Here is a 115,343-nt window from a genome sequence, read left to right as displayed (position 1 = left end):
ATACACCCCGAGCGGGGCGAGCGCGTCATTGATCGCGTTGATCACCGCGGGCGTGGCGCCAATGGCGCCGCCCTCGCCGCAACCCTTGTAGCCGCCGACACCGGGGCCCGGGATCTCGACGTGACCGTATTCGATGGCGGGCACCTCGGTGGCCGTCGGCAACAGGTAGTCGACGAATGTCGACGACAACGGATTGCCGTCGTCGTCGTAGGCGAGGCATTCCAGCAGTGCGCCGCCGATACCCTGCACGGTGCCGCCGGCGATCTGGCCCTCGACGACGTTCGGATTGATCATGGGTCCGACGTCCTCGCTGACGATGTAGCGGGTCAGCGTCACGTGTCCGGTCGCGATGTCCACCTCACAGGTGCAGGCGTGGGTGGCGTTGGCCCAGTGGATCATCGCTTCCATGGGCGAGGTGAACCGCGCCGTCGCCTCCAGCGAGGCCGACATCCCCGGCGGCAGCTGCTGTGGTTCGTAGTAGGCGCGGAAAGCCAAGTCCGCGAACGTCACCCTTTTGTCCGGATCGGACCGCACGCTGGCTGCCGAGCCGGCGAGTTCTATCTCGTCCACCCCCACGCCGAGGCGGTGGGCAGCCATCGTCACGATCTGATGGCGCAGCATCGTGCCGGCTTCGTTGACCGCACCCGCCGTCATCGGCCCGGACCGGCTGCCCTGGGTGCCCGCGCCGTACGGGGTCACCGCCGTATCACCCTGAATGCTCGACACGTCGTCGATGTCGGCGCCCAGCGCGTCGGCGGTGAGCTGAACGACCGTGGTCTCCAGACTGTTTCCGGTGGACCCGCCGTTGACGTAGACGTTGATCTTGCCGGTGGGCTCCATCCGGATGGTGGCGCCCTCGGTGCCCAGATGGCCGGTGGCCGCACCCGTCGGCTCGATGTACGCGGAGAACCCGAGGCCGAGGTAGCGGCCCTGCGCCAGTGCCTCGGCCTGCTCCTTGCGGAACCCTTCGTGGTCGAGGATCTTCACGGCCTGCTCGAAGGTGTCGGCCGGCGCCACGTGGCTGTACGGCATGCCGTTGGCATTGAAGTAGGGCATCTCGTCACCGCGCAGGATGTTGCGCCGCCGCAATTCCACCGGGTCCATGCCCATCTTGCGGGCGGCGATGTCGAGAAGCACTTCGCGTGAGAGGGTTTCGTACTGCCAGGGCCCGCGGTAGGCGACCAGTCCGGCGGTATTGGAGAACACCGTCTTGTAGTCGAAGCTGGCCTTGGGTACGCGGTACGGCCCGGGGAAGAACATGCCGATGGCGGCGGTGGTGAGCACCGGGTACGGCGTGGGATAGGCGCCGATGTCCTGGCTGAACTTGATGTCGGCGGCCAGGATGGTGCCTTCGTCGTCGAAGGCCATCCGCACCGTGCCGTCGACGTGGCGGGCCTGCCCGGCGGCCATCAGGTTCTCGCGCCGGTCCTCGATCCACTTCAGGGCGCCGGGTACCTTGCGGGCGGCCAGCATGATGCACATGTCCTCACGCATCGGCACCACCTTCTGGCCGAACCCGCCGCCGGTGTCGCGCATGATGACGCGCACTTTCTGCGCGGGTAGCCCCAGCAGCCGCGCGGCGAAGGCTCGCAGCTCGTGCGGTGTCTGCGTCGAGGCCCACAGGGTCAGCTCCTGGGAGGCGGCCTCCCACTCGACCACCAGACCGCGGGTCTCGATCGGCACCGGCACATAGGTCTGCTGATAGACGTTCTCCGAGACCACGTGCGCCGCGGTGGCGAACAGTTCTTCGTCCGGGGGCGCGCCCGCCATCCCGCCGGCCACGTTGTCGGGGTACGAATCATGGACCACCACTGCGTGATTCACCGCCCGGGTGAAGTCGGCGATCGCCGGCAGTGGCTCGTAGTCGACGTCGACGAGTTCGATGGCGTCCTCGGCGAGATACCGGTTCTCGGCGATCAGCAGGGCCACCGGATCGCCGACGAACTTCACCTCACCCTCGGCCAGTGGCGGGCGGGGCGTGTCGGGGATGTCCTTGCCGGCGACGGCGTGCCAGGCCTCTTTCACCTCGGGGTTCAGATCGGCGGCGGTCAGCACCGCGATCACCCCGGGCGTCGCCAGCGCCGCGGAGGCGTCGATGCCCTTGATGGTGGCGCGGGCGAACGGGCTGCGCACGAAACAGGCGTGCAGCATGCCGGGCCGGCTCACATCGTCGACGAAGGTGCCGTGGCCCGTCAGCAGCCGGGTGTCCTCCACGCGCGGTACGCGGGTACCGGCGTAGCGGGTGGTCACCGTGTCGACAGGTGCTGTCTGCGTCATCGGCCGTCGCTCCCCTCAGTCTGCTAAGCAGTCGCTCAGCGGACACACTACTAGGGGACCCCCAGCCCGTACAGGAGGCGCGAAAAGCGGGCGACAACTAGTCGTTGTGGGGTTTGAGACCGACCGCATGGCGCAGCTGCGCCAGGAACTCGCCGTCGTCGTCGCTGCGGACGATGTAATGACACACCGCCACCCGGGTGGCGGTGGCCGCCGCGACCGCGGCGCGGGAGGCGGGCAGCAGCAACTCGAGGCGTTCCCGCATGATCGGGATGACATAGGCCATCCGCTTGATCACGTGCCCGGGTTCGATGTCGATCATCCGCACGCCGGAATACGACTGCTGATACTCGACGATGAACCGCAGTGCCGCGTCGAGTCGTTCACTGCCGCGCAGTCCCGCGGTGGCCTTCGCGATACCGCGGTCGAACAGTTCACGCTCCCAGAGTCCGAACGCGTCGAGCAGGTCTTCCTTCGAGGCGAACCAGCGGTACAGCGTGGGACGCGAGACGCCCGCCTGCAGCGCCACTTCGGACAGGCTCAACTTGGACATGCCGTTGCGGGCGAGCACCTCCGCAGTGGCCGCGAGAATACGGTCACTGGTTGTCGGATCCGCGTCGGTGTCGGAGGGGGAGAGCTCCTGCTGTCGTGGTGCCACAACAAAATGGTAGTCGGGTGTCTCGCCAGGTCAGGTTTCCGACGCTGAGACGTGCGCCGCATCGGGGGACCGGTGCACCAGCGCGGTGATCTGCGGTGCGTCCATCACCCGGGCATCCCGATGGTCTTGATGTCGAGGTACTCGGTGTAACCGCGGTCGCCGTTGCGGTATCCCAATCCGGATTGTTTGGTGCCGCCGAAGGGGCTGGTGATACCGAAGTGACTCTTGCCGTTGATGGTGACGTTGCCGGTGCGCATCCGTCGCGCGATACCCATGGCGCGGTCGAGGTCGGTGCCGGAGACTTCGCCGGACAGTCCGTAGATGCTGTTGTTGGCGATCGCCACGGCCTCGTCGTCGCTGTCGTAACCGGTGACGGTGAGGACGGGACCGAAGATCTCCTCCTGGGCGATCCGGGAGTCGGGGTCGACGTCGGCCAGCAGGGTGGGCTGGGTGTAGTAACCGCGGGTCAGCTGCTCGGGAATGCCCCCGCCGGTGATCAGCCGGGCACCGGAGCTCAGCCCGCTCTCGATGAGGCCGAGCACCTTGTCGCGCTGCACGGCGCTGATCTGGGGGCCCTGCATGACTCCGGGAGTCCAGGGATCACCCACCGGGAAGTTCTCCATCGCAGCTTTCAACAACTCCAGGCCCTCGTCGTAGCGGCGGCGCGGCAGCAGGATCCGGCTGGGCAGAATGCAGCTCTGGCCGGACATGACACAGGCCATCATGGCCGCCAGGGGCAGCGCGGCGGTCAGGTCGGCGTCGTCGAGCACGATGTGCGCCGACTTGCCGCCGAGCTCCAACAGGGTCTTCTTCACCGTCGGTGCGGCAGCGGCCAGGATGGCGCGGCCGGTGGCCGTCGAGCCGGTGAAGGTGATCATGTCCACCCGCGGATCGGCCGACAGTGCGGCGCCGACTTCGTTGGCGTTCGAGGTGACGACATTGAAGACTCCGGCGGGAATGTCGGTGTCCTCGGCGACGATGCGCCCCAGTTCACTGCCTGACCAGGGGGTGAGCTGGGCAGGTTTGAGTACAACGGTGTTGCCCGCCATCAGAGCCGGCACGGTCTCGGCGATGTTGAGGTAGAACGGCACGTTCCACGGCGTGATCGCCCCGACCACCCCGACCGCCTCGAAGGACAGCTTCCGGCGCGCGGAGCCCATCGGGGTGTCGTGCAGGCCGGTGTCCTGGAGATACCGAAAATCGCGCCCGTGTTCGGCCCAGTGCTTCACTTCGGCGATCGGGCTCTCGATCTGGGAGCCGGTGACCGTCACGGGACAGCCCACTTCGGTGATGAGCACCCGGCGCAGATGCTCTTTGTCGCGCTCCAGCGCCGCGTGCAACTGCATCATGCAGTGGAACCGGAACTCGGGATCGCGCGACCAGTCGCCGGCATCGAATGCGCGCCGCGCGGCCGCCACCGCCCGGTCCATGTCGGCCACTGTGCCGTCGGCGGCCTGTCCCACCACTTCTTCGCTGGCGGGGTGTTCGACGTCGAAGAGTGCGCCGGTACCCGCGGGCTGTAGGTCCCCATCGATGAGCATCCGATGTTCGCCGGCGAGCACGCCGGTGTGTTCTGCGATGTCGGTCATGGGCCCAGCTTTACAAAAATGCCCCAGAGTGTCAGGCGAATCCGGTACCTGGTCTACATGGGTCCGTCGGCGGCTTCCCGGAAGATTCGCTGGCGGTGTCGACACGGGGTGCTCAGGCCGGTGGCAGCGGCGCGTCCGTGATCTTCTGGGATAACCTAGCTCCAGTGCGAAAGACGTCCTTGCCGGGTTCAGACTGCAGCCTTGCGAGCTACACGCGCGATCCGGCTGGGCCGTGCAGTGCAAACAGTGAGGTGAATCTTGTCCGAACAGCCAAAGCTCGTCAACGAAGCCACCAGCCCGGTGACGTGTGTCATCGGTGAAGAGTGGGTCGGCCGAGTTGCAGTGCTGTCCGTCTCCGGCGTTGTCGACATGCTGACGGCTCCTCAGCTCGAAGAGGCGATCACCGCCTCGCTGAGCAAGACGCCCGCGGCTTTGGTCGTCGATCTGACTGATGTCGAGTTCCTGGCGTCGGCCGGGATGGGCGTCCTGGTGGGCGCTCACGATCAGTTGCCCGCCGACGTCAAATTCGGCGTTGTCGCCGACGGTCCGGTGACCAGCCGGCCGCTCAAACTGGTGGGTATCGCCGACATCGTCGACCTGTTCCAGACCAGGGACGAGGCACTCGCAAAACTCGATGCGTGAGGTGTATTGGAACCGGGTAGCCCCACTTTTGCCATGACGAAGACCAACGACACCGCGCCCCCCGAATCTGATGGTTTCGAGCGTGCAGGTGTGGTCGCGGACGCTGTGAATGTGGTCAGGCTGCGCGAAGAGTTGGAGCAGTGGTTGCGGCAGGGTTTCGAACTCGACGCACTACGGCTCAACGACCTGGTGCTGGCCGTCAACGAGGCACTGGCCAACGTGGCCGAGTTCGCGTACCGCCACGCCACCCACGCCGGCACAGTCGAGTTGCGTGGTGAGTACGACAGATCGACATCGATCCTGACCATCACCGTCAGCGATCACGGGACGTGGCGTGACTCGACCGAACGCGAGGCCAAACGCACCAGGGGCCGCGGTATCCCGTTGATGGAGGCGCTGTCCGACGAGGTGGGCATCGACGCCGGTGACCACGGCACCACCGTTCGGATGCGGTTCGGCAACATCGCGGTGAGCACCGCGCGCAACGGCGACGAAGTGCCTGCCTAGAAACAGGGAGTTTGGGGACGGTGCCGGCGTGCGCCTCTCGGCAAGTGGTCGCTCGAGGCGACTGAGGTGTGGTACCCGGGGCATGCTCGGCACCGTCGATATGTCTAACGGGGCGACCTGCGGAAGAATTCCCCTCGGGAAGGAGTGCCCGCCATGACGGACATCACGTATCCAGCACCGGCCGGCCCGCTGCCGGCCTACCGCGCCCAGCCCGCCGGTGAGGGTCCGTGGCCGGCGGTGGTCGTCATTCACGACGCCTTCGGGTTGACCGCCGACATCAAACGCAGTTGCGATCGGCTCGCATCGGAGGGGTATCTGGCGTTGGCGCCGGCGCTGTTCCGTCGCGGCAACCGCGTGGCATGCGTGGTGGCCACCATGCGGGCGTTGAGTACCGGCAGCGGTGCGGCCATCGACGACGTGGTAGCCGCGCGCGACGCGCTGGCGGCCGACCCGTCCTGCACCGGCAAGGTCGGTGTCCTCGGTTTCTGCATGGGTGGCGGGTTCAGTTTGCAGCTGGCGCCGCGGGGGGTGTTCGACGCGGCCGCTCCCAACTACGGCAACTGGCCGAAAGACCCAGCGGTGCTGGCAAATTCGTGTCCCACCGTAGCGAGCTACGGCGCCAAGGACCCCACTCTCAAGGGTGCGGCGGACAAGCTCGAACGCATCCTGACCGACGGGGGAGTTGCCCACGACGTCAAGGAGTATCCCGAAGTCGGACATTCGTTCATGAACGACTGGGGAACGCCCGCGGCATTGCAGTTCGTCACCCGCGCGGCAGGCTTCTTCTATTCCGAACCCGAGGCGGAGGACGCGTGGGTGCGCATCCTGAGATTTTTCGGTGAGCACTTGCGGTGACCTGACACCGTGCACACGGGCGTAGCGTTGACCGGGCGTGTCCGGGGTATCGGAACCTGGGGGGGCCACACGCACTCAGGAGTCAGAGGAAGAGGTTGGAGAGTATGAGCACTGTGCCCGCAATCGCACTGAACAACGACACCACCATCCCGCAGCTGGGGTTCGGCGTCTACCAGGTGCCGCCGGACGACACCGCGTCGACGGTGAAGACCGCCCTGGAGATCGGCTACCGCCACATCGACACCGCCGAGATGTACGGCAATGAGAAGGGCGTGGGCGAAGGTATCCGGGCCGCCGGACTGGCCCGCGGCGACGTCTACATCACCAGCAAGCTCAACAACGGCTTCCACAAGCCGGATGATGCGCGCCGCGCGTTCGATGACACCCTGGCGGCACTGGGCTACGACTACGTCGACCTGTTCCTGATCCACTGGCCGCTGCCCACCCTGTACGACGGCGACTTCGTGTCGACATGGAATGTGTTGGAGGAGTTCGCCAGGGACGGGCGGGCCCGCAGTATCGGGGTGTCGAACTTCCAGCCGGCGCACCTGGACAAGCTGGCCGCCGGATCCTCCACGGTTCCCGCGGTCAATCAGATCGAGGTGCACCCGTACCTGACCAACGACGAGGTCCGCGCCTACGGCCAACAGCACGGCATCGTGACCGAAGCATGGTCGCCCATTGCCCAGGGCAAGGTGCTCGGTGACAGCACCATCACCGGCATCGCCGAGGCCACCGGCAAGACGCCGGCACAGGTGGTGCTGCGCTGGCATGTTCAGCGCGGCGATGTCGTCTTCCCGAAGTCGGTGACTCCGGACCGGATGCGGGAGAATTTCGAGATCTTCGACTTCGAGCTCGACGGCGATCAGATGGCCGCGATCTCGGGCCTGGACAAAGGCGAGGACGGGCGCACCGGCCCGAACCCGGACACGTTCGACTACATTCCGGGCTGAGTTCGCTAGCCGGTCTGAGAAACTTTCCGCGACAGCATGATTCGGGTGTCATCGGCGGGTTCGAAGCGGTAGCCGCTGCCACGGACGGTCACCAGAGACCGTCCGTGGCTGCCCAGCTTGGCCCGCACACGTTGCACATGGGTGTCCACGGTGCGCTCCGAGATCGTCGCCACCGCACCGGAATCCGGTGCAGTGACATCACCCCACACGTTGTGCATCAGCTCGGCGCGGGGTACCGCGCGCCCGGCGGCGGTGACCAGATACTTGAGCAGTTCGAATTCGCGGTACGCCAGCCGCACCGGTGTGCCGTCAACCGTCACCCACCGGTGCGGCACGTCGACGAGGAGCCCGCGCTGCGGGGCCTCGGTGTCGCGTACCGGTTGTTCGCCGGCCGTCAGCGACGCCTTGCGGGCCCGTACACCCGGTAGCAAGCGGCTCATCATGGTGCCGAACTCGTCGGCGAGTTCGGCCGCCCGCTGCGGCAGCCCCGGCGGGTCGGTCGGTACGTCGAGGACCACCACGACGCGCATGGTCGGCCCCGGGGCGGGCTCGGCAGGGCCCACGGCCTGATACACGGGTCCACTGTCGCGGCCGCCACGCCTGCGGTGAACAGTTTCGTTCGGCGTGAGCGCAATACGGTTCAGAACGCCGGAATGACTTGTCCCCGGTAGGCCTGTAGCAAAAACGCCCGTACGTCATCGCCGTTCAGCGCCGCCGCCAGGGCGCGGATGCGCGGGTCGGCACGCAGTTCCGAACGGGTCACCAGGTACTCGGCGTACGTGGTGTTGCCGTGGTCGCAGTGCAGCGCGTCGCCGGCGCCGACACCCAACCCCATGGCCTGATTGCCGAACAGGAAGACCACGTCGAAATCCTCGCGGGCGCCGCCGAGCAACCAGCTGCTGATCTCCTTGAGGATCAGCGCGCGGGGGTTGGCCCTGATGTCGCCGAGGGTGCGCGGTGCCGGTCCGGGTGGACACGTCAGCAGCCCGAGGTCATGCAGCATGCCCAACGCCCGGTCGGCGTTCACCGGGTCGGCGGGTAGCGCCACCTCTGTGTAGTCGGCGATATCGGTGAGGTTGAGGATTCCGCTGCCGGGCCGGGCATAGAGGCCGAACGGTTCGATGTGTACGGGCGCCACCGCCACCAGCGGCGCGCCGGTGCGGCCGGTGAATTCCTCCAGGAACGGCAGGTACTGGAAGAAGTTCGCGTCCAGTCGGCCTTCTGCGAGCAACTCGTTGGGCTCGTCGAAAGACTCGAACACCTCGATGCGCAGGTCGATGCCGTGACCGGCGAGGGCCGGCCGGAGGAAATCGAGCACCTCGGCATGGGGGATCGGGGTGGCCCCGACGCGCAGCGCGCGCATACCCCGCCCGCCGACCGAGCGGATGGACCGTCCACGCTGCATGCCGGCAGATTACCGCTCAACACGATTGTGTCCGACTGTGTCGTAATAGAACTCACGGTGACGTCAGGGCTGGTGGTCGGCGGGGCGCGATTCCTATCGTGCCGAAAGCTCACCACCACTCGACTCGAAGGGCGGACACCCATGTCCGAGACAACAGCGCCGGCCGACGGCGGCGGCTCACCGGAGCCGGACACCAACGCTCCCGCACGCCGGTTGCGCGGCGATCTGGGCGTCGCCTCGATCGTGTTCATGGTGGTGGCCGCGGCCGCACCGTTGGGTGTGATCGGTGGCGTGGTGCCGTTGGGCCTGGCCGGCGGCAACGGCGCAGGTTTCCCCGCCGCGTTCGTGGTGGCCAGCGTCATCCTGCTGCTGTTCGCGGTCGGATTCACCGCGTTGACGCCGTTCGTCGACGACGCCGGTGCCTTCTTCTCGTATGTCCGCCAGGCCCTTGGCTTTCCGGTGGGCATCGGGATCGCCTTCGTCGCGCTGGTCAGCTATGTGGCACTGGAGGCCGGCGTCTACGGCCTACTGGGGCCGGCCGGAGCGGTGGTGCTGGAACTGTTCGGCGGGCCCAGCCTGCCGTGGTGGCTGTTCGCCGCGGTCGGGTTCGCGCTGACCACCTATCTGGGTTACCGCAACATCAACCTGTCCAGCCGGGTCCTGGCAGTGCTGCTGACCGCCGAAATCGCCATCGTGCTGGTGTTGGACCTGGTGATCGTGGTGCGGGGAGGCGATCACGGATTGTCGTCGGGCATCGTGAACCCGGATGCGATCTTCTCCGGTTCGGTGGGCATCGGATTGCTGTTCGCCCTGCTCGGCTTCATCGGCTTCGAGGCCACCGCGATCTTCCGGGACGAGGCCCGCGATCCCGAGCGCACCATTCCGCGCGCCACCTACGTCGCGTTGATCCTGATCGGCGGGTTCTACGCCCTGTCCAGCTGGGCGTTGATCTCCGGGTGGGGTGACGAGGAGGCGATCACCCGGGCCACCGATTCGGGTGGCACCTTCCTGGCCGACACCGCCCAGCGCTACATCGGCCTGGTCGGCACCGACCTGATCACCGTGCTGTACTTCACCAGCCTGTTCGCCTGCATCCTGGCCTTCCACAATGTGGCGTCGCGGTACGTGTTCGCGTTGTCGCAGCGCGGCGTGCTGCCGGAGTCTTTGAGCCACGCCCACTCTCGGCATGCCTCGCCCCATCAGGCGTCGCTGTGGATCTCCGGGGTGGTGGCCATCAGCGTGCTGCTGGCCGTGGTGTTCGGGCTCGACCCGGCCGCCCAGTTCTACACCTGGTTCGCGGGCGCGACGACGGTCGGTTTTGTCGTGTTGTTGATCGCCACCAGCGTCGCGGTGCTGGTGTTCTTCGCCAGGGACCGGCGTGGATATTCGCAGTGGCGGGTCCGAATCGCCCCGGCGCTGGGTCTGGTGGCGCTGGCCGCCGCGCTGGTGCTGATCCTGACCAACCTGTCGGATCTGGTGGGCGGGTCGAGCGTGTTGGGCTGGGTGATCATCGGACTGCTGGTCGTTTCCTTCATCGCCGGTGTCGCGGTCGGCAACCGGGTGGCAGCCAAGACGCAGGTGACGGCATGACCCAAGTCGCCGAAGGTGCAGTGGCACGGGTCGATTCAGACGGCGCCCGGGAACTCATCCGCCGGCTCGAGGATGGCTCACTCACCGAGATCGAGGTGGCCTGGAGTGATCCCTTCGGCCACGCCCAGGGCAAACGGATCCCGGCCGCGCAGTTCCTGGGCCGGGCCCAGGGCACCGGCTTCGCGTTCTGTGAGGCATCACTGGGCTGGAACACCGATGCCACGGTGATCGACGGGTTGTCCCTGACCAACTGGGCCGGTGGCTATCCCGATGTGTATGCGCTACCGGACTTCTCGACCTTCACGCCGGTGCCGTGGCGACCCGGGGTGGGTCATGTGATCTCCGATATCGTCAGCCACGACCGGTCACCGTCACTGCTGGATCCCCGCGCGGTGCTGCGCCGCGTACTGGCACGGCTGGAGTCGCTGGGTTACACCGCCAAAGTGGGTGTCGAGTACGAGTTCTACCTGCTGGAGCCGGATGGCTCGCCGTTCCAGAACGACATCCACGCCTACTCGCTGGAGAACGCCAACGCCCTGGATCCGCTGATCACCGACCTGTACGAGACGCTGGGCACCTTCACCAGATTGGAAGGGGTGCAGACCGAATACGGTCCAGGCCAGGTGGAGACCAACCTGGTGTACACCGACGCGCTGGCCGCCGCCGACGACAGCGCCCGGCTCAAGTACGCCGCCAAAGAAGTGGCCCGTAAACACGGCAAGCTGGCCAGTTTCATGCCGAAACCGTTCTCGGAGCACTCCGGCAGTTCGTCGCATCTGCACATCTCGTTGTGGCAGGGCGAAACGCCGGCTTTCGAGCCGGTGAACGGGTCCGAGAGTGATACCGCCTTGCTGGCGATCGCCGGCCTGCTGGATCACTTGCCGTCGATCACCCTGTTCGGTGCACACTCGGTGAACGCCTACCGCCGCTTCGCGCCGGACACCTTCGCCCCGGATACCGTGAACTGGAGCCGCGACAACCGCAGCGCTGCGGTGCGCTCCCTGATCGAGCCCGAGCCCGGTGCCAGCCGCATCGAACTGCGAACCGGCGCTTCGGATTCCAACCCCTACTGGTTGGTGGCGTCAGCGCTGGCCGCCGTGATCGCCGGCCTGGAGGCGGGGCGGCGGCCACCGGCGGCCGCGTCGGGCAATCTCTACGGTGTCGGCACACCGCTGCCCGATTCTCTGGGCACCGCACTGGCGCTGGCCACCCAGGATGACACCATCGCCGAGATTCTCGGCGCGGCCTCGGTGGCGGATTTCGCAGCCATCGCCCGCAGCGAGTGGCAGCAGTATGTGGGCCATGTCAGCGACTGGGAACGCCAACGCTACCTGGCACATTCGTGACAGCCCCGCGATTCGGGGTATGGGCTCCGGTGTACGGCAATCACGGCGCCAGGGCGCACCCCGACGACGCGCCCGACGCCGGCTACCGGCGCAATCGGGACCTGTTGGTCCATGCCGAGCAGGTGGGGTTCGACGCCACCCTGGTGGCCCAGCACGTCGTGCATCCCAGCAATGTCGACGACGATGTGCTGGAAACGTGGTCCACGCTGGCGGCGCTGGCCGAGGCCACCAGCCGCATCGAATTGATCGGCGCCATCAAGCCACTGCTGGTGAATCCGTTGGTGTTCGCCAAGATCGCCGGGAACATCGCCGACATCTCCTCGGGCCGGCTGTCGATCAACGTCGTCAGCGGATGGTTTTTGCCCGAGCTGGAAGCCCTCGGCGTGGACCTGCTCGATCACGACGACCGCTATGCCTACACCAGAAGCTGGCTGGACACCGTGACGGCGCTGTGGGCCGGCAAACAAGTGCCTTCCGCCACGCATCCGACCGGGCAGCCTGCACTGGTGCGGCCCCTGCCCGCGGTGGTTCCCCCGGTGTACCTGGGTGGGGAATCCGAACCGGCGCGGGCGCTGGCCGCCCGGTACGCCGACGTGTTCTTCATCAACGGCAGGCCACTGGAGGCGACGGTCGCGGTGATCGACGACCTGAGGGCCCGACCGCGTGACGGTGCGCCTTTGCGGTTCGGATTGTCGGCGTTCGTGGTGGCTCGGGACACCGAAGCCGACGCCCATGCCGAGCTGGCCCGGTTGCAGGCCCTGGTGGACGCTGAGCAACGTCCGGAGATCTCGTCGGGCACCGACCCGAAAACCCAGATGTACAAGGTCCTTTCCGGTACCAGCCGGGTGGGCTCCAACGGTGGCACGCTGGCCGGCCTGGTGGGCAGCTACGACCAGGTGGCCGAACGCATCACCGCGTTCCAGCACGCCGGTATCGATCTGTTCATGTTGCAGTTCCAGCCGCTGGAGGCCGAGCTGGACCGGTTCGCCGAGCACATCATTCCGCGCTTCCGCTGACAGGAGAACCTGATGAGTGTCAGTCCCACCCGGTCGACGAGCCCTTCCAACGTCGTGCCCGTTCTTTCCACCGGCCAGCGGCTGGAGCGCCTGGACGCGATCGTCGAGGACCTGCGCCACGAGGACGCCGCGGCCGAACGGGACCGGGTGCTGCAGTACGACGCCGTGGAGCGGCTGCGCCAGGCCGGCATTCTCGGCCTGCGGGTGCCCACCCGCTACGGTGGGCCCGGCGCCAGTGCGCGGGACGTGCTCGGCGCGGTCATCCGGATCGCCAGCGGCAGTTCCAATGTGGCGCAAGCGCTTCGGGCCCACTTCGGATTCTCCGAGCGGCTCCTGAGCAACCGCGCCACCGACGCCGAACGACAGGAGTGGTTCCCGAAGATCGCCGCCGGACTGGTGGTGGGCAACGCCATCACCGATTCCGGCGGCAAGGCGCCGGGCAGCGCTGACACCAAGGTGCTGGCCGACGAGGACGGCGTGCTGCGGCTCAACGGCCACAAGTTCTACTCGACAGGCACGTTGTATGCCGATGTCATCGCCGTATCCGCGGTCGACGCTCACGGCCGCGATCTGCAGGCCATCATCCCCACCGATCGCGAAGGCGTCGAATTGTTCGACGACTGGGACGGTTTCGGGCAGCGCACCACGGCCAGCGGCGGGACCCGGTTCACCCACGTGGCGGTGGAACCCGTCGAGGTCACCACTGTCTCCGACGGCGCTCACCTCGGGCACAGCACCACCTTCCTGCAGCTGTACCTGGCCGCGGTGGCGGCGGGTATCGCGGCCGCCGTGCGCGCCGACGCCGTCGAGTACGTGCGCCGCCGTGCGCGGCCCGCCGCGCACTCGCTGGCCGACACGGCCGCGGCAGATCCCTTTGTGCTGCACGCCGTCGGCGAGATTGCCGCGTCGGCCGCAGCCGCTGAGGCGTTGGTGTTGTCGGCCGCTGATCATCTGGATGCGCTGGTGGACGACGATCGCATCGATGATCCCGATGCCCTGGCCCGCGCTGCGGTCACCGTCGCCGAAGCGCAGCTGATCGCCGAGCGGCTGACGCTGACCGCGGCGCAACGACTGTTCGACACCGGGGGAGCGTCGGCCACGGCCAAATCGTTGAATCTCGATCGCCACTGGCGCAACGCCCGCGCCCTGGCCACCCACAGCCCGCTGGACTACAAGGCTTATGTCGCCGGCGATCACGCCGTCAACGGAACGACGCCGCCGGCCAACGGCTACTTCTGAGGGGTCCGCCGTCAGAACTCCAGGAGGTACTCCAGGTGGCGGCGGGAGAACTCCATCCGCCACTCGGGCAGTGTGCCCGACAGCCGCACCAGGCCGGGTTCGAAATCGACGTCGGTCAGCTGCAGCCCGTGCGGCAACTCGGGCAACCTGATCCGGTAGGCCGGCGTGCGCCGCGGCAGCGGCCACCTGCGCCGCCGCAGTGTCACCGCCCGAGGTGTCAGCATCAAAACCGAGCCGTCCAGCACCGTGTCGATCTCCACATGTCCGAGCCCGGGTCGTCGCGCAAACCGCACGCGCGCCACCCCGTCGTCACCGATGGTGCCGGCAAACCGGGGAGCCATTGTCGGCAGCAGGTCGTCGAGCGCCGAGGTCGAGACGTCGAGGGTGAGGTGGACCGGGGCGGCGACCACTGTCGGAGGGGCGCCGGGGCGTACATGCACGTTGCGCAGCACCGCCGAGGCGCGGTCGAAGCGGCCGCCCTGCCAGCCGATGTCGGTGGCAGAGACGTGCACGTCATCGAGTTGTCCGACTGCCAGGCGCCGCACGTCGAGGCGCGACTCGAGCTGTGAGACGGTCAAGGTGATGGGGCCGCTGTCCGCGCGCACCGTCATCCGGCGCCCGACCACCAGGCGGCGAAGCGTGATGAACACGGTGCGGTAGGCGGCGGCCGCGCCGGTGGACACCGGCGGCACCGCCACCGCCGTCGACCACAGCGCCGACACCATGTCCAGCGGACGGAACGGATCCCAGCGGCGGCTCGGACCTCCTGCGCGCCGGTTGGGCCCCGTCATGGCCCCACCCTATGTTGATGGACATGATGTCGACGGTCACCGAACCTGTCCTCCAGAACCGCGGCGCTGTCATCGTCGGGGGAAGCCGCGGTGTCGGGCGCGCCGTCGCGCAGCTGCTGGCGCAGCTCGGCGCGGGTGTGGTGATCAACGGACGCGGTGCGGACGCCGTCGCCGAGACGGTCGAGTCGATCAACGGCGCAGGGCACACCGCGGTCGGCTTCTCCGGATCACCCTCGGATGAGGCAAGTGCGCAGGCGCTGGTCGCGACCTGCGTGAAGCATTTCGGCGACATCGACATCCTGGTGAACTGCGCCGGAATCGCCGAGCCGCCCGAGTCGTCGATCCTGACCGTCACCGGTGCGCAGTTCGACGAACTGATGGCCAGCCACATCGGGACCGTGTTCCACACCTGCCGGGCCGCCGCTCCGCGCATGGTCGCACGCTCGGCGGGCGCGATCGTCAACACCAGCTCGTTCGCGTACCTCGGCGACTACGGCGGCACCGGCTACCCGGCGGGCAAAGGGGCGGTCAACGGTCTCACCATGGCCATCGCGGCCGAGCTCAAGGAGTACGGGGTGCGCGCCAATGTGGTGTGTCCCGGCGCGAGAACTCGGCTGTCGACCGGCGCCGACTACGAAGAGCAGATTCGCACCCTGCACCGTCGCGGACTCCTCGATGAGGTGTCCATGCAGGGCGCGTTGGCCCCGGCGCCGCCGGAGTATGTCGCGGCGCTGTACGCCTACCTGGTCAGTGACCTCGCCCGCGAGGTCACCGGGCAGATCCTGATCGGTGCAGGCAATTTCGTCGGCCGGTTCGACCGCCCGGCGCCGGCGTTTCTCGGGTACCGCGACCATGACACCTCGCCGCCGTGGAGCGGCGAGGAACTTCACGCCATGATCACCGGCGCGGCCGGTTGATCAGCCCAACACGCGCGGTGTGACGGTGACCGTCCCGGCACCCGGGGTGGGCCGGTTCGGATCCGCCGGCGCGGGGGCACCACTGGTGCCAGGCTGCGGGATGGACCCGCCAGGCGGCACCAACGAGTGGGTGTTCGGTGCGACGGGCTGTTCGGCGCCCGGTGCGAGCTCGCAGTTGAGCCGCATCCGGACCGACCGGCCCGACGGCTGCTGCTCGAGCACGATGCACTGCGACTGCGGCAGGTCGTTGCCGATGGCGCCGCCGAATGTGCCTTTGTAGCCCAGGCTCTTCAGGATGGCGATGGCACGGCCGTAGGGCTCGCCGGTGACGTCGGGAACCTCGGCATTCGCCTGGCCGGTGCCCAGGACGGCCATGGACACCGCGGCACTGGAGCCGGCGACGAGAAGAGCAAGCTTCTTCACTACGGGCCTATTCACTCAAGAACCTTCTTCCGTTTCTGCGGTGTGAACCTATCGCAGTAGCCATAGCGGTGAAACTCCAACCAAGACGCCCGGGTTATCGCCGGTGCCTCACCAAACGTTTCGCGGGGCTTGCTCGCCGGTGGCCGCGTCGCAGGTCAACCGCCGTTTCCGCGGAGGATGTCCTCGGCGCAGCGCAGCCGGGTGTGCCCGGTCTGGTCCATGCAGATCCGGACCGGGGATTCGGTTTCAAACGGCGGTGGGGCAGCCGGCGAGGTGGTCACCACGGGGTTGGGGATCTGCGCCGGACTGCTGGACCACAGGTAGCGGTCCGTGTACTGCAGGTTGGCGCAGTACACGCTGGTGCCCTCGGCGGTGACGCCGGTGGCGCCGGCCTGCGGGCAGTCGCCGCCGATCGCGGCGGTACCCGAACTCACGGTCGGTGTGGTGGTCGGTGAGGCGGTCTCGGTTTCGGTGACCACGTCCGTCTCGGTCTCCGTGGCGGCGCCGGCGGTGACCGGCGGCGGAGCCGGAGCCGGCGTGGTGGTACGCGCAGTGGTGGCAGTGGTGGCGGTGGTTCTGGTGTCGGCCCCGGTCTCCTTGTCGGCGGTGAACTCGCCGACCGCGAACGCCACCGCGATCACCAACAGCAATGCCAGGACCACGGGCAACAGGACAGCAGGGCGGGCCCAGCTTCGGGTGGTGGCCGTGGGTGCGGTCTCGGTGGCGGTGGCCAGGCGGGTGGCCTCGACGGCGCCGCTGCCGCCGGCGTCGAGGCTCGATGCCGACGCGGGCGCCCCGATCTGGTGCGCCAGGGCCCGGGCGAAGTCCATGCACCGGGCATAGCGGTCGGCCGGGTTCTTCGACAGCGCTTTGCCCAGCGCCGGATCCAGATGCGCCAGCTCGGGTTTGCGATGGCCCAGGCTCGGTGGCGATGCGGTGAGGTGCTGGCTGATCACCACTGCGGGATTGGAGTGCTGGAACGGCGGTGCCCCGGTCAGCAGGTGAAAGGCCGTGGCAGCCAGAGCGTATTGGTCGGCGCGGCCGTCCAATGGGTTGCCCATCAGCTGTTCCGGGGCGGCATAGGACACCGTCCCGACGGTCATGTTGGTGGCGGTCAGGCCACTGGCTTCGTCAGCTCTGCGAGCAATGCCGAAGTCCGCCAACAGGATTCGTTGACTACCGGCGTTCGATCGCGCAATCAGGATGTTCGCCGGCTTGACGTCACGGTGCAGCAGCTGACGGTCGTGGGCGTAGTCGAGTGCTTCGGCCACTGCGTTGACGATCGCCAGCACCTGCTCCGGCGGCAGACCGCCCGGGTGTTTGCGCAGCAGCACGCCCGCGTCGGTGCCGTCCACGTAATCCATCGAAATCCACAGCTGGCCCTCGAACTCGCCGCGGTCGTGCACACCGACGATGTGCGGGTGCCACAGACCGCCCGCCAGGTCGGCTTCACGTTCGAACCGGTCGCGGAACTCGCGGTCCGTGCTCGCCGACGGTGGCAGCACCTTCAGCGCGTCCTGGCGGGGCAGTCGCGGATGGTGGGCGAGGTACACCTCACCCATACCGCCTGCGCCGAGCAGGCGGATGATCGTGTAGCCAGCAAAGGTGGCACCGTCGGCCAACGGCATGTGGCGCATGGTACAGGTGATCGGGCTGCAGACGTCAGGGCGCGACGAGCAGGGTGCGGGTGCGGGCCCGGATCTGGTGCAGCGCGTCCTCGGTGACGCCGAGGACGCGCAGGCAGGCATCGGCCACCCGTTCGGGAAGTGCGGCGCTGTTGTCGGCGGTCTGGGCGGCCCGCATGTTGACCAGGGCTTCGACGAGGCGGAACGGCAGGTCGGCGGTATCGTCGTCGACGGGGGCGGTGGCCTGACTGCAGCGCAGATAGAACAGCCGCAGCCGTTCGCGGTCCGCCCAGAACGAGGCCAGCCGTGCCTCCCGGAGTTCGGGCAGCAGGTACAGCGCTCCCAGGTTCCACCGGCCGGTGAGCAGCTGGGCACCGTCGAAAGCGGCCAGGGCATGCAGCTGTTGGGGCGCCGACAGGGTCGGTGTGACTTCGGTGAGTCGCTGGGAGAAATGCAGTGAGGGAGTCACGGTCTGGTGCAGCAGCGCGGACAGGATCTCGTCCTTGGTGCGGAAGTAGTGGTAGAGCGAGGCCTGCCGGACGCCGACCGCCTCGGCGATGGTGCGGGTGGAAGTGCTGGCGTAACCGCGCGTGGTGAAGAGCTCGCCTGCGGCATCGAGGATTTCATCGCGGGCGCCTGCGCCCGGCCGCCGCTGGGTGGTGAGCCGGGGCCGGCCCCGAGTGGTGGTCACCGCCTCATCGTGGCTCAGCAACACGGGGAAGTGGAGTCTCCGAGTTTTCTGTCACACGACAGAAACACACGCGACGTAGCGGTTACCTGCGCTCATTCATTGGTTACGCCGGTGACACCAACGGCGCCACTGAGATGTGAAAACTGTCAGTCGACAGGCTGATGGCTCAGAGTTGCGCCGCCCGCGCCTGGAACATCGACCAGCGGGAGTGACCGATGGCCAATGCCACCTCGGAGATCGCAGCAGGTGCCCCCGACACGGGTGCCCGGGCCGCGGGTGCCGACGTCGCCGCCGACGGTTCGCCGCGGCTGGTCGCCACCGTCGACGACCTCTCGGTGACGTTCCGGCGAAACGGCAAGGATGTGCATGCCCTGCGCGGTGTCTCCCTGCGTATCCGCGCCGGCGAGATCATCGGCCTGGTCGGCGAATCCGGGTCCGGGAAAAGCGTTCTGGGATTCAGCATGCTCGGGCTGCTGCCGGGGCACGCCCGGGTCGACGGCGCGGTGCAGGTGGCCGGCTCGGACATGGTCCACGGCGCGGACAAACTCCTGCGCAAGGTGCGTCGTCTCGATCTCGGCGCGGTCTTCCAGGACCCCATGACCTCGCTGAACCCCACGATGCGGATCGGCAGGCAGGTGGCCGAAGCGGCCGGCAGTGACGCCGAGGCCCTGCGCCTGCTGACCGCGGTGGGTATCCCGGACCCGCAACGCCGCATGCGGGCGTTCCCACACGAACTCTCGGGCGGATTGCGGCAGCGGGTGATGATCGCCATCGCCATCGCCGGCGATCCCGACCTGATCATCGCCGACGAACCGACCACCGCACTGGACGTCACGGTGCAGGCGCAGGTGCTGCGGCTGCTGCGCCGTCTCCGTGACGAGATCGGTTGCAGCATCGTGCTGATCACCCACGATCTCGGTGTCGCAGCCCAGATCTCCGATCGCATCGCGGTGCTCTATGCCGGGCGGATCGCCGAGATCGGACCCACCGCCGGGGTGCTGTCGCAGCCCGCGCATCCCTACACCCACGGCCTGCTGCGCTCCCGGCTGACGCTGAAGACCTCACGTGAGCACCGGCTGGCGGCGCTGGCCGGTTCGGTGCCCAGCCCGGTAACGCCCCCGCCGGGGTGCGCCTTCGAACCTCGCTGCCGGGTGTCCAAACCCGAATGCACCCGCACGCCACCTGATCCCGTTGCCGTTGGCCACGACCGGGTCAGCGCCTGCATTCTGCCCGGTGAACAGGCCAGTGCCGAGCTCGGATCACCGGCCGCCGAACCCGTCCCGGAGCCGCCCGTCGTGAGCGCTGCCACGACGGTGAGCGCACCCGCGGTGTCGGTGCGCGATGCCACCAAGGTGTTCTCGGTCAAGCGTCACGGGAAACTGCATGCTCTGCGGGGCATCTCACTCGACGTCGCTCAGGGGGAGTCGGTGGCGCTGGTCGGCGAGAGCGGTTCGGGCAAATCGACACTGTTGCGCCTGATCGCCGGATTGGACACTCCCACTGCGGGTTCGGTGACCCGCAACGGTGGTACCGGACCTCAGATGGTGTTCCAGGACGCCGGCGCGTCGCTGACCCCGTGGCTGTCGGTGGGGGAACTGATCGCCGAACGGCTCAAAGGTTCCGGGCTGTCGCGACGCCGGCGCCAGGACGCGGTGGCGGAGGTGCTGGAGCGGGTCGGATTGCCCAAGGAGGTGGCCAAGTCCCGTTCCGCGCAGCTGTCAGGCGGTCAGCGGCAGCGGGTTTCGCTGGCCCGTGCCACGGTGGTACCGCCCTCGGTGCTGCTGTGCGACGAACCGACCAGTGCCCTGGACGTGTCGCTGGCGGCCTCGGTGCTGAATCTGATCGGCGACCTGCGGCGCTCGCTGGACATGTCGGTGGTCTTCGTGACCCACGACCTGTCGGTCGCACGGGTTGTCGCTGACCGGGTGGCTGTCATGTACCTGGGCCGCATCGTCGAGATCGGTCCCGTCGACGAGGTGATCGCACGCCCCACGCACCCTTACACGCAAGCCCTCGTCGACTCCATTCCCGATCTGGGTCGCCAGACCCCGCTGCTCAGCGGCGAACCCGCGAGCCCTCTGTCGCCGCCGAGCGGATGCGCCTTCCACCCGCGCTGTCCCATCGCGATCGACGCGTGCAGTGACACCGCGTTGGACGTCCGGCTCGAGGGCCGCCCCGGTGGCCTTCACCAGTTGGCATGTATCGAGAGGAAGGCGAGCTGAATGGCTGTCATCACCGACGCCGTACTGCCGGCCCCGGCGGCCGCGGCCGGGAGACCACGGCGCGCATGGGCTTTGGCCACCTCACGTGCCACCATGATGAACTGGGCGGGGTTTTCACTGCTGTTCCTGGTGACGCTCATCGCGGTGGCCGTGCCGCTGATCTCCCCGTACGACCCGCTGGTGCCGGCGGGCATGCCGCTGCAGGCGCCGGGTGCCAACGGCTTTCTGCTCGGCACCGACAACATCGGCCGCGACATCCTCTCGCGGGTGCTCTACGGCGTGCGTTCCAGCTGGTTCGCCGCGCTGGCGGTGGTGGCGGTCGGTCTGCTCATCGGCGGACTGGTCGGGTTGATCGCCGGAACGGTCGGTGGCTGGGTCGATACGCTGCTGATGCGCATCACCGACGCCTTCCTGTCGCTGCCCGCGCCGGTGCTCGCCATCGCTGTGGTGGCCGCCTTGGGCCCCGGATTCGTCCACACGTTGATCGCGGTGTCGATCGTGTGGTGGCCGTTCTACGCGCGCCTGGTCCGCGGTGAGGTGGCCCGGCTGGCGGCGCGCCCGCACGTCGAGGCGGCAAAGCTGGCCGGTGTCGGGAGATTTCGGCTTGCGTTCCGCCACCTGATGCCGGGCGCGGTGCCCAATTCCCTGGTGGCGGCGAGCCTCGATATCGGGACGCTGATCCTGACGCTGGCCGCCCTGTCGTTCCTGGGGCTCGGGCAGTCGGCACCCGCGCCCGAACTCGGCGCCGATGCCGCCCGCAACCTGAGTTACTTCCTGCAGCAATGGTGGATTCCGGTGATGCCCGGTCTGGGGGTCCTGGTCCTGGCACTGATCGGCAACATCGCCGGCGACAGCCTGCGCAACCTGATGAAGACGGTCTAGATGAAAACATTCATAACAACGCGGCTGGTCGCGATGGTGGCCATCCTGATCGCCCTGACCGGCGTCATGTTCATCCTGCAGCACATCTCGCCACTGGATCCGGTGAAAGCCCAACTGGGCGCGCAGGCCTCGGCGGACGCGGTGGCCGCGCGGCGCGAAGCACTCGGCCTCAACGAACCGATGCTGACCCAGTTCTGGAACTACCTGACCGCCGCGGTCCAGGGCGACCTCGGTACGTCATACCGCACCCGCCATCCCGTCGCCTCCGACCTGGGTGACTTCCTGCCCGCCACACTGGAACTGGCACTGTGCGGTATCGCGCTGGCGCTGGTACTGGCCGTTCTGCTGGCGTTCTCCACGACGCTGAAGTGGCGTGGCGCCGGGGTGCTGCGGGCCATCCTGTTCACCGGTGCCTCGGCGCCGATGTTCCTGCTGGGCATTCTCGGGTTGATCGTCTTCTATCAACAGCTCGGCTGGGTACCGGCCAACGGGCGCATCGGTGTGGCCAATCCGCCCGACGGGCCCACCGGCCTGCTGACGGTCGACGGGCTGCTGCACGGCCGGTTCGACGTCGTAGTCGACGCCCTGCATCATCTGATCCTGCCGGCGTTCGTCATCGCAATCGGCCCGGCGGTGGCGATCGGGCGGGTGCTGCGCTCCAGCCTGCTGTCCGATATCGACAGCGACTACGCCAGAACCGCTCGCGCCAAGGGACTTTCGGAGGGCAGCATCATGGCCCGGCACGTGCTGCGCAACTCCGTGGGTGCCGCGCTGTCGATGACCGGGCTGCAGGTGGGTCTGATGTTCTCCGGGGTGCTGGTGGTCGAGCAGGTGTTCGGCTGGCCCGGCATCGGCCAGTACATCGCCCAGAGCATCCCCGTCGCCGACTTCCCGGCCATCGCCGGGGTGACTCTGATGCTCGGCGCGCTCTACGTCTTCATCAACACCGCCGTCGACCTGCTGCAGGCCGCCGCGGATCCACGTATCGCTGTCGCAGGAGGGTAAATGCCGAAACAACCACTGATCGTCGGGAATCCAGTCCTGGTGGTCGTCGACATCCAGGAGGGCGGCGGTATGACAGCCGACGAGGCCGGGATCCCCGTGATGGCGGGGCATGCCGATCGCGTCGAGGTGGCGCAGCGGCTGCTGGCCGCCGCCCGCGCCGCCGGCCTCCCGGTGGTGTTCTTCCAGGAGGTGCACCGCCCCAGCGGCGTCGACTTCGGCCGCGAACTGGATGGCACCGAAGGCGTGCACTGCGTCGAAGGGCAGCCGGGCACCGACCTGGAACCCAGCCTGCGTCCCATCCTCGACGGCAGCAGGCCCGAGTTCCACCTCGTCAAACGCCGTTACTCCGGTTTCATCGGAACGGAATTCGACATCGTGCTGCGCGGGCTCAAAGCCGACACCCTGATCCTCATCGGGGGACTCACCGATGTCTGCGTGCACTACACGTTCGCCGATGCCCACCAGCGCGACTACTACGTGCGGGTGGTCGCCGACTGTGTCGGCGGTTCGTCGCAGAAACGCCATGACGCCTCCCTCGACGCCATGGAGTACCTGCAGACCGGCGCCGTCCGGACGTCGGACGAAATCTTGGAAGCATTCTCCCGAATCAGCACACCCACCCTCGAAGGAGCCGCTCTGTGAGTCGAATGTCGTTGCGTCGCCGCGGTCTGGCGGCACTGGCCGCCGGCGCCGCCGTCATGCTCACCCTCGCCGGGTGCGGCGGCGGATCCGACTCCGGCGGAGGCGAACCCAACGCCGCGCCCACCGACAAGGTGCTGCACCTGTCGTTCCTGCAGGACCCGGGGCAGCCGCCGGACCCGGACGTCTTCTACGCCGGCCAGGGACTGCTGTTGACCACCAACATCTACGAAGGTCTGCTGCAGTACAAAGCGGGCACGGAGAAGCCGGAGATCGAACCGCTGCTGGCCACCGAGTGGACCGAGTCACCCGATCACCGCGTGTTCACCTTCAAGCTGCGCGAGGGCGTCACCTTCCACGACGGAACCCCGTTCACCTCCGCTGCTGTCAAAGCGTCCTTCGATCGCCGGCTCGCGGTCAACCAGGGTCCCGCCTATATGGTCGCCGATATCGAATCCGTGGTTCCTCAGGGCGATTACGACGTCACCGTCACGCTGAAGGCGCCCAACGCCGCGTTCCTGGACTACATCGCCGCCCCGTACGGACCGCGGATGGTCAGTCCGGCCGGGCTGCAGCAGCACGGCGGGGATGACTTCGCGCAGAGCTACCTGACCACCAACGATCTGGGCACCGGGCCGTACACGCTGACCGCCGCCGAGGTGGGTTCGCGTTACGCCCTGGCGGCCTACCCCGAATACTGGGGTGACAAGCCCTATTTCGAGACCGTCGAGATCCCGGTGATCACCGACGTCTCCGCTCAGCAGCTGCAGTTCAACAACGGGCAGATCGCCGCGATTCTGCACGACCTGCCGTCTTCAGCGGTCCAGCAGTACATCGACGACGACAAGTACGCGAACTACTCATTGCCGACCATGATGTCGAACTACCTGTACCTCAACCCGCACAAGGGAATGCTGACCGAACAGGCCAACCGCACCGCGCTGCTGCAGGCCATCGACACAGCAGCCCTGGTGGAGCAGACGTACTTCGGTCGCGGCAAGGTGGCTGAGCAGGTGTACCCGCCGAACATGTTGGCCCCCGAATTCGCGAAACAGGACATCAAACACGATCCCTCGGTGCTGACACAGATCGCCGCCGGCCTGCCCGCCGACCAGAAGTCGGTGGTGATCGGCTACGACTCGTCCAACCCGGACAACCAGCTGATCAGCAACCTGATCCAGACGCAGCTGGCGGCTGCCGGGCTGACCGCGACGGTGCAGAGTTACCCGACCTCGGAGATCTACGGCTGGATCGGCACCGACGGCCAGTCCGCGCCGGACGTGTTCACTGCGCTGGCATGGCCGGATGCACCCTCGCCCTATACCTGGGGGCACATCTCCTGGGACGCGGACGGCGGCCTGAACTACCTGGGTTGCTCGGCGCCACCCATCACCGAAGCGCTGGCCCAGGGCCTGACCACCGGTGCGCCCGAACCGTTCTCGACGGCGGCGCTGGAAGCGAGCAAGACCGGCTGCTGGATGAACGTCGCCGACGTCGACGACTTCATGGTGGCCCAGCCGTGGCTCAAGGGTGTGGAGGAGTCACACGTGGTGACCAATCCCAACAGCCTGCGCATCGCGACATTGAGCGCCGAATAGTGAATCTGGTTCGCAGGAGCAAGGTCCGGCGCATCGTGCTACTGACCCTGGGCTGGGAGGATCTGCCCAAATCGGTGTCGGTGCACGGTGCCCCGGAGGACATCACGATGCGCGAACCGGTGCCGGGGGTGCTGCTGCAGACCGACGGTGGCTGGGTGCTGCTGGACACCGGTTTCAACACCGCGCTGATCAGGGACCCATATCTGCGGCGACGGTTCTATCCGTCGGTGGAGTACCAGCCGCTGCTGCCGGGTCCCGGCGAGCCCATCGAGGAGTCGCTCGCCGAGATCGGCGTCGACATCGACGACATCCACCTCGTCGGGCTGTCGCACCTGCACGTCGATCACGCCGGCGGGCTCAAGCTGTTCGCCGGCCGGGTACCGGTGCACACCCAGCGCCGGGAGCTGGAGTTCGGACTGTCGAATCACCCTGAGCCGGAAAAGCATGCGATCTTCCGGATCGATTTCGACGACCCGCGTATCGACTGGCGGCTCGCCGACGGCGAAGACGAAGTGGCACCCGGGATCACCGCGGTGCCGACCTACGGGCACACCCCCGGCCACCAGAGCTTCGTGGTGGAACTCGACGAATCGGTGGGCGGCGGTGGTTATGTGTTCGCGTTCGACGCCGCCGATCTCACCGAGAACATCGAGCACGAACTGGCCATCGGCGGATACGTCGGGGTGGACCCCGAGGAGACGGTGGAGCCGATCCGTCGGCTCAAAGCCCTGGCCGCGGAGAAGGGCTATCCGCTGATCCCCGGGCACGATCCGCACGTGTGGCCGGAGATGACACACCACTTCCGGGAGAAGTTCGGGTGATGTCGCTGGACGTCCTGTTGCACGCCGAGCGTGCCGTGATCGACGGAGCGGTACGCCCGGCGTCCATCGGGATCACCGGCGGTGTCATCACCGCCGTTGATCCCGCCGCGGGCCGGGCCGCCCTCGAGGTGGTGCTGCCCGCGGGCAGTGTGCTGCTGCCGGGACTGGTGGACACCCATGTGCACATCAACGACCCCGGGACCGACTGGGAGGGTTTCGCGTCGGCCACCGCCGCCGCTGCCGCCGGCGGGATCACCACCGTCGTCGACATGCCGCTCGACTGCGACCCCGTCACCACCAGTGCAGCCGCGTTGCAGATCAAACGCGCTGCGGCGGAGGGTTTCTGCCGTGTGGACGTCGGGTTCTGGGGCGGTGCGGTGCCCGGCAATCTCGACGCGCTGGCTGAGCTGGCGGCGGCCGGCTGCCTGGGCTTCAAGTGCTTTCTCGCCGACTCGGGGAACGCGGCCTTCCCACCGCTGAGCCCCGCCGACTTCGGCCGGGCCATGGAGGTCGTAGCGGCTCTCGGCACGGTGATGCTGGTGCATGCAGAGAGTGCCGGTGTGCTCGCCGAAACCGCTGCGGCACAGGGCGGGTCCTACAGTTCGTTCCTGGCCAGCCGGCCCGACTCGGCCGAGGTGCAGGCGGTGGCCCTGGTGGTCGACGCGGTGCGCCGCACCGGGGCGCAGGCGCACATCGTGCACGTCTCCAGCGCCGCCGCCTTGCCGTTGATCAGCGCGGCCAAACGCGACGGCCTGCCCGTGACTGCCGAGACCTGCCCGCACTACCTGACATTCGCCGCCGCCGAGGTTCCCCACGGCGGTACCGAGTTCGCGGTGTGCCCACCGATCCGTGACGAGGACAACCGCCGGCAGCTGTGGGAGGCGCTGGGGGACGGAGTGCTGGACATGATCGTCTCCGACCATTCGCCGTGCGCACCTGCCCTCAAGGGCGACGGTGATTTCGGGGTGGCGTTCGGTGGTATCAGCTCGTTGCAAGTGGGTCTGCGGGCGGTGTGGACGCAGGCTCGAAGGCGGGGCCTGGACCTGGCTGACGTATGCCGGTGGATGGCCGAGCGACCGGCAGCGCTGGCCGGGCTGACCGACCGGGGCCGCATCGCCTTCGGCCACACCGCCGATCTGGTGGTTTTCGACCCGGACGCCTCGTCACGGGTCGAGGCGGCGCAGTTGCAGCACCGTCATCCGCTGACCCCGTATGACGGCCTGGAGTTGAGCGGCGCGGTGCTGCAGACCTGGTTGGCGGGCCGGCCCGTGGCCGACGCCAACCGCGGCAGGTTGTTGGCGAACCTGGTGGCGGCGTGAGGATCCTTGTCCTGAACGTCAACACCTCGCAGACCATGACCGAGGAGATCGCCGCGGCCGCCCGCGCCGCGGCGGCTCCGGGTACCGAAATCGTGGCGCTGGCACCGCTGTTCGGCGCGGCCGCCGTGGACTCGGCGGCGGAGAGTTATCTCGCGGCGGTCGGTGCACTCGATGTGGCCGTGCGGCTGCTCGACGCGGGCACCTTCGATTTCGACGCCGTGGTGCTGGCCGGCTTCGGTGAGCACGGCAAAGACGCGCTGCAGGAGCTGCTCACCGTCCCGGTCCTCGACATCGCCGAATCAGCCGCGCACGTCGCTCAACTGGTGGGCCGGCGCTTCTCGGTGGTCACCACCCTGGCACGGTCCATCCCCGCCATCGAAGACCGGCTGCTGCTGGCCGGGCTGGCGGCCCACTGCGTGTCCGTGCGCGCCTGCGGGCTGAGCACCGCGGAGGTGGACGCAGACCCCGCGGGTGCGGTGGAGGCCATCGTCGCCGAAGCGCAGCGGGCGATCGAGCAGGACGGGGCCGATGTGATCTGTCTGGGCTGCGCGGGAATGGCCGGGGTGACCGGGGCGATCTCGGCGCGACTGGGAGTGCCCGCGATCGACGGGGTGGCCGCGGCGGTGGCCCTGGCCCAGGCTCTGGTCGGGTTGGGGCTGACCACCAGCACGGTGGGCGCCTACGCTCCGGGGCCGGTGAATGCCCGCAGCCACTGGCCGTTGTCGACGGCGCTGGGAGTGCCGCTGTGAGCGGCTGCGAACGCGGCGTGGACCTGGCGGCCCGGGCCGTGGGCGGCAGCGTGATCGCGGCCAGCGACGAGTCGTTCGGGGCCAAGGAGCGTCTGCTGCTGGCCTCGGAACCCGCCTTCATCCCCGGTACCTATGACCTCCGTGGCGAAGTGGTGGACGGATGGGAGACCCGCAGGCACGCCTACCCGGGCGGTGACTGGGCCATCGTGCGCCTGGGTACCCCGGGCGTGGTGCACACCGTCGACGTCGACACCCGGTTCTTCACCGGGAATCACCCGACCGCGGCGCAGGTGTACGGCGCGACGCTGGCGCCGTCGGCCGACGCCACCGCACCATCTGTGACCTGGTTTCCGATCACCGAATCCACGGTGCTGAAGCCAGATTCGCGAAACCTCCTGGCGGCCGGGGATCCGCGGCGGATCACCCACGTGCGGCTGAACCTGGAATCGGACGGGGGAGTGGCCCGGTTGCGGGTGTACGGCGAGGTGATCGTCGACCCCGCCGAGTGGGCTGATGTCACCGTCGAGATGTCCGGCATCGAGAACGGCGGCAGCGTGGTGTGGTCCAGCGACGCGTTCTATTCGGACGCGGCCTCGCTGATCGCGCCGGGGCGGCCGCACACCATGGGCGATGGCTGGGAGACCCGCAGGCGGCGGGACATCGGGCCGGTCAGCCACGACGCGGTGATCATCGCGCTGGCCGCCGAGGCCGACCTGCGGCGCATCGAGGTCGACACCACCTGGTTCGTGTTCAACGCCTCGCAGGAGGTGCGGGTGCTGGGAGCTCGTGAGCGCCCACTCGACGGGACCTCCTGGTGGACGGTCACGTTCGACGTCCCGGTGCTGGAACGCACCGCGCTGCTACCGGATCTGCGGCGGGTGTACCCGGTGGACGCCCGCGGTGTGACCGCGCTGCGGTTGCAGGCGTATCCCGACGGGGGCATCGCCCGGTTGCGGGCGTGGGGCCGGCCCACGCCGGGCGGGTTCGCCGAACTCGCTGAGCGTTGGGCGGCCGCGCAGTGAGACCCGTCCGGATGTCGGAGTGTGTGGGTCTGTGGCGCCGGACCCTGTTGATCGACGCCGACGGCAGTCGGGACACCACCACCGACGTGCGGTGGCTGCAGGGTCTCAGCGCGTTCGTCGACCTGCGCCGCCCCGCTGAACCCGGGGCCTGGGACGGGTTTGCGGGCTGGCTGTTCCAGGACGGTGACGTGTTCGAATGGCGCCGGTTCACCGGTCTCTCGCCGCAGCACACTCCCGACGCGGGCCGGATGCACTGGGACGGTGACGTTCTGGTGGAGACCGGTGTGCACGCCGATTACGTCGAACACTGGGTGCTCGAACCGGTGGCGGGTCCGTGCGGGGCGCTCACCCTCGCCGGCCCCGACAACAGTCAGGCCTTGCTGCTGCGCGCGGGTGAGCTCTTCGGTTGGGCCACCCGCACCGCCGGCGGCGCAGAGATCTCGCTGGGCACCGTCAGCGGCGACCGGTGGCTCATCACGGATTCCTCGGACAGTACCCGCGACGGAGTTGACCTCTCGCCGCGGCTGCACACACATGAACTGACCGTCACCGGAGGCGGGCAGTGGACGGTCACAAACAGCGAAGGAGAGGTGAAAACGTGAACAGCGCAACATCGTTCACCGAAGTTCCAGTCATCGACATCAGCGGCTTGTACTCGGGCGATCGGGCGGTGCGTGACTCGGTGGCCGCAGAACTCGGCCGCGCCGCACGCGAGGTCGGGTTCTTCTACATCCGCGGCGCCGCCATCGACGATGCCCTGTTCGACGCGCTGCTGGCGGCCACCAAAAAGTTCTTCGCGCTGCCGCTCGAGGAGAAGATGCGTTCCTACATCGGGCTGTCGCGGTGCCACCGCGGATATGTGCCCACCGGAGAAGAGGGACTCAGCGGAGACAAGCCGGACCTCAAAGAGGCGTTCGACACGGCGCTGGATCTGCCCGCCGATGATCCGGACTACCTGGCGGGCAATCCGATGCTGGGCCCCAACACCTGGCCCGACCTGCCGGGCTTCGCCGACGCGGTGACCGCCTACTACACCGCGGTTCTGGCCGTGGGACAGAAACTGTTGTGGGCCTTCGCGGTGGCACTCGGTGAGGACCCCGACACGTTCACCCAGCACGCCACCAAGACGCCCAGCCAGTTGCGGTTGGTGCACTATCCGTACAACCCCGGCGCCGAGGATGCGCAGGGCATCGGTGCACACAGCGACTACGAATGCTTCACCCTGCTCAAGCCGACGGCGCCCGGACTGGAGGTGCTCAACGGGGCAGGCGAGTGGATCGACGTTCCGCCGATCCCCGGGACCTTCGTGGTCAACATCGGCGACATGCTCGAGTTGTGGACCAACGGGGCGTTCATCGCGACCAGTCACCGGGTGCGCAAGGTCAAAGAGGAGCGCTACTCGTTCCCGCTGTTCTTCAACGTCGACTACGACACCGAGGTGAAACCGTTGCCGCAGTTCGTCGCCGACGACGCGGTGCCGCGTCCGCCGCTGCGGGCGGGGGAGCACCTGTTCGCCCAGACCGCGCAGACGTTCGCGTATCTGCGGGCCCGGATCGACAGCGGTGAGCTGGTGCTGCCCGAAGGGTCCCTGGGCGTGAACTCCTTCGGGCAGCAGGCGCTGCAGGCGCACCACTGACACTCACCGCGTCGAGACGAACTCCGGCTGGTCCAGGATCCGCAACCAGGTTCCGTCGGGCTGGCGCCGGACCACCTGGGCGCGGGCGCCGGCACCGTCGCGTGGCGGCGTCGAGGTCAAAGCGATATCGCCGATGACCAGCGTCGGCAACGGCTCCTCCTGCTCGAAGCGCGGGCGCTGGTCGAGCACTTTCTGCCACAGTTCCTGGATCGCGGCGCGGCCGACGGTCTGGCTGCCGGGCGGATAGGCCAGCACCGCGTCCTCTTCGTAGAGTTGTGCCACTCCTTCGGCGTCCCCGGCGTTGGAGAACTCGACGAACAGCCTGGTCAGGTCTTCGGGGCGCTGGGCTTTCGGTCGCATTGGGGTGTCCTTTCTGTGTCCTTGCTCGGGCACCCTCCACGTTCGTCCGGTCATGTTCAGAAGTCCAACAGATAGTTCTTCTCGAAGCTAGAATTTCTGGTTATGGAGCTGAGGCAGCTGGAGTACTTCGTCGCAGTCGCGGAAGAAGCCAACTTCACCCGTGCCGCCGCGCGGGTGCACATCAGCCAGTCCGGTGTCAGCGCACAGATCAAAGCGCTCGAGTCCGAACTCGGTCAACCGCTGTTCGACCGGTCCAGCCGCGTGGCCAGGCTGACCGCCGCGGGCAAGGCGGCGTTGGAACCGGCGAAAGCGGCGCTGGCGGCCACCGCCGCGGTGCGGACTGCGGTCGACGACGTGGCGGGCGTTCTGCGCGGCACCCTGTCCATCGGAATGGTGACCGGCTGCACCATCACCCCGCTGTTCACCGCCGTCGAAGCCTATCGGCATGCTCATCCCGGTGTGAAACTCGCGATGCGCGAGAATGATTCAGAGTCCATGCTCGCCGAGGTCGAAGCCGGCAACCTCGATGTGGCGATCGTCGGCACGGCTGGAGCGCCGCCGGCCACGCTGCAGTCGATGACCATCATCAGCGAACCGCTGGCCGCACTGGTGCCGGCCGGGCACCCGCTGGCCAGGCGCAAGAACGTGGACTACGCCACGCTGGCCGAGGAGTCGCTGGTGTCGATGCCGGTGGGCACCGGTGTGCGCGCGACTTTAGAAATCGGTTTCCAGCACGCGGGTTTCGCTGCCCAGGTTGCCGTCGAAGCCAGTGCCGGTGATGCCGTCGCCGATCTCAGTGCCCGAGGTGTGGGCATCGGTGTGCTCTCGGAATCGATGGCGCGCGAGTACACCGACCGGTTGTCGGTGGTGGTGCTGCGTGGCAATCCGGTGCCCGCTGTCCTGGCCGTGGTGTGGTCTTTTACGCCGAGTCCCGCGGTGCGGGCATTCGTGCCGCGGCTGGCGGCCGCCTTCGAACGTTGAGCAGGAATCTTCGTGCCGGCCGCTGACGTGTGTTGTCGGCGGCCGGCTTTGAGGTCGCCCTCGGGTTAGGGATCGTCGGGGGCGAGGATCCGGTCGGGGTGGTGATAGACGTTGATGCGGGTTTGGCCGCAGTCGAGTTCCGGGGGCGGGATCCATTCGGTGATGCCGTCCTCAGGCCGGTTTCGGGTGGTCCAGCCGGTGGTTTCCACCATCCGGTTATCCGGCCCGCAGGCCAGAGTGAGGTCTTCGATAGTGGTGTCGCCGCCGTCTTTCCAATCGCGGTTGGCGTGATGGACCTGGCAGCGGTACCCGCAAGCGGTGCATCCGGGCATGGTGCAGCCACCGTGTTGGGCCAGCAGCATGATCCGCTGTCCGCGGGAGGCGGTCCGGCGGGCCCGTCCCAGGTGCAACGGCACCCCTTTGCCGTCAAACAGTGCGAGGTAGTGGTAGGCGTGGGAGGCCATCCGGATGACCTCGGGCATCGGGATCAACGTGCCGTCGGCGGTCAGGCCGTGGCCCACCCCTTTCTCGAGGTCGGTCAGAGTCGCTTTGACGATGATGGTGACGGGCAGGCCGTTGTGGTGGCCGAGGTCACCGGAGGCCAGCAGCGCCCGGCCCATTGCCAGCAGCGCATCGTGATTGCGTTGGCCTTGGGTGCGGGCGTCGGTGCGGGCGCGCTCCGGATCGGGTTCGCCGTCGACCTGGGGTGTTTCGTCGGCGGGGTTGCACATGCCTGGGGCGGCCAGTTTGGCGTGCGCGGCGTGCAGGGTGGCCGCGCATTCCGGGGTCAGCCTGCCGTGCACCGGCACGTTGCCGTCGGCGTCCTGCTTGCCGATGGTGAAATACCGGCCGGCTTGGCGGTCGACATCGCTGTACTCGCCGTCCTGGTTGAGGAGGTATTTCAGTCGGTCGGCGACTTCGGTGAAGCCGTCGACATCCAGGGTCGAGGCGTGGCGGGCCAGGTCGGCTTCGGCGGCTTCACGGGCCGAGAAGTCCACCGATGCCGGGAGTTTTTTGAAGAACGTTTTGACCTTGGCTACGTGTTCGGGGCCGATCAGGCCGTGGGCTTGGGCGGCGGCGATGTTCGGCAACGCCGGCTCCAACGGTCCGCCGGTGAGTGCGGTCCGCGGGCCCAAAGTGCGGCCGACGTGAGGCGGCGGGCGGCCTCGCCCTCGCTGATCCGCAACCGGGCGGCCAGGACCTTGTTGAAGCTGGTCGCCCCCAACTGTTTCGGCGCGCATTCCGCCCTCAGCCGTTGATACACCTTGTGATCCAGCGTGGGCTGCATCCAGGTGACGGTTTCGCGGCGCTGCATCAGCTCCAACAACTCCAGCGGAGTGAACGCATCGATCGACAACGAGTTCATCTGCGCGGTCAACACTTCGATCTGGGTCTGGGCAGCCAGCATCGCCTCCGTGTCGGCGATCGCTGAAGTACCCATACCCTGAAGCTAGACCCAGCCACCGACACGAAACCCCACTTCGAGGCGCTTGATACTGAAGTGGCACAAGGGATTTAAAGCGACGCCGAGTTCCTCGTGAGGGTTGTGATGGGCGCTCGACAACGACCCTCAGGTGGAACTCGACGACGCTCAGGTGTGCGGCTTGGTGATCGCGTGCATGGCTTCGCTGAGCGCCGCGGCGCGCGGATCGGTGAACACCTTTTCGAGCAGCATCGGCTTGCCCTGCGAATCGGTCAACGGCACACGCCAATTCGGGTACTCGTCAACGGTGCCCGGCTGGTTCTGGGTGCGACGGTCACCCACCGCGTCGGTGAGCGCCACCGAGAGCATTCTCGAGGGCGTCCGGCCCAGGTAGCGGTACAGCGCGAGGATGGTCTGTTCGGCGGTGATCTCGGCCGCATCGGTACCGGGCCCGCCCGGCAGCAGGCCGACACGTTGCAGTTCGGCGATCCAGGCGGCGTTCTCCTGCTCGTCTGCGGCCAACTCCTCGGCCACCGGCCGGGTCAGCAGCCCCAGTGAATCGCGAAGGCGCACATGGTCGCCCGCCAGATAGCCCGCCGTCGGGGGCAGGTCGTGCGTGGTCACCGACGACAAGCAGTACTCACGCCACCGCTCGGCCGGCAGCGGACCGCCGGAGCCGTCACGGTCGAGTTCGAACAACAGGATCGAGGTCCCGAGCAGCCCGCGCTCACGCAGGTAATCACGCACCCATGGCTCGACGGTTCCGAGGTCCTCACCGACCACCACGGCGTCGGCGCGCTGCGCCTCCAGCGCCACGATGCCGATCATGGCCTCGTGGTCGTAGCGCACGTAGGTGCCCTCGGTGGGCAATGCGCCCTCCGGTATCCACCACAACCGGAACAGGCCGATGATGTGGTCGATACGCACCCCGCCCGCATGTCGTAGCACGGCCTGGATCAACGCACGGAACGGCAAGTACTCCTGCTCCTCGAGCTGATCAGGCCGCCAGGGTGGCTGCGACCAGTCCTGTCCGAGTTGGTTGTACTCGTCCGGTGGTGCGCCCGCGGTGACACCGCGCGCCAGGATGTCCTGCAGCGCCCAGGAGTCCGCGCCATTGGGGTGCACCCCCACCGCCAGATCGGCCATGATGCCCAGCGGCATCCCGACACGCACGGCCGCCGACTGTGCACCAGCGAGCTGCTCGTCGAGCTGCCACTGCAACCACCGGTGGAAATCAACTGCGCTTGCGTGCTTTTCGGCGAAGGCCGCAACATCGGGGGAATCCGGATGCTGCAGCTCGTCGGGCCACCGGTGCCAGTCGGCGCCGTGGCGTTCGGCGAGCACGCACCAGGTGGCGAAGTCGTCGAGCGCCTTGCCTTCCCGGGCCAGGTACGCCTGGTAGGCCAGTTCGCGTCCCGCGGAACGTTCGACCTTGTGAATCAGTTTGAGCGCCTTGCGTTTCGCCGCCCATGATGCGTCGCGGTCGATGGCGTCGACCTTGCGGGCCCGCTTCTGAACGTCGTCGCGCAGCTCACGCACCTTGCTGCGTCTGACGAGATCGGCGTATTCGGGGACGGCTTCCACCCGCAGGTAGAGCGGATTGACGAAGCGCCGGGAGGTGGGCAGATACGGCGACGGCTCCATCGGAGTGGTGGGCTCGGCCGCGTGCAGGGGGTTGACCAGGACATAGCCGGCGCCGTGCTGAGCGCCCGACCAGACGGCCAGGTCGGTCAGATCGGTCAGATCGCCCACCCCCCACGAACGCTTGGACCGCACGCTGTAGAGCTGAGTGGCCAGACCCCACACCCGCCGATTGCCCATGCGCGCAGGCAATCCCAGCCATGACGGCGTGACGATCAGCGCGGTGCTGGACTCGACATCGCCGGATCGCAGATGCACCCGGTGATATCCCAGCGGCAGGTCCGACGGCAGGGCGAAGGTCGCCTCGCCGATCAACCGGCCGTCGAGGTCGTACGGGGGAGTGAAGTTGTCGAGCTGGCGGACCCCGGTGGCGACGGTGCCGTCCTCGAGCCGTACCCAGACATGCGCGTCGGCGCCATGGGTGACGTGCGCCCAGAACGTGGGCTCGGTACCGGCTTTACCGATGATGGTCGACGGCAACGTCTTCGACCAATACGCGCGGTCCTGCGCGGCCAAGGCGCCGCTGCGCTGCTCTCCGGTGCCCACCTCGACACCGAGCGCACCGAGCACCGCGACCAGAGTCTCTTCGCCGACGTCCACCGTGCGCCCGGTCCAGTCCGTATAGGACGTGGCGACACCGAAACGGGTCGCGAGTTCGACGAGTCCGGCATCCACCTCAGTCACGTTCCCCATCCTGGTCGATCCACTCTGACAACAGCTCGGGGGCCCGGCCATCGGCACCGGGTGTGCCTTGCTCAGCCGGGCGCGGCGTTGCAGCACAATGGTTCCACGTGGCTCCTGCACCCGCTGACCGAAACGCCCGCCTCGCGGTGTCGGTGTTGTTCCTCACCAACGGGGCGATCTTCACCAATCTGCTGCCGCGGTATCCGGAGATCAAGGCCGCGCTGGGCACCACGAACACCGTGTTCGGGCTGTCGGTGGCGGCGTTTCCCGCGGGCGCCCTCCTGTCCGGTCTGGCTGCGGCTGCCCTGATCCGCCGCTTCACCTCCGCGCGGCTGGCGGTACTGAGCAGCCTGGTGATCGCGCTGTTCACCGCACTCGCCGGGATGGCGCCGGTGGCGTGGGCGTTTGCGCTGGCGCTGTTTGTCGCCGGCGCCGCAGACTCGCTGACGGATGTCGCGCAGAACGCCCACGCGTTGCGGGTCCAGCGGGTCTACGGGCGCTCGATCATCAACTCGTTACATGCCCTGTGGTCGGTCGGGGCGGTACTGGGCGGTGTGATGGGTTCGGCTGCCATTGCGATCGGGTTGGGCATCGGCACCCAGTTGGCGATCTCGGGGGTGCTGTTCGGGGCCATGTGCCTGATCAGCCTCAAGTACCTGCTACCCGGTCCCGACCACGACGACTCACCGGCCGCCGCCGCCCGGGTCGCCGCCGACGCCGGCCAGCAACGTCGCGTGGTCGTCTACGGCGTGCTGGTGGGGCTGGCGGTGCTGGCCATCGCAGGCGCGGCCGTCGAGGACGCGGGCCAATCCTGGGCGACGCTGTACCTGCACGACAGCCTCGGCGCACCGGGAGCCGTCGCCGGTTTCGGTTTCATCGCATTGGTGGCGGCCCAGTTCGTCGGCCGGATCTTCGGGGACCGACTGGTCGACCGGTTCGGCGAACGCACCGTCGCGCGGGCCGGGGGATTGCTCGCCGCGGTCGGGATGGGCCTGGCGCTGGCGTTGCCCAGTGTGCCCGCCACCATCGCCGGTTTCGCCGTCGCGGGACTGGGGGTGGCCACGGTCATTCCCGCGGCCTTCCACGCCGCAGACAATGTCCGAGGGCTTCCGCCGAGCACCGGGCTGACCGTGGTCACCTGGCTGATGCGGGTCGGTTTTCTGGGCACGCCGCCTCTGGTGGGCGCCGTGGCCGACGCGACGAGTCTGCGGGTCGGGCTGCTCATCGTCCCGGTCGCCGGGCTGGTCATCATGCTGGCGGCGGGGGTGCTGGCCCCCAGGAGGTCAATGGGCTGAACCGATGACCTCAATGGTCAGCACCCCGGCGATGATGAAACCGATACCCACAGCCATCACCCAGGTCAACGGTTCGGCAAACAGGTAGCGGGCGATGACCGCGACGAGCGCGACCCCGCAGGCCGACCACACGCCGTACGCGATGCCCACCGGCATACCCAGTGACAACGACCACGACAGCATCGAGAACGAGGCCACGTAGCCGAGGATCACCGGTGCCAGCCAAGCTTTCTTGCGGAACCCGTCGGAGGCCCGCAGCCCGAGCGTCGCCGCCACCTCGAGCACGATCGCACCGGCCAGCGCCGCCCACATCACTGGGCTGTGCCCGCCCCGGATTCGGCCCGATGCGAACCGAATTCGACCAGCAGCACCCCGATGACGATGAACCCGATACCCACGATGATGGGCACGGTGAACGGGTCATCGAACACCACGGCGGCCAGCGCTGCCGTCAAAGCGGTGCCCGACGCACCCCAGATCCCGTACGCGACGCCGATGGGCATCCCGGCCCGCAGCACGAACGTCAACAACACGAACGACGCGACATATCCGGGGACGACGACCCCCAGCCAGGCCGGGTTGTCCTGAAACGCCCGCAACGACAGCGTCGCCACCACTTCCGTCGAGATCGCCCCGGCCAGCAGGACCCATTTCCGCACGGGCGCCAAGGCTATCTGCCGCTGTGATCTCCACCCGATCAGGATCATTGTTACCGACCAGTACGTTGGACAGAGTCGAGGCTGACAAGGAGGTAGCTGTGACTGCGGTTCGTCCCGCCCCCACCGATGCGATAGTCGACACCGATTCCGGCCCCGTGCGCGGCGCCGATGACGGCCAGGTCAAGGTCTGGAAAGGCATCAGGTACGCCGCGCCCCCAGAGGGCGACCTGCGCTGGCGTGCGCCCCAGCCGCCCGAGCCGTGGACCGAGGTCGCCGACGCCCTGAGCTTCGGGTCCATCAGCCCGCAGCCCAAGAGCCCGATCCCGCTCGGCCCCGGCACCCACGTTGCCGAGGACTGCCTGTTCCTCAACGTCTGGGCACCGTCGGGCGCGGAGCCCGGTGCGGCGAAACCGGTGATGGTGTGGGTGCACGGCGGCGCCTACATCTTCGGCGCGAGCAGCCAGCCGCTCTACGACGGGCGGGTGATGGCCTCACGCGGTGACGTGGTGGTGGTCACCCTGAACTACCGGATGGGTGCCTTCGGTTTTCTCGACCTGTCCGGATTCAACGGTCCGGAGCGCTTCGACACCAACCTGGGTTTGCGCGACGTACTGCGCGCGCTGGAATGGGTGCGCGACAACATCGCGGCGTTCGGGGGTGACCCGCAGCGGGTGACGCTGTTCGGGGAGTCCGCAGGTGCCGGCATCGTCACCACGTTGTTGACCGCTCCGGCCGCGGAAGGGTTGTTCCACCGCGCCATCGCGCAGAGTTCGCCCGCGACGTCGGTGTACAGCAGCGCACGCGCGCACACCGTGGCCCAGTCGGTGCTCGACTGGTTGGGTGTATCGGCCGACGAGGCCCGCACGTTGCCGATGGAAGCGCTGGTGGAAGCGTCGGCCTACGTATTCGATCACGTGCCGTCCACCACGCCCGGCACACTGGCGTTCGCCCCGACCATGGACAGCGACCTGGTGCCGGACTACCCGGTCAAGCTGGCCAGGGAAGGGCGCTCGCATCCGGTGCCGCTGCTGATCGGCACCAACAAGGACGAGGCGGCGCTGTTCCGGTGGATGCGTTCGCCGTTGATGCCGATCGCGCCGAAGACCATCCGGGCGATGTTCGACGAGATCGCCGCCGAGCAGCCGGGTCTACAGCTGCCGTCGGAGGCAGAGATCGGCTCGGCCTACTCCGGTATCCGCACTCGGGCCCTGGGCCTGCACGTCGCGCGTGATGTCGGGTTCCGGATGCCGACGGTGTGGTTCGCCGAAGGTCACAGCGCCTCCGCTCCGGTACATCTGTACCGTTTCGACTGGACCACGCCGATGCTGCGGCTGTTGCGCCTGGGCGCCGCGCATGCCACCGAATTGCCGTATGTCTGGGGCAATCTCGTGATGGGACCGAAGGACATCACGTTCAAGCTGGGCGGTCTGAAAGCGGGGACCGCGGTCTCGGAGCGGATCCAGGACCGATGGGTGTCGTTTGCCCACGACCGCACCCCCGGGACGGACCCGGAGTGGCCGGCCTACACCACCGGCCGGCGCAGCACCCTGGTGATCGACCAGCACGACGAGGTGGTCGACGACGTGGACCGCGGTATCCGGGCCGCCTGGGGTGACGAGATCCTCAGCTTCCGCTGAGCGGGGCGCCGTAACCGGGCGGTGCCTGCAGGTGCGGTGCGGCAGCGGCCAACAGCGCAGCGGCGTTGCCGTCGCGCGGCGGGTAGATCCGTGCGGTGTTGATCGTCGTCTTGGTGTCCTTGGCGGCCGCTCCCGTGGCGACCACCTGCCGGTCCCAGCCTTCGGTGTACACCGCCCCGGCGGGTCCCAGATCGAGCACCGTGACGTACCACGGGATCCGCAGCGGCAGCAGTGGAGCGCCGAGCAGGTCGGAGACCACGTTGTGACCGGCGTAGCGGCCCATCGGGCGACCGTGCTGGCAGGACATCACCGACATGTGTTCGTCGTCCATCCGGGCCGCCGCGGCATCGCCGGCGGCGAACACATCGACGACACCCGAGACCCGGAGAAAATCGTCAACAGGCAAGCGGCCCAACCGATCACGTGGCACCCGGAGCTGGGCTGTGAGGTCACCGGCCCGCATTCCGGCGCACCACACCACGGTGGCGGCCGCGATCACCTCGCCGCTGCTCAAGGTGACCGACTCGGCGTCGACGGCCGCCACCGAACTGGCCGTCCGCACCTGCACCCCGCACTGCGCCAATGCCGCTTCGATCACCGGTCGCGCGTGCGGTCCCATGTCGGAGCCGACGTGCCGATTACGGTCCACCAGCACCACCTGCGCACCCGTCCCGAACCGTGCGGCCAAGCGGCGGGGGAGTTCGCAGGCGGTTTCGATCCCGGTCAACCCGGCACCGACCACCACGACGGTGTCCCGCACCGGGCCCGGTTCCCGGGATGCCAACGCGGCCAGGTGCGCGTCCAGACGCATTGCGGCGTCATAGGTGTCGACGTCGAAGCCGAACTCGGCCAGTCCCGGGATATCGGGTTTGACGACGTGGCTGCCGGTCGCGATCACCAACCGGTCGTAGCGGACGGTGGCATCCAGGGTCGCCACGGTGTGGGCGTCGACATCGATGCCGGTGACGGTGGCGGCGACGTGGCCGACGCCCACCGGGTCCAGCACCGCCGACAGTGGGATGCGGCAATCGCGGAGGTCGGCCTCGTAGTTACGAACCCGGATGTCGTGAAACGGTTGTGAACTCAGGACGGTGACCTGCACCGATGACGTCGCGCCCAGTTCGTCGATCCGCAGTGCCGCGCCGAGTGCCGCCCACAACCCGGCGAAACCCGCTCCGATGACGAGCACCTGTCGCATGGGGTGAAACTAGTGCACCGCGCTACTGACACGTGTCTAACAGTGGCGTTACACTCGCGGCGTGCAGGTGTTGTCCGATGCGCTGGCAGTGTTGCCGCCGCAGATGCGTGACCCGGTGCTGTTCGCCGTGCCGTTCTTCCTGTTGCTGCTGATCCTCGAATGGACCGCGGCACGCAAACTCGAGCACCTGGAGGACGATCGGCCGGGTACGGGCGCCTACGCCCGGAAAGACGCCTGGGCCAGCATCTCGATGGGGCTGGTGTCGGTGGCGACCACGGCGGGCTGGAAGTTCCTGGCCCTGCTCGGGTACGCCGCGTTGTACGCCTACGTCGCTCCGTGGCAGCTGCCGTCGACGGCCTGGTACACGTGGGTGATCGCGCTCGTCGGTGTGGACCTGCTGTTCTACGCCTACCACCGGATCGCCCATCGCGTCCGCATCATCTGGGCCACGCATCAGGCGCACCACTCCAGCGAGTACTTCAATTTCGCCACGGCGCTGCGGCAGAAGTGGAACAACAGCGGCGAGATCCTGATGTGGGTGCCGCTACCGTTGCTGGGGGTGCCGCCCTGGATGGTGTTCGCCAGCTTCTCGCTGAACCTGATCTACCAGTTCTGGGTGCACACCGAACGCATCGACAAGATGTGGGCGCCTTTCGAATTCGTGTTCAACACCCCCTCGCATCACCGGGTGCACCACGGTATGGATCCCGAGTACCTGGACAAGAACTACGGCGGCATCTTCATCATCTGGGACAGGATCTTCGGTAGCTACCAAGACGAGCTGTTCCGCCCGCACTATGGGCTGACCAAGCCCGTCAACACGTTCAACATCTGGACCCTGCAGACCCGCGAGTACGTGGCGATCGGCCGTGATGTGAAGAGTGCCGAACGGTTCCGCGACCGGTTGGGCTACATCTTCGGCCCACCCGGATGGCAGCCGACGCGAGCCGCCGCGCCGGTCTCGGCCCGACAGCTGAGCACCTCTGAGTAATCTTCATCCGTGGAAACCGTCTTCGATCGTCATGTCGACCCCGCCCTGATCAACCGTTCCCTGGCGGGCGCCGAATTCGGGTCGATGTGGCTCGACATCCCGCGCCAGGAGTACCCGCGACTGTCGGCCCCGCTGCGGTGTGACCTGCTGGTGGTCGGTGCGGGTTACACCGGACTGTGGACCGCGCTGCACGCCGCACAGCGCAACCCGGGCACCCGGATCGCGGTGATCGACACCGAACGCGTGGGCTGGGCGGCGTCGGGACGCAACGGGGGTTTCGTCGAGGCCAGCCTGACCCACGGCGCCGAGAACGGGCGCAACCGCTGGCCCGACGAGCTCGACGAACTCGATGCACTGGGTTTGGAGAACCTCGACGGGATGCAGTCCGATATCAACACCCTCGGCCTGGACGTGGACTGGGAGCGCACCGGCATGCTGGCCGTTGCCACCGAACCACACCAGGTGGAATGGCTGCGCGAATCCGCCGCCGACGGGCATGGCAGCTTCCTCGACCGCGAAGCCATTCGGGCACAGGTCAATTCGCCGACCTATCTGGCCGCGCTGTTCGAGCCCGACACCTGCGCCATCGTGCATCCGGCCAAACTCGCCCTCGAACTGGCGCGTGCGTGCACCGAGGCCGGCGTCTCGATCTTCGAGCACACCCCGGCGCGGGCGCTGTCCTCGGGTCCCAACGGGTGCACCGTCACCACCCCGGGCGGGGAGATCAGTGCCGATCGAGTGGTGTTGGCCACCAACGTCTTTCCGAGCCTGGTCAAGCGCAACCGGCTCTACACCGTGCCGGTTTACGACTACGTGCTGGCCACCGAGCCGCTGAGCCAGGACCAGCTGGACCGCGTCGGGTGGCGCGGCCGCCAGGGCATCGGTGACTCGGCCAACCAGTTCCACTACTACCGGTTGTCCGCGGACAACCGGATCGTGTTCGGCGGGTACGACGCGATCTACCACTTCGGCCGCCGCGTCGACCCCGCCTACGAGGACCGCGACGCGACCTACCGCCGGTTGGCCGCGCACTTCTTCCTGACCTTCCCCACGCTGGAGGAGGTCCGGTTCAGCCACCGCTGGGCCGGTGCCATCGACACCAACACCCGGTTCTGCGCGCACTGGGGTACCGCACACGGCGGCCGGGTGGCCTACGTCAACGGGTTCACCGGACTGGGCGTGGGTGCCACCCGCTTCGCCGCGGATGTCTGCCTTGATCTCCTCGACGGCACGCCGACTCGGCGTACCCGGTTGGAGATGGTGCGTAAAAAGCCGCTGCCGTTCCCGCCGGAGCCGTTGGCCAGTGTCGGGATCCAGGCCACCCGGTGGTCGTTGGATCGCGCCGACCACAGCGCCGGCCGGCGCAACGTCTTGCTGAAGACCCTGGATGCACTGGGGCTCGGTTTCGACTCCTGAGCTACCGCCCGTGACCCCGCCGTAACTGTCCCGGCGCGGGGCCCGGTTCCGCGCGGAACCCTCTCTGGTCTGCATCGATATCGATCTGGAATGTCCGACACGCCGAATGGGTACTTGACTTTGTGGAGATTCGGTAACGGTTTGCGATGGTGCTGCCGATACGCATGGTGAGTCTCGTAACGGCAGGCGGGCTCCGTTCGCGGAGCCGGCCCGGATCTGATCGGAGCACCCGATGCGTCGCAGCACCTCACCGGTCCGCTGGGTTCTGACCGTGCTGGCCGCGGCGTTTGTCGCGGTGTTCGTGTCTCCGGCCGCCGCTGCGCAGCCCGGACCGATGGTGTTCCCCGGCATGGAGATCCTGCAGGGGGTCAACCGCTGCACCCTCGGCTACGTGGATCCCGCCATGCGGATCGCGTTCTCGGCGGGCCATTGCCACGCCGACGGCCCGGTCACCGATCGCAATGGCCAGGTGATCGGCAATGTCGCGATGTTCGAGGACAACACCCCCAACGGCGCCGTCGTCACCACCGATCAGGTGATCACCGACTATCAGGCGATCGTGCTGGCCGACAACGTGACCGTGAACAACGTCCTGCCCGGCGGCAAGCCGTTGGAGTCGGTTCCCGGCCGGGTCGCCGCCCTTGGTGAGCCCGTCTGCCACTTCGGCATCATCACCGGCGAGAGCTGCGGCACCGTCGAACGCGTCAACAACGGCTGGTTCACCATGACCAACGGGGTGGTGAGCCAGAAGGGTGATTCCGGCGGCCCGGTGTATGTCTACGAAGGTGACCGCGCCGTCGTGATCGGACTGTTCAACAGCACGTGGGGCACCTTGCCCGCGGCGGTGTCGTGGCAGGCCACCGGCGATATCGTGCGCGCCGGAATCGGTGGCGTCGTGACCGCCGCCTCGGCGCAGACTCCCGCTCCCTAGGACAGCGCGAACACGGGAATCGACGGCGCCACCGCGCGCATCTGCTCGGGACCCGACTCCGGCGTCAATCCGCCGATATGGGTCTTGACCTCCCAGAACCATCGATCGAGGTAGTGCTTCAGCAGTGGCGGTTTGGCGTCGTCCGCCACTTCGGACAGCGAAACGGTGCGGGAACGCCACCGCGGGCCCAGGCTCACCTGCCCGGCCGCCCTGGCGTTGCGCGCCCATTGGGTGTTGCCTCGCGGTGACACCAGGTAGTCGACGCCGTCGACGGTCATCAAGTTGATCACCACCGAGCGGGTGACTCCGGTCTTGCGGCCGCGAACCCGCAACACCTGCGTGCCGGCCAGGCTGATGCCGGCCTCGGCGAGCCAGCGGATCAGCGAATTGCCGGTGCGGGCAATCAAATTGGGTTCGTCATAGCGGGTAGTCATCGGTTCTCCTCTGTCGGATCGAAATTCAAGAGCACTGCTCTCTCATCAGGGTGGCACGGTTGGGCGCTCAATTCAAGAGCAATGCTCTCGTTTCGTGCGACACTGGTGCGGTGGGTAAACGCCAGGAGTCACGCGACCGCATCGAGGCGCAGATCATCGAGCTGGGCCGTCGCCATCTGGTGACCGAGGGGGCAGCCGGCCTGTCGTTGCGGGCCATTGCCCGCGAGCTCGGCATGGTGTCCTCGGCGGTGTACCGCTATGTCGCCAGCCGCGACGAGTTGCTGACCCTGCTGCTGATCGACGCCTACACGGACCTCGCCGATGCCGTCGTGCAGACTCAGGCCGGGGCCGGTGGAGGATGGCGCGATCAGGTACTCGCGGCCGCGCACGCCGCCCGGGCCTGGGCCGTCGCCTCACCCGCCAGTTGGGCGCTGCTCTACGGCAGCCCGGTGCCCGGCTATCAGGCGCCGGCCGACCGGACCGTCGGCCCGGGCACCCGGGTGGTGGCCGCGCTGTTCGCCGCCGTCGACGCCGGTATCGGGGATGGCGATATCACTGCCTCGAAAGTGTCTGTGGGGAAACGGCTTTCGCGAGACTTCGACGGTCTGCGTGCTGAATTCGGCTTCGGTGGCGACGACGCGGTGGTGACGGCGTGTGTGACCCTGTGGGCGGGCCTGGTGGGTGCGATCAGCCTCGAGGTGTTCGGTCAGTACGGAGCCGAGACCATCAGTGATCCCCGGGCGTTGTTCGATCTGCAGGTCCGCCTGCTGCTCGAGGTGGTGGGCGGTCGCCAATGATTCAGCATTGACTTATATAAGTGAAAGCTTTAATCTCGGGGTGTGCACGCGTTCGACGTACTCGGTGACGCGGTACGGCGCCGGATACTCGAACTGCTCGCCGACGGTGAGCAGTCCGCCGGGGCCATCGCGGGCGTCGTCCGGGCGGAATTCGGTATCAGCCAGCCCGCGGTGTCGCAGCACCTGAAAGTGCTGCGCGACAACGGTTTCGCGTCGGTGCGACCGGACGGGCAGCGCAGGCTCTACGCGGTCGAGCCCGCGAAGCTGCGTGACATCGACGAGTGGCTGGACGGTTTCCGCAAGTTCTGGGCACCGCGCCTGGATGCACTGTCCACCGAGATCGCCCGCGGCAAACGGGACAAGCGCACGTCAACCGAGGATCAAGGAGACCACTGATGGACGTCAGCCATCACGTCAATGCCGTCGCGCGTACCGTGGGCGGCCGCACACTCGAGGCCGGTGAAGCGCATGTGGTGACGCTGAGCCGCAGCTATCCCACCGATGTCGAGGATCTGTGGGATGCCTGCACCAACCCCGAGCGGCTCCCGCGGTGGTTCGCGCCCGTGCGCGGCGACCTGGAACTCGGTGGCACGTACCAGGTGGAGGGAAATGCCTCGGGCACGGTGCTCACCTGCGACCCGCCCAAGACCTTCACCGCCACATGGGAATTCGGCGGCGGCGTCAGCTGGATCGAGCTCCAGATCATCGCCGAGGGGCCTGAACAGACCCGCATGCAGCTCGATCACATCGCCTTTGTGGACGACGACATGTGGCCGCAGTACGGCCCCGGGGCGGTGGGCGTCGGTTGGGATCTGGCGCTTCTGGGCCTGGCGATCCACCTGGAGACCGGCAGGCCCGTGCCGCAGGAGTTCAAGGAGGAGGAATGGGCCACCACGGGCGATGGCCGCGAGTACATCCGCGCCGCCGGCGAGGGCTGGTACGCCGCGCACACCGCCTCCGGTGAGTCGGCGGAGGTGGCGCGGCGCGCCGCAGACAACACCATTGCGTTCTACCGGGGGGATCCGCCCCCGCAGAACTAGAACGTGTTTCAATTCCCGCCTCTGCTGGGCTAATGTGCTTTCTTGATGAGTGCACCTGTCCAGACCGCTGTCCAGATCGCCTGGGTGACGCCGGACCTCGACGCCACCGAGGCGGCGCTGACCAACCTGCTGGGCGTCCGGACGTGGGTGCGGATTCCCGACGTGCACTTCGGCCCGGACACCAACACCTACCGCGGCCGCCCCGCTGACTTCGTCGCCAGCATCTCGCTGAGCTATCTGGGCGACATGCAGCTCGAACTCATCGAGCCGGTGCGCGGCGGCGCCAACGTCTACAGCGACTTCCTGCGCGAACGCGGAGCCGGGCTGCATCACATCTGCATCGACGCGGTCGACCAGGCGGGCTTCGACGCGGCGCTGGCCAACGCCACCGCGCACGGTGCCGAGATCGCCGCCCAGGGCACCATGCCCGGCGGAATGCGCTTCGCCTATGTCTCCGACCCCCGGGCCGGCGTGCCGTACCTCGAGATCGCGCTCATTCCCGACGAGATCAGGGCGTTCTTCGACTACATCAAGCAGGAGCAGCAATGAGCATCGAGATCCCGCCCGTCCTGAACGACGCCGATGCCGACTGGACCGACGAAACCGACGTCGTGGTCCTCGGATTCGGAATCGCCGGCGGCTGTGCCGCGGTCAGCGCCGCCGCGGCAGGCGCCCGCGTTCTGGTACTGGAGAAGGCGGCCGCGGCCGGCGGCACCACGTCGATGGCGGGTGGTCACTTCTACCTCGGCGGCGGTACCGCGGTGCAACAGGCCACCGGGCACCAGGATTCGCCCGAGGAGATGTACAAGTACCTGGTGTCGCAGTCCCGCGAGCCGGAACTCGACAAGATCCGCGCCTACTGCGACGGCAGTGTCGAGCATTTCGACTGGCTGGAGAATCTCGGCTTCCAGTTCGAACGAAGCTATTACCCGGGCAAGGTCGTCGTCCCGCCGGGCACCGAAGGGTTGTCCTACACCGGTAACGAGAAGGTGTGGCCGTTCTGCGAGCAGGCCACGCCTGCGCCGCGTGGGCACTCGGTGCCGGTTCCCGGCGAACTGGGTGGCGCGGCGATGGTGATCGACCTGCTGCTCAAACGCGCCGCCGAGCTCGGCGTGCAGATCCGGTACGAAACCGGGGCCACCGCTTTGGTCACCGACTCCGGGGGCGGCGTCGTCGGCGTGCGCTGGAAGCACTTCGGTGACACCGGCGAGGTCAAGGCGAACTCGGTGATCATCGCCGCCGGGGGTTTCGCGATGAACGCCGAGATGGTGGCCGAGTACACCCCCGCCCTCGGCCAGGAACGCAAAACCAAGCACCACGGGATGGTGGCGCCGTACATCCTGGGCAACCCGAACGACGACGGACTCGGCATCGGGTTGGGGGTCTCGGCCGGCGGTGTCGCCCTCAATCTCGATCAGCTGTTCATCACTGCGGCGGCGTATCCGCCCGAGATCCTGCTCACCGGCGTCATCGTCAACGCCGACGGCCGGCGGTTCGTGGCCGAGGACTCCTACCACTCACGCACCTCGGCGTTCGTGCTCGAACAGCCCAACCAGACGGCCTATCTCATCGTCGACGAAGCCCACATGCAGATGCCCGAGATGCCTCTGATCAAATTCATCGACGGCTGGGAAACGGTCGCGGAGATGGAATCCGCGCTCGGCATCCCCGCGGGCAAGCTCGCCGCGACGCTGGAGCGCTACAACGCCAACGCGGCCGAGGGCGTCGACCCCGATTTCCACAAACAGCCGGATTACCTTGCCGCACAGGACAACGGCCCGTGGGCGGCGTTCGACCTGTCGCTGGGCGTCGCGATGTACTCCGGCTTCACCATGGGTGGGTTGAAAGTGTCCATCGACGGTGAGGTGCTGCGCGCCGACGGCAGCGCGGTGCCCGGCTTGTACGCCGCCGGCGCATGCGCGTCGAACATCGCCCAGGACGGCAAGGGCTACGCCAGTGGCACCCAGCTGGGCGAGGGGTCTTTCTTCGGCCGACGGGCGGGGGCGCACGCCGCCAGACAGTCAGGCGCGCACTGAAGGTGACAACCCGTCGCTAGTCCTGCCGGGCGCCCACCGGTGCCAGCCGCCACTCACCGCTACCGAGCAGGGCCAGCTCCTGGTCGTGATGGCTGATCACGGTGCCGCGATGCGCAACGCTGACCAGGATCGTGTCGGGCAGGTCATCGCGCACCATCTGATACAGCATGGTCTCCAGGCCGACATCGAGCGCCGAGGTGGCCTCGTCGACGAACACCGCCTTCGGCTTGGTCAGCAGCACCCGCGCGAACGCCACCCGCTGCTGCTCGCCGGGGGAGAGCACCTTGGCCCAGTCCTGCTCCTCGCCGAGTCTCGCGGCCAGATGCGGCAGGGCCACCTTGTTCAACATGGCGGCCAGCTCGTCGTCGGGGATGTCGCCGCCGCGGCGGGGATAGGACAACACCTCCCGCAGATCGCCGAGCGGCACATACGGCATCTGCGACAGGAACATCGTCTCGTTGGTTCCGGTGGGGCAGCGCAATGTGCCGCTGGTGAAGGGCCACAGCTGGGCGAGACTGCGCAACAACGTGGTCTTGCCGGTGCCGGACACGCCCGTGATGGCCAGGGTGTCCCCGGCCGTGAGCTCGAGATCAATGGGGTTGATCAGCTGGGTGCCGTCCGGTTTGCGCACCTCGACATCGGCCAGTTCGACCCGGTTTCCGGAGCTGGGCTCGACCGTCAGCGTCGGCAGTTCGCGACCTTCGTCATTGGCGACCACCAGGCCGTGCAGACGGATGATCGCCGCGCGGTAGCCGGCGAAGTCGTCGTAGGCGTTACGGAAGAACGACAGGCCCGTTGTGAGTGCACGGAACGAGCTTGCAGTTTGATACAGCGCACCGAGGGCGATCTCTCCGTCATAGAACCGCTTGAACTGAACCAGCAGCGGTATGAGCTCCTGCGCCTGGGTGATGGAGACGTTCCAGCCGTAGAACCCCGTCATTCGGTTGACGTACTTCTTGTAGTTCGTGACAACGGGCGCAAACCTCCGCCGCAACCCCGTGCGCTCGGCAAACTCACCGCGGTAGAACGCCACCGCTTCGGACGCATCCCGTAAACGGACCAAGGCGTAGCGGAAGACGGCGTTGAACTTCTCGTTGTCGAACGACAACCGGATGATCGGCCGACCGATCCAGAACGAGACGACTGTCGCGAACACGATGTATGCGATGCCGATCCAGAAGATCGCCTTCGGCAGCGTGTATCCGACGAGTGGCAAGGTCACCGGTCCGGACAGGTTCCACAGGATGGCGGTGAACGAGATCATCGACGCGATCGAGGAGACGGCGCCAAACAGCAGCGTGGTCTCCGACGTGTTGTTCGGCTTGTTCGGTTGAGAGTTGACGCCGGCGGTGAAGATGTCGATATCGGCCTGAATACGCTGATCCGGGTTGTCGATGGTGTCGTCGATGAAGCGCGCCCGGTAATAGGCCTTGCCCTCCAGCCAGTTGTCGGTGAGCTGTCCGGTGAGCCAGGCCCGCCACCGCAGCATGAACCGTTGGGCCAGGTAGAGATCGAGCATGGTCTGTGCAACCGAGATTGTCGCCAGCACCGCAAAGGCCCAGAACGACAACCAGAAGCCGCTGCCACCAGACTGTCGCACCGCTTCGTCTCCGGAGCCCAACCCGGCGGCGATGACCTGGAAGCTCGTCGTCTGATCGCTGCCCACGTAGCTGAACAGCACCGACAGTCGAACACTGACCATCACCGACAGCAGTAGGCCCGCGAGCCACACCCAGACGATCACACTGTCGCGGCCGACGAAATAGCCGCGGGTGACCCGCCAGAACTGCTTACCCCACTCGGTGAACTTGACGATCAGGAACAAGCCGGCGAGGGTGGCCACGGCCGCGATCGCCCACGCTCGTGCGATCCACCACAGCGACGCCCACAGCTCGTTGCTCCAGTCCAGCGTCGGGACGAACATCTCCACCGGGGCAAAGTACCGCGTCAGACCCCGGTGCGTCGGGAACCGCTAGCCAGAGTTCGCGAGTTGATCCAGCCGCCACTCGCCACCGCCGAGCAGGCGCAGCTCCTGCTCGTGATGCTGTTCGACGCTGGGGCGATGGCTCACGCTGACCATGATCAGATCCGGAAGCTCCTGGCGCAGGGTCGAATACATCACATACTCCATGCCCTCATCCAGCGCCGAGGTGGCCTCGTCGAGGAACACCGCTTTCGGCTTGGTCAGCAGCACCCGCGCGAACGCGATGCGTTGCTGCTCACCCGGGGAAAGCACCTTCACCCAGTCGCGTACCTCACCGAGCCGGTGTGTCAGGTGTGGCAGCTGGACCTTGACCAGTGCGCGCTGCAGTTCGGCGTCGGGGATCTCACCGGGGCAGGAGGGGTAGGAGACCACCGCATGCAGATCGCCCAGGGGTATGTACGGCACCTGCGAGAGGAACATGGTCTGGTTCGCCCCGCCCGGGCGGCGCAGGGTGCCGGTGGTGAACGGCCACAACTGGCCCAGACAGCGCAGCAGGGTCGTCTTTCCCGATCCGGACACACCGGTGACCACCAGCCCCTGGCCCGGCTCCAGGCGCAGATCGACCGGGCGGATCAGGATGTCTCCGGTGGGGGTGCGGACCTCCACGTTGTCCAACTCCACCGCGCCGTCGGTGGTGTCGGCGGTGGTGAGCTCGGGCAGGTGCCGGGCCTGCTCGTTGGACTGCACCAGCCCGTCGAGGCGGATGATGGCGGCCTGGAAGCTGGCGAACTGGTCGTAGGCGTTGCGGAAGAACGACAGCCCGTCGAGGATCGCCCCGGTGGCGCTACCGGACTGGGTGACATCGCCGTAGGTGATCTCCCCGTCGAACATCCGGGGCGCCTGGACCACCAGTGACAGCGGCACCGCGGCCTGGCTGGCTGACAGGTTCCAGCCGGTGAAACCGATGGTGCGGCGCACGTAGTGGCGGTAGTTGTCGATCACCCCGGCGAACCGGCCGTGCAGCTGGACGCGCTCGGCGCGCTCGCCACGGTAGAACCCGACGGACTCGGCCATGTCCCGCAGCCGCACCAGCGCGTAGCGGAACGCCGCATTGCGGGCCTCGTTGATGAAGCTCAGCCGGATCAGGGGCCGGCCGATCCAGAACGCCACGGCGGTGGCGACCAGAACGTAGGCGATGGCGATCCAGAACAGCGCCTTGGGAATGGTGATGCCGAGCAGTTCGACCGGCCCGGCCAGTCCCCACAGGATCGGCCCGAAGGAGGCAACCGACAGGATCGAGCTGATGGCGCCGAACAGCAGTACCGAGCCGGTGCCGTATTGCGGGACGTTGGGCGTGGTACCCACCCCGGTGGTGAAGATGTCGATGTCCTGCTGGATGCGCTGGTCCGGGTTGTCGATGGTCTCGTCGATGAAGCGGCAGCGGTAATAGGAGCGGTGGTCCAGCCAGTCGCCGGTGAGCCGATCCGTCAGCCAGACCCGCCAGCGGATGATGAAGCGCTGCATCAGGTAGATGTCGAGCATGGTGCGCACCACGTGGACAGTGGCCAGCAGGACGAACATCTTCATCGCCGTCCAGAAGCCGTCCTGCCCGGACTGCCTGGCCGCCTCGTCCTCGCCCTGGAACGCCACCTGTAGCGCCGTGGTCTGGTCGTTGTAGAAGTAGCTCAACAGCACATCGAGGCGCACCGAGGCGACCACCGACAGCAGCAGAACGGCGAACAGGCCCCACACCGGCAGGCTCTGGCGGCCCTTGAAGTAGGCACCGGTGACTCGCCAGAACTGCCGTCCCCAGGTGGTGAACCGCAGTAGCGCGGCCACGATGGCCAGCGATACCGCTGCCGTCACCGCGAACACCCACGTGATCCACCACAGCGATTCGCCGATCTGGCTGCTCCAGTCGATCGACTGCTCGAACATATGACTCCCGGGTGCTGGGGCGTCACCCGACGCCGACCGACTTGGGCAAGCTACCCCAGCGGAGGCCGTTCGGCGCGAATCGGGCTCAGGCGAACGTCGCTTGCAGGTGCTGCACCAGGGTGTCGCAGAGATCGTCCGCGGTGACGGCGCGGGCAGCCAATCCGAGATAACCGTCGGGGCGGACGACGTACACCGAGACGTCCTTGGCGACATAGGAGTGGGCGAACTCCCCGTCGGTGTCGTGGATCACGGGCAGGACGGTGCCGGTGACGTCGGCGTCGGGATCGGCGACGATGTAGACCTGCGCGCGCTCGTGGGCGGCGGCGACGGCGGCGCCTGCCGCCGCTTCCAGCGCCGCCACCTCGGCGGTGCCGGCTCCGGCGTACAGGAGCACCGTGTGGTCGCGGCGGTTGAGCAGGCTGAACAACCGGAACGGTTCGGTCACCGCGTCGCGCCGCAATCCGGTGGCGTCCGGTGCCCGTTCACCGGCGCCGTCGGCGACCAGGGGACTGCCGGCATAGGAGATCAACAGCTGCGCTTCCCGGCGCATGACGTAGCTGGGATCGGCTGCGTCCGAAACGATTCCGGAGCGCGCGCTGCGCACCGTGCGTCCCACCACGTCTTCGCCCACCGGCCGTCGTTCGGCGTCATAACTCGCCAGCAGGCCGTCGGCCGCTTCGCCGCGGACCGCCAGCGCGAGCTTCCATGCCAGGTTGTGCGCGTCCTGGATGCCGGTGTTCATCCCCTGCGCGCCGGTGGGTGGGTGGATGTGGGCGGCATCCCCGGCCAGGAACACCCGACCCGTGCCGTAGGTGTCGACGATGCGATGGCTGATCCGGAAGACCGATGACCACCGCAGGTTGCGGGCCGTCACCGGCTCGGGCGACAACCGGTCGAGCACCTTCTGGATGTCGTCGAGTTGCGGCGCGCGAGAACCCTCGAAGCCGTGGGCCACCCCGTCGGCGGGTGCGGTCGACAGGTCCGGGGGCACCAGCATCGACATCCGGTACCGGCCGCGGCCCGGCAGTGGGATGCACACCAGAAGGTCGTCGGTGACACCGTCGGTCTGGTGCATCGAGCGCAACGCGACACCGCGCGGCAGCGACCAGTCCACCTCGACATCGCCGAGCATGTACTGCTCCTCGAACGCCGCGCCCTCGAAGCTGCACCCCAAGGCCTTGCGCACCGCACTGTGGGCGCCGTCGGCGCCGATCAGGTAGCGGGCACGCACCGTGGATTCCTCGCCACCGGAGACGGCGACCGTCACACCGGCGTCGTCCTGCTCGAAACCGGTGACGCGCAACCCCCGCTGCACCGCGACACCGCGACGGGCCAGTTCGTCACGTAACACCCGCTCGGTGGCGTACTGCGGAATACAGATGAAACCGAACGGCACATCCGGGGGCAAGACGAGTTCGAGTTCGGCGACCCTGTTGCCGTTGACGTAGACCACTTGACCGCGCATCGGGATGGACTCGTCGAGAATGGCGTTCACGACGCCCATGCCTTCGAACACCTCGAGCGTACGGGGTTGCACGCCAACAGCTTTCGCGTACTGAGGCGGTTCGGTCAACGGATCGAGGATGCGGCAGCCGATCCCGCGGCGGTTCAGTTCGATCGCCGCGGTGAGGCCGATCGGCCCCGCGCCGGCGATCAGGACATCGGTGTCGGGGGTCTGCGCCACAGCGCAATTATGCCCGCGCAGGTCCGTTACGCTGGGCTTTCATGGACAACGCCGGCCGCCTGATCGCCCGCCCGCGGTGGTCAACACCTTGACCGACCCCGCGGTGGCCTGTCCGCGCCGCTCCAAGCCGGCCTGATTCGCCGAAATCGGTGACCGGCTGGGTTCGGCTGGTGATGCTGGAACCGTGCACCTGAGATTCCACGACGGTGACGCCGACTTCGCAGCGGTGGCCGCGCCCGTGTACCGCCGCGATCCGGTGCTGCACACCGTCGAGTTGACGTTGTTGCGGGGTGGTCCGTTGCCGGGAGACAGCGCGCCGCTGCTGGTGACGGTATGGGACGGCGGCCGGTTGGTGGGTGCGGGTATGCGCACCCCGCCGTATCCGTTGCTGTGCAGTGGCCTTCCTGTCGACGCGATACCCGCCGTGGTCGACGGGTTGCGCGGCGCGGGTGTCGCGGTCCCCGGCGTGCGTGGATTACGAAGCACAGCAGAGGCTTTCGCGCAGCGTTGGGCCGCGGTGGTCGGGTGTGCGGTCGGTGTCGACACCGAGGAACGGCTGTACCGGCTGGGTGCACTGCAGCCCCCGACCGGTGTGCCCGGGGCGGCTCGGCTGGCCGGCAACGCGGACACCGCGCTGCTGATCGACTGGCAGTGCGCCTTCGCTGGCGAGGCCTTCGGACACGAGCCGGACCAGGCTCTGGCGCGCGCTGCGTTGGTGTCTGCCGATTCCCACGGTGACGCGCACTGGTTGTGGACGCTGCAAGGTGTTCCCGTGGGTATGGCCGGCGTGCGTGCACCGGCGGCCGGCGTTTCCCGGGTGGGTCCGGTGTACACCCCGCCGGAGCAGCGCGGCCACGGCTACGGCTCGGCGGTCACCGCCGCGGCGTGCCGGTGGGCGGCGGGGATGGGCGCCGGCGACATCGTGCTGTTCGCCGATCTCGCCAATCCGGTGTCGAACCGCATCTATCAGCGCATCGGTTTCGCGCCGGTGGCCGACACCGTGCACCTTCGTTTTACGGGCTGACACGACGCCGCCGAGCGCACCGATTTGTCCGTGAAACCCGGGGTGTCGACGGACAGACACGCGCGCTCGGCGTGGTTGATCGGCCGCGTACGGTTGTCCTGTGGCACGCACCTCCTCGAAGACCAAACCCGGCGACAAGAAGCCCGGCAAGATCAGCGGCCGGTTCTGGAAGATGCTGGGTGCCAGCGCGGACAAGAACCAGGTCAAGTCCATGTCCGAGGTCCACGACTCGGCTGCCTTCGACGCCAAGGCCGCCGAACTGGACGACGAACAGCTGCGCAAAGCAGCCAAGCTGCTCGACCTGACGGCGCTCGCCGAGGCCGCCGACATCCCGCAGTTCCTGGCCATCGCCCGTGAGGCCGCCGACCGGGCCACCGGCCTGCGCCCGTTCGACGTCCAGTTGCAGGGTGCGCTGCGCATGCTGGCCGGCGACGTGGTGGAAATGGCCACCGGTGAAGGCAAGACGCTGGCCGGTGCGATCGCCGCGGCCGGTTACGCCCTCGGCGGCCGCCGCGTCCACGTCATCTCCGTCAACGACTACCTGGCCCGCCGTGACGCCGAGTGGATGGGACCGCTGCTGGAGGCGATGGGCCTGACCGTCGGGTGGATCACCGGTGACTCCACCGCCGAAGAACGCCGCGCCGCCTATCAGTGCGACGTCACCTACGCCTCGGTCAACGAGATCGGCTTCGACGTGCTGCGCGACCAGCTGGTCACCGACGTCGCCGACCTGGTGTCGCCGAACCCCGATGTGGCACTGATCGACGAAGCCGACTCCGTCCTCGTCGACGAGGCGCTGGTGCCGCTGGTGCTGGCCGGCACCACCCACCGCGAGACGCCGCGGCTGGAGATCGTCGAGTTGATCGGCAACCTGGTGCCCGGCACCGATTACGCCGCCGATGCCGACCGGCGCAACATCCACCTCACCGAAGACGGGGCGCAGAAGGTCGAAAAAGCCCTCGGGGGGATCGATCTCTACTCCGAGGAACACGTCGCCACCACGCTGACCGAGGTCAACGTCGCCCTGCATGCCCATGTGCTGCTGCAGCGCGACGTGCACTACATCGTCCGCGACGGCGCCGTGCACCTGATCAACGCCTCGCGCGGCCGCATCGCGCAGCTGCAGCGCTGGCCCGACGGTCTTCAGGCCGCGGTCGAGGCCAAGGAGGGCATCGAGGCCACCGAGACCGGTGAAGTGCTCGACAACATCACCGTGCAGGCCCTGATCAACCGGTATCCGACCGTCTGCGGCATGACCGGTACCGCCCTGGCCGCCGGTGAGCAGCTGCGCCAGTTCTACAAGCTCGGGGTGTCGCCGATCGAGCAGAACACCCCCAACATCCGCGAAGACGAAGAGGACCGCGTCTACATCACCGCTGCGGCCAAGATGGACGCGGTGATCGAGCACATCCAGGAGGTGCACGCCACCGGCCGGCCGGTGCTCGTCGGCACCCACGATGTCGCCGAATCCGAGGAACTGCACGAGCGGCTGGTGAGACGGAAGGTGCCCGCCGTCGTCCTCAACGCCAAGAACGACGCCGAGGAAGCCGCCGTCATCGCCGAGGCCGGCGCACTGGGTGTCGTCACCGTCTCCACCCAGATGGCCGGTCGCGGTACCGACATCCGGCTGGGCGGCTCGGACGAAAAGACCCACGATGAAGTGGTGGAGCTCGGCGGCCTGCACGTCGTCGGCACCGGCAGGCACAACACCGAGCGCCTGGACAACCAGCTGCGTGGCCGCGCCGGCCGCCAGGGCGATCCGGGTTCGTCGGTGTTCTTCGCCAGCTGGGAGGACGAGGTGGTGGTAGCCCACCTCGATGCCGACAAGCTGCCCAACGAGACCGACGACGACGGCCGCATCGTCAGCCCGAAGGCAGCCAGCCTGCTCGACCACGCGCAGCGCATCGCCGAGGGGCGACTGCTCGATGTGCATGCCAACACCTGGCGCTACAACCATCTGATCGCCCAGCAGCGCGCCATCATCGTCGACCGCCGCAACACCCTGCTGTCGACGCCGACCGCGCTCGAGGAACTCAAGGAACTGGCTCCGGAGCGCTACGCAGAACTGCGCGAAACCGTCTCCGAGGACGAGCTGGAGCGCATCTGCCGGCTGATCATGCTCTACCACCTGGACCGTGGCTGGGCCGACCACCAGGCCTTCCTGTCGGATATCCGGGAGAGCATCCACCTGCGCGCCCTGGGCCGGCAGAACCCGCTCGACGAGTTCCACCGGATGGCCGTCGACGCCTTCACCTCGCTGGCCGCGGACGCGGTGGAAGCCGCTCAGCAGACCTTCGAGACCGCCGACGTGCTCAGCGACGAGCCGGGCCTGGACCTGTCCAAACTGGCGCGCCCGACGTCGACCTGGACCTACATGGTCCACGACAACCCGCTCAACGACGACACGCTGTCGGCCCTGAGCCTGCCGGGCATCTTCCGCTGACGATGGCCCACCTTCCCAGCTGGGCTCGTCCCTCACCCCGCATCGGCGGCGGACGGTAGGTTTACTGCCTATGACGCCTGCACCGGGGGGCACGCGTGACCGGGTACTGACCGTGCCCAACGTGCTGTCCGCTGTGCGCCTGATCCTGATCCCGGTGTTCGTCTACCTGCTGCTGGGCGCCCACAGCCAGGTCGCGTACGTATGGGCCGTCGGCATCCTGGTGTTCAGCGGTGCCTCCGATTGGCTCGACGGCAAGATCGCCCGCAGTTTCAAAGACCAGTCCTCGCGGCTGGGGGAGTTGCTGGACCCGGCCGTCGACCGGCTGTACATGATCGCCGTGCCCATCTCGTTCGGCCTGGCCGGCATCGTGCCGTGGTGGGTGATCGCGATCCTGATCGTCCGCGACGGGCTGCTGGCGGCGATGTTGCCGGTGCTGCGCAGCCGCGGGCTGACCGCGCTGCCGGTCACCTACATCGGCAAGGCGGCGACGTTCGCGTTGATGTCCGGCTTCCCGCTGATTTTGTTCGGGGCAGGGGTTGCCACCGAAACAGCACTGTGGGGCGAAGTGATCGGAGCCTGCGGCTGGGGGTTCTTGATCTGGGGCGTCTACATGTATGTCTGGGCGTTCGTGCTGTACCTCATCCAGCTGACGCTGGTGGTGCGCCGGCTCCCCAAGGTGACATCGTGACCGACCCCGACCGCACGCTCGGCGGTTACAACCCGGTGGCCGGGCTCAACGCACACCGGGAGAATCCGGTGCAGAAGCTGCCGGTGCCGTCGCTGCTGCGTTCCCTGCTCTCCGAGCATCTGGACCCCGGTTATGCGGCGGCCGCCAAAGCCCGGGCCGAAGCCGAGCGCCCGCCCCCGCGCGCCAGGCGCTGGCTCTGGCAGGCCCTGGCCGCGATGTTGATCGCCACGGTGTTCGCCATCGCCGCCGCACAGGCCCGCTCCACCGCGCCGGGGGTCAGCGAAGCCCAGCACGTGTTGGCGGGCAGTGTGCGCTCGGCGGAGGGCACCACCGACGACCTCGCCGCCCGTCGCGACACCCTGGCGGCGGAGGTCGACGACGTGCAGCGCCGCCGACTGGCCGACGACGCGGAAGGCCAGCAACTGCTCACCAGGCTGGACGAACTGAACCTGCCGGCGGGCACCACTCCGATGATCGGGCCCGGTATCACCGTCACGGTCACCGACCCCGGGGTGGGTCGCGATCTCACCGACGTCTCCAAGCAACGGGTTCCCGGGAGCCAGCAGGTGATCCTCGACCGTGACCTGCAGTTGGTGGTGAACTCGCTGTGGGCCTCCGGCGCCGAGGCCATTGCCGTCGACGGAGTGCGGGTGGGGCCCAATGTCACCATCCGGCAGGCGGGCGGCGCCGTCCTGGTCGACAATCACCCCATCAGCAGCCCATACGAGATCGTCGCCCTCGGACCGCAGAATGGCCTGCGAGACGGGTTCGACCGCAGTCCAGGCCTGATGCGGCTGCGGCTGCTCGAGATCTCCTACGGAGTCGGTGTGACGGTCAGTGCGGGGGAAGGTCTCACAGTGCCGACCGGCGCTGCCCGGGACATCAAATTCGCCCAGCAGATTGGCCCCTGACCATGCGATCTTGGGAGATTCTCACGTGATCGGGATCGCCGCGCTCGTCGTCGGCATCGTGCTCGGTTTGGTGTTCCAGCCGAGTGTGCCGGAGCTGATCCAGCCGTACCTGCCGATCGCCGTGGTGGCGGCGCTCGACGCGGTCTTCGGCGGTCTGCGTGCCTATCTGGAGAACATCTTCGACGCCAAGGTTTTTGTGGTGTCCTTCGTCTTCAACGTGTTGGTGGCCGCCTTGATCGTCTACGTCGGCGACCAACTCGGCGTCGGCACCCAGCTGTCCACGGCGATCATCGTGGTGCTCGGAATCCGCATCTTCGGCAACGCGGCCGCCCTGCGCCGCAGACTGTTCGGCGCCTGACGATGGCCGACGAGACCCAGCGGGGCGCGAACCACCACGGCCGGCACGAATTCCCCGCCGGCACCGAGCCGGCACGCAAACGCACCCGCTCGCAGCTCGTGTTCGGTGTGCTGGCGGTGCTGCTGTGCCTGGTCCTCGGTGTGGCGATCGCCACACAGGTGCGCCAGACCGAAACCGGCGATTCGCTCGAATCGGCCCGGCCCGCCGACCTGCTGGTGCTGCTGGATTCGCTGCAACAGCGTGAGGCGGCACTCAACACCGAAGTCGCCGAACTGGCGCGCACGCTGGCCTCGCTGCAGGCGTCGGGAAGCTCCGATCAGGCCGCCATCGACAATGCCCGGGCCCGGCTGGCCGCGTTGTCGATCTTGATCGGCACCGTGGGCGCCACCGGTCCGGGAGTGATGGTCACCATCGACGACCCGGCCTCCGGCGTGGCGCCCGAAACGATGCTCGACGTGATCAACGAGCTACGCGCCGCGGGGGCCGAAGCAATGGAGATCCGCGCGGCCGACAAGGCGGTGCGGGTGGGCGTGGACACCTGGGTGGTCGGCACGCCCGGCGCCCTCGCCGTCGACGGGCAGGTGTTGGCGCCGCCCTATTCGGTTCTGGCGATCGGTGATCCGCCGACGTTGGCGGCGGCCATGAACATCCCCGGCGGCGCCGTCGACAGCGTCGAACGGGTGGGCGGCAGCATGACGATTCAGCAGTCCGAGCGCGTTGACGTGACCGCCTTGCGGCAACCGAAACCGCGCCAATACGCTCAGCCAGTCAAATGAGCCCGTACAAGTCGGCCGACAAACACAGGGAGCGAGAACCGACGTGAGCGAGATCCCCGCCGATCTGCAGTACACCGCCGAGCACGAGTGGGTCCGCCGCACCGGTGACGACACCGTCCGCGTCGGTATCACCGACTACGCGCAGTCGGCGCTGGGTGATGTGGTGTTCGTCCAGCTGCCCGAGGTGGGTGCCGAACTGACGTCCGGCGACGCGTTCGGCGAGGTGGAATCCACCAAGTCCGTCTCCGATCTGTTCGCCCCGCTGACCGCGAAAGTGGTTGCCGTCAACGAGGATCTGGAAGGCAGCCCTGACCTGGTGAACTCCGATCCGTACGGCGCAGGCTGGCTGCTCGAACTGCAGGCCGCACCCGGCGAGCTGGAGGCCGGTTTCGGGGCTCTTCTCGACGCAGAGGCGTACCGCGCCACACTCACCGAGTGAGGTGTTGTTAGGGTGCCTGCCAGCCGTGTTTCCTGCCGTGGTGGGCACAATCATGCCGATGGCGCGGTAACGTCGACATCGCGGCGGTGGGCAGCACAGTCGACCGGCGTTTATCGCCACAAGCAGCCAGTGAGGAGCAGCGTGTGACGGACAAGGACAGCAACTCGGGGGCTGACCAAGTGTCTGATGAGGTGACAGTCGAGACGACGTCGGTCTTCCGGGCCGATTTCCTCAACGAACTGGATGCGCCTGCGGCCACTGGCAGCGAAGGTGCCGTATCGGGAGTCGAAGGGCTGCCGGTAGGTTCCGCGCTGCTGGTCGTCAAGCGTGGACCCAACGCGGGTTCGCGCTTCCTGCTGGATCAGGCCAGCACGTCTGCCGGGCGCCATCCCGATAGCGACATCTTTCTCGATGACGTGACCGTCAGCCGCCGCCATGCCGAGTTCCGGCTGGAGAACGGCGAGTTCCAGGTGGTCGACGTCGGCAGCCTCAACGGCACCTACGTCAACCGCGAGCCCGTCGACTCGGCGGTCCTGGCCAACGGCGACGAGGTGCAGATCGGCAAGTTCAGGCTCGTCTTCCTGACCGGGCCCAAGGGCGAAGACGGGGGACCCGGCAGCTAGTGACCGCACCCGATACTCCGGCATTCGCCGGGATGTCGATCGGCGCGGTGCTGGACTCGCTGCGGCCCGATTTCCCGGACGTCACCATCTCCAAGATCCGGTTCTTGGAAGCCGAGGGGCTGGTGACGCCTGGGCGAACGGCCTCGGGGTATCGAAGGTTCACGGCATACGACTGCGCGCGGCTGCGGTTCATCCTGACCGCGCAGCGCGACCAGTACCTGCCGCTGAAGGTCATCAAGGCGCAATTGGACGCTCAGCCCGACGGCGCACTCCCGGACAGCGGATCGCCGTACGGGGTGCCGCGGTTGGTGTCGGCCGCCGGGGCGGCCGAAGCCCCGGCCGCGGTGTCGCCGGCCAAGGTACGGCTGTCCCGGGAAGACGTGATCGAACAGTCCGGTCTGCCCGCGCATGACGCCGAGGAGATGCTGTCGGCATTGCTGAAGGCCGGCGTGATCAGTACGGGACGGGCCGGCTTCTTCGACGAGCATTCGGTGCCGATCCTGCAGTGCGCATGTGCGCTGGCCGACTACGGTGTGGAGCCCCGCCACCTGCGGGCTTTCCGCTCGGCGGCCGACCGGCAGTCCGATTTGATCGCCCAGATCGCGGGGCCTCTGGTCAAAGCCGACAAGGCGGGCGCGCGTGATCGCGCCGACGACCTGGCCCGTGAGGTCGCGGCCCTGGCGATCACCTTGCACACGTCGTTGGTGAAGTCGGCTGTACGCGACGTTCTCAACCGCTGAGGGCTAGACTCCGTGGGACGGGTTGGTGCTCAGAATCAGGGTCGAAACCGGGTCCGGTAGAGGTTCCGAGACTGGCAGCGTCGGGCAGCAGAGCGGTGCGGAGGGCAGACACAAAATGGGTGAAGTGCGTGTGGTCGGCATTCGCGTCGAGCAGCCTCAGAACCAGCCGGTGCTGTTGCTGCGCGAGGCCAATGGTGACCGGTACCTTCCCATCTGGATCGGGCAGCCGGAAGCGGCCGCCATCGCCCTGGAACAGCAGGGCGTGGAGCCGCAGCGACCCATGACTCACGACCTGTTCCGTGATGTCATTGCCGCCCTCGGTCATTCACTCAAAGAGGTGCGGATCGTCGACCTCCAGGAAGGCACGTTCTACGCCGACCTGATCTTCGACCGCGACATCAAGGTCTCTGCGCGGCCGTCGGATTCGGTGGCCATCGCATTGCGGGTGGGTGTGCCGATCTACGTCGAGGAGGCGGTGCTCGCGGAGGCGGGCCTGCTCATCCCCGACGAGAACGACGAGGAGGCCACCGGCGCGGTGCGTGAGGATGAGGTCGAGAAGTTCAAAGAGTTCCTCGACAGCGTCTCGCCGGACGATTTCAAGGCCACGTGAGCCTCTCCGCGGGGCTTTTGCCCCGCGCGGGAATCGTTCCGACTGCGGACTGGTCACGGATGCGTCTCAACTGGTCGTTCGGGTTCGACACGCCCGGGAGAACATCGGAGGGACACGCGAACCGCGCCATACTGGGTCGCAACGACAGGCTCCCAGATGGCATCGGGGATCTGCCGGGAAGCGTATGCTCAGAGCACTCGTGCTCGGGCGATGCAGCCGGAAACGGCAGCTGACGACGAGACCGATCGGCGAGAGGAATCACACGTGGGCGAGCAGCCACGTCAGGAGCAGTTGGACTTGTTGGCTTCCGGGAAGACCTCCGGAGCCACCACCGACGCGGCGGGCCAGGAGCCGGTGGTCACCGAACCAGTGCAAGCCGGACTGTTCCCGGATGACTCGGTACCCGACGCACTGATCGGCTACCGCGGGCCCAGCGCCTGCCAGATCGCCGGTATCACCTACCGACAGCTCGACTACTGGGCCCGGACCTCCCTGGTTGTGCCGTCCATCCGCGGCGCCGCCGGGTCGGGCAGTCAGCGGCTGTACTCCTTCAAGGACATCCTGGTCCTCAAGATCGTCAAGCGACTGCTCGACACCGGTATCTCGCTGCACAACATCCGGGTGGCGGTGGATCACCTGCGCCAGCGCGGTGTGCAGGATCTGGCCAACATCACACTGTTCTCCGACGGCACCACCGTCTACGAGTGCACGTCCGCCGAAGAGGTGGTCGATCTGCTGCAGGGCGGCCAGGGCGTGTTCGGTATCGCCGTGTCCGGTGCCATGCGGGAACTCACCGGAGCCATCGCCGATTTCCCGGGCGAGCGGGCCGACGGCGGCGAGTCCATCGCCGCACCCGAGGACGAGCTGGCATCGCGGCGCAAGAGCCGCGACCGCAAGATCGGGTAACGCGGAGCGCATCACGAGAAGGGTCGCCACGGCGGCCCTTTTTTGTTGCCGCGGACAGGGCACCGGGAATGGCGTTGGACACAGTGCCGGCAGAGTGGCCCGCCGTGACACTGGTCACACTGCCGTCGTCGGGGCGGGTCGAGTGCACGGTCGGGCAGCGTGCACGCGCGGCCACCACGGGCGATGCAGCCTGGGTGCGAGAACTCAAAACGATGTAGTCAACCGCAGCCACGTTTCGTTCGTGTCACGTCGAAGTATCCACTGCTGCAGTTAATTTCACGTTACGGAGCATCTGTTTGACAGATGTAGACGGTCGCTTTTGACTGTTTGACGCGGTGCAGCGGTACCTCGGAACCTTGACTCCATCGCGCTGGCGACGAAGCCAGCCTCGATGTCGAGCCGCAACCGAAACCTGTTGGCCGCGTGGAAGGAATAACGATGAAGTCACTACCCAAGGTGATCGCGATGTGTGGCCTGGCCGCGTCCCTCGCCCTGTCTTCTTGCTCCAGTACCAGCGAAAATACCTCGGGTACAACAGAACTCGTTCTGGCTGTGGAAACCAGCGCGGGCGACCCGCTGGCCGACATGTTGTTGGCGTTCGCCGACGAGGTGGAAAACGCGCTGGGAGACTCCGTAGCGGTCACGGTGCAGTCCGGTGGCGCGATCGGAGACGAGGAGGCGGTGCTGCAGGGGCTGCGCGCCGGGGCCATCGACATCGCCGCGGTCAGCGGTTCGGTGGCCAATCTGGATCCGACGTTCAGCATCATGGACATGCCGTTCCTGTTCACCGACCGGGACACGGTGGTGGAGTTCCTCGACGGCCCCTACGGTGACGAACTCAGCGAATCGCTGGTGCAGTCCGTCGGAGCCCGGGTGCTCGGCTTCGGCGAAAACGGCTTCCGGCACATCACCAACAACACTCGCCCGATCGTCACCTCGAACGACCTGGCCGGGCTGAAGATCCGGGTGCCGGGCAACCCGGCCAGGGTGGCGCTGTTCGAAGCCCTGGGTGCCGCTCCCACCCAGATCGACATCGGCGAGACCTATTTGGCTCTCGACCAGGGTGTGCTCGACGGCGAAGAGAACCCGCTGAAGGTCATCGACGCGTTCTCGTTCTACGAGAAACAGCGCTACCTCTCGCTGACCGCGCACATCTACAGCCCGGTGTACCTGACCATCAACGAGGACAGCTGGCAGGGCCTGAGCCCCGAGGTCCAGCAGGGTCTGGAGAAAGCCGCGACCGCCGCCGCCGAAACCAGCCGCAACGCCGGCATCGAAGCCGACAACCAGCTACTGGGCAAGTTCGAAGGCGCCGGCGTGCAGGTCAACGAGGCCGATATCGAGCAGCTCAGCAACACCGTGGCCGGGGTGCGGGAAGAGATCGCCGCCGAGATCCCCAACGGTTTCGCCGAGCGCGTCCTGGCCGAGTACACCAAGTGACCGCCGCACCACACCGGAACCGGCCGCTGCTCCCACTGGGCGCGCTGAACACTGCCACCCGAATCGGTCTGGTGTACATGGCCTCGAGCACCCTCATGGAAGCCGAGATGTATGCCATGGCAACACCGGCGGCGACCATCCACACCAGCAGAGTGACTCTGCCGAGCGTCACGGTGGACGGGATCGATGCGATGATGCGCTCGCCGGAACTGCGCACCGCTGTCGAACTGGTGGCCCAGGCGCCGCTGGACGTGCTGGTCTTCGGCGGCACCAGTGCGTCCTTCCTGCACGGTAGCGAATGGGACCGCATGCTCATCGGGCATCTCGAGCAGTGGAGCGGGCTCTCCGGACGGTGCACCACCACCTCGACCGCGAGCATCGCCGCGCTCGCGGCCGTCGGCGCAGGCCCGATCAGCCTGATCACCCCGTACCGGCAGGAAGTCATCGACCGGGCCACCCGGTTCTTCGGCGAGAACGGGCATCCGGTGGTCGCGAGCGTCGGACTCGGCATCACCAGTGACCACGAACTGGCGGAGGTTCCTCTGGAACAGGTCTATGACCTCGCGGTGGACACCGACACCGACGAGGCCAGTGCGGTGTTCATCAGTTGCACCAACTTCGCCAGCGTCGGTGCCATCGCCGCGCTCGAGGCCGAACTCGGCAAGCCGGTCATCAGCGCGGTACAGGCGTCGTTCTGGTACGCCCTCGAGATCGTTGGTGTCGACGCCGCCCGGCCCGGGTTCGGGACACTGGTCGACACCCGCGTGGGAGTCGACGGGTGACAGCCGACAAGCAGACCCACCCCCTTGCCGGGCCGGCCGACGTGGAGATGCAGTTGGACTCCACGTTCGGTGTCGATCCGAACCCCGGCAGCCAGAAGCTGATCGACCGGGTCCTGGAGGTGTTGTGCGCCGCGCTGCTGGCGGCGATCACACTGATCCTCTTCGCCAACGCCATGTTGCGGTTTGCCTTCAACTCCCCACTGGGCTGGACCGAAGAACTGGTCACCGGGTTGATGCTGTGGCTGACGATGCTCGGGTTCACCCTGGGCGTGCGCCGCCGCGAGTCGATCGAGATCCGGGCGTTCGTCGGGCGTTTGCCCGTCCGGGTGCAGGTGTGGCTGCGGTTGTGCACCGATCTGCTGACCGCGGCAGTGCTGCTGCACCTGGCCTGGTTCGCTTACCAGTACGTGACCAAGTTCGGTGGCGACCCGAGCCCGTACCTACGGTTGCCCAAGGGTTTCTTCCTCGCAGCGCTGCCGGTGGGTGCGACGGTGGCAGCCGTCATCGTGCTGTTCCAATTGCCGGGTTGCCGTGCGGCGATCCTGCGTCAGCTCGACGAGGAAGAATCGTGATCCTGACCCTGACCCTGGCGGTCATCGTCGGCCTTCTGCTGTTGGGCACGCCGCTGATCATCGCGATGGCCAGCGGCGTGGCGGTCTACGCCACACTGGGTGGCTCGTGGATGCTGCAGTACCCCCAACAGGTCACCGACGGGATGAGCAGCTTCGTGCTGCTGGCGATGCCGTTGTTCATCCTCGCCGGCGTGGTGATGAACGCCGGTGGTGTCGCCGAGCGGGTGTTCGCTTTCGCGCGAGCCATTTTCGGTTCGCTGCCCGGAGGCCTTGCGCAGGTGGACGTGTCGACCAGCCTGTTCTTCGGTGGGATGGTCGGGACTTCGGTCGCCGACCTCGCGGGCACCGGATCGACGTTGATCCCGCAGATGAAGAAGCACGGATACCCTGGGCCTTACGCGGCAGCGGTGACGGCCTCGTCCTCGGGGATCGGACCGTTGATCCCACCGTCGTCGCCGATGATCCTCTACGCGGCGGCCACGGGCACCTCACTGGGTGCGCTGTTCCTGGCGGGCATCATCCCTGGCATCATCCTCACCGTCGTGCTGATGGTGGTGGTGGCGGTGCAGGCCCGACGCAACGGCTGGGGTGAGAAGATCCCGTTCAGCTGGCGCGAGGTCTGGCGCACCTTCCGTGGCGCGCTCCTGGCCTTCGGTGTGCCGCTGCTGGTGGTCATGGGACTGACCCTCGGTGTGTTCACACCCACCGAATCCGGCGCCTTCGCGGTGGTGTATGCCATCGTCGTCTCCGCCGTGGTGTTCCGCTCGCTGGGTGGGCGCCGGCTCTACCGGTGCCTGGTCGAAGCCGCGGTGCTGACTGATGAGGTGATGCTCATCGTCGGGGTGTCCGTGGCTCTGGGAGCAGTGCTGGCGATGGCCGGTCTGCCAAAAGCGCTCACCGATTTCGCCACCGCCATCGTTCCCGGAGACGCCCAGCTCGGGTATGTCGTGGTGCTCACCGTGGTGGCGATCCTGGCCGGCATGTTGTTCGACCCCCTGATTCCGGTGATCATGCCGGTGATGCTGCCGACCATGCTGGCCGTCGGGATCGACCCGGTGTACTTCGGCGTCATCATCGTGCTCACCGTCATCGTGGGGCAGGTCACGCCGCCGGTGGCGATGTCATTGGTGGTGGCAGCCAAGATCGCCAAGGTCGACGCATGGCGGGTTTTGCGGGCCAACACCCCGTTCCTGCTGGCCACCATCGCGGTGCTGATCCTGGTGATCCTCGTGCCGTCGCTGGCCACCTGGCTGCCGTCGGTGCTGGGGGAGTGAGTCGTGACCGGTGTCGATCAACTCCGCGGTATCTCGCTGACGCAGCTGCGCTACTTCATCCGGGTCGCCGAGCGCGAGAGCATGACGCGTGCGGCCGAGGACTTGTTCGTCGCGCAGTCGGCGGTGTCCTCGGCCGTCGCGCACCTGGAGCGGGAACTCGGCGTCCAGCTGTTCATCCGGCGGCATGCCAAGGGGTTGATCCTCACTGCGTCCGGCAAGGAGCTGTTGTTGCGTGCGCGCCAGACGCTGACCGCGCTGGCCGAGTCCCTGGAGTCGATAGCCGGTGACGCCCAGACGTTTTGGGGTCCCCTGCACGTGGTGTGCTTCAGTCCGATCGCGCCCTTCTACCTGCCGTCCATCCTGGCCGGGCTGAAAGCAGACCACCCAGCCTTGGAGATCCAGGTCACCGAAGCCGTCGCGGGCGAAGTAGGGGAGTACCTGGAATCCGGCCGGGCCGAGGTGGCCTTGACTTACGACCTTGCCCTCGGCGACGGGATCCAGCGTGACGTGCTGGCCGAGATCCGCCCTTACGCAGCACTTCCCGCTTCGCATCGGCTCGCCGGGGCCGCGAGCGTCCGGTTGGCCGATCTGGTGAACGAGCCGATGATTCTGGTCGATCTGCCCTACAGTCGCGACTATTTCACCGGTGTGTTCACCGAGCGCGGGATGCAACCCAACGTGCAGTATCGGTCGAGCAGCTACGAGACGGTGCGCGCGATGGTCGCCATGGACCACGGTTACAGTTTGCTGCATCAACGCCCTGCCACCGACACCACCTATGCGGGCGGCTTGGTGCGGGCCGTGCCGATCGCTGACGAGGTGCGGCCACTGCGGGTGGTGGTGGCGGGCCTGCAGGCAGTGCGTATGAGCAAGCGGGCCAGTGTATTTGCTGAGCGCTGCCGTGCCGTCGTGGCGAGAGAACGCTGAAAGTCGGGCTTTGCGACGATCGCATCCTGCGATGCTCTGCATCGGATAATCCGATGGACAACAACGAATCTCACTGTTTGCTCCGGTAGCTCCGGACGGCTTGGATCGAGTCAGACCACTGACACGTATTGGAGGCCACGTGAGCGGCGCCGAGCCGATCCCCGGATACATCGAAACACCTTCGGGGCGAATGCACGTCGTCGTGACGCCGGAGTCGGACCGGGACAGCCCCTGTCTGGTGCTGCTGCACCAGACACCGCGCAGTTGGGACGAGTTCCGGGCGGTGGCCGAACAGATCGACGGTTACCGCATCGTGATGCCGGACCTTCCCGGCTACGGTGCATCGCAGGCGTTGCCGCTCAACACCATAGAAGCCACAGCTGCCGCGGTGCTGGAGATTCTCGACGCGCTCGCGGTGCCGTCGGCACATGTGGTGGGGCACCACTTCGGCGGACTGGTCGCCTATGACCTCGCGGTCTCGGCGCCGCATCGGGTGACCTCGCTGGTGTTGTCCTCCACCCCGTTCGTCGACGACGCCGAGCGGACCAGGCGCCGGACGGCGCCGCCCTTCAATGCCATTGCCGCCCGGGACGACGGAGACCATCTGGCGCAGCTGTGGCGGCGTCGCCGGGAGTACCTGGCAGTGCCGGACCCTGGTGTCCAGGCACGGTATGTGCGGGATGTCCTGTCGCACGCCGATCCGGATCGTGGTCACGCCGCCGTCGCCGCGTACCGGTCCGAAGACGGCGTGGGCCGCTACCCGGGTCCGGTGCTGTGCCTGGCATCGGCCCGCGACCCGCGGGCATTCCCCCGTCGCGGTGCCATTCTCGCGGCGTTCCCGCAGGCCGCTGAACACGTCCTGGTTGACGGCGACATCGCCAGTCCTGAAACGTGCGCGGCCGAATTCGCCCGCGTCATCGTGGAGTTCCACCACAGTGTGGTGCCACGGTGATGCGCGCTGCCCTGCTGCGGGGTGCCGACGGCCCACGCTCGCTGAGCATCGCCGAGATCCCGGTCCCGCAACCGGGCCCCGAAGAGGTGCTGGTGGCCGTAGGCGCCGTCGGGGTCAACAACGCCGAGGTCCTGCAAACGCGGGGGATCATGCCGGCGCCGTCCGGCGGTGTCCCCGGCCTGGAGTGCGCCGGAACCGTGGTATGCGTCGGAGCCCGGGTGCAGACGGTCAAACCCGGCGACCGCGTCGCAGCGTTGACCCGGGCGGGGTCCTATGCCGAGTACGTGGCCGTGCCCGCGGGTGCGTGCGTCGTCGTACCCGACGATCTCGACCTGGCCGTCGCCGGCGCCTTCCTCGAAGCAGCGGCCACGGCGTGGTGGAACCTGGTGCACCGGGGGCGGATCCGGCGAGGCGAGCGCGTGCTGATCCACGGCGCCGCAGGCGGGGTCGGCTCGATGGCCGTACAGCTGGCCAGGGCGCTCGGTGCCGAGGTGATCGGAACAGCCCGGGGGCCGGTGAAGAGCGCGTTGTGCACCGAACTCGGTTGTCGCCGTGTGATCGACTACGGCTCCGAGGACGTCTTCGACGTGCTCCGGGAGATCGCACCCGGTGGCGTCGATCTGATCCTGGACAATCAGGGAGCCGCCGCGGTCGGCGACAATCTCGCGGCGCTGGCGCCGTTGGGCCGGCTCGTCATCGTCGGGGTGGCATCGGGAACCGACGCGGTGGTGGACCTGGCAGCCCTGATGTCCGGGGGGACGGAGATCTCCTCGTCGAGCCTGGGCCGGCTGTCCGACGACAGCCGAGCCGCGATATGTCGATCCGTGGAAGCCGAGGTATTGCCGTTGCTGAGGGCGGGAACGGTGACGCCCGTGCTGGACCAGACGTTCGATTTCGACCAGATAGTCTCTGCGCACCACAGATTCGCCGCGCCGGAACGGTCAGGCAAGGTCGTGGTCACCATGCCGGGTTACATCTCGAAATCCGATGCAACGCAGCATAATCAACTCTTTGCTTGATATGGCCGCGGAAGCCAGCATGGAAGGTGCGGATTCGACGCCGAGCTTCCGCGATGACCGTCATGAACTCGAATTGCGAGGGACCACAATGAAATCCGCTATGACATCGGCCGCCGCGCAGGACTACATCCGCGCGATCAGCTGCGCTGCCACTCCGGTCACCATCGTCACCACCTGCGCACAGGAGGCCCGGTGGGGGCAGACGGTTTCCGCGGTGAGCAGAGTGTCCGACGAGCCGGCGGTTCTCGGCGTCTGCATCAACCGGCGCAGCCCCATCAATGCGGCGATCCGCTCCACAGGTGCGTTCAATGTCTCGTTGCTCGGCTACGAGCAGCGCGGCGCCGCAGACAGTTTCGCCGGGCGTCAGCATCCCGGTCGCCCCGCGTTCACGTTTCTCGACGAAGAGTGGCGTGACGGTCTCAACGGCCTGCCGGTCTTCACCGCCAGCGTGGCCGCCTTCGAATGTGAGCTGCACAGTGTCACGGCTGTGGGCTCGCATCACCTGTATCTCGGTCAGGTGCGCCACGTTGTGCACACCGACGCCGAACCGCTGCTGCACCTTCGCGGCAACTACCGCGCCCTGGCGGCGCACCACACGGAAGGACATCGCAGATGATCAAGACCGGCGAGGAGTACCGGGACAGCATCAACACCGGGCGCGAAATCTACATCGACGGCGAGCAGGTGCACGATGTCACCAAGCATCCGATGTTCGCCCCGATCATCGACATCCGGTCTCGCATCTACGATCTGGCGCACGAAGCGGCCAGCCAGGAGGTCATGACCTATGTCGACGACAACGGTGAGCGCAACGCGGTCGCGAACAAGCTGCCTCTGACACAACAAGACTGGCACGACAAGCGTGCGGCTATCGATCTCGTGCTCGACGAGGTGCGCGGCGTGGTCACCCGCGTCGGCGACGAGACCGTCGGCGAGATGTGGGCGCTCTACGACGGCCAGGATGTGCTCAACGAAGTGGATCCACGTTTCGCCGAGAACATCCGCCGCCACGTCCAGAAAGCCGCCACCGGGGACCCGTTCCACATCTCGGCCAACACCGACCCCAAAGGTGATCGGTCGAAGCGCCCGCAGGACCAGGATCCCGACATGCTGCTGCACGTCGTCCGCGAAACCGACGAAGGCATCATCGTCCGAGGCGCCAAATACGAGACCGCCGCGCCGTACGCGACCCAGGCCTACACCAAGCCCACCATCGCCAACTGGGGCGATGACAAGCTCTCCGATTACGCCGTCGGTTTCATCGCCGACCTCAATGCGCCCAATCTGAAGTTCATCTGCCGCACCGGTTTTGCCGGCCGCCGCGATGCGGCGGACTATCCACTGTCGAACCGGGTGGATGAGGTGGAGTCCCTGGTGATCTTCGACAATGTACTCATCCCGTGGGACGACATCCTGTTCTACCGGCACACCAGGGCAGCGACGTTCGTGCGCAGCTGCCTGCACCGCTACAGCGCGCTGCCCTACGTCCACCGCTCGATCCGGTTCGCGGACCTGATGATCGGTGCTGCCCTGTTCAACGTCCGGCAGACGGGATTGGACAAGAACCCCGCCGTACAGGAGAAGCTGGCGATGCTGGCGTGCTACCGCGAGGGTATCGAGGCGCACCTGACGGCCTCCATCGCCACCGCCGAGACCAGTCCCGGCGGTCTGCTGATGCCCAACCAGTCGCTGCTGTATGCGGGGCGGGTCTGGGCTCAGACCCAGCTGCCGCAGATGATCCATCTCGCCCGCGAACTCTGTGGGGGGCAGATCTGCATCACGCCGGACTCGGCCACGTTCGCCCACCCCGGTGCAAGCCCCTGGCTGGAGAAGTTCTACTCGATCAACGATGACTGGCAGGCCGACGATCGGCGCAAGCTGCTGGCATTCGCCCGGGATCTGCTCAACAGCGATTACGCCGGTCACCGGCTGACCTTCCAACTGTTCGCCCAGGCGCCGCCGTTCGCCCATTACCAAGCCGTGTACCGCAACTTCGACTACGACAACGCACTCGATCTGGTCAGGTCCGCTGCCGAGCTGTCCGACCGGGTGGGCGGCGCATGACCCACCGGCGGATCCGTCCGTTCAACACCAAGGACACCTACCCCGAACAGAATCTCGACAATGACCTGTGCCAGGCCGTCGTCGCCGGCGACACCATCTATCTGCGCGGGCAGATCGGGCAGGATCTCGACACCGGGCGCAACGTCGGTGTCGGCGACGTGGCCGCCCAGACCGAGCAGGCGATGTCCAACATCGCCGCGCTGCTCGACGAGGCGGACTCTTCTGTCGCCGACATCGTCAAAGTGACGATCTACCTTGTCGATCCGCGATACCGGGAGAGCGTGTACCGCGTGGTAGGACGCTGGCTCGAGGGGGTGCACCCGGTGTCGACCGGGGTGGTGGTCAGTGCGCTGGCCCGGCCCGAGTGGCTGGTCGAGGTGGACGTGATCGCCGTGAAGCAGGGGGCGTCATGACGTTCTCGATGGCGGCGCTGGACCGCGACACCGGAGCGTTCGGCATGATCATCGCCTCGTCCTCGCCGGCGGTGGCGTCCCGGTGCCTCAACATTCGCCCGGGCCTGGGCGCCGCCGCCAGCCAGAACGTCACCGATCCCCGGCTGGGTGGGCAGCTGCTGGACCGGCTCGCCGAAGGCGCCGAGCCGCAGGCCGCGATGACCGCTGTGGTGGCCGACCACGCTTTGCGCGACTACCGGCAGTTGACCGTGCTCGACGCGGCCGGGCGCACCGCGGCCTACAGCGGGGCCGGGGCGCTCGGTGTGCATCACCACGTGGCCGGTGACGGCGTGGTGGCGGCCGGCAACATGCTTGCCGGGCCGGCGACCATCACCGAGCTGATCCGCGGCTACGAGACCTCGGGGGCCGACGAGTTCGAAGCCCGCCTGTTGGCCGGGCTCAACGCCGCGCTGACCGCCGGCGGAGAGGAGGGTCCGGTGTATTCCGCGGGCCTGTTGGTCTATCGGGAGGTCGCTTGGCCGGAGACCACCCTGCGCGTGGACTGGGACGAAGATCCCTACACCCGGCTGGCCGAACTGTGGGAGGTCTGGGAACCCCAGCGCGACGACTACGTGCGGCGTGCCCTGGACCCGTCGGCTGCGCCCAGTTTCGGGGTCCCCGGTGATCTCTGAGCCCAAGGCGGCCGCCGGCGATCACCTGCGGCGCAACTGGGAGCTGGTGCGCGGGGTCAGTACCGCCCTGCATGCCGACCCCGAACTGGCGTGGCACGAGGTGCGGGCGCACCGGATGCTGACCGGGCTGCTGGCCGATCGCGGTTTCCGCGTCGACCACCGCGCCGGGGGACTCGACACCGCGTTTCACGCTCGCGCCGGCACCGGCCCGTTGCACGTCGCTTTCGTGGCCGAATACGACGCGCTGCCCGGGCTCGGCCACGCCTGCGGGCACAACCTGATCGCCGCGTCGGCCATCGGGGCGGCGCTGATGGTGCAGGAGGCCGACCGCGGACAGGGCCTCACCGTGCACGTCCTGGGCACGCCGGCCGAAGAGGGCGGCGGCGGCAAGATCGTGATGCTGGAGGCCGGTGAGTTCGACGGCCTGGACGCCGCGCTGATGATTCATCCGGGGCCGGTTGACGCCCCGCGGGCCGAGCCGATGGCGGTGGCGCACTGGCGTGTCACGTATCGGGGTGTCAGCGCCCACGCGGGGGCCTATCCGCATCTGGGGGTCAACGCTGCCGATGCGTTCACCGTGGCGCAGGTGGCGATCGGCCTGCTGCGCCAGCAGCTGCCGGCGACGGTGCGGGTCCACGGGGTGGTGACCTCAGCGGGGTCGGCGCCCAACGCCATCCCCGACTCGGCGTCAGGCCGCTGGTATGTCCGTGCCCGCACACTCGCCGAGCTGACCGGCATCGAGAAGCGGATCCGCGCCTGCTTCCAGGCCGGTGCCCTGGGCAGTGGCTGTGATCTCGACATCGAGTTGGAGTCCGCGCCCTACTCGGAATTCCGCACCGACGACGAGATCCTGGACCTGTTCGTCGCGAACGCGGCCGCGCTGGGTCGGGATATGAGCGTCGAGCCGCCGGAAGGGGCGGGGGCCATGGCGTCGGCGTCGACCGACATGGGCAATGTGTCGCAGGTGGTGCGCGCCATCCACCCGTATCTGGGCATCGGTTCCCTGCCCGCGGTCAACCATCAACGTGAGTTCGCCGACGCCGCGGTGGGGCCGCAGGCGGAGGCCGCACTGCGCGACGGTGCCACCGCACTGGCATGGACGGCGCTCGATCTCGCCGGGCGGTAGTATCGCAGTTGCATCGCCCTCTCGCGGGAGAGTTCTGTGACCGCCAGCCACAGACGCCGAAGGAGCAACACCTCTCCGTCAACCTCTCAGGCCCCCGGACCGCGTCAGACCACGATGCCTCTGGAAAGCGGTGCGCGCACCCGCCCATGGGGAAAGGCCTGATCGGCCGAATCTCTCAGGCAGCCCGGTTCGGGTCGACGACAGAGGGGGAGGACGCGATAGTTCGTCCTGCTGCCTAGGAGTTCGTGTTGGCCCTCTCCGATGACGCGCTGTTCAACGACAGCGCCCCGAAATTCGCCGATCGGCACATCGGTCCCGGCGCCGCCGATATCGACACCATGCTCAGTGTCATCGGTGTGCAATCCCTCGACGAGCTTGCGGCCAAGGCGCTTCCGGCCGGCATCCTCGACGCACTGGACGCCGACGGGGTGGCGCCGGGTCTCGACAAGCTGCCGCCCGCGGTGTCCGAGCACGAGGCCCTGGCCCAGCTGCGCGCCATGGCCGACGCCAACACCGTCGCGGTCTCGATGATCGGGCAGGGCTACTACGACACGCTCACCCCGCCGGTCTTGCTGCGCAACATCATGGAGAACCCGGCCTGGTACACGGCCTACACGCCGTACCAACCGGAGATCAGCCAGGGCCGCCTCGAAGCGCTGCTGAACTTCCAGACCATGGTCGCCGACCTCACCGGACTCGACATCGCCAATGCCTCGATGCTCGACGAGGCCACCGCCGCGGCCGAGGCGATGACGCTGATGCAGCGCGCCGCCCGCGGCAAGGCGACCCGCCTGGCCGTCGACGTCGACGTCTTCCCGCAGACCGCTGCCGTGTTGGCCACCCGGGCGCGGCCGCTCAACATCGAGATCGTCACCGCTGACCTGCGCGAGGGTCTGCCCGAGGGTGATTTCTTCGGCGTCATCGCGCAACTGCCCGGCGCCAGCGGACGCATCACCGACTGGTCCGCGTTGATCAAGCAGGCCCACGAACGCGGCGCGCTGGTGGCCCTGGGTGCCGATCTGCTGGCCATGACGCTGGTGGCTCCGCCCGGAGAGATCGGTGCCGACGTGGCGTTCGGCAGTGCGCAGCGCTTCGGCGTGCCGATGGGATTCGGCGGCCCGCATGCCGGTTACCTCGCCGTGGCCACCAAGCAGGCCCGCCAGCTGCCGGGCCGGCTGGTCGGGGTCTCGGTGGATGCCGACGGCGCTCCGGCGTACCGGTTGTCGCTGCAGACCCGCGAGCAGCACATCCGCCGCGACAAGGCCACCAGCAACATCTGTACCGCGCAGGTGCTCTTGGCCGTGATGGCCGCGATGTACGCCAGCTATCACGGCGCCGAAGGGTTGACCGGTATCGCCCGGCGGGTGCACGGGCACGCCGCGCGGGTGGCGGCCGCCCTCGGCGATGCGCTGGTGCATGACACGTTCTTCGACACCGTGCTCGCATTGGTGCCGGGCCGCGCCGACGAGGTGGTGGCCGCGGCCAAGGCGCTGGGCATCAACCTGTGGCGGGTGGACGCCGACCACGTGTCGGTGGCATGTGATGAAGCCACCACCGACGCCCACGTGGCCTCGGTGCTGCAGGCCTTCGGTGTGTCCGCCGCCGACGCCGAGCCGGTCGACATCGAGACCCGGACCTCGGAGTTCCTGACGCATCCGGCGTTCACCACCTACCGCACCGAGACGGCGATGATGCGCTACCTGCGGTCACTCGCCGACAAGGACCTGGCACTGGACCGCACGATGATCCCGCTCGGCTCGTGCACCATGAAGCTCAACGCCGCGGCCGAGATGGAATCCGTCACCTGGCCGGAGTTCTCCCGCCAGCACCCGTTCGCCCCGGCCGGCGACAGCGCAGGCCTGCGCACCCTGATCGCCGAGGTGGAAGCCTGGCTGGTGGCCGTCACCGGCTACGACGCGGTCTCGCTGCAGCCCAACGCCGGCTCGCAGGGGGAGTACGCCGGGCTGCTGGCGATCCACGATTACCACGCCAGCCGCGGTGAGAGTCACCGCGATGTGTGTCTCATCCCGTCGAGTGCGCACGGCACCAACGCCGCGTCGGCGGCCCTGGCCGGCATGCGCGTCGTGGTGGTGGCCTGCCGGACCAACGGCGACGTCGACCTCGACGATCTGCGCGCCAAGGTGGCCGAGCACGCGGAGAACCTCGCAGCGCTGATGATCACCTACCCGTCCACCCACGGCGTTTACGAACACGACGTCGAGGAGATCTGCGCCGCGGTGCACGACGCCGGCGGCCAGGTCTACGTCGACGGCGCCAACCTCAACGCCTTGGTCGGTCTGGCCCGGCCGGGCAAGTTCGGCGGCGACGTCAGCCACCTCAACCTGCACAAGACGTTCTGCATCCCGCACGGTGGCGGCGGACCCGGCGTCGGACCGGTGGCGGTGCGCTCACATCTGGCGGAGTTCCTGCCCGGTCACCCGCTGGCCCCGGAACTGCCGACCGGTCACGTGGTGTCGGCGGCGCCGTACGGGTCGGCGTCGATCCTGCCGATCACGTGGGCCTACATCGCGATGATGGGTGCCGACGGGTTGCGGGCCGCCACGCTGACGGCGATCGCGTCGGCCAACTACATCGCCCGCCGCCTCGACGAGTACTACCCCGTGCTCTACACGGGCGAGAACGGCATGGTGGCCCACGAGTGCATTCTCGACCTGCGCGGCATCACCAAGACCACCGGCGTCACCGTCGACGATGTGGCAAAACGCTTGGCGGACTACGGTTTTCATGCTCCGACCATGAGCTTCCCGGTGGCGGGGACGCTGATGGTGGAACCCACCGAGAGTGAATCGCTGGCCGAAGTTGACGCGTTCTGCGAGGCCATGATCGCCATCAAGGCCGAGATCGACAAGGTGGGCTCGGGCCAGTGGGCAAAAGAGGACAACCCGCTGCGCAATGCCCCGCATACCGCGGAGTGCCTGCTCGTCGACAAGTGGGAACACCCCTACACCCGCGAGGAAGCGGCCTATCCGCTGGGCAAGAACTACCGGCCCAAGGTGTGGCCGCCGGTGCGGCGCATCGACGGCGCCTACGGCGACCGCAACCTGGTGTGCTCGTGCCCGCCCGTGGAGGCGTTCGCCTGACGCGCGCTGAGCCTGGAGCTCACCCCAGCGACGGGAAGAAGATCACCTGTCCCACGCTGAGGTGATCGGGGTTGGTGATCCGGTTGGCGGCGGCCACCAGCGCGACCCTGGTGGCGACGTCGTGGTCGCCGTACTGGTCGGTGGCCAGTTCCCACAGAGTGTCGCCGGCGGCGACGTGATGCCGCCTGTTGAGCCGTGGCTGGATGAGAACGGTGCCGACGGCGGGATCCTGGTCGCCGAGGTGGTTGGCGACGGTGATGATCGGCCACAATCCCTGTTCGCCGTACCAGCGCTCGGCGAGATTGCGGGGGTTCTCGCCGGCCACCACGGTGTGATGCCCGACGTTCTGCAGGTCCGGGATCAGCAGGCGTTCGCCGACCACCAGGTCGCGTTGTCCGGCGTGATTGGCGACCTCGATGATCGTCTTGGCGGCGATGTCACCGTAGTAGTGCTGTGCCAGTGAGCCGGTGGTGTCGCCGGCGCGCACCTTGTGGCGGAAGGTGACGTAGGGGATCTCCAGCTCCTGGCCCACCAGGATGTGATTCGGATCTGCCAGGGTGTTGTGGACGGCGATCACCGGGAACAGGGCGGCGTCACCGTAAAAGTGCTGAGCCAACGACGACAGCGTGTCACCGGTGACCACCTGATATTTCAAGATCATGGCGGGGTCCTTCGCTCGACTGGAAGCGCGCCGGGTCGAGGCGCACAGCCAGTCTGGGGAGGACCGCCGGGGCGGCTCACGAGTAGTGAGCTACCCCAATCCTCAACTCAGCATCGAGTCGAGCGCGGATCCGAACTCCGGTGCATCGGTGTTGGGCACGTTCTGGTACGTACCGCCGCTGATCTCGGCGACGGACTCCCACGTGGGCCGGTCGGGGTCGTCGCCGACGTTGATGACGTTCACCGCAACCGGGCGAGCCGGGTCGTTGCTGGACCGGATCAGATCCTGTAGGCCCTGGGCTCCCAGCGACTGATCGCTATGGGGACCGGCGGTGATCACCAGTACCGAATTCGTCTGATCCGGACGGAATCCGGTCAGCGCATCGGCGTAGACGTTGCGCAACGTGGTGAACGACACCCTGCCGGCAGAGCCGGGGGTCAGCCCGTTCAACGCCGCATCGAGTGCCTGACTGCGGGGCTGACCGCCGGCGTCGTCACTCAGTGGGCCCGCGGCCACCAGCGTGGAGCCCGCACCGCCGTCGAACGTGATCAGGCCCACCACCGCGTTGGGTGCCATGGCGCGGATCCGTTCCTCCAGGGCGCCGACCACCGGCGCCAGGTTCAGCGACCGGTCCAGCATGATGGTCACCGCCGGGGCGGTGGCTGGCGCGGTCAGGGCGTCGGCCAGTGCCACCCGTTGCTCGTCGTCGGCCACCGTCAACGTCTCCGGCAGCTCGCCGAACGGTGTGACATCGTTGCCTGGCGGCGTGCCGTCGGTGGTGCGGAAACCGGCCGCCGCCAGTTCGCTCTGCTGTTCGGGGTCACGCAAGAAACGCTCGAATTGGCTTGCAGCGCTGATCTGTTCGGGGGAAAGCCAGTCGCCCCCGAGCAGCACGGCGGGGAAGTCAGCGACGGGCACCGGGCCGGGCGGCAGCCAGGAGGCCACGGTGGCGGCGGCGTCGGGCAGGTCGGTGCTGCGTTTGAAGAGCTGCTGTTCGGTGGTTGCGACGGCATGGACGTCCGAGGCGGCCGGGTCGTCACCTTCGAGCAGCGCCGACATGGCGGTGTTCGCGGAGGAGTCGGCCAACTCCGGCTGACCCGACCGCAGCGTCCGGACCGCGGCGGTGCCATCGGTGGCGGGTGCGCCGGACGGCGCGGCTGCTGCGGCCACCGCCTCGGCCGCCAGGTACGCGGCGTCACTGTCATCGCTGGTGGGCAACGCCAGCCGCAGCGATCCCCAGCCGCGCAGATTCAGCCCGTCGAGCGCGGTCGGGTTGGACTGCAGACCCGGCAGCGTTCCCCAGTTCTGCTCCGCGAGCGCGGCCTCGAGCTGCGGGCGGACCGCAAGCAGCACCGGCGACGTGACCAGCGACTTGCTGGCACTGATGGTGCGCGGGTCGACGACGGCCTGCAGCCGCGCCGAGGACACCGAGCTCCCCGGGATCCACAGCGCCGGCTTGTCGCCGAGGTCGCCGGGCCATTCACCGGACAGGCCGTCGATGACGGCATCGGAGTCGCCCGCCTTGACTGCGACCGCGACACAGTGATCGCCCACGGGGGTTGCCGAGGAGTTGAATTTCTCGGCCAGCGGACCCAGCGGTTCGGCGATTGCCGGATCGGCGATCACAGCCACGGTCATCTCGCCCTCCACACAGCGGGAGGCCGCGGTGGCAGACCGATCCGAGAGCGCGTCACCGAAGAACCGCCACAGGATCACGGCTGCCACCACCACGACGACGGTGACGAGCGCGGCGATCACACCGACGCTCACACCCCGTCGGCCCGGCGCCACCGTGCGGTGGCTGCCCGTCCATTCACCTTCGTTGCGGTGACCGCCTGACGGTGGACCGGCGGCGCGGATGACGGCGGTCTGGTCGTCGTCGGCCGGCGGCTGATCCGGCCCATCTTCGAAACCGCTTGTGCTCGAGGTGGGTTCGGCACGGTAACGCTCGTCGTCGTTGAATTCATCGTCCGGCTTGTACTCCGAAGAGTAGTCCGGGTATTCGATGTCGTCGTCATCATCGGGCCCGGGCTTGCTGTGCCTACCCATGCCTCGACCCGCCTAACACGTGTGGACCTCTCCTCTGACCGGTTCCCGCTCAGGCGCTAAAGAACCCGGCGACGAGTGTAGTCACTGCCGGGCGGCTGCTTTGTATTCGCGGCGGCGGCGGTGCAGGATCGGTTCGGTGTAGCCGTTGGGTTGTGCGCCGCCTTCGAGGATGAGTTCTTGGGCGGCTTGGAAGGCGATGTTGGTGTCGAAGTCGGGTGCCATGGGGTGGTAGGTGGGGTCGCCGTCGTTTTGGCGGTCCACCACCGGGGCCATGCGTTGCAGGCTGGTGCGGATGTCGTCGGCGGTGATGACGCCGTGGCGTAGCCAGTTGGCCAGCAGTTGGCTGGAGATGCGTAGGGTGGCGCGGTCTTCCATCAGGGCGACGTCGTGGATGTCGGGGACTTTGGAGCAGCCCACGCCCTGGTCGATCCAGCGCACGACGTAGCCGAGGATGGATTGGCAGTTGTTGTCGACTTCTTGGTGGATCTCGTCGGGGGCCCAGGTCAGCGAGGAGTCGGCCAGGGGGAGGGTGAGCAGTTCGTCGAGGGTGGTGCGGGTCTGGCCTTCGAGGTCTTTCTGGACGGCGAAGACGTCGACCTGGTGGTAGTGCAGGGCGTGCAGGGTGGCCGCGGTGGGGGAGGGCACCCAGGCCGTGGTCGCACCGGACTTGGGCTGGCCGATCTTCTGCTCGAGCATGTCGGCCATCAGATCCGGCATGGCCCACATGCCTTTGCCGATTTGGGCTTTGCCGGACAGGCCGGCGGCCAGGCCGGTGTCGACGTTGGCGTCTTCGTAGGCTTTGATCCAGGGTTGGGTTTTCATGGTGCCTTTGCGGACCATGGGGCCGGCTTCGATGGAGGTGTGGATTTCGTCGCCGGTGCGGTCGAGGAAGCCGGTGTTGATGAACACCACGCGGTCGGCGGCGGCTTTGATGCAGGCTTTGAGGTTGGCGCTGGTGCGGCGTTCTTCGTCCATGATGCCGACTTTGAGGGTGCCTTGGGGCAGGTTGAGGACGTCTTCGACGCGGGAGAACAGTTCGCAGGTGAAGGCGACTTCGTCGGGGCCGTGCATTTTGGGTTTGACGATGTAGATCGAGCCGGTGCGGGAGTTGAGCAGGGGGCCGTTGGCTTCGGTGTTCTTCAGGCCGTGGATGGCAATCAAGCTGGTGAGCAGCGCATCCAGAATGCCTTCGGGGACCTCGAGGTCTTCGTCGGCGCTGCCGCGGAAGGTGATGGCGTCGTTGGTCATCAGGTGGCCGACGTTGCGGACGAACAGCAGGCTGCGCCCGGGCAGGGTGAGTTCTTCGCCGTCGGGTCGGGTGTAGGTGCGGTCGGCGTTGAGCACGCGGGTGAAGGTGGTGCCGGCTTTGGTGACGTCTTCGGCCAGGTCGCCGCGGTTGAGGCCCAGCCAGTTGCGGTAGCCGAGCACCTTGTCCTCGGCGTCGACGGCGGCGACCGAGTCTTCGAAGTCCATGATGGTGGTGACCGCCGATTCCAGCACCACGTCTTTGATGCCGGCGGTGTCGGTGGCACCGATTGGGGAGTCGGCGTCGATGAGGATTTCGATGTGCAGTCCATGATTGACCAGCAACACCGAGGTCGGCGCATCGGGTTCGCCCAGATACCCGGCGAACTGGTCGGCGGTGATGAGCTCGGTGTCGAGATCGTCACCCAACGCGACCACCAGTTTGCCGTCCTCGACGGTCAGTGCGGTGGCTTCGGTCCAGGATCCGGCGTCCAGTGGGGTGGTGTCGTCGAGGAACTTGCGGGCGTAGGCGATGACCTTGTCGCCGCGCACCTTGTTGTAGGAGGTTCCTTTTTCGGCGCCGTCGTCTTCGGGGATCACGTCGGTGCCGTAGAGGGCGTCATACAGGGAGCCCCAGCGGGCGTTGGAGGCGTTCAGAGCGAAGCGGGCGTTGAGCACCGGCACCACCAGCTGCGGGCCGGCGGTGGAGGTGATCTCCGGGTCCACCCCCGAGGTGGTGATGGTGAAATCGTCGGGAACCGGTAGCAGATAACCGATTTCACGCAGGAAGGCTTGGTAGGCCGCCGCGTCGTGGGGCTCCAGGACATGGTGGCGATGCCACTTGTCGATCTGGGCCTGCAGTTCATCGCGGCGGGCCAACAACTCCGCGTTGCGCGGGGCCAGGTCGGTGACCACCTTGTCGGCCCCGGCCCAGAAACTGTCCGGATCCAGATCAGTGCCCGGCAACGCCTCGTTGTTCACGAAGTCATGCAGCACCTTGGCGACCCGCAAGTTACCCACGGTCACACGCTCAGTCATTGGTCCTCCTTGGCCGGCAATCGAATCATCCTACCCGTCGGTAACCGGCGGCTTGGTCAGTTATGGCCATCAACAGCAGGTCACAGCGTTCTCGCAATGCAGAGCGCAGAGCGGCCGCGCGTAGCGACAGCTCACGCTGGCAACGCACATACTCGGCGCGGCCCGTCGCGTCCTCGATCCGAATCGGTGCGAAACCGTACTCGGTCAGGTCATACGGGCTGGCCCGCATGTCCAGCTCACGGGCGTCGGCGGCCAGATCAAGACAATCCAGCAGCAAAGTCGACTCGATGAGCGGGCCGAGTTTGCCTGCGAACTTGTACAGGTCCATCCCCGCGTGCAAACAGCCAGGTTGTTCCCGGTCCACTTGCGTTTCCCGGCGGAGTGCGACGGTGTTGCGGGGCGCGGCGGCGTCGGTGAAGAAGCGGAACGCGTCGTAGTGAGTGCACCGCAGCGGCATCGATTCCACCACGGCATCGGTGCCCGCCGGGCCGAGCCGCAACGGAACCGAGCTGTGGCGGACCTCGGAACTGCGGTACACCATGGCCCATTCGTGCAACCCGAAACAGTTCCACTGGGCCGGGCGTGCCTCGGTCGCGGACAGCAGGTCGGCGATGAACTGCACCGTATCCTGACGGCCCTGCAGGTAATCGGTTCCGACGGTCACCCCACAGGGGTGTTTGATGTATCCGGTGCGGCCCAGATACTCCGTGCCCTGGGTCAGGATCAGGCCCCACCCGGGGTGCCAGCGCACCAACTGCCGGGGCCGCAAGCTGTAGTAGGTGAACAGGAAATCCCACACCGGATGCGGCACGCCGGCCGCAGCCCGGCGCCGATGTGGGGCCAGGAACGCCTCGGCCCGGTCGCGGTGCGCAGCGGCGCGTGCCCGCCAATCCGATTCGGGGAGCACCTCGACCTGGTCAGACACGGTGTGTCCCGTCGCGCACGGTACCCACCAAGTCCTCCACCAGGTCCTCGAGCGCCACCATCGCCACCACCGGTACCGTCGGCCCGCCCTCGCCCTGGGTGACCAACGCCAAGTGGCTGTTGCTGCGCCGTAGCCGCGACAGCGCGTCGGGCAGGGGCAACCGCTCGGGGACGTGGGGCAGCGGCCGGATCACCGACAGATCGACCACGGCGTCGGGATCATCGCCCAGGGCCAGGACGTCCTTGATGTGCAGGTAGCCGATGTAGATCCCGTCGACCCCGGTGACCGGGAACCGGGAGTAGCCGGTTTCGACCAGGGCTTGCTCCACTGCCGCGATGGTGGGGCCGGAGCCGGCGGCTGCCACGGGCACGGCGCGGATCTCCGGCAGGCGCACCGCAACATCGGAGACGACTCGGTTGCGGATCTGCAGGGCCCGGGTCAGCCGGGTGTGCTCTTCCGGGTCCAACAGGCCTTCGGATACCGATTCGGCGATCATCTCCGAGAGCTCGACGGTGGACACGGTGACATCGAGTTCGTCCCTGGGTTCCACCCGCACCGCGCGCAGCGTGATGTTGGCGCACCAGTTGTAGAACGCGATGAACGGCTTGGCCGCCCGCACGTACACCAGGTACGCCGGAATGAGCAGCATGGCCGTGGATTCCGGCCCGGCGATCGCGATGTTCTTCGGCACCATCTCGCCCAGCAGCACGTGCAGGGTCACCACGACCGCGAGCGCGATGATGAACGACACGGTGTGCAGCACCGCATCGGGAATGCCCAGCAGTCCGAACGGACCCTCCAGCAGGTGCGCCACCGCCGGCTCACCGACGCGGCCCAACAGGATCGAGCAGATCGTGATGCCCAGCTGCGCACCGGCCAGCATCAAGGACAATTGCTCGCCGGCCCGGATCACCGTCACGGCGCTCTTCTTGCCCTGTTCGGCCAGTGCCTCGAGCCGGTCGCGGCGGGCGGAGATCAGGGCGAATTCCGAACCCACGAAGAAGGCGTTGGCGCCGAGCAGCACCACGGTGAGCAGCACGCCGAATATGTCGCTACCCATCAGTGGTCCTCGTCCTCGTCGTCCCGCGGATCCAGCTGGGTGAGCTCGAGCTGGTCGATGCGTCGGCCGTCCATGGCCACGACGGTGGCTTGCCAGCGCACCGGCTCGTCGAGCGGAGTGTCGGGGTCGAATGCCCGCAGCTCCACCGATTCGCCGTTCTCGGGGATGTGGCCGAGTTCCTGCAGCACCAGGCCGCCGATGGTGTCGTATTCGCCTTCGGGAGCCCGGTAGCCGGTGGCCGAGGCCACTTCGTCGATACGCAGCAGGCCGGAGACCTGCCACCCGCCGCCGGCCTTGACCACGTCGGGTGTGGCGTCGTCGTGCTCGTCTCGCACATCGCCGACGATCTCTTCGATCAGATCTTCGACTGTGACCATGCCCGCGGTGCCGCCGTATTCGTCGACCACCAGCGCGGTCTGCAGGCCGTTGCCGCGGATCTGGGCGAACACCGCGTCGCCGTCGAGGGTGGACGGCACCACGGCCACCGGCTGGACCAGCGTGGAGAGCTTGGTGGTGTCCCGCTGCTCCCGCGGGATCTCGAAGACCTGCTTGATGTGGACGATGCCGACGGTCTCGTCGAGGTCGCCGTCGATGATGGGGAAGCGGGAGTAGCCGCTCTCGGCGGCCGTGGCCACCAGGTCGGCGACGGTGTCTTCGGCCTCCAGCGCGACGATCTTCTGGCGCGGTGTCATCAGTTCCTCGGCGGTGAGCTCGCCGAACTGCAGCGACCGGTCCACGAGCGTGGCGGTGACCGCGTCGAGGGAGCCGCTACGGGCGGAGTTGCGCACCAGCGCCACCAACTCCTGGGGCGAGCGCGCCGAGGCCAGCTCGTCGGCGGGTTCGATGCCCATCCGGCGCAGGATCCAGTTGGCGCTGCCGTTGGTGGCGATGATGGCCGGCTTCAGCAGCATGGAGAACACCAACTGCGGGCCCGCCGCTGCGCGCGCGGTCGGAAGGGGCCGCGCCACAGCCAGGTTCTTCGGCACCAGCTCGCCGAACACCATCGAGATCGAGGTGGCGATCAGCAGCGACAACCCCAACGCCACGCCGCCGATACTGCCCTCGGGTAGGCCGACAGCTTCCAGACCGGGTGCGATCAGCCGAGCCACCACCGGCTCGGCGAGGTAACCCGTGGCCAGTGTGGTGATCGAGATCCCCAATTGGGCACCGGACAGCTGGAACGACAGGGTGCGGTGCGCGCGCTGGACGAACTTGTCGCGCCGGTGACCGCTGCGGGCGTTGGCCTCGACCGTGCTGCGTTCCAGCGCGGTGAGGGAGAATTCCGCCGCGACGAACAGTGCGGTGCCTGCGGTGAGCACCAGGATCGCGAGCAGGGACAAGACGGTGAACCACCCGCTCATGGGCGCGTCACCGCCGTAGGTGAGCCGGGCCTGATGCCCGGCTGACTAGAGGATGGCTCGGCGTCCTGCGCCTCGGGGTCTTGCATGACGACCGCTGGCGCGGCATCACTGGGTGCCTGGGGCACTGAGTCTCTTTCTTTCGGCCCTGATTTCATCATGGCGGGATTACCCACTCAGGGATCACATATTAACGGCAGACTGCTCACCAGCCAGCGGGCAACGGATGTCCTTCCGCGAAACCCGCCGCCGACTGCACTCCCAGGACCGCCTTCTCGTACAACTCCGGCACGGTGGCCGCACCGACGTAGGTGCAGGTGCTGCGCACTCCCGAGGTGATGTGGTCCAGCAGGTCCTCGACGCCGCCGCGCTGCGGGTCCACTGCCATCCGGGAGGTGGAGATCCCTTCCTCGAACAGCGCTTTGCGGGCGCGGTCGAAAGCACCGTCGGCAGCGGTCCTGGCGGCGACGGCGCGTTTGGACGCCATGCCGTAGCTCTCCTTGTACGGACGGTCGTCACGGTCGCGCAGCAGGTCGCCGGGGGACTCGTACGTGCCCGCGAACCACGAGCCGATCATCACGTTGGAGGCACCCGCCGCCAGCGCCAGTGCCACGTCGCGGGGGTGCCGCACACCGCCGTCAGCCCATACATGGCCGCCGAGTTCCCTTGCCGCCGTAGCACATTCGAGTACCGCGGAGAACTGAGGGCGCCCCACGCCGGTCATCATCCGGGTGGTGCACATGGCACCGGGCCCGACACCGACCTTCACGATGGTGGCGCCTGCGTTCAGCAGGTCGCGGGTGCCGGCGGCGGAGACCACGTTGCCCGCTGCCAGCGGCAGGCCCAGATCCAGCTTCGCCACCGCGGTGATGGCGTCGATCATCTTCTGCTGGTGGCCGTGCGCGGTGTCGACCACCAGGACGTCGGCACCGGCTTCAGCCAGTGCGGTGGCCTTCGCCGACACGTCACCGTTGATGCCGACCGCCGCGGCGATGCGCAACCGGCCCGCGCTGTCGACCGCCGGCGTATAGATCCCCGCGCGGATGGCGCCGGTGCGGGTCAGTACACCGGCCAAGGTGCCGTCGGCGTTGGTCAGCACCGCCACAGCGATCGGAGCGTGCTCCAACAGATCGAACACCTTGCGTGGATCGGTGCCCACCGGCGCGGTGACGAAGTCTGCTGCCGCCACGTCGCGGACCCGGGCGAAGCGGTCGACGCCGACGCACGCCGACTCGGTCACCAGGCCGACGGGGCGGCCTTCTTCGACGACGACCGCCGCGCCGTGGGCTCGTTTGTGGATCAGCGCGACGGCATCCGACACCGAATCCTCGGGTGCCAGCATCACCGGGGTGTCGGCGATCAGATCACGGCTCTTGACGAAGTCGACGGACTCCTTGACCGCCGAGATCGGCAGATCCTGGGGCAACACCACGATGCCGCCGCGGCGCGCCACCGTTTCGGCCATCCGGCGGCCCGCGACCGCAGTCATGTTCGCGACCACCACCGGAATCGTGGTGCCGGTGCCGTCCGCGGTGGACAGGTCGACGTCGAACCGCGACGCGACCTCACTGCGGTTGGGCACGACGAACACGTCGTCGTAGGTCAGGTCATACGGGGGCTTGTGGCCTTCGAGAAACTGCACGTACCTCAGGGTACTTCGTGCCGAGCAGCCACAAGTCCGAGCGCCGCGGGCCCGCAAGCTCGAATTCGTGACTGCTCGCGGCGGAAATCAGGCCTCGACCTCGCTGCGGTCACCGCTCCACAGCGTATGGAATCGCTTGGTGTGGTCGGTGTCGATCCGGCCGTAGGTGTGGGCGCCGAAGAAGTCGCGCAGACCCTGGGTCAGGGCGGCGGGCAGCCGCTCGGTGCGCAGGCCGTCGTAGTAGGACAGCGCCGAGCTGAAACCGGGGATCGGGATGCCCAACTCGGTGGCCTTGACCACCACCCGGCGCCAGCTGTCGATCGCGGCCTCGATGGCATCGCGGAAATACGGGTCGACGATCAGCGTGGGCAGATCGGGATCGTTGTCGAACGCGTCCTTGATCCGGTTGAGGAACTTGGCCCGGATGATGCAGCCGCCGCGCCAGATGGTGGCCATGTCGCCGGGGGTGATGCCCCAGTTGTATTCGTTGGAGCCGGCCTGGATCTGGTTGAAGCCCTGCGCGTAGGCGATGATCTTCGACGCGTACAGCGCCTGCCGGATGTCCTCGGTGAATTGTGCTGCGTCAGTGGGCTTTTCGCCCAGATCGCCCGATGCCAGGCCCGTGGTTGCCTTGCGCTGGGCCACGGAACCGGACAGGGCGCGGGCGAACACCGCCTCGGCGATACCGGTGACGGGCACCCCGAGGTCGAGGGCAGACTTCACCGTCCAGCGTCCGGTGCCCTTCTGCTCGGCCTCGTCGAGGATCAGGTCCACCAGCGGTTTGCCGGTCTTGGCGTCGGTCTGGCGCAGCACCTGGGCGGTGATCTCCACCAGGAAGCTGTCCAGGTCGCCCTTGTTCCACTCTTCGAACACGTCGGCGATCTCGGGTGCGGACTTGCCCAGCCCGTCGCGCAGCAGCTGGTAGGCCTCGCCGATGAGCTGCATATCGGAGTACTCGATGCCGTTGTGCACCATCTTGACGAAGTGGCCGGCGCCGTCGGGGCCGATGTGGGTGCAGCACGGCACCCCGTCGACGTGGGCAGAGATCTCCTCGAGCAGCGGGCCCAGCGACTCGTAGGACTCCTTCGGGCCGCCGGGCATGATCGACGGGCCGTTCAGCGCGCCTTCCTCACCGCCGGAGATGCCGGCGCCGACGAAGTGCAGGCCACGCTCGCGGATGGCCTTCTCCCGCCGGATCGTGTCCGTGTAGAGGGCGTTGCCGCCATCGATGATGATGTCGCCTTCTTCCATGGCGTCGGCGAGCTCGTTGATCACGGCGTCGGTGGGCTCACCGGCCTTGACCATGATGATGACGCGGCGCGGCTTCTCCAGCGCATCCAGGAATTCCTCGATGGTCTCGCTGCGGACGAAGTTGCCGTCGGAACCGTGCTCGGCCAGCAGCGCGTCCGTCTTGGCGATCGACCGGTTGTGCAGGGCGACGGTGTAGCCGTGCCGGGCGAAGTTACGGGCCAGGTTGGAGCCCATCACGGCCAGACCGGTGACGCCGATCTGAGCGGTACCGGTGGTGGAAGAGTCGGTCATGGGGGCCCTTTCGGTTCTGATTCCGGCACAGCATCGAGCTCAAGTCTTGATCGAGGAAGAGCCTAGTCGTACCCACCCGTCCCCGGCCGTGCGTCCCCGGCTCCTTCGTCGCCGCCTCGGCGACCGGCCCTGTCTGTCTGTAGGCCGGCCCTGCCTCCCCGGCTCCTTCGTCGCCGCCTCGGCGACCGGCCTAGCCGGAGAAGAGGCGCTGCAGCTCGTGCAGCCACGGCACCGCGACGGCGATGGTGGGCACCACCAGGATCGCGACCGCGCTCAGGTATGCCGCGGCGGCCAGTGGTGCGCTGTTGGGGCGTCCCGCCAACCGCCGCACCCGGATGACGGTGGTGGGCCCGCCGGCGGCCAGCGCCCCTTTCGGTGCGCGGCCCGCGGCACACGCGACGAGCGCCCGGGCCAGGGGAGTGGGACCGGCGGCGCGTACGGCGGCATCGTCGGCGAGCAGCTCGATCAGCAGGCGCACGGCGTCGAGGGCGCTGCGGCTGCGGACGAACCGCGGGAATGCCACGTATACCGCGATGAAGGCTTCGAGGACCAGGTCATGGCGGGCTCGCAGATGCGCACGCTCATGGGTCAGGATCGCGGTCACCTCGTCGTCGGCGAGGGCGCTCAAGGCCCCCTCGCTGACCACGACGCGTCCGCGCACGCCGGGCAGGCAGTAGGCCAGCGGCTGCTGGACATCGAGGATCCGCAGCTCGCTGGCTCGGGTACAGGCCTGTGCGGCGGCGCGCTCGTGGCTGACGCCGAGGATGTCGACGAGTGTGCGGTGGTAGGAGCGGCGCCGACGGGTCGAGATGAACACCTGCGCACCGGCCACCATCAGGCGGGCGCCGATCAGCAGCGTCAGTCCGAAGACGGTGATCGATCCCAGCCACAGCGGCCAGCCGAGCTGGTCGATCTCACCGAGCAAGGTGGTGGGACGCCCGTCGGGGCCGGGCACGAAAAGCCGGCTGGCGATCGCGATTCCGGCGCTGAAAGCGGACAGGACGGCCGCGACGGCGATGGACTGCCACAGCACCACGGCGGCCCGCGGCGCGCGCAGTGGCCAGGTGGCCCGCGCCAGCAGGGCCGGTACGGGACCGACCAGCAGCAGCGCGAGAACAGAGAAGGCCAGCGCGGACACGCTGACAGTATCCGTCAGTCGGTGACGACGTCGCCAGCCGAGGTGGTCAGACCGTGTTTTGCTTCCAACTCGGCGAGCGCGCGGCGCAACGCTTCCGCCTCGTCCGCACCCACCCGTTCCACGAAATGCACCAGTGCCGCCTGGCGGCTACCGGTATCGGCGGCCTGATCCAACGCGTCGACCATCAGGCCGGCCACCAGTTCGTCGCGGCCGTGCATGGGGGCGTATCGATGGGCGCGGTCGTCGCGGTGCTGCACCACGAGGTGCTTCTTGGCTAGCCGCTGCAGAACCGTCATCACCGTCGTATACGCCAGATCGCGGCGCTCTGAGAGCGCCTCGTGCACCTGGCGCACGGTTTGGGGTTCCGGCGCCGACCACAGACGGTCCATCACCGCCTGTTCGAGTTCTCCTAAACGAGCCACCTTGGCCATGTTCCGTTCTTCTCTGAAAACGATGTCGACAGACTACTCGCGTTTACTACCGGCCGTCGTATCTACCGCCGTCCTCTGTAACCAATGCCACCCGCCGATAGTTCCGCTGCCGGCGGCTGTGAAAGCAGTCACAAGCAGTCACAGGTATTCCCCCGTAGCTCTCATGCTTTTATGGTTAGGCTTACCTAAGCATACGAGGAGGTGCCATGACTGCCCTGATCGACGATCCGCTCATCGCGGGTATGACGATCCGCCGGGTTCTGCCGCTGCACGAATCGAGTCGACGGCTGCGGGTGCTCTATCCGGAGTGTCCTCGGGTGTATGGCGTGGCGGTCATGGGCGACGTGTCCAAACGCAGGTGGTGGCCGCTCACGGCCGCCTTGACCGGCGACCGTCTCGAGGTCATGTTCGCCGCGGCCGCCGAGGAGATGGACAGCAGGACCGCGGCGGCCCAGCAGTTGGCGGCCACGCTGGCGCACGCCGTCATCGGCCGGGTGGTGGCGCTGGTCGTGCTCGAGGGCCGCGCCTGGGACACCGGGCTGGAGAACCTCTGGGTGCACGTCGACTCCGAGGGCGCCATCGATTGGCTCGGCGTGGTCGATCCGACGGTGCGTGTGCTGCCCGACGATCCGTGTGCGCGCCACGGCCGGCCCGCCGAAGGTGTGGTGGAGCTGCCCAGCGAAGCGGCGCTGGCGACCTGGATCGCCCACCGCTGCCACCGGTCGTTGTCTCCGCTGTTCGCCAAACTCCACGACATCAGCGGTGGGGCGGTGAGCATCGAGTCCATGTGGCACACCGTCGGTACGGCCATCGTGGTTGCGGCCACACAGGTGCCGATGCTCGCCGGCTACAGCGAGGTGGTCGGGATGCGTCGTGGCCAGGCGGTGCTCGACGCGCTGGTCGGCTTCGGCCTGCCGGTGCGCGGCCAGACCCGCCCGCGGCTGCGGGCCGGTCATTTTTCTCGTCCGATTCGCAACGAAGGTCTTGCGAAATTAGGGCAGCCTTGCCTATATTGAATGAGTCGAGGCTAACGGACCGAGCCGGAGTCCTGAGGGCTGCAGAGACCCCCGGTCCACTCGAGAGGCGAGCCCCGCGCATCACGCGCGGGGCTCGCCGTCTTTCTGGGCACAGGTGCTGAGGCGCCCCCGATCCCCGTGTAAACAGAAGGGGTGCAAGCAACTCCGTCGGGCCTGCCCGACTTCACCGCGCCTTTCGACACCGAACTCGGTCTGGTCTTCACCGAGATCAGCCCGGACGGTGCCAAGGCCGAGCTGGAAGTCAAACCGTCCTTGCTCCAGCCCGTGGGCATCGTGCACGGCGGTGTGTACTGCTCGATCATCGAGAGCATGGCCAGCGTCTCGGCCTACGTCTGGCTGTCCGCGCACGGCGGCGGCAACGTCGTCGGCGTCAACAACAACACCGACTTCTTGCGCGCCATCTCCTCGGGCAAGGTCTACGGCGTCTCCGAGCCGCTGCACCGCGGTCGTCGTCAGCAGCTCTGGCTGGTCACCGTCAACGACGAGAAGGACCGCACCATCGCTCGCGGTCAGGTGCGCTTGCAGAACCTCGAAGCCGAAACCGACTGAGCTTGCCAGCGCAGCTCGTTCCTCGCTGCGCATCGGCGCTCGAACGGTGCGGTGGTTCGGCTTCTCAGCGCAGCTCGTTCCTCGCTGCGCATCGGCGCTCGAACGGTGCGGTGGTTCGGCTTCTCAGCGCAGCTCGTTCCTCGCTGCGCATCGGCGCTCGAACAATGGCAGGATCCATCCTCATGCGTTTGACCCCGCATGAACAGGACCGGCTACTCATCTCGTACGCGGCGGAGCTCGCCCGGCGGCGGCAAGCCCGCGGCTTGAAGCTCAACCATCCCGAGGCCGTCGCGCTCATCACCGACCACCTTCTCGAAGGTGCCAGAGATGGCCGCACGGTCGCCGAGCTGATGAGCAGCGGCCGGGAAGTATTGACCCGCGATGACGTGATGGAGGGAGTCCCCGAGATGCTCTACGACGTCCAGGTGGAAGCCACGTTCCCCGACGGCACCAAGCTCGTCACCGTCCACCACCCGATCTCGTAGAGCATGGCTGTGATCCCCGGCGAGATCCTGTTCGGCGACGGCGACATCGAACTCAACGCCGGTGCCGCGCGCCTCGAACTCGAAGTCCTCAACACCGGCGACCGCCCGGTCCAGGTAGGCAGCCATGTGCACCTGCCGCAGGCCAACTCCGCCCTGTCGTTCGACCGGGCCGCCGCGCACGGCTACTGGTTCGACATCCCGGCGGGCACCGCGGTGCGCTTCGAACCCGGTGTCGCCCAGACCGTGACGCTGGTGCCGCTCGGCGGCACGCGTGAGGTGCACGGCCTGTCGCTCACCCCTCCCGGAAAGCTTGATGCCTGATGGCGAACCTGTCCAGGTCCCGCTACGCCGCCCTGTTCGGTCCCACCACCGGCGACCGTGTCCGCCTGGCCGACACCGACCTGCTCATCGAGATCACCGAGGACCGCAGTGGTGGGCCGGGACTGGCCGGTGACGAAGCCGTCTTCGGCGGCGGCAAGGTGCTGCGCGAATCGATGGGGCAGTCGCGGGCGACCCGCGCCGACGGCGCCCCCGACACCGTCATCACCGGCGCGATCATCATCGACTACTGGGGAATCATCAAGGCCGACATCGGCATTCGTGACGGGCGCATCGTCGCGATCGGCAAGGCCGGCAATCCCGACGTCATGTCCGGGGTCCACCCCGACCTGGTGGTGGGCCCGTCGACGGAGATCATCGCCGGCAACGGCCGCATCGTCACCGCGGGCGCCATCGACTGCCACGTTCATCTCATCTGCCCGCAGATCATGGAAGAGGCACTCGGCGGCGGCATCACCACCATCGTCGCCGGCGGCACCGGCCCGGCCGAGGGCAGCAAGGCCACCACCGTCACGCCGGGCTCGTGGCATCTGGCCCGGATGCTCGAGGCCCTCGATCACTGGCCGCTGAACATCGCGCTGCTCGGCAAGGGCAACACCGTCAGCCACGAGGCCATGTGGGAGCAACTGCGCGGCGGCGCGGCGGGCTTCAAGCTGCACGAGGACTGGGGCACCACCCCGGCGGCCATCGACGCCTGCCTGACGGTGGCCGACGCGGCCGGGGTGCAGGCCAACATCCACACCGACACCCTCAACGAGATGGCGTTCGTGGAGGACACGCTCGCGGCGATCAAAGGCCGGTCCATCCACGCCTATCACACCGAAGGTGCCGGTGGCGGGCACGCGCCGGACATCATCACCGTCGCCTCCCACCCGAACGTGCTGCCCAGCTCCACCAACCCGACCCGGCCGCACACCGTCAACACCCTCGACGAGCACCTCGACATGCTGATGGTCTGCCATCACCTCAACCCGAGCGTGCCCGAGGACCTGGCGTTCGCCGAGAGCCGCATCCGGCCGTCGACCATCGCCGCCGAGGACCTGCTGCACGACATCGGCGCCATCTCGATGATCGGCTCCGACGCCCAGGCCATGGGCCGTATCGGCGAGGTGGTACTGCGCACCTGGCAGACCGCGCACGTGATGAAGAAGCGCCGCGGCTTCCTCGACGGCGACGCAGGAGCCGACAACAACCGGGTACAGCGCTACGTCGCGAAGTACACCATCTGCCCGGCCGTCACCCACGGCATGGAGAAGGAGATCGGCTCCGTCGAGGTGGGCAAGCTCGCCGACCTGGTGCTGTGGGAGCCGGCCTTCTTCGGGGTGCGCCCGCACGCGGTGCTCAAGGGCGGCATGATCGCCTGGGCCGCGATGGGTGATGCCAACGCCTCCATCCCGACGCCGCAGCCGGTACTGCCGCGCCCGATGTTCGGTGCGGCACCGACTGCAGCGGCCGCCACATCGGTGCACTTCGTGGCCCCGCAAGCCATCGAGGACGGCCTGGCCGACCGGCTGGACATCAAGCGCCGACTGGTTGCGGTGGGCAATGTTCGCAAGGTCGGCAAGGCGGACATGCCGCTCAACGACGCCACGCCGAGGATCGAGGTGGACCCCGACACCTTCACCGTCCGCATCGACGGCCAGGTGTGGGAAGAGCAGCCGGCAGCGGAATTGCCGATGGCTCAGCGTTACTTCCTGTTCTAGAAGCGGAGTCCAGTCCAGAGTGATCACCACCCTGCTCAACCTCGCCGACTCCCGCCTTCCCACCGGCGGGCACGTGCATTCCGGCGGTATGGAGGAGGCTGTCACCAGTGGCCTTGTCACCGATCTGGCGACGCTGGAAGCGTTCCTGCGCCGGCGCATCCGCACCAACGGTCTGGTGACGGCCTCGGTGGCGGTGGCGGTGCAGACCGCCGCGATCAGCATCGGATCGGCCGACCTGGAGACCGATGCGCGCACACCGGCACCGTCGGCCAGGGCGTCGTCCCGGGCCCAGGGGCGGGGTCTGTTGCGACTCGCGCGGCGGGTCTGGCCAACGGATGCTGACTGGGCGGTGATGGGCCGGGCCCCACACCTCGGCGTCGTGGCCGGGGTGGTGGGCAGGGTCAGCGCTCTCGATCCGCAACACACCGCCCTGGCCATGGTCTACACGACCATGACCGGCTCGGCGACCGCGGCACAGCGGCTGCTGGCGTTGGACCCCGCCGACGTCGCCGCGGTGACGTTCACCCTGGCCGACGTCTGCGAGCACACCGCGTTGGAAGCCACCGCCGGGCTCGCCGACCTGTCCGACCCCCTGCTCGACGTGCTGGCGCAGCGGCACGCCGAGCGTGACCGGCCGCTTTTTGTATCCTGAAGTACTGAAAGGTCAACAATGCCACCACATTTCATCGACGGTCAGCCGCACGGTCACAACGACCGGCCCAAGCGCGTGCGCCAGCCCGGCGAGCCGCTGCGTATCGGTGTCGGCGGCCCGGTCGGTTCGGGTAAGACCGCTCTGGTGGCCGCGCTGTGCCGCCAGTTGCGCGACGAATTGTCGCTGGCGGTGCTGACGAATGACATCTACACCACCGAGGACGCCGACTTCCTGCGCCGGCATGCTGTGCTGCCCGACGACCGGATCGCCGCGGTGCAGACCGGCGGCTGCCCGCACACGGCGATCCGCGATGACATCACCGCGAATCTGGATGCCATCGACGACCTGATCGCCGCGCACGACGACCTGGATCTGATCCTGGTGGAGTCCGGCGGCGACAATCTGACCGCGACGTTCTCCTCGGGGCTGATCGACGTGCAGATCTTCGTCATCGACGTCGCCGGCGGTGACAAGGTGCCGCGCAAGGGCGGACCGGGCGTCACCTTCTCGGATCTGCTGGTGATCAACAAGACCGACCTGGCACCCATGGTGGGCGCCGACCTCGACGTCATGCGCCGCGATGCGGGTGCGGTCCGGGACCACCGGCCATTCGTGCTGATCAGCCTGACCGATGACCCCGCGGCCTCCGAAGTGCTGGCCTGGGTCCGGGGCCAGCTGAAGGTGGCGCAAGCAGTCTGATGCATTCAGAGGTCGTGATCGTGGCGCAGGCCGGGCGCCTGCCGCGGATCCAGTGCCGGGGCGGGTTGACCGCGCGCAGCACGGTGACCGACACCGTTCATCTGCTCTCGGCGGCTGCCACACCGTTGGGCGGGGACACCATCAGTATCCGTGTGGTGGTCGAGCCGGGGGCACGGTTGTGTCTGCGCAGTGCGGCGGCCACCGTGGCGTTACCGGGGGCGGGGGAGTTGACCTCACGGGCCGCGATGCACTTGGAGGTCGCGGGACACCTGGACCTCGATCTGGAGCCAACGGTCATCGCCGCCGATGCCCGCCACCTCACGTCGATCACGGTGGCCGTCGAGGGGGCCGGCAGTCTGCGACTTCGCGAACGGGTGCAGATCGGCAGAACCCATGAGCGCCAAGGCTTCTGGAGCGGTGCGCTGCGCGCCGATGTGAAGGGTCAGCCCTTGCTGCGCCACCGTGTCGAACTGGGGACCGGCGCCGTCGCCGATGACGCGGTGTCGGCCCCGCGCGCCTGCGTCAGCGAACTGGTCTATCCAGACGACACCGCCGGCGGGATCGGGCCTGCTCGCAACGGAGCGGTGGCACTCGACCTCGCCGGCGGCGGAGTCCTGACGACGTGGCAGGGAGAGCGGCTCTAGCTACCAGGCCGCAACCGCTAACTCGCCTGTTTCTCGTCGTCGACGCTGGCGGCCAGTTCCTCCAGCTGTTCGATGCGGGTTCTGGCGTAGGCCTGCTGTTCGGTGATGGTCAGCTGACCGCGCTGGCGGCTCAGGAACGTCGCCGCCCACGACAACAGCGTGGCGATCTTGGTCTTGAAGCCCACCAGGTAGATCAGGTGCAGACCCAGCCATGCGAGCCAGGCGATGAAGCCGCCGAACTCGAATTTGCCCACCTTGGCGACCGCGTTGTACTTCGACACCGTGGCCATCGAACCCTTGTCGAAGTACTTGAACGGCTCGCGCGGCTTGGGGATGGTGCCGTGCTCGCGCGCCTTGACCTCGTTCTTGACGATCTCGGCGACGTACTTGCCGCCCTGGATGGCACCTTGGGCCATGCCGGGGACGCCGGGCACGAAGGCCATGTCGCCGACGACGAAGACGTTCGGGTGACCGGGGATCGACAGGTCCGGGTTCACCTTCACCCGTCCGGCGCGGTCGATCTCCACGTCGGACTGGTTGGCCAGGTCGCGACCGAGAGGGCTGGCCTGCACACCGGCCGACCACACCTTGGTGGCGGCTTCGATGCGGCGGGTGGTGCCGTCGGGATCCTTCACGGTGATGCCGTTGCGGTCGACGTCGGTGACCATGGCGTTCAGCTGGATCTCGACGCCCATCTTCTCCAGTCGCTCCTTGGCCTTGAGGCCGAGCTTCTCGCCCATCGGGGGCAGCACCGCCGGGGCGGCGTCCAGCAGGATCACATGCGCTTCGGTGGGATCGATGTGCCGGAAGCTGCCCTTGAGCGTCTGGTCGGCGAGTTCTTGGATCTGGCCGGCCATCTCCACGCCGGTGGGACCGGCACCCACGACCACGAACGTCAGCAGTTTCGCGCGGCGCACGGGGTCGCTGGAGCGCTCGGCCTGCTCGAACGCCCCGAGAATGCGTCCGCGCAATTCCAAGGCGTCGTCGATGGTCTTCATGCCGGGCGCCCACTCGGCGAAGTGGTCGTTACCGAAGTAGGACTGTCCCGCACCGGCGGCCACGATCAGGGTGTCGTAGGGCGTGCGGTAGGTGTGGCCCAGCAGCAGGGAGTCGACGGTCTTGTTCGCCAGGTCGATATGGGTGACCTCGCCGAGCACCACCTGGGCGTTGTGCTGCTTGCGCAGGATCAGCCGGGTGGGCGGGGCGATTTCTCCTTCGGAGATGATGCCTGTGGCGACTTGGTAGAGCAGCGGCTGGAACAGGTGATGCGTCGTCTTCGCGATGAGCTTGATGTCGACATCAGCGTGCTTCAACTTCTGCGCAGCGTTCAATCCGCCGAAGCCGGATCCGATGATGACAACTTTGTGCTTATCGGTCGCGGTGGCTCCGGGATGGCTCATTTTGGGCTCCTCCAATGGCTACACACAGAACAACGTCTACGGTAGTCGTACCCATTTCGGTCGTCTTCGTGAGATGCCACACCGGTTTTTTCAGGGTGTGACTAGCGGTTTCAACGCTTCGCCGGCAGCAGTGATGGCACCAGGAGTGTAGTACGGCATGTTGATGATGATGCCGTCGATCCCGGCGTCGAGGACCTTGGTCTTGATCTGCTCGGCCACCGACTCCGCGCTACCGACCACCATCCGCTGACTCATCTCGGCCGGCGCCATGTCGGGGGTGGCCTTGTCGTCCACCAACGCGGTGATCAGCATGCTGGTCTCCAGCGTCGCGGGATCCCGGTCGATCTCCTCGCAGCGCTTCTCGACCACGGCCAGTTTGCCCGCCAGTTCGTCGAAGCCCGCGATGACGTTGAGGTGGTTGAAGTGCCGTACCGCCAGCGGGATGGTCTTCTTCTCGCCGCTGCCGCCGATCATCAGCGGGATGTGGTCGCGGTAACGGGGCTCGGCCATCGCTTCCCGGGTCTGGTAGTACGTACCGTTCACTGTGGGCCGTTCGCCGGCGAGCATCGGCAGAATGATCTGCAAGGCCTCGTCGAGCTTGTTGAACCGTTCGGTGAAGGTGCCGAACTCGAATCCGAGCTGATCGTGTTCGAGCTCGAACCAGCCGGTGCCGATGCCCAGGATCGCCCGGCCGGCACTGATCACGTCGAGCGTGGTGATGGCCTTGGCCAGCAGCGTCGGATTGCGGTAGGTGTTGCCGGTGACGAGCGTGCCCAGTTGGACGCGTTCGGTGGCGACGGCCAGGGCACCCAAGGCCGTGTACGCCTCCAGCATGGGCTGATCGGGGTCGCCGAGCATCGGCAGCTGATAGAAGTGATCCATCACGAACACCGAGTCGAAACCTGCGGCCTCGGCTTCCTGCGCTTGCGCGATGACGGTGGGAAACAGCTGCTCGACGCCGGTGCCGTAGGAGAAATTCGGGATCTGGAACCCGAGTTTGATCGTCACTGTCTCGACCCTAGCGACCGGCGAGGAGGGGCGTCAGCAACTCGGCCACCGCAGTGATGCCGCCGGGTTGGTATCCGTTGATACTCGTGACGGGGGACAGGATCACCCCGTCGACGCCCGCGTCCAACACCTTGGTCTTGAGCTGGTCGACGATCTGCTCAGGCGAGCCGAACACCGCCTGCTGCCGGAAATCCTCGGGAATCGAATCGGCGGTGACGTTCTCGTCGATGATCGCGACGGCGAGCATGCTGGTTTCCAGGGTGGCGGGATCGCGGTCGATCTTCTCGCAGTTCTCCTTGACGACCTGGACCTTGCGGGGCAGTTCGTCGAAGCCGGCGATGATGTTGAGGTGGTCGAAGTGCTTGGCCGCCAACGGAATTGTCTTCTTCTCGCCGCTGCCGCCGATCATCAGCGGAATGTGGTCGCGGTAGCGCGGCTCGGCCATCGCTTCCTGGGTGCGGTAGTACTTGCCGGTGACGGTGGGTCGCTCGCCGGCCAGCATCGGCAGGATGATCTGCAATGCCTCGCCCAGCTTGTTGAACCGATCGGTGAAGGTGCCGAACTCGTAGCCCAGCGAGTCGTGTTCGAGCTCGAACCAGCCGGTGCCGATGCCCAGGATCGCCCGGCCGGCGCTCACGACGTCGAGGGTGGTGATGGCCTTGGCCAGCAGCGTCGGGTTGCGGTAGGTGTTGCCGGTGACCAGCGTGCCGAGCTGGACCTTCTCGGTGGCCGAGGCCAGCGCGCCGAGTGCGGTGTAGGCCTCCAGCATGGGCTGGTCGGGGGTACCGAGACCGGGTAGCTGATAGAAGTGGTCCATCAGGAACACGGAGTCGAACCCCGCCGATTCCGCTTCCCTCGCCTGCGCGATGACGGTGGGAAACAGCTGTTCGACGCCGGTGCCGTAGGAGAAGTTCGGGATCTGCAGACCGAGTTTGATAGTCACAGTCTGGACCCTAACCACGCCTAAGCGGGGCGGGAACCCCGTTTCGCTCGACGCGAACGGGGGAATAATCGAGCCTGGGAGAGGGCCCGGGGGTTTCAGCCGAAGTGCGCCAGCTGTCCCGCGCTCACGTGCAGGGTCTGTCCGGTGATGTGGCGAGCACCCGAGGTGGTGAGGAACAGCGCCAGCCGGGTGATCTCCGCCGCCGTCGACGGCGCGGCGATCGACAGGCCGTTGTATCCGGGCTGAGAACCTTGGCCGGCTGCCACCACATTGATGGTGATGCCGCGGGTGCCGTACACCGTCGCCTGATCGGCGGTCCATGCCGACAGCGCGGCCTTGATCGCGGACTGGGCGCTACCGTCGCGCGGGCTCTCCGGTACGACGCTCACGACGGAACCGCCGGCACGCAGGTGGTCGCCGATGCTCTGCAGCGTCAGCGCTGCCGACAGCACCGTGGTGTCGAGGGCGTTGTGCCACGCCGCGGACTGCTGAGTCAGCGAGTAGGTGCGCGGATCGCCGTCCTGCCAGCGCGGCGCCGGCACGTGGATGATGCTGTCGAGATGCTGCGGGAACGCCGAACGCGCCTCGGCGAGGCTGGCCGGGTCGGAGTTGTCGCAGACGATCGCATCGATGTCGAGCTCCTTGGCGGCGACTTCGAGCTCGTCGCGCCGCGCACCCGAGATCACAACTCGGTGCCCCTCGTCGCGGAAGCCCTCCGCGATGGTGCGTCCAAGCTCGGTATCGCCACCGGTAACCAGCACCTCCATGGCTTGACCTCCTAGTCGTTCGCCGTTGAACCACGCGTGGAGCCGCGTCGATCGAGCGCCAATGTTACTGGACAGTAGCTATGCCGGGAAACTCGACGCGGGCACGATGGTGAAACAATTTCAGCGCGGCGTGCGACACAGAGGTCAGGCGGTGTCCGACCGGGTGCCGCTGGCGTCTCGAGCAACGGTCGGCACTTGAAATCGCCGGCCCCGCAGAGGCGCGGACACACCCACACAGTGCGCAGGCCACGCTTGCGTCACGCGAGTAACACGGTAGGTTCTTCGCCATGGATGAGCCGGAGCAGAATCTGAAACGGCGCAGGTGGGGGTCGCTGACGACTGCCGCGGTATCGGGGGCCAGTGCGCTCGCCCTGGTACTGCCCGCAGCGGTCGGTCACGCCGAGCCGCTGCCCCCGCCCCCGCCAGCGCCCACGACGGTCGCCCCGCCGCCCGCCGATCCCAATGCGCCGCCGCCACCGCCGGCCGATCCGAACGTCCCGCCGCCGCCCCCGGTCGATCCGAATGCGCCGCCGCCGCCCCCGGTCGATCCGAATGCGCCGCCTCCGGCCCCGGCGGATCCCAATGCACCGCCGGTGGACCCCAATGCCCCTGCGCCCGCGCCGGCCCCCGAACCCGGCCGCGTCGACAACCCGGTCGGCGGCTTCAGCTATGTGCTGCCGCCGGGCTGGGCCGAAGGTGACGCGACCCGGCTCAACTACGGGTCTGCGCTGCTGGTCAAGCAGACACCCGCGGCCAACCCCGGCGAAGCTCCCGCAGCGGCCACCGACACCAGCATCCTGCTCGGCCGGCTGGATCTGAAGTTGTTCGCCGGTGCCGAACCCGACAACGCCAAGGCCGCCACCCGGCTCGCCTCGGACATGGGCGAGTTCTTCATGCCCTTCGCGGGCACCCGGGTCAACCAGGAGACCGTCCCGCTCGACGCCAACGGGCTGCCCGGCTCCGCGTCGTACTACGAGGTGAACTTCACCGACGAGGCCAAGCCCAACGGGCAGATCTGGGCCGGCGTCGTCGGGTCGCAGGCGGTCAACGCTCCGCGTGGGCAGCGCAACGAACGCTGGTTCGTGGTGTGGCTGGGCACGGAGAACGATCCGGTGGACAAGGGCGCCGCGGTGGCGTTGGCCAACTCGATCCGGCCGTGGAGCCCACCGCCGCCGCCGCCGGCCCCGCCACCACCAGACCCGAACGCTCCGCCGCCTCCGGTGGATCCCAACGCTCCGCCGCCGGATCCCAATGCGCCGCCGCCAGTGCCGCGCAACCAGGTGGGCGTGCCCGTCCCGGTCACCACTCCGGTGCCCGAGATGACGCCGCCGCCGGCCTGATCCGGTAGATCCGACCAGCAGCCCCGACCCAACCGGTCGGGGCTGCTTGGTTTCGGTTGTCGAACATCGAGCATCGGTAGGTCTAATCGTGACTGTTGGGGGCATACCGGAGCGATGGACACAACGCTTGTTGCTCAATCAACGGAGATCCTGGCCCGGTCGACCACGCTGACCAGCGTCGGCTGGATCGGCTACATCATCATCGGCGCCATCGCGGGATGGATCGCCGGCAAGATCGTCAAAGGCGGCGGCTCCGGCATCCTGATGAACATCGTCATCGGCATCATCGGCGCGCTGATCGGCGGCTTCCTGCTCAGCTTCTTCCTCGACACCGCCTCCGGCGGGTGGTGGTTCACGCTGTTCACCGCGGTACTCGGCGCGGTGATCCTGCTGTGGATCGTGAGCAGGGTGCGCAGAACCTAACCCGACACCGACACCGGGGTTTCGTCGAGTTGCTCGATCACCTCCGCCAGGGGCCGGCGCGGGGTGGCGGGCAGTGGGTCGGCGTTCAACGGCGCCCACCCGACGCGCAACAGCATCTGAGGGAACCCGTCGCCGCCGAGCACCATCGCCCGCACCGCCTCCCGGGTGGCGTCGATCTCCAGTGGCTCGGTCAACGGGCAGCTCGACAGGCCCAGCGCGGTGGCGGTCAAGAGCACCACGCCCGTCGCTTCGCCGGCCCGCAGTACCGCCAACGGGTCATCGGTGGCGGTACCCAGCGCCAGCAGCACACCCGCGTCGTCTCTGGCCTGAGCCCCGCGAGGCTGGGGCAGCGCCGGGTTGGCGAACACCCGGGCGGGCAGGTCGCTGTGCGAGGTGGCCGGGGTGTTGCGCGCCGGTACCCCCGCGACGGCGCCGTAGCGCCCGCTCCACCGGGACAGTTCCACCAGATACTCGTCGTCTTCGGCGTGCCGGTGCATCGCGTCGGCCAGGACACCGCTGAGCCGGTTCGGGAACGCGACGCGACGCAGGACGACGCCGCTGCGTGCCGCGCGGGAGGCCATGAGCGCCACGTCGCCGCCGGGCACCGGCCATGAGCTGTACCAGCGCCGGTCGGTCCGTCTGCGCGGAATCGCGGCGGCCAGGGCGATCTCCTGTTCGCTGCCGCCGTGTCCGCAGATCTCGATGCTTGCCAGGTGATGTGGCTCGGCGGGGTTGGGCAGCCGGTGTACGTGGGTCTGCCATCCGAGGGCGGCCAGTGCCACGGTGAAGTGTTGCAACGCGATCCCGCAACTGAGCAGCAGATCGCGGCGGGCCGGGTCGGTGTGGGGCAGATGCCGGGTGGGATCGGCGTAGAGATGCACTGACTGATCGCCCACCCGCCACAGCCAGGGTTGCGAGTTGTGGATCGAAGGGGCTCGCACCGCCAGCGCCACCGCGGCGCGGATGGTGTCGTTGTCAGGCAGGGTGTCCATGACACTCACTGTGGCACCGCTCACCGCCGGGGTACCGGCGAAAAGGGCCTCGATCGCGTGCCATTGGTCCCTTCTTGCGAGCCGCCTACAGTGCGGCGAGCACACCCCGCAGCTCGGCGGTCAGGCTGCCGCGGCCGGGGCGGTACAGCGGTCCGCGGCCGTCGCTGAGCAGCAGCCGCAACCGGGCCATACCGCGTGCCCGTACGGGTGCCGGCGCATGCAGCCGCAGCGCCACCTGCTCGATCAACGCGGCGTTACCGGCCACGGCGTCGCGGTCCACGGGAACCGCGGACGTCAGCCCTGCGGCGGGCCGCAGCGCCGAGCGCAGCGACCGGGCGAGGTGTTCGCGTTCCTCGAATGACGTGATGCGCGCGGCGTGACAGGCGAGTGTGGAGCCCGCCGCCGCGGCGACGTGGTGTTCGATCGCCACGTCCAGTCGGTGTGCGAACAGCCGGGCTCTGACGCGGGTCCGGCGGGAGAACTCGCCGGACCTGGAGATCGGGCGACCCTCGGGATGTCGTAACAGCATGTCCATGGCGGCTCGGTTGTGCGCCATCGTCAGCTCCCTTCGTGACTGTCAAAAAACTTATACCGGTCACGCATGACTAGTCAACAGGTTTTGCTGGTCATCAGGAGTAGGGTGGGTTCATGGTCGCGACCGATCCTTTCGGCGACGTGGAAGCCAAGCCCGCGCCGGGTGCGCTGGGACACATCCAGGCGCTGATCAACACCAGGGATCTCGAGACCGGCGCCGACCTGCTGGCCGAACCCGCGTCCGCGCGGCGCTGGCTGACCGAGAACCAGTTGGCCGGCCACCCCGCGACTCCCGAGGAAATCGAAGCCGTCGTCGCCGTACGCGAGGCCCTGCGGGCGCTGGCGGTCCGCAACGCCGGTGGCCCGGAACCCGCGGTCGAAACGCTGCGTGGCCTGGCCGACGTCGCCGCGCACACCGCAGCCCGCGCCGTGGTGGATGCGGAGGGAACGGTGCGGCTGGAGCCGGCTGCCGATACGGTGCACGGCCGGTTGCTGGGCATGGTGCTCACGGTGCGCGACGCGCAAGCCGACGGCACCTGGGCCAAGCTCAAGGCATGTGCGAATCCCGACTGCCAGTGGGCGTTCTACGACCGGTCCCGCAACCATGGCGGTACCTGGTGTGACATGGCCGGGTGCGGAAACAAGCTGAAGAACCGCGACTTCCGGGCCAGGCGCCGCCGATCAGGTGGAGGCGTGCCAGACCAGAGCGGCGGCCAGCGCACCCATGCCGTTGAGTGACCAGTGCAGTGCGATGGGCGCGATCAGGCTGCCACTGCGGCGGCGCAGCCAGGTGAAGACGAAACCCGCGACCCCGGTGGCCACCACTGCCAGCACCACCCCGGCGATCATGCCGACGATGCCGCCGCCGAAGATCCGGGTGAAGCCGACGTTGCTGCTGGTCAGGCCCAGCGAGGTCGAGATGTGCCACAACCCGAACAGCAGTGACCCGGCGGCCGCGACGCCGCGAAACCCCCAGGCCCGGTTCAACGCGCCGTGCAGGACACCGCGGAACGCGAGCTCTTCGGGAATGACGGTTTGCAGCGGGATGATGATCATCGACGCCAGCAGCGCACCCGACAGCGTGGCGTAGTTGTCGTTCATGAACATCGGCCGGGTCCAGGGCAGCAGCGCGCCGACCGCGATCACCGACAGCACCAGGCCCACCGCCGCGGCGGCATAACCGGCGCCGGAGCGCCAGTGCTCGCGGCCAAGGCCGAGCTCCGACCAGCACAACCCGCGAGCGCGCACCAGGATCAGCAGAGCGATCGCGGCCGCAGGAACGGTGGCGATACTGGCCCACGGGGTGGTGAAGTGGGCGATCAGATTGGTCACCGCCAGAACGATGACCACGATCGCGATGTCGGCATAGATCCGGAAATGGTGGATGGCCGACAGCTGCGCCAGCAGCGGGTGCGGACGCGCGTCCACCGCGCTGACATCAGACATAACCCGCGCAGTCTACCTGCGCCGGCTGTTCGTCTCCTGAGATGAACAGCTGGTGCACACCTGCGCGCGGTACCGGGTACGCGCAAGGATGGAAGCCGAAAATGTCGGGAGGAGAATTCGCATGACCGCATGGCGTTCTGCCGAGGTACAACCGATCAACGACCAGACGCTTTCCCAACTGGACGGGTGGTGGCGCGCGGCCAACTACCTGTCGGTGGGGCAGATCTACCTGCTGGACAACCCGCTGTTGCGCACGCCTCTGGTGCGCGACGACGTCAAGCCCCGACTGCTGGGGCACTGGGGCACCACCCCGGGACTCAATTTTCTCTATGCCCATCTGAACCGCGTCATCAAGGAGCGAGACCAGTCGACCCTGTATGTCACCGGTCCCGGGCACGGCGGCCCGGGCCTGGTGGCCAACGCTTATCTGGACGGCACCTATTCGGAGGTGTACTCCGACATCACCCCCGACACCGAAGGGTTGCGCCGGCTGTTTCGCCAGTTCTCGTTCCCCGGCGGTATCCCGTCGCATGTCGCACCCGAGACGCCGGGCTCCATCCACGAGGGCGGTGAGCTGGGTTATGCGCTGTCGCACGCCTACGGCGCCGCGTTCGACAACCCGGACCTGCTGGTGGCCGCGGTCATCGGCGACGGCGAAGCCGAGACCGGTGCGCTGGCAACCAGCTGGCATTCCAACAAGTTCGTCAACCCCACCCACGACGGGGTGGTGCTGCCGATTCTGCATCTCAACGGCTACAAGATCGCCAATCCGACTGTGCTGGCGCGGATTCCGGAAGACGAGCTGCGCGCCCTGCTGGTGGGGTACGGCCACGATCCGCATTTCTTCGAGGTGGAAGACGATGCCACCGACCATGCCGATGCGCACCGGCGTTTCGCCGAGCTGCTCGACACCGTGCTCAACGACATCGCTCAGATCAAGGCCTCCGCGTCCGAGGGCAGCGAGGAGAGGCCGCGGTGGCCGATGATCGTCTTCCGCACCCCGAAGGGATGGACGGGCCCGGATTACATCGACGGCAAGAAGACCACCGGTTCGTGGCGGGCGCACCAGGTGCCGCTGTCCAGTGCCCGCGACACCCCGGAGCACCTCCAGGTTCTCGCCGACTGGTTGGGTTCCTACCGGGCCGAGGAACTGTTCGACGCCGACGGCCGGCTCGAGCCCTCGATCGCGGCGCTGGCCCCTGCCGGGCCGCTGCGGATGAGCGACAACCCGCACGCCAACGGCGGTGTGCTGCTGAAGGATCTGCGCCTGCCCGACTTCCGCAAGTACGGCGTCGACGTGCCGGTGCCCGGTGCGACGGTCGCCGAGGCCACCAAGGTGCTCGGGCAGTGGCTCACCGACGTGGTGCGGCTGAACCCGGAGAACTTCCGCATCTTCGGGCCGGACGAGACGGCGTCGAACCGGCTGCAGGCGGTGTACGACGCCACCGACAAGCAGTGGAATGCAGGGTTTTTCGGGCCCGAGGTCGACGAGCACCTGGCCCGGGCGGGGCGGGTGATGGAGATGCTGTCCGAACACCAGTGCCAGGGGTGGCTGGAGGGCTATCTGCTGACCGGGCGGCACGGGCTGTTCAATTGTTACGAGGCGTTCATCCACATCATCGATTCGATGATGAACCAGCACGCCAAGTGGCTGAAGGTCACCAATCACATTCCGTGGCGCCGGCCCATCGCGAGCCTGAATTACCTTCTGTCCAGCCATGTCTGGCGCCAGGATCACAACGGTTTCAGCCACCAGGATCCCGGGTTCATCGATCACGTGGTGAACAAGAAGGCCGCGGTGGTGCGGGTCTATCTGCCGCCCGACGCCAATACGCTGCTGTCCACCTACGACCACTGCCTGCGGTCGCGCCAGTACGTCAACGTGGTGGTGGCCGGCAAACAGCCGCACCCGAACTTCCTCACCATGGAACAGGCCATCGCGCATTGCACCCGCGGTCTCGGCATCTGGGAGTGGGCCGGTACCGAGGAGCTGGGCACCGATCCCGATGTGGTGATCGCGACCGCGGGTGACGTGCCCACCCTGGAGGGGTTGGCGGCGGTGGATCTGCTCAAGCAGCATCTGCCGGAGCTGAAGATCCGGTTCGTCAATGTCGTGGATCTGATGCGACTGCAGGATGACACCGAGCACCCGCACGGTTTGTCGAGCCGCCAGTTCGACGCGATCTTCACCGCGGACAAGCCGGTGATCTTCGCCTACCACGGCTATCCGTGGTTGATCCATCGCTTGACCTATCGCCGTACCGGCCACAGCAACCTGCATGTGCGCGGCTACAAGGAGGAGGGCACCACCACCACGCCGTTCGACATGGTGATGCTCAACGACCTCGACCGCTACCACCTGGTCATCGATGTCATCGACCGTGTGCCGTTCCTGGGGTCCACGTGCGCGACGCTGCGCCAGGACATGGTCGACAAGCGCATCGCCGCCCGTGAATACACCCGCGAGCACGGTGACGACATCCCCGAGGTGCGCGACTGGTTGTGGCCGCAGGCGCGCGACGCCGAACTCTGGGCGGCGCCGGGAGCCGGGTCCGACACCGGGGGCGACAACGACTAGTTGTTGGGCCCGGCGTCGCTTTGGGACATACTGTGACGATGCCCACTGTCGACAGGTGTCAACTTCTTGCTTCGGTGCGAGTGCTCGACCTGGCAACCGGCGGCGCGGACATCGTGACGCGGCTGCTGGCCGACCTCGGTGCCGACGTGCTGAAGGTGGAACCGCCCGGCGGGTCGCCCGGCCGCGGGGCTCTGCCGCGCCTGGGTGACACCAGCATCGCGTTCGCGCTGCACAACGCCAACAAACGCAGCGTCATCCTGGATCCCGGCAGCGACGACGATCGTCGTCGGCTCCTGGAATTGGTGGCCGGCGCCGACATCCTCGTCGACTCCGGCAACGCCGCGGCCTACGGGACCGGTGGCGCGGACCTGGCAGCGCAGTTCCCGCAGTTGGTCGCGATGACGGTGACCGACTTCGGAACCGAGGGGCCCCGGGCGTCGTGGCGCGCCACCGACGCTGTGCTGTATGCACTGTCGTCGGCGCTGTCGCGGTCCGGCCCCGCTACGGGAACCCCGGTGTTGCCGCCCGACGGTATCGCGACGGCGACGGCGGCTGTTCAGGCCGCCTGGGCGGTCCTGGTCGCCTACTATCACCGGTTGCGTTGTGGGAAAGGCGATTTCATCGACTTCTCTCGGCTCGACGCCGTGGTCACCGCCCTCGATCCGCCGTTCGGCTCGCACGGTCAGGCGGCGGCCGGGATGCGCCGCGGCGAGCGGTGGCGGGGCCGCCCCCGAAACCAGGACGCCTACCCGATCATCGCGTGCAAAGACGGTTATGTCCGGTTGGTGGTGATGGCACCCCGGCAGTGGCGGGGGCTGCGCGCCTGGATGGGCGAGCCCGCGGCCTACCAAGACCCCAAGTACGACGTCATCGCCGAACGTTTTGCGGTGTGGGACCAGATCGGCGCCCTGCTGGCCCATCAGTTCGCCGGCCAGACCATGGCCGAGTTGGTGGCCGCCGGACAGTCCTTCGGGGTCCCCATCGCCGAGGTGCTCGACCCTGCCGATGCGCTGAGCTCCGTTCATTTCCGGGAAGTGGGCGCCTCGACGGTGGCCGAGTTGGCACCGGGGGTCTCGGCCACGGTGCCGGTCGGTTATTACACCGTCGGGGGTGTCCACGCGGGGTTCCGGACGGCGGCGCCGGTCGCCGGAGCCGACGAGGCCGGGTGGGAGGCGCCGCGCACCGAGCCCGACGCCGCGCCCCGTTCCGGTGGACTGCCGTTCGAAGGGCTGCGCATCGTCGATCTCGGCATCATCGTCGCAGGCGGCGAACTGAGCCGACTGTTCGCCGACCTCGGCGCCGAGGTGATCAAGGTGGAAAGCGCCGCCTATCCCGACGGTCTGCGCCAGGCCAGGCCCGGTGACCGGATGAGCGAGTCGTTCGCGTGGACACACCGCAACAAGCTCGGCCTGGGGTTGGAGTTGCGCAGTGCGGCCGGTGCCGACGTCTTCACCCGGCTGGTCGCCGGCGCCGACGCGGTTTTTGCCAACTTCAAACCGGGAACCCTGACCGCCCTTGGCTTTTCCTACGACAAGCTGCAGCAGATCAAGCCCGATATCGTGCTGGCCGAGAGCAGTGCCTACGGCGACACCGGGCCGTGGAGTGTCCGCATGGGATACGGGCCGCTGGTGCGCGCCGGCACCGGCGTCACCCGCCTGTGGACCGCCCCGCCCGACGACGGGGACGACGACGGTTCCGGCAGGCATCGATTCTTCGACGCCACCACCGTGTTCCCGGATCACGTCGTCGGCCGTATCTCGGCCATCGGTGCGCTGGCCGCGTTGATCCACCGTGACCGCACCGGTGCCGGCGCCCGGATCCACGTGTCGCAGGCCGAAGCGTGTGTCGGCCAACTGGATACCGTGTTCGTCACCGAGGCGGCCACGGCGGCCGGCGTCGACGGGCTGCAACCCGACACCGCCGTCCACGGTGTCCACCCGTGCGCGGGCCAGGACGAATGGTGCGTGGTCTCGCTGCGCAGCGACGACGATCGCCGGGCCGTCGCCGCGGTGATCGGCGACGCTGAACTCGCCGAGTGGACCGCCCAGCGGTCGCCGCGGGAAGCGGCCGAGGCCTTACAGGCAGTGGGGGTGGCCGCTGCGCCGATGCTGCGCCGACTGGATCTGCTCGAGGATCCACAACTGCTCGCGCGCAACGTCTTTGCGCCCATGCGCCATCCGCTGTTCGAGCTGGCCCTGCCCAGTGAGACCGGGCCTGCCCCGTACCGCGGCATTCCGCAGGTGCCGACGCGGCCGGCTCCGTTACCCGGCCAGGACACCCTCGAGATCTGCCAGAAGATACTCGGCTTCGACGATCACGCCGTACAGCGGTTGATCGACGACGGCGTGTTGTTCAGTACCGACCCACCCGAGGAGGAAACCCGATGACGGCGCAGGTGTACATCGACGGCTCATTCCGCGCGACCGGCACACAACCGGTTCTCGAAGCCGCCACCGGCGAGCACCTGGGCGACGGGGCCAGCGCGAGCACCGCCGATATCGACGCCGCGGTCGCGGCTGCCCGGCGCGCCCTGCCGGCCTGGCAGGCGACCCCGGCCAAGGAACGCGCGGAGCTGTTGAAGGCCTTCGGCGCGGCGTTGATGGCCCGGGGAGCGGCCACCACCGAGCTGGTGAGCCGCGAGAACGGGATGCCAATCCGGCTGTCCCGCGGCGCCAACGGGATGTTCCCGGCGGTGCTGCTCGACTATTACGCGGCGATGATCGTGGAGACGCCCGACGAGGAGATCCGCCCCAGCGCGATCGGGAACACCATCGTCCGGCGCGAACCCGTCGGCGTCGTCGGCGCCATCACTCCGTGGAACTACCCGCAGGCGCTGGCCGCCATGAAGATCGCGCCCGGGCTGGCCGCGGGCTGCACCATGGTGCTCAAGGCTTCGCCCGAGACTGCCTTGGATGCGCTGGTTTTCGCAGAGGCCGCCGATGAGGCGGGCCTCCCGGCCGGCATTCTGAACATCGTGCCCGGCGACGCGACCGCGGGTGCGCACCTGGTCAGCCATCCCGGTGTGGACAAGGTGGCGTTCACCGGTTCGACGGCGGCCGGGCGGGCCATCGGCGAGATCTGCGGCCGGCTGATGCGGCCGGTGACGCTGGAGCTGGGCGGCAAATCGGCGGCCATCATCCTCGACGACGCCGATCTGGACGCCACCATCAAGGGGTTGCGTACGGCGTCGTTCGTGAACAACGGCCAGACGTGCCACCTGAGTTCACGCATCCTGGCGCCGCGATCCCGCTACGACGAGGTGGTGGAGGCCATGGCCGCCCTGGCGCAGGGCTTGACGGTGGGCGACCCGCTGGACAAGGCCACCGACATCGGGCCGCTGGTGAGCCAACGGCAACAACAGCGGGTGCTCGACTACATCGCGGTGGGTCAGGGCAGCGGAGCGAAACTCGTTGCGGGCGGCTCGGTTCCGAAGGATCAACCGCGGGGCTGGTTCGTGGAGCCGACGGTGTTCGCCGGGGTGGACAACTCCGATCGGCTGGCCCAGGAGGAGGTGTTCGGGCCCGTGCTGGCGGTGATCCCTTACGACGGTGACGCCGACGCAGTGGCACTGGCCAACGACAGTGAGTACGGATTGGCGGGCACGGTGTGGTCCACCGACCTCGAGCGGGCCACCGAGGTGGCGCGCGGTGTGCGTACCGGGACCATCGGGGTCAACGACTACCAGCTCGACATCGCCGCTCCTTTCGGCGGTGTGAAAGCCAGCGGGTTGGGCAAGGAGCTCGGGCCGGAGGGGTTGGCGGCATATCAGGTCGTGAAATCGATTTACCGCCGCGTGCCTGCTTGACACCTGTCAAGGGATGGTAGGTTGCCTGCCATGTCACTGGATCCCAAGACTCCTGTGCTGGTCGGGTATGGCCAGGTCAATCAGCATGACGGGGCAGCCGAGGTGCTCGATCCCGTCGGCTTGATGGCCGCCGCCGCGCGGCAGGCCGTCGATGAGCGTGTGCTGGCCGCCGTCGACGCCATCCGGGTGGTCAACCTGCTGTCGTGGCGCTACCGCGACCCGGGCCTGCTGCTCGGCGAGCTGATCGGTGCCGACAGACCCGCGACGGTGTACACCGGCATCGGCGGCAATGTGCCGCAGTCACTGGTGAACCAGGCCTGCCTGGACATCCTCGCCGGCCGCAACGATGTGGTGCTGCTGGCCGGGGCCGAGACCTGGCGGAGCCGCAAACGGTTCAAGGCCAACGGCGTCCGCCCGGACTGGCCCGTACAGGACGAGTCGGTACCGGTGCCGCCTGGCGGCGAAGACCCGATGGAGATGGCGGGGGAGTCGCAGCAGCGCATCGGACTGGGGCTGCCGTCGGATGTCTACCCGATGTTCGAGGAAGCCGTGCGCGTCGCAGGCGGTGAGACCTCGGATGCACACCGCCGCCGGATCGGCGAGCTGTGGGCCCGGTTCAACGTTGTGGCGCAGACGAATCCGCACGCCTGGAGTAACGCCGCCTACACTGCCGACGACATCTGGCAGCCCGGCCCGGACAACCGGATGATCAGCTGGCCCTACACCAAGCTGATGAACTCCAACAACATGGTCGACCAGGGCGCGGTACTGGTGCTGACCTCGGTGGAACGCGCCACAGCGCTCCAGATCCCGCGCGAGCGTTGGGTTTTCCCGTGGGCGGGCACCGACTCCCATGACACCTACTCGATCACCGAGCGCTACGAGTACCACCGTTCGCCGGCCATCCGCATCGGGGCGCGCCGCGCTCTGGAACTGGCTCGGACGACGCTGGACGACATCGCCTACGTGGACGTGTATTCGTGCTTCCCGTCGGCGGTCCAGGTCGCCGCGTCCGAGATCGGCCTCGGCCTCGACGATGCCTCCCGGCCGTTGACGGTCACTGGCGGGCTGACCTTCGCCGGCGGACCGTGGAACAACTACGTCATGCACTCGATCGCCACCATGGCCGAGAAGCTGGTCGCCGACCCGGGCAAGCGCGGACTGATCACCGCCAACGGCGGGTACCTCACCAAGCACAGCTTCGGGGTGTACAGCACCGAGCCGCCGGCAGGCGAATTCAGTTGGGAGGACGTGCAATCGACCGTCGACCGGGAACCGACGCGGGAGGCGTTGGTGTCCTGGGAGGGTATCGGGACGGTGGAGACGTGGACCGCCCCCTTCGGGCGAGACGGCGAACCCGAGAAGCTGTTCCTCGCGGTGCGTACCCCCGACGACGCCCGCACCATGGCCGTGGTCCCGGAACCCGAGTCCATCGAGGACATCGCGGGTGTCAAGGTGACGGTTCGCGCGGACGGAACTGCCACGCTGGAATAAGCGGAGTTCCGGCGGTGCTGGACGTGGTCATGGACAAAGCTGACTTCGACGCGATGAACAACCCGGTGATCGAGGAGTTCCGGGCCACGGGTGGCTCCGCGGGCGGGATCTTCGAGGGCAAACCCTTGGTGCTGGTGCACCACTTCGGCGCCAAGTCCGGCACCGAGCGCATCGCTCCACTGGTGGCACTGGTGGAGGACGACCGCGTCTACGTCTTCGCCAGCAAAGGCGGCGCCGACACCCACCCGGACTGGTACCGCAATCTGGTGGCCCATCCCGAGATCACCGTCGAGTTGGGTACCGAGACCTATGCGGCGACCGCACGCGTCCTCGAAGGCGCCGAACGCGACGACGTGTACGCGCGGCAGGTCGCCGTGGAACCGCAGTTCGGCGAGTACCAGCGCAAGACCGAGCGCGTCATCCCCGTGATCGAACTCGTCAGGGCCGGCTGACGGGGTAACCCGCGCGAAATCCCGTCGGCACGCCGCCGTAGCGCGGTCGGCTTAGCGTCGGTGGATGAAGACTCTGCGACACCCGGCCCTGCAGATCGGCATCGCGGCCATCGCGGGAATCCTCTTCGGCCTGATCGTGGGCGAGTGGGCGGCCAATCTCAAGTTCGTCGGCGACATGTTCATCCGCCTCATCCAGATGGCCATCGTGCCCCTGGTGATGGCGTCGGTGATCGTGGCGACAGGCTCGATGACGGGCACCGGAACCGGCCGCACCGCGTTGCGGACCTTCAAGTGGATGATCGGATTCTCGGTGGTCGCGGCACTGTTGGCCTGGGCGCTCAGCATGCTGATCCAGCCTGGCGCCGGCATGGTGTTCACCGAGGAACTCGACCCCGGTCTCGAAGAATCGGCGGGTGAGGCGCTGGGCTGGCAGGAGACGCTGCTGAACTTCGTCTCCACCAACATCTTCGACGCGATGTCCACCGCGACGATGGTGCCGATCATCGTCTTCTCGCTGCTGTTCGGACTCGCGCTGCGCACCCAGATCACCAAGACCGGCGACACCCGGGTGCTCAGCTTCATCGACCAGATCCAGCAGATCGTGCTGACCATGATCCGGCTGGTCATGTACGTCGCCCCCGTCGGGGTGTTCTGTCTGCTGGCCGCACTGGCCGGTGACGTCGGGTTCTCGGTGGTCACCACCGCGCTGAAGTACCTGGGCACGACCTTGCTGGGCGTCCTGATCCTGTTCGCGCTGTTTGTCGTGGTGGTCGCGATGCGCACTCGGCTGAGCCCATGGAAACTTCCCGCCAAGCTCGCCGAGCAGACCGCGATCGCCGTCACCACCACCAGCTCGGCCGTCACGTTTCCGACGGTGCTGCGCAACACCGTCGAGAAGGTGGGGGTCAGCCAGAAGGTCGCCAATTTCACGCTGTCGGTGGGGCTGACCATGGGTTCCTACGGCGCGGTGCTCAACTACATGATCGTGGTCATGTTCCTGGCCCAGGCCGGTGGCATCGAGCTGACCTTGGGACAGATCGTCCTCGGCATGGGTCTGGCGATCCTGCTGAACATGGGCACCATCACGGTGCCGGGTGGTTTCCCGGTGGTCGCGATGTTCCTGGCCACCTCACTGGATCTGCCGTTCGAAGCGGTCGGTCTGTTGATCGCCGTGGACTGGTTCGCCGGCATCTTCCGCACCTTCCTCAACGTCAACGGCGACACCTTCGTGGCGATGCTGGTGGCCAACGCCGACGACGAGATCGACCGGGAGGTCTACAACGGCACCAAAACCGTTGTCGCCGAAGAGTTCAACGCCACCGAGTACGGTGACGCCATGGCTCGGGCCGATGCCGCCGACTAGTGTGCCGATGCCTGACGGTCAGAAGGGCGTTGGGTCGTTGGGGTCGGCCTTTTGGGTGTATTCGCCGAAGAAGAGCCGGTAGCCGAAGTCGTCTCTGGGGGCGGCCGCGCTGGCGGTGGGGGTGCCGCCGTTGGCGCGGTAGGCAGCGTTGAGTGCGCGCTCTGCGTTGATGCGGTAGGCGCGGTCTTTGGCCTTGGTGCGTTGTCGCTTCGGCATCTTCGACATCTTGTCGGCGGCCGCTTCTTTTCTCGGGCTGCCC

Annotated in this window: 108 protein-coding genes, 1 pseudogene and 2 riboswitches (2 of these 111 cut by a window edge); of the genes and pseudogenes, 72 read left to right on the top strand and 37 right to left on the bottom strand. The window is 67.7% G+C overall.

The genetic code is table 11. The annotated features are described in order from the left end of the window. The 3 genes from NL241_RS19430 to NL241_RS19420 form a co-directional block, all read right to left on the bottom strand. Positions 1–2,277, bottom strand: partial view of a xanthine dehydrogenase family protein molybdopterin-binding subunit gene (locus NL241_RS19430; protein WP_494394761.1) — the 5' portion only. 69 nt of this gene lie to the left of the window's left edge; the window shows 2,277 of its 2,346 coding nt (coding positions 1–2,277); the start codon lies at positions 2,275–2,277; its stop codon lies off the left edge, out of view. Between the two features lie 97 nt (positions 2,278–2,374). Continuing rightward, complete coding sequence (locus tag NL241_RS19425) at positions 2,375–2,932, bottom strand: TetR/AcrR family transcriptional regulator (RefSeq protein ID WP_487695078.1); 558 nt, start codon at positions 2,930–2,932, stop codon at positions 2,375–2,377. Positions 2,933–3,036: 104 nt separating this feature from the next. After that, complete coding sequence (locus tag NL241_RS19420; RefSeq protein WP_494394760.1) at positions 3,037–4,521, bottom strand: aldehyde dehydrogenase family protein; 1,485 nt, start codon at positions 4,519–4,521, stop codon at positions 3,037–3,039. A gap of 258 nt (positions 4,522–4,779) precedes the next feature. On the opposite strand from NL241_RS19420, the gene NL241_RS19415 reads away from it, so the two are divergent. From NL241_RS19415 to NL241_RS19400, 4 genes are all read left to right on the top strand, one after another. Next, the gene (locus tag NL241_RS19415) at positions 4,780–5,163 is read left to right on the top strand and encodes an STAS domain-containing protein (protein ID WP_487695080.1); all 384 of its coding nucleotides are present in this window, start codon (positions 4,780–4,782) and stop codon (positions 5,161–5,163) included. 33 nt (positions 5,164–5,196) lie between these two features. Continuing rightward, the gene (locus tag NL241_RS19410) at positions 5,197–5,670 is read left to right on the top strand and encodes an ATP-binding protein (protein WP_487695081.1); all 474 of its coding nucleotides are present in this window, start codon (positions 5,197–5,199) and stop codon (positions 5,668–5,670) included. A 153-nt stretch (positions 5,671–5,823) separates the two neighbouring features. After that, entirely contained in the window at positions 5,824–6,525 is a 702-nt protein-coding gene (locus tag NL241_RS19405; protein ID WP_494394759.1) for a dienelactone hydrolase family protein, read from the top strand. A gap of 104 nt (positions 6,526–6,629) precedes the next feature. Continuing rightward, positions 6,630–7,478: an aldo/keto reductase gene (locus NL241_RS19400; protein WP_494394758.1), complete on the top strand. Its 849-nt coding sequence runs from the start codon at positions 6,630–6,632 to the stop codon at positions 7,476–7,478. A 5-nt stretch (positions 7,479–7,483) separates the two neighbouring features. On the opposite strand, the gene NL241_RS19395 is transcribed toward NL241_RS19400, so the two are convergent. After that, positions 7,484–8,053, bottom strand: a complete 570-nt coding sequence (locus NL241_RS19395) for a winged helix-turn-helix domain-containing protein (RefSeq protein WP_494394757.1) — start codon at positions 8,051–8,053, stop codon at positions 7,484–7,486. 65 nt (positions 8,054–8,118) lie between these two features. Next, entirely contained in the window at positions 8,119–8,883 is a 765-nt protein-coding gene (locus tag NL241_RS19390) for a MetQ/NlpA family ABC transporter substrate-binding protein (protein ID WP_494394756.1), read from the bottom strand. Positions 8,884–9,024: 141 nt separating this feature from the next. Between NL241_RS19390 and NL241_RS19385 the strand changes: the two genes are divergently transcribed. From NL241_RS19385 to NL241_RS19370, 4 genes are read left to right on the top strand one after another with little or no spacing between them, the layout of a single operon-like run. Then, positions 9,025–10,473: an APC family permease gene (locus NL241_RS19385; RefSeq protein WP_487695088.1), complete on the top strand. Its 1,449-nt coding sequence runs from the start codon at positions 9,025–9,027 to the stop codon at positions 10,471–10,473. Further along, positions 10,470–11,819, top strand: a complete 1,350-nt coding sequence (locus NL241_RS19380; RefSeq protein ID WP_494394755.1) for a glutamine synthetase family protein — start codon at positions 10,470–10,472, stop codon at positions 11,817–11,819. Before NL241_RS19385 ends, NL241_RS19380 begins: the two co-directional genes overlap by 4 nt. Next, entirely contained in the window at positions 11,816–12,835 is a 1,020-nt protein-coding gene (locus NL241_RS19375) for an LLM class flavin-dependent oxidoreductase (protein ID WP_494394754.1), read from the top strand. Before NL241_RS19380 ends, NL241_RS19375 begins: the two co-directional genes overlap by 4 nt. A gap of 12 nt (positions 12,836–12,847) precedes the next feature. Next, positions 12,848–14,074, top strand: a complete 1,227-nt coding sequence (locus NL241_RS19370; RefSeq protein WP_494394753.1) for an acyl-CoA dehydrogenase family protein — start codon at positions 12,848–12,850, stop codon at positions 14,072–14,074. An 11-nt stretch (positions 14,075–14,085) separates the two neighbouring features. Here the strand turns inward: NL241_RS19370 and NL241_RS19365 are convergent, their stop codons facing one another. Further along, positions 14,086–14,865 (bottom strand): LmeA family phospholipid-binding protein, encoded by a 780-nt coding sequence (locus NL241_RS19365; protein WP_494394752.1) that lies wholly within the window; start codon positions 14,863–14,865, stop codon positions 14,086–14,088. 23 nt (positions 14,866–14,888) lie between these two features. Here NL241_RS19365 and NL241_RS19360 point away from each other — a divergent pair, with 23 nt between their 5' ends. Next, entirely contained in the window at positions 14,889–15,782 is an 894-nt protein-coding gene (locus NL241_RS19360) for an SDR family NAD(P)-dependent oxidoreductase (RefSeq protein WP_487695184.1), read from the top strand. On the opposite strand, the gene NL241_RS19355 is transcribed toward NL241_RS19360, so the two are convergent. The 3 genes from NL241_RS19355 to NL241_RS19345 all read right to left on the bottom strand — a co-directional run bounded on the left by NL241_RS19355 (position 15,783) and on the right by NL241_RS19345 (position 18,521). Next, positions 15,783–16,220 carry a hypothetical protein gene (locus NL241_RS19355; RefSeq protein ID WP_487695095.1) on the bottom strand — a complete coding sequence of 146 codons (438 nt, stop codon included), beginning with the start codon at positions 16,218–16,220 and terminating at the stop codon, positions 15,783–15,785. A gap of 140 nt (positions 16,221–16,360) precedes the next feature. Further along, positions 16,361–17,833, bottom strand: a complete 1,473-nt coding sequence (locus NL241_RS19350) for a serine/threonine-protein kinase (RefSeq protein ID WP_494394751.1) — start codon at positions 17,831–17,833, stop codon at positions 16,361–16,363. A 34-nt stretch (positions 17,834–17,867) separates the two neighbouring features. Next, positions 17,868–18,521 carry a TetR/AcrR family transcriptional regulator gene (locus tag NL241_RS19345; RefSeq protein WP_487695097.1) on the bottom strand — a complete coding sequence of 218 codons (654 nt, stop codon included), beginning with the start codon at positions 18,519–18,521 and terminating at the stop codon, positions 17,868–17,870. A gap of 215 nt (positions 18,522–18,736) precedes the next feature. Here NL241_RS19345 and NL241_RS19340 point away from each other — a divergent pair, with 215 nt between their 5' ends. Genes NL241_RS19340 through NL241_RS19290 form a run of 11 tightly spaced genes read left to right on the top strand, consistent with a single transcriptional unit; the run spans position 18,737 to position 30,414 of the window. Beyond that, positions 18,737–20,743, top strand: a complete 2,007-nt coding sequence (locus tag NL241_RS19340; protein ID WP_494394750.1) for a dipeptide ABC transporter ATP-binding protein — start codon at positions 18,737–18,739, stop codon at positions 20,741–20,743. Continuing rightward, positions 20,744–21,625: an ABC transporter permease gene (locus NL241_RS19335; protein WP_487695100.1), complete on the top strand. Its 882-nt coding sequence runs from the start codon at positions 20,744–20,746 to the stop codon at positions 21,623–21,625. Further along, positions 21,626–22,630, top strand: a complete 1,005-nt coding sequence (locus NL241_RS19330; protein ID WP_494394749.1) for an ABC transporter permease — start codon at positions 21,626–21,628, stop codon at positions 22,628–22,630. Beyond that, positions 22,631–23,272 (top strand): cysteine hydrolase family protein, encoded by a 642-nt coding sequence (locus NL241_RS19325; RefSeq protein WP_494394748.1) that lies wholly within the window; start codon positions 22,631–22,633, stop codon positions 23,270–23,272. It abuts the gene before it with no gap. A gap of 5 nt (positions 23,273–23,277) precedes the next feature. Continuing rightward, on the top strand, positions 23,278–24,867 hold the full coding sequence (locus tag NL241_RS19320) for an ABC transporter substrate-binding protein (RefSeq protein WP_487695186.1): 1,590 nt from the start codon (positions 23,278–23,280) through the stop codon (positions 24,865–24,867). Beyond that, positions 24,867–25,688, top strand: a complete 822-nt coding sequence (locus tag NL241_RS19315) for an N-acyl homoserine lactonase family protein (protein WP_487695105.1) — start codon at positions 24,867–24,869, stop codon at positions 25,686–25,688. The genes NL241_RS19320 and NL241_RS19315 overlap by 1 nt, the downstream gene beginning before the upstream one ends. After that, positions 25,688–27,007 (top strand): allantoinase AllB, encoded by a 1,320-nt coding sequence (allB, locus tag NL241_RS19310; protein ID WP_494394747.1) that lies wholly within the window; start codon positions 25,688–25,690, stop codon positions 27,005–27,007. Before NL241_RS19315 ends, allB begins: the two co-directional genes overlap by 1 nt. After that, complete coding sequence (locus NL241_RS19305; protein ID WP_494394746.1) at positions 27,004–27,756, top strand: aspartate/glutamate racemase family protein; 753 nt, start codon at positions 27,004–27,006, stop codon at positions 27,754–27,756. The genes allB and NL241_RS19305 overlap by 4 nt, the downstream gene beginning before the upstream one ends. After that, a complete protein-coding gene (alc, locus tag NL241_RS19300; RefSeq protein WP_494394745.1) occupies positions 27,753–28,778 on the top strand; it encodes an allantoicase in 1,026 nt (341 codons plus the stop codon). The genes NL241_RS19305 and alc overlap by 4 nt, the downstream gene beginning before the upstream one ends. A gap of 11 nt (positions 28,779–28,789) precedes the next feature. After that, the gene (locus tag NL241_RS19295) at positions 28,790–29,380 is read left to right on the top strand and encodes a hypothetical protein (protein ID WP_494394744.1); all 591 of its coding nucleotides are present in this window, start codon (positions 28,790–28,792) and stop codon (positions 29,378–29,380) included. Further along, positions 29,377–30,414 (top strand): isopenicillin N synthase family dioxygenase, encoded by a 1,038-nt coding sequence (locus NL241_RS19290; RefSeq protein WP_494394743.1) that lies wholly within the window; start codon positions 29,377–29,379, stop codon positions 30,412–30,414. The genes NL241_RS19295 and NL241_RS19290 overlap by 4 nt, the downstream gene beginning before the upstream one ends. Before the next feature lie 3 nt (positions 30,415–30,417). Here NL241_RS19290 and NL241_RS19285 read toward each other — a convergent pair whose 3' ends face one another. Continuing rightward, positions 30,418–30,774: a YybH family protein gene (locus tag NL241_RS19285; protein WP_487695113.1), complete on the bottom strand. Its 357-nt coding sequence runs from the start codon at positions 30,772–30,774 to the stop codon at positions 30,418–30,420. Positions 30,775–30,876: 102 nt separating this feature from the next. Between NL241_RS19285 and NL241_RS19280 the strand changes: the two genes are divergently transcribed. Further along, the gene (locus tag NL241_RS19280; protein ID WP_494394742.1) at positions 30,877–31,755 is read left to right on the top strand and encodes a LysR family transcriptional regulator; all 879 of its coding nucleotides are present in this window, start codon (positions 30,877–30,879) and stop codon (positions 31,753–31,755) included. 65 nt (positions 31,756–31,820) lie between these two features. On the opposite strand, the pseudogene NL241_RS19275 reads toward NL241_RS19280, so the two are convergent. Together NL241_RS19275 and malQ are read right to left on the bottom strand one after the other, a co-directional pair. Continuing rightward, positions 31,821–33,043, bottom strand: a pseudogene (locus tag NL241_RS19275) (HNH endonuclease signature motif containing protein). Between the two features lie 303 nt (positions 33,044–33,346). Further along, positions 33,347–35,512 (bottom strand): 4-alpha-glucanotransferase, encoded by a 2,166-nt coding sequence (malQ, locus tag NL241_RS19270; RefSeq protein ID WP_494394741.1) that lies wholly within the window; start codon positions 35,510–35,512, stop codon positions 33,347–33,349. Positions 35,513–35,610: 98 nt separating this feature from the next. On the opposite strand from malQ, the gene NL241_RS19265 reads away from it, so the two are divergent. Further along, positions 35,611–36,798: an MFS transporter gene (locus tag NL241_RS19265; protein ID WP_487695118.1), complete on the top strand. Its 1,188-nt coding sequence runs from the start codon at positions 35,611–35,613 to the stop codon at positions 36,796–36,798. Here NL241_RS19265 and NL241_RS19260 read toward each other — a convergent pair. Then, a complete protein-coding gene (locus NL241_RS19260) occupies positions 36,787–37,110 on the bottom strand; it encodes a DMT family transporter (RefSeq protein ID WP_487695119.1) in 324 nt (107 codons plus the stop codon). The two genes, NL241_RS19265 and NL241_RS19260, sit on opposite strands and share 12 nt — an antisense overlap. Further along, entirely contained in the window at positions 37,110–37,457 is a 348-nt protein-coding gene (locus NL241_RS19255) for a DMT family transporter (RefSeq protein ID WP_487695120.1), read from the bottom strand. Before NL241_RS19255 ends, NL241_RS19260 begins: the two co-directional genes overlap by 1 nt. Positions 37,458–37,555: 98 nt before the next feature. On the opposite strand from NL241_RS19255, the gene NL241_RS19250 reads away from it, so the two are divergent. Then, positions 37,556–39,094 (top strand): carboxylesterase/lipase family protein, encoded by a 1,539-nt coding sequence (locus NL241_RS19250; protein WP_494394740.1) that lies wholly within the window; start codon positions 37,556–37,558, stop codon positions 39,092–39,094. On the opposite strand, the gene NL241_RS19245 is transcribed toward NL241_RS19250, so the two are convergent. Next, the gene (locus NL241_RS19245; RefSeq protein WP_494394739.1) at positions 39,081–40,292 is read right to left on the bottom strand and encodes an NAD(P)/FAD-dependent oxidoreductase; all 1,212 of its coding nucleotides are present in this window, start codon (positions 40,290–40,292) and stop codon (positions 39,081–39,083) included. The genes NL241_RS19250 and NL241_RS19245 overlap by 14 nt on opposite strands. Before the next feature lie 61 nt (positions 40,293–40,353). Here NL241_RS19245 and NL241_RS19240 point away from each other — a divergent pair, with 61 nt between their 5' ends. From NL241_RS19240 to NL241_RS19230, 3 genes are all read left to right on the top strand, one after another. Then, positions 40,354–41,283, top strand: coding sequence for a sterol desaturase family protein (locus NL241_RS19240; protein ID WP_494394738.1), 930 nt, complete (start codon positions 40,354–40,356; stop codon positions 41,281–41,283). Between the two features lie 9 nt (positions 41,284–41,292). Beyond that, the gene (locus tag NL241_RS19235; protein ID WP_487695127.1) at positions 41,293–42,699 is read left to right on the top strand and encodes an NAD(P)/FAD-dependent oxidoreductase; all 1,407 of its coding nucleotides are present in this window, start codon (positions 41,293–41,295) and stop codon (positions 42,697–42,699) included. A gap of 232 nt (positions 42,700–42,931) precedes the next feature. Beyond that, positions 42,932–43,630 carry an Rv1815 family serine proteinase gene (locus tag NL241_RS19230; RefSeq protein ID WP_494394737.1) on the top strand — a complete coding sequence of 233 codons (699 nt, stop codon included), beginning with the start codon at positions 42,932–42,934 and terminating at the stop codon, positions 43,628–43,630. Here the strand turns inward: NL241_RS19230 and NL241_RS19225 are convergent. After that, complete coding sequence (locus NL241_RS19225) at positions 43,627–44,064, bottom strand: nitroreductase/quinone reductase family protein (RefSeq protein ID WP_494394736.1); 438 nt, start codon at positions 44,062–44,064, stop codon at positions 43,627–43,629. The two genes, NL241_RS19230 and NL241_RS19225, sit on opposite strands and share 4 nt — an antisense overlap. Before the next feature lie 110 nt (positions 44,065–44,174). Here NL241_RS19225 and NL241_RS19220 point away from each other — a divergent pair, with 110 nt between their 5' ends. From NL241_RS19220 to NL241_RS19200, 5 genes are read left to right on the top strand one after another with little or no spacing between them, the layout of a single operon-like run. Continuing rightward, a complete protein-coding gene (locus tag NL241_RS19220; protein WP_494394735.1) occupies positions 44,175–44,861 on the top strand; it encodes a TetR/AcrR family transcriptional regulator in 687 nt (228 codons plus the stop codon). 42 nt (positions 44,862–44,903) lie between these two features. After that, positions 44,904–45,257 (top strand): ArsR/SmtB family transcription factor, encoded by a 354-nt coding sequence (locus tag NL241_RS19215; RefSeq protein ID WP_494394734.1) that lies wholly within the window; start codon positions 44,904–44,906, stop codon positions 45,255–45,257. After that, complete coding sequence (locus NL241_RS19210; RefSeq protein WP_487695188.1) at positions 45,254–45,901, top strand: SRPBCC family protein; 648 nt, start codon at positions 45,254–45,256, stop codon at positions 45,899–45,901. Before NL241_RS19215 ends, NL241_RS19210 begins: the two co-directional genes overlap by 4 nt. Positions 45,902–45,946: 45 nt before the next feature. Further along, positions 45,947–46,450: a VOC family protein gene (locus NL241_RS19205; protein WP_494394733.1), complete on the top strand. Its 504-nt coding sequence runs from the start codon at positions 45,947–45,949 to the stop codon at positions 46,448–46,450. Continuing rightward, positions 46,447–47,937, top strand: coding sequence for an FAD-binding protein (locus NL241_RS19200; protein WP_494394732.1), 1,491 nt, complete (start codon positions 46,447–46,449; stop codon positions 47,935–47,937). Before NL241_RS19205 ends, NL241_RS19200 begins: the two co-directional genes overlap by 4 nt. A 16-nt stretch (positions 47,938–47,953) precedes the next feature. Here NL241_RS19200 and NL241_RS19195 read toward each other — a convergent pair whose 3' ends face one another. The 3 genes from NL241_RS19195 to NL241_RS19185 all read right to left on the bottom strand — a co-directional run bounded on the left by NL241_RS19195 (position 47,954) and on the right by NL241_RS19185 (position 53,483). Next, the gene (locus NL241_RS19195) at positions 47,954–49,867 is read right to left on the bottom strand and encodes an ABC transporter ATP-binding protein/permease (protein WP_494394731.1); all 1,914 of its coding nucleotides are present in this window, start codon (positions 49,865–49,867) and stop codon (positions 47,954–47,956) included. Positions 49,868–49,909: 42 nt separating this feature from the next. Then, positions 49,910–51,799 carry an ABC transporter ATP-binding protein/permease gene (locus NL241_RS19190; RefSeq protein WP_487695137.1) on the bottom strand — a complete coding sequence of 630 codons (1,890 nt, stop codon included), beginning with the start codon at positions 51,797–51,799 and terminating at the stop codon, positions 49,910–49,912. 85 nt (positions 51,800–51,884) lie between these two features. Further along, positions 51,885–53,483 (bottom strand): FAD-dependent monooxygenase, encoded by a 1,599-nt coding sequence (locus tag NL241_RS19185; protein ID WP_494394730.1) that lies wholly within the window; start codon positions 53,481–53,483, stop codon positions 51,885–51,887. A gap of 184 nt (positions 53,484–53,667) precedes the next feature. Between NL241_RS19185 and NL241_RS19180 the strand changes: the two genes are divergently transcribed. The 24 genes from NL241_RS19180 to gcvP all read left to right on the top strand — a co-directional run bounded on the left by NL241_RS19180 (position 53,668) and on the right by gcvP (position 77,342). Beyond that, complete coding sequence (locus tag NL241_RS19180; protein WP_494394729.1) at positions 53,668–54,507, top strand: GNAT family N-acetyltransferase; 840 nt, start codon at positions 53,668–53,670, stop codon at positions 54,505–54,507. Between the two features lie 100 nt (positions 54,508–54,607). After that, on the top strand, positions 54,608–56,950 hold the full coding sequence (gene secA2, locus NL241_RS19175; protein ID WP_494394728.1) for an accessory Sec system translocase SecA2: 2,343 nt from the start codon (positions 54,608–54,610) through the stop codon (positions 56,948–56,950). 70 nt (positions 56,951–57,020) lie between these two features. Next, complete coding sequence (locus tag NL241_RS19170; protein WP_487695142.1) at positions 57,021–57,638, top strand: CDP-alcohol phosphatidyltransferase family protein; 618 nt, start codon at positions 57,021–57,023, stop codon at positions 57,636–57,638. Continuing rightward, entirely contained in the window at positions 57,635–58,549 is a 915-nt protein-coding gene (locus NL241_RS19165; protein WP_494394727.1) for a DUF881 domain-containing protein, read from the top strand. The genes NL241_RS19170 and NL241_RS19165 overlap by 4 nt, the downstream gene beginning before the upstream one ends. Before the next feature lie 25 nt (positions 58,550–58,574). Further along, positions 58,575–58,907 (top strand): small basic family protein, encoded by a 333-nt coding sequence (locus tag NL241_RS19160; RefSeq protein WP_487695190.1) that lies wholly within the window; start codon positions 58,575–58,577, stop codon positions 58,905–58,907. Between the two features lie 2 nt (positions 58,908–58,909). After that, a complete protein-coding gene (locus tag NL241_RS19155) occupies positions 58,910–59,683 on the top strand; it encodes a DUF881 domain-containing protein (protein WP_494394726.1) in 774 nt (257 codons plus the stop codon). A 43-nt stretch (positions 59,684–59,726) separates the two neighbouring features. Further along, positions 59,727–60,122, top strand: a complete 396-nt coding sequence (gcvH, locus tag NL241_RS19150; protein WP_487695145.1) for a glycine cleavage system protein GcvH — start codon at positions 59,727–59,729, stop codon at positions 60,120–60,122. Positions 60,123–60,265: 143 nt separating this feature from the next. Continuing rightward, a complete protein-coding gene (garA, locus tag NL241_RS19145; RefSeq protein ID WP_487695146.1) occupies positions 60,266–60,745 on the top strand; it encodes a glycogen accumulation regulator GarA in 480 nt (159 codons plus the stop codon). Next, positions 60,745–61,485: a transcriptional regulator FtsR gene (ftsR, locus tag NL241_RS19140; RefSeq protein ID WP_487695148.1), complete on the top strand. Its 741-nt coding sequence runs from the start codon at positions 60,745–60,747 to the stop codon at positions 61,483–61,485. The genes garA and ftsR overlap by 1 nt, the downstream gene beginning before the upstream one ends. A 115-nt stretch (positions 61,486–61,600) precedes the next feature. Then, the gene (locus NL241_RS19135; protein WP_487695150.1) at positions 61,601–62,095 is read left to right on the top strand and encodes a bifunctional nuclease family protein; all 495 of its coding nucleotides are present in this window, start codon (positions 61,601–61,603) and stop codon (positions 62,093–62,095) included. Between the two features lie 264 nt (positions 62,096–62,359). Further along, positions 62,360–63,001: a MerR family transcriptional regulator gene (locus tag NL241_RS19130; protein ID WP_494394725.1), complete on the top strand. Its 642-nt coding sequence runs from the start codon at positions 62,360–62,362 to the stop codon at positions 62,999–63,001. Positions 63,002–63,439: 438 nt separating this feature from the next. After that, positions 63,440–64,441: a TRAP transporter substrate-binding protein gene (locus NL241_RS19125; RefSeq protein WP_494394724.1), complete on the top strand. Its 1,002-nt coding sequence runs from the start codon at positions 63,440–63,442 to the stop codon at positions 64,439–64,441. Continuing rightward, the gene (locus NL241_RS19120) at positions 64,438–65,223 is read left to right on the top strand and encodes a maleate cis-trans isomerase family protein (protein ID WP_487695154.1); all 786 of its coding nucleotides are present in this window, start codon (positions 64,438–64,440) and stop codon (positions 65,221–65,223) included. The genes NL241_RS19125 and NL241_RS19120 overlap by 4 nt, the downstream gene beginning before the upstream one ends. Next, complete coding sequence (locus NL241_RS19115; protein WP_487695156.1) at positions 65,220–65,795, top strand: TRAP transporter small permease; 576 nt, start codon at positions 65,220–65,222, stop codon at positions 65,793–65,795. The genes NL241_RS19120 and NL241_RS19115 overlap by 4 nt, the downstream gene beginning before the upstream one ends. Next, positions 65,792–67,069 (top strand): TRAP transporter large permease, encoded by a 1,278-nt coding sequence (locus tag NL241_RS19110; protein WP_494394723.1) that lies wholly within the window; start codon positions 65,792–65,794, stop codon positions 67,067–67,069. The genes NL241_RS19115 and NL241_RS19110 overlap by 4 nt, the downstream gene beginning before the upstream one ends. 3 nt (positions 67,070–67,072) lie before the next feature. Further along, complete coding sequence (locus NL241_RS19105) at positions 67,073–67,996, top strand: LysR family transcriptional regulator (protein WP_487695159.1); 924 nt, start codon at positions 67,073–67,075, stop codon at positions 67,994–67,996. A gap of 139 nt (positions 67,997–68,135) precedes the next feature. Next, positions 68,136–68,948, top strand: coding sequence for an alpha/beta fold hydrolase (locus NL241_RS19100; protein ID WP_494394722.1), 813 nt, complete (start codon positions 68,136–68,138; stop codon positions 68,946–68,948). Then, entirely contained in the window at positions 68,948–69,967 is a 1,020-nt protein-coding gene (locus NL241_RS19095; protein ID WP_487695161.1) for a putative NAD(P)H-quinone oxidoreductase, PIG3 family, read from the top strand. Before NL241_RS19100 ends, NL241_RS19095 begins: the two co-directional genes overlap by 1 nt. A gap of 100 nt (positions 69,968–70,067) precedes the next feature. Further along, positions 70,068–70,583, top strand: coding sequence for a flavin reductase family protein (locus NL241_RS19090; protein ID WP_487695162.1), 516 nt, complete (start codon positions 70,068–70,070; stop codon positions 70,581–70,583). After that, positions 70,580–72,031, top strand: coding sequence for a 4-hydroxyphenylacetate 3-hydroxylase family protein (locus NL241_RS19085; RefSeq protein ID WP_487695164.1), 1,452 nt, complete (start codon positions 70,580–70,582; stop codon positions 72,029–72,031). The genes NL241_RS19090 and NL241_RS19085 overlap by 4 nt, the downstream gene beginning before the upstream one ends. Continuing rightward, a complete protein-coding gene (locus tag NL241_RS19080; protein ID WP_487695165.1) occupies positions 72,028–72,444 on the top strand; it encodes a RidA family protein in 417 nt (138 codons plus the stop codon). The genes NL241_RS19085 and NL241_RS19080 overlap by 4 nt, the downstream gene beginning before the upstream one ends. Further along, positions 72,441–73,115 (top strand): DUF1028 domain-containing protein, encoded by a 675-nt coding sequence (locus NL241_RS19075; protein WP_487695166.1) that lies wholly within the window; start codon positions 72,441–72,443, stop codon positions 73,113–73,115. Before NL241_RS19080 ends, NL241_RS19075 begins: the two co-directional genes overlap by 4 nt. Further along, entirely contained in the window at positions 73,105–74,241 is a 1,137-nt protein-coding gene (locus NL241_RS19070) for a M20 family metallopeptidase (protein ID WP_487695168.1), read from the top strand. Before NL241_RS19075 ends, NL241_RS19070 begins: the two co-directional genes overlap by 11 nt. A gap of 14 nt (positions 74,242–74,255) precedes the next feature. Continuing rightward, a riboswitch (glycine riboswitch) is annotated at positions 74,256–74,353 on the top strand. Continuing rightward, positions 74,354–74,455, top strand: a riboswitch (glycine riboswitch). A 55-nt stretch (positions 74,456–74,510) separates the two neighbouring features. Further along, complete coding sequence (gene gcvP / locus NL241_RS19065) at positions 74,511–77,342, top strand: aminomethyl-transferring glycine dehydrogenase (protein ID WP_494398339.1); 2,832 nt, start codon at positions 74,511–74,513, stop codon at positions 77,340–77,342. Between the two features lie 19 nt (positions 77,343–77,361). On the opposite strand, the gene NL241_RS19060 is transcribed toward gcvP, so the two are convergent. From NL241_RS19060 to NL241_RS19015, 10 genes are all read right to left on the bottom strand, one after another. Continuing rightward, positions 77,362–78,003: a LysM peptidoglycan-binding domain-containing protein gene (locus NL241_RS19060; RefSeq protein WP_487695169.1), complete on the bottom strand. Its 642-nt coding sequence runs from the start codon at positions 78,001–78,003 to the stop codon at positions 77,362–77,364. Positions 78,004–78,105: 102 nt separating this feature from the next. After that, positions 78,106–80,052: a substrate-binding domain-containing protein gene (locus NL241_RS19055; RefSeq protein WP_494394721.1), complete on the bottom strand. Its 1,947-nt coding sequence runs from the start codon at positions 80,050–80,052 to the stop codon at positions 78,106–78,108. Between the two features lie 81 nt (positions 80,053–80,133). Beyond that, the gene (locus tag NL241_RS19050) at positions 80,134–82,335 is read right to left on the bottom strand and encodes a malate synthase G (RefSeq protein ID WP_494394720.1); all 2,202 of its coding nucleotides are present in this window, start codon (positions 82,333–82,335) and stop codon (positions 80,134–80,136) included. A gap of 25 nt (positions 82,336–82,360) precedes the next feature. Continuing rightward, complete coding sequence (locus NL241_RS19045; protein WP_494394719.1) at positions 82,361–83,260, bottom strand: 3-methyladenine DNA glycosylase; 900 nt, start codon at positions 83,258–83,260, stop codon at positions 82,361–82,363. After that, positions 83,253–84,320: a hemolysin family protein gene (locus tag NL241_RS19040; protein ID WP_487697026.1), complete on the bottom strand. Its 1,068-nt coding sequence runs from the start codon at positions 84,318–84,320 to the stop codon at positions 83,253–83,255. Before NL241_RS19040 ends, NL241_RS19045 begins: the two co-directional genes overlap by 8 nt. Continuing rightward, complete coding sequence (locus NL241_RS19035) at positions 84,320–85,681, bottom strand: hemolysin family protein (protein ID WP_487697024.1); 1,362 nt, start codon at positions 85,679–85,681, stop codon at positions 84,320–84,322. Before NL241_RS19035 ends, NL241_RS19040 begins: the two co-directional genes overlap by 1 nt. A gap of 202 nt (positions 85,682–85,883) precedes the next feature. Further along, complete coding sequence (locus NL241_RS19030) at positions 85,884–87,320, bottom strand: GuaB1 family IMP dehydrogenase-related protein (protein WP_487697022.1); 1,437 nt, start codon at positions 87,318–87,320, stop codon at positions 85,884–85,886. 87 nt (positions 87,321–87,407) lie between these two features. Further along, positions 87,408–88,862 (bottom strand): NADP-dependent phosphogluconate dehydrogenase, encoded by a 1,455-nt coding sequence (gene gnd, locus NL241_RS19025; protein WP_487697020.1) that lies wholly within the window; start codon positions 88,860–88,862, stop codon positions 87,408–87,410. 190 nt (positions 88,863–89,052) lie between these two features. Continuing rightward, complete coding sequence (locus NL241_RS19020) at positions 89,053–90,000, bottom strand: M56 family metallopeptidase (RefSeq protein ID WP_487697018.1); 948 nt, start codon at positions 89,998–90,000, stop codon at positions 89,053–89,055. Between the two features lie 14 nt (positions 90,001–90,014). After that, on the bottom strand, positions 90,015–90,431 hold the full coding sequence (locus NL241_RS19015; RefSeq protein ID WP_494394718.1) for a BlaI/MecI/CopY family transcriptional regulator: 417 nt from the start codon (positions 90,429–90,431) through the stop codon (positions 90,015–90,017). 206 nt (positions 90,432–90,637) lie between these two features. Here NL241_RS19015 and NL241_RS19010 point away from each other — a divergent pair, with 206 nt between their 5' ends. From NL241_RS19010 to NL241_RS18975, 8 genes are all read left to right on the top strand, one after another. Next, a complete protein-coding gene (locus NL241_RS19010; RefSeq protein WP_487697015.1) occupies positions 90,638–91,447 on the top strand; it encodes an iron reductase in 810 nt (269 codons plus the stop codon). Between the two features lie 153 nt (positions 91,448–91,600). Continuing rightward, positions 91,601–92,017, top strand: coding sequence for a PaaI family thioesterase (locus NL241_RS19005; protein ID WP_487697014.1), 417 nt, complete (start codon positions 91,601–91,603; stop codon positions 92,015–92,017). Between the two features lie 182 nt (positions 92,018–92,199). Next, a complete protein-coding gene (locus tag NL241_RS19000) occupies positions 92,200–92,502 on the top strand; it encodes an urease subunit gamma (protein ID WP_487697012.1) in 303 nt (100 codons plus the stop codon). Between the two features lie 9 nt (positions 92,503–92,511). Beyond that, the gene (locus tag NL241_RS18995; RefSeq protein ID WP_494398338.1) at positions 92,512–92,823 is read left to right on the top strand and encodes an urease subunit beta; all 312 of its coding nucleotides are present in this window, start codon (positions 92,512–92,514) and stop codon (positions 92,821–92,823) included. After that, on the top strand, positions 92,823–94,544 hold the full coding sequence (locus tag NL241_RS18990; protein WP_494394717.1) for an urease subunit alpha: 1,722 nt from the start codon (positions 92,823–92,825) through the stop codon (positions 94,542–94,544). Before NL241_RS18995 ends, NL241_RS18990 begins: the two co-directional genes overlap by 1 nt. Positions 94,545–94,563: 19 nt before the next feature. Continuing rightward, the gene (locus NL241_RS18985) at positions 94,564–95,196 is read left to right on the top strand and encodes an urease accessory protein UreF (protein WP_494394716.1); all 633 of its coding nucleotides are present in this window, start codon (positions 94,564–94,566) and stop codon (positions 95,194–95,196) included. Between the two features lie 18 nt (positions 95,197–95,214). Then, positions 95,215–95,895: an urease accessory protein UreG gene (ureG, locus tag NL241_RS18980; RefSeq protein ID WP_487697008.1), complete on the top strand. Its 681-nt coding sequence runs from the start codon at positions 95,215–95,217 to the stop codon at positions 95,893–95,895. Continuing rightward, positions 95,895–96,539, top strand: coding sequence for an urease accessory protein UreD (locus tag NL241_RS18975; RefSeq protein ID WP_487697007.1), 645 nt, complete (start codon positions 95,895–95,897; stop codon positions 96,537–96,539). The genes ureG and NL241_RS18975 overlap by 1 nt, the downstream gene beginning before the upstream one ends. 17 nt (positions 96,540–96,556) lie before the next feature. On the opposite strand, the gene NL241_RS18970 is transcribed toward NL241_RS18975, so the two are convergent. From NL241_RS18970 to NL241_RS18955, 4 genes are all read right to left on the bottom strand, one after another. Then, entirely contained in the window at positions 96,557–97,939 is a 1,383-nt protein-coding gene (locus NL241_RS18970) for a type II NADH:quinone oxidoreductase Ndh (RefSeq protein ID WP_487697005.1), read from the bottom strand. Between the two features lie 90 nt (positions 97,940–98,029). Continuing rightward, positions 98,030–98,947 (bottom strand): LLM class F420-dependent oxidoreductase, encoded by a 918-nt coding sequence (locus tag NL241_RS18965; protein ID WP_494394715.1) that lies wholly within the window; start codon positions 98,945–98,947, stop codon positions 98,030–98,032. 10 nt (positions 98,948–98,957) lie between these two features. Further along, complete coding sequence (locus tag NL241_RS18960; protein ID WP_487697002.1) at positions 98,958–99,890, bottom strand: LLM class F420-dependent oxidoreductase; 933 nt, start codon at positions 99,888–99,890, stop codon at positions 98,958–98,960. Positions 99,891–99,985: 95 nt separating this feature from the next. Further along, positions 99,986–100,657, bottom strand: coding sequence for an SDR family oxidoreductase (locus NL241_RS18955; protein ID WP_487697000.1), 672 nt, complete (start codon positions 100,655–100,657; stop codon positions 99,986–99,988). 287 nt (positions 100,658–100,944) lie between these two features. Between NL241_RS18955 and NL241_RS18950 the strand changes: the two genes are divergently transcribed. Both NL241_RS18950 and NL241_RS18945 read left to right on the top strand, forming a co-directional pair. After that, positions 100,945–101,997, top strand: coding sequence for an alanine and proline-rich secreted protein Apa (locus NL241_RS18950; protein WP_487696999.1), 1,053 nt, complete (start codon positions 100,945–100,947; stop codon positions 101,995–101,997). Positions 101,998–102,111: 114 nt separating this feature from the next. After that, on the top strand, positions 102,112–102,420 hold the full coding sequence (locus NL241_RS18945) for a GlsB/YeaQ/YmgE family stress response membrane protein (RefSeq protein ID WP_494394714.1): 309 nt from the start codon (positions 102,112–102,114) through the stop codon (positions 102,418–102,420). Here NL241_RS18945 and NL241_RS18940 read toward each other — a convergent pair. After that, positions 102,417–103,412, bottom strand: coding sequence for an Acg family FMN-binding oxidoreductase (locus NL241_RS18940; protein WP_494394713.1), 996 nt, complete (start codon positions 103,410–103,412; stop codon positions 102,417–102,419). The genes NL241_RS18945 and NL241_RS18940 overlap by 4 nt on opposite strands. A gap of 85 nt (positions 103,413–103,497) precedes the next feature. Further along, entirely contained in the window at positions 103,498–103,968 is a 471-nt protein-coding gene (locus NL241_RS18935) for a hypothetical protein (protein ID WP_494394712.1), read from the bottom strand. Between the two features lie 92 nt (positions 103,969–104,060). On the opposite strand from NL241_RS18935, the gene NL241_RS18930 reads away from it, so the two are divergent. Beyond that, positions 104,061–104,684, top strand: a complete 624-nt coding sequence (locus NL241_RS18930) for a CGNR zinc finger domain-containing protein (protein WP_494394711.1) — start codon at positions 104,061–104,063, stop codon at positions 104,682–104,684. Here the strand turns inward: NL241_RS18930 and NL241_RS18925 are convergent. After that, positions 104,628–105,392 carry a CPBP family intramembrane glutamic endopeptidase gene (locus NL241_RS18925; protein ID WP_487696991.1) on the bottom strand — a complete coding sequence of 255 codons (765 nt, stop codon included), beginning with the start codon at positions 105,390–105,392 and terminating at the stop codon, positions 104,628–104,630. The two genes, NL241_RS18930 and NL241_RS18925, sit on opposite strands and share 57 nt — an antisense overlap. A 121-nt stretch (positions 105,393–105,513) precedes the next feature. On the opposite strand from NL241_RS18925, the gene NL241_RS18920 reads away from it, so the two are divergent. From NL241_RS18920 to NL241_RS18895, 6 genes are all read left to right on the top strand, one after another. Then, the gene (locus NL241_RS18920; protein WP_494394710.1) at positions 105,514–107,970 is read left to right on the top strand and encodes a phosphoketolase family protein; all 2,457 of its coding nucleotides are present in this window, start codon (positions 105,514–105,516) and stop codon (positions 107,968–107,970) included. Between the two features lie 38 nt (positions 107,971–108,008). After that, the gene (locus tag NL241_RS18915; protein WP_494394709.1) at positions 108,009–110,357 is read left to right on the top strand and encodes a CoA transferase; all 2,349 of its coding nucleotides are present in this window, start codon (positions 108,009–108,011) and stop codon (positions 110,355–110,357) included. Continuing rightward, positions 110,354–111,775, top strand: a complete 1,422-nt coding sequence (locus tag NL241_RS18910; protein ID WP_487696987.1) for an aldehyde dehydrogenase — start codon at positions 110,354–110,356, stop codon at positions 111,773–111,775. The genes NL241_RS18915 and NL241_RS18910 overlap by 4 nt, the downstream gene beginning before the upstream one ends. A 30-nt stretch (positions 111,776–111,805) precedes the next feature. Beyond that, positions 111,806–113,269 carry an acetyl-CoA acetyltransferase gene (locus tag NL241_RS18905; protein WP_487696986.1) on the top strand — a complete coding sequence of 488 codons (1,464 nt, stop codon included), beginning with the start codon at positions 111,806–111,808 and terminating at the stop codon, positions 113,267–113,269. A 29-nt stretch (positions 113,270–113,298) separates the two neighbouring features. Then, a complete protein-coding gene (locus NL241_RS18900; RefSeq protein ID WP_494394708.1) occupies positions 113,299–113,721 on the top strand; it encodes a nitroreductase family deazaflavin-dependent oxidoreductase in 423 nt (140 codons plus the stop codon). Positions 113,722–113,785: 64 nt separating this feature from the next. Then, the gene (locus NL241_RS18895) at positions 113,786–115,084 is read left to right on the top strand and encodes a dicarboxylate/amino acid:cation symporter (RefSeq protein WP_494394707.1); all 1,299 of its coding nucleotides are present in this window, start codon (positions 113,786–113,788) and stop codon (positions 115,082–115,084) included. A gap of 18 nt (positions 115,085–115,102) precedes the next feature. Here the strand turns inward: NL241_RS18895 and NL241_RS18890 are convergent, their stop codons facing one another. After that, positions 115,103–115,343: the final stretch of an HNH endonuclease signature motif containing protein gene (locus NL241_RS18890; RefSeq protein ID WP_494394706.1), read on the bottom strand. The gene runs 1,679 nt beyond the window's last position; only the last 241 of its 1,920 coding nucleotides appear in the window; its start codon lies beyond the right edge, outside the window; it ends in the stop codon at positions 115,103–115,105.

The sequence above is a fragment of the Mycolicibacterium sp. SMGY-1XX genome, from assembly GCF_059132455.1.
Note: the sequence above shows the minus strand (reverse complement) of the source record. Positions and strands in the feature narration are given on the sequence as shown.

Coding starts and splice junctions, on each gene's coding strand:
- NL241_RS19405 (WP_494394759.1), top strand. CDS start 5,824: ATGACGGACATCACGTATCCAGCACCGGCCGGCCCGCTGCCGGCCTAC.
- NL241_RS19010 (WP_487697015.1), top strand. CDS start 90,638: ATGACTGCCCTGATCGACGATCCGCTCATCGCGGGTATGACGATCCGC.
- NL241_RS19000 (WP_487697012.1), top strand. CDS start 92,200: ATGCGTTTGACCCCGCATGAACAGGACCGGCTACTCATCTCGTACGCG.
- NL241_RS19400 (WP_494394758.1), top strand. CDS start 6,630: ATGAGCACTGTGCCCGCAATCGCACTGAACAACGACACCACCATCCCG.
- NL241_RS19360 (WP_487695184.1), top strand. CDS start 14,889: ATGATGTCGACGGTCACCGAACCTGTCCTCCAGAACCGCGGCGCTGTC.
- NL241_RS18970 (WP_487697005.1), bottom strand. CDS start 97,939: ATGAGCCATCCCGGAGCCACCGCGACCGATAAGCACAAAGTTGTCATC.
- NL241_RS18955 (WP_487697000.1), bottom strand. CDS start 100,657: ATGGAGGTGCTGGTTACCGGTGGCGATACCGAGCTTGGACGCACCATC.
- NL241_RS19245 (WP_494394739.1), bottom strand. CDS start 40,292: ATGCGACAGGTGCTCGTCATCGGAGCGGGTTTCGCCGGGTTGTGGGCG.
- NL241_RS19285 (WP_487695113.1), bottom strand. CDS start 30,774: ATGCGACCGAAAGCCCAGCGCCCCGAAGACCTGACCAGGCTGTTCGTC.
- NL241_RS19365 (WP_494394752.1), bottom strand. CDS start 14,865: ATGACGGGGCCCAACCGGCGCGCAGGAGGTCCGAGCCGCCGCTGGGAT.
- NL241_RS18950 (WP_487696999.1), top strand. CDS start 100,945: ATGGATGAGCCGGAGCAGAATCTGAAACGGCGCAGGTGGGGGTCGCTG.
- NL241_RS19085 (WP_487695164.1), top strand. CDS start 70,580: ATGATCAAGACCGGCGAGGAGTACCGGGACAGCATCAACACCGGGCGC.
- allB (WP_494394747.1), top strand. CDS start 25,688: ATGTCGCTGGACGTCCTGTTGCACGCCGAGCGTGCCGTGATCGACGGA.
- NL241_RS18905 (WP_487696986.1), top strand. CDS start 111,806: ATGTCACTGGATCCCAAGACTCCTGTGCTGGTCGGGTATGGCCAGGTC.
- NL241_RS19080 (WP_487695165.1), top strand. CDS start 72,028: ATGACCCACCGGCGGATCCGTCCGTTCAACACCAAGGACACCTACCCC.
- NL241_RS19325 (WP_494394748.1), top strand. CDS start 22,631: ATGCCGAAACAACCACTGATCGTCGGGAATCCAGTCCTGGTGGTCGTC.
- NL241_RS19135 (WP_487695150.1), top strand. CDS start 61,601: ATGGGTGAAGTGCGTGTGGTCGGCATTCGCGTCGAGCAGCCTCAGAAC.
- NL241_RS18930 (WP_494394711.1), top strand. CDS start 104,061: ATGGTCGCGACCGATCCTTTCGGCGACGTGGAAGCCAAGCCCGCGCCG.
- NL241_RS19040 (WP_487697026.1), bottom strand. CDS start 84,320: ATGGGTAGCGACATATTCGGCGTGCTGCTCACCGTGGTGCTGCTCGGC.
- NL241_RS19090 (WP_487695162.1), top strand. CDS start 70,068: ATGACATCGGCCGCCGCGCAGGACTACATCCGCGCGATCAGCTGCGCT.
- gnd (WP_487697020.1), bottom strand. CDS start 88,862: ATGACCGACTCTTCCACCACCGGTACCGCTCAGATCGGCGTCACCGGT.
- NL241_RS19125 (WP_494394724.1), top strand. CDS start 63,440: ATGAAGTCACTACCCAAGGTGATCGCGATGTGTGGCCTGGCCGCGTCC.
- NL241_RS18910 (WP_487696987.1), top strand. CDS start 110,354: ATGACGGCGCAGGTGTACATCGACGGCTCATTCCGCGCGACCGGCACA.
- NL241_RS19200 (WP_494394732.1), top strand. CDS start 46,447: ATGAGCATCGAGATCCCGCCCGTCCTGAACGACGCCGATGCCGACTGG.
- NL241_RS19225 (WP_494394736.1), bottom strand. CDS start 44,064: ATGACTACCCGCTATGACGAACCCAATTTGATTGCCCGCACCGGCAAT.
- NL241_RS19055 (WP_494394721.1), bottom strand. CDS start 80,052: ATGGGTAGGCACAGCAAGCCCGGGCCCGATGATGACGACGACATCGAA.
- NL241_RS19170 (WP_487695142.1), top strand. CDS start 57,021: ATGACGCCTGCACCGGGGGGCACGCGTGACCGGGTACTGACCGTGCCC.
- NL241_RS19075 (WP_487695166.1), top strand. CDS start 72,441: ATGACGTTCTCGATGGCGGCGCTGGACCGCGACACCGGAGCGTTCGGC.
- NL241_RS18935 (WP_494394712.1), bottom strand. CDS start 103,968: ATGGCGCACAACCGAGCCGCCATGGACATGCTGTTACGACATCCCGAG.
- NL241_RS19230 (WP_494394737.1), top strand. CDS start 42,932: ATGCGTCGCAGCACCTCACCGGTCCGCTGGGTTCTGACCGTGCTGGCC.
- malQ (WP_494394741.1), bottom strand. CDS start 35,512: ATGGGGAACGTGACTGAGGTGGATGCCGGACTCGTCGAACTCGCGACC.
- NL241_RS19155 (WP_494394726.1), top strand. CDS start 58,910: ATGGCCGACGAGACCCAGCGGGGCGCGAACCACCACGGCCGGCACGAA.
- NL241_RS19420 (WP_494394760.1), bottom strand. CDS start 4,521: ATGACCGACATCGCAGAACACACCGGCGTGCTCGCCGGCGAACATCGG.
- NL241_RS18940 (WP_494394713.1), bottom strand. CDS start 103,412: ATGGACACCCTGCCTGACAACGACACCATCCGCGCCGCGGTGGCGCTG.
- NL241_RS18990 (WP_494394717.1), top strand. CDS start 92,823: ATGGCGAACCTGTCCAGGTCCCGCTACGCCGCCCTGTTCGGTCCCACC.
- NL241_RS19190 (WP_487695137.1), bottom strand. CDS start 51,799: ATGTTCGAGCAGTCGATCGACTGGAGCAGCCAGATCGGCGAATCGCTG.
- NL241_RS18945 (WP_494394714.1), top strand. CDS start 102,112: ATGGACACAACGCTTGTTGCTCAATCAACGGAGATCCTGGCCCGGTCG.
- NL241_RS19280 (WP_494394742.1), top strand. CDS start 30,877: ATGGAGCTGAGGCAGCTGGAGTACTTCGTCGCAGTCGCGGAAGAAGCC.
- NL241_RS19050 (WP_494394720.1), bottom strand. CDS start 82,335: ATGACTGAGCGTGTGACCGTGGGTAACTTGCGGGTCGCCAAGGTGCTG.
- NL241_RS19390 (WP_494394756.1), bottom strand. CDS start 8,883: ATGCAGCGTGGACGGTCCATCCGCTCGGTCGGCGGGCGGGGTATGCGC.
- NL241_RS18900 (WP_494394708.1), top strand. CDS start 113,299: ATGGACAAAGCTGACTTCGACGCGATGAACAACCCGGTGATCGAGGAG.
- NL241_RS18915 (WP_494394709.1), top strand. CDS start 108,009: ATGCCCACTGTCGACAGGTGTCAACTTCTTGCTTCGGTGCGAGTGCTC.
- NL241_RS19205 (WP_494394733.1), top strand. CDS start 45,947: ATGAGTGCACCTGTCCAGACCGCTGTCCAGATCGCCTGGGTGACGCCG.
- NL241_RS19260 (WP_487695119.1), bottom strand. CDS start 37,110: ATGTGGGCGGCGCTGGCCGGTGCGATCGTGCTCGAGGTGGCGGCGACG.
- NL241_RS19035 (WP_487697024.1), bottom strand. CDS start 85,681: ATGAGCGGGTGGTTCACCGTCTTGTCCCTGCTCGCGATCCTGGTGCTC.
- NL241_RS19320 (WP_487695186.1), top strand. CDS start 23,278: ATGTCGTTGCGTCGCCGCGGTCTGGCGGCACTGGCCGCCGGCGCCGCC.
- ureG (WP_487697008.1), top strand. CDS start 95,215: ATGCCACCACATTTCATCGACGGTCAGCCGCACGGTCACAACGACCGG.
- NL241_RS19295 (WP_494394744.1), top strand. CDS start 28,790: ATGTCGGAGTGTGTGGGTCTGTGGCGCCGGACCCTGTTGATCGACGCC.
- NL241_RS18975 (WP_487697007.1), top strand. CDS start 95,895: ATGCATTCAGAGGTCGTGATCGTGGCGCAGGCCGGGCGCCTGCCGCGG.
- NL241_RS19340 (WP_494394750.1), top strand. CDS start 18,737: ATGGCCAATGCCACCTCGGAGATCGCAGCAGGTGCCCCCGACACGGGT.
- NL241_RS18925 (WP_487696991.1), bottom strand. CDS start 105,392: ATGTCTGATGTCAGCGCGGTGGACGCGCGTCCGCACCCGCTGCTGGCG.
- NL241_RS19380 (WP_494394755.1), top strand. CDS start 10,470: ATGACCCAAGTCGCCGAAGGTGCAGTGGCACGGGTCGATTCAGACGGC.
- NL241_RS18895 (WP_494394707.1), top strand. CDS start 113,786: ATGAAGACTCTGCGACACCCGGCCCTGCAGATCGGCATCGCGGCCATC.
- NL241_RS18920 (WP_494394710.1), top strand. CDS start 105,514: ATGACCGCATGGCGTTCTGCCGAGGTACAACCGATCAACGACCAGACG.
- NL241_RS19370 (WP_494394753.1), top strand. CDS start 12,848: ATGAGTGTCAGTCCCACCCGGTCGACGAGCCCTTCCAACGTCGTGCCC.
- NL241_RS19330 (WP_494394749.1), top strand. CDS start 21,626: ATGAAAACATTCATAACAACGCGGCTGGTCGCGATGGTGGCCATCCTG.
- NL241_RS19385 (WP_487695088.1), top strand. CDS start 9,025: ATGTCCGAGACAACAGCGCCGGCCGACGGCGGCGGCTCACCGGAGCCG.
- NL241_RS19015 (WP_494394718.1), bottom strand. CDS start 90,431: ATGGCCAAGGTGGCTCGTTTAGGAGAACTCGAACAGGCGGTGATGGAC.
- NL241_RS19095 (WP_487695161.1), top strand. CDS start 68,948: ATGCGCGCTGCCCTGCTGCGGGGTGCCGACGGCCCACGCTCGCTGAGC.
- NL241_RS19335 (WP_487695100.1), top strand. CDS start 20,744: ATGGCTGTCATCACCGACGCCGTACTGCCGGCCCCGGCGGCCGCGGCC.
- NL241_RS19350 (WP_494394751.1), bottom strand. CDS start 17,833: ATGCCGTTGGCCGACGGTGCCACCTTTGCTGGCTACACGATCATCCGC.
- NL241_RS19060 (WP_487695169.1), bottom strand. CDS start 78,003: ATGATCTTGAAATATCAGGTGGTCACCGGTGACACGCTGTCGTCGTTG.
- NL241_RS19410 (WP_487695081.1), top strand. CDS start 5,197: ATGACGAAGACCAACGACACCGCGCCCCCCGAATCTGATGGTTTCGAG.